Here is a 99,984-nt window from a genome sequence, read left to right as displayed (position 1 = left end):
CCCCGGCCGCTGGGCCACCGGGGACACCGAGCTGGGCGGTCAGCGGATCAAGGCCGGGGACATGCTGCTGCTGGGGCTGGCCGCCGGAAACGTCGACCCGGCCATCCGCCCCGACATCGCCGCGCCGATGTACGGCAACCGGTCCCATCTCGCCTTCAGCGGCGGCCCCCACGAATGCCCGGGGCAGGACATCGGCCGCGCCATCACGGACACCGCCATCGACACCCTGCTGCTGCGGCTGCCCGACCTCCGGCTGGCCGTCGACGAGTCCGAGCTGACCTGGCTCTCGTCCTGGATCTCCCGCCATCTCGTCGCGCTGCCGGTGGAGTTCATGCCCCGCCGCCCCGAGTCGGAGAGCGCGGAGGACCCCTCCGCGACCATCTTCGCCCCTCGGCCGCGCCGGCTGCCCGAGGAGGAGGCCCCCGCCGCGCTTCGGCCCGCCACCGAGGGGCCCGAGGCGACGGCCCCCGGGCGCGTCCCGTGGTGGGTGGCGTTATGGCGGTGGCTGCTGGGCAGGCCCTCGGGATCCGCTCCGTAGGGATGGCGGCGGCCCCGCCGCTCAGCCCCGGGCCACCACGACCCCCACGGTCAGCAGTCCGAGCACCACCCAGCTGAACCACAGCCAGCCGTTGCTCCCCAGGGCCACGGTGTAGGCCGTCACCAGCACCAGGCCCCCCACCGTGGCCACCGTCATCGTCTTCGCGGATCCGGGCATCCCCGACCTCCTCACGGCGGTCCTGACGCCCCTTCGCCAGGACCCGGGCCGCTCAGGGCCCGGGTCCATGGTCTCGCGGTCCGGGGCCCCGCCGCTACGGTGTGTCGGTGGGCTACGCGGCGGAGCCGCATATTGATGCTTTCCCCTCCCCGCCCCTTCCCGATATGCGGCTCCGCCGAGTGGCAGGGGCTTCGCCCCTGGACCCGGGGTCTGGGGCGGGGGCCCACCAGGCGGCGGAGCCGCATATTGATGCTGCGGGAAGGGGCGGGGAGGGGAGCAGCCCGCCGAAGGCGGCAGGGCCCGGCGGACCCCTCCTAGCAGGCTGCCGGGACCGGCCTCAGCGGCTCCGGGACTGGAGCGAGGCCAGATAGGCGTTGTACGCCGCGAGCTCCTGGTCGCCGTCCCGGTCCGCGGTGCGGTCGATGCGCCGCGCCTGGCGCTGCTCGGACTTGTACCACTGGTAGACCAGCGCCACCAGGACGATCACCGACGGGATCTCGCTGAAGGCCCAGGCGATCCCGCCCGCCCAGGTCTGGTCCGACAGCGCGTCGATGCCCAGCGAGGCGGGCGGGTGTTCGTACACGCCGACCATGGGCTCGGACGCCATCATCAGCGCGATGCCGAAGAACGCGTGGAACGGCATGCCCGCGAACAGCTCCAGCATCCGCATCACATAGCCGGGCCGGTGCGGCCCCGGGTCCACGCCCATGATCGGCCAGAAGAAGACCAGGCCCACCGCGAGGAAGTGGACCATCATCGCGATATGCCCGGCCTTGCTCCCCATCAGGAAGTCGAAGAGCGAGGTGAAGTACAGCGCGTACAGGCTCGCGATGAACAGCGGGATCGTGAACGCCGGGTGGCTGATGATCCGCATATAGCGGCTGTGCAACAGCGCGACCAGCAGCTCCCGGGGCCCCTTGCGGCCGCGCCCGGCCGCCGGGAGGGCCCGCAGGGTCAGCGTGACCGGCGCGCCCAGCAGCAGCAGGATCGGCGACACCATGCTGATGATCATGTGCTGCACCATATGGACGCTGAACATGACCATGCCGTAGTCGTTCAGCTTGGTGCACATCGCGACCGCGATGGTCAGCACCCCGAGCACGAACGAGACCAGGCGCCCCACCGGCCAGGCGTCACCGCGCCGCCACAGCCGCGCGACGCCCCAGCCGTACAGCCCGAGCGCCAGCACACAGCCGATCAGGAAGAACGGATCGCCACCGAACTCCAACCCGCGAGCGAGGGTGAACGGCGGCAGATCCATGGTCATGCCGTGCCCGCCGTGATCCATCGACTATCCCCGGCCTTCCTGCTTCTACCCGGTGCGCACCAAATGTGCCCGCACCAGCGTAGAACCCGTCAGCTCACAGCACGCACTCGGCCTCGGCGTACCGCTCGGCGGGGACCGTCTTCAGCTGCTCCACGGCCGCCGCGAGCGGCACCAGGTCGATGTCCGTGCCGCGCAGCGCCGTGATCGTGCCGAAGGCGCCGCGGTGGGCCGCCTCGACGGCGTGCCAGCCGAAGCGGGTGGCCAGCACCCTGTCGTACGCCGTCGGGGTGCCACCGCGCTGCACATGGCCCAGGATGACCGCCCGCGCCTCCTTGCCGAGCCGCCGCTCCAGCTCGACGGAGAGGTGGCCGGCGATGCCCGCGAAGCGCTCATGGCCGTAGACGTCCTTGCCGCCGGCCTCGTAGTCCATCGTGCCCTCGCGCGGCTTGGCGCCCTCCGCCACCACCACGATCGCGAACTTCTTGCCCGCCTCGAACCGCGCCCCGACGGTCTTGGTGAGCTCCTCGATGTCGAACGGTCGCTCCGGGACGACGATGGCGTGGGCGCCCGCGGCCATGCCCGAGTGCAGCGCGATCCAGCCGGTGTGCCGCCCCATGACCTCGACGATCAGCACCCGCTGATGGGACTCCGCGGTGGTCTTCAGCCGGTCCAGGGCCTCGGTGGCGACGCCGACCGCGGTGTCGAAGCCGAAGGTCACATCGGTGGAGGCGATGTCGTTGTCGATGGTCTTGGGCACGCCGACGATCGGCAGCCCGGCGTCCGAGAGCAGCCGGGCGGCCTTCAGCGTGCCCTCCCCGCCGATGGGGATGACCGCGTCCAGGCCGAGCTCCGCCACATGCCCCTTGGCCCGCTCCACGCCGTCCCGCAGATGCTCGGGGCGCACCCGGGTGGAGCCGAGGATGGTGCCGCCGAGGGCCAGGATGCCGCCCACGGCGTCCAGGTCGAGCTTGCGGTAGTCGGCCTCCAGCAGGCCCTTCCAGCCGTCGTGGAAGCCGATCACCTCATCGCCGTGGTCGACGGTGGCGCGGTGGACGATTGACCTGATGACCGCGTTCAGGCCGGGGCAGTCGCCGCCGGACGTGAGCACACCAATGCGCATGGCACGCATACCTCTGTCTGAGATGGGGGCCGACGGCCGGACCGCGTCGTCCGGCGGGACCCCGCCACCCTACAAGCGGCCGGGCGGCGGGGGCGCGGTCGTCCGTCGGATGTCCGCCATGCGGGCACCCTTCGCCCGAGTGGCGTGCGAGTGACGCCCGAGTGGCGCTCGGGCGAGCGGGCCGTGGCTCAGGCGGGCTGGGACGCCGCCGCGATCCGCTCGTTGCGCAGCGCCTCGTACCACTGGTCGTTGACCGGCGGCAGCGCGTTCACATCGAGGGCCAGCTTCAGCAGATGGTCCGCGATATGCGGGTTGCGGGCCATCACCGGGCCGTGCATGTACGTCCCGAAAACGGTGTCGTTGTAGGCGCCCTCGAAACCGTCGCCCGTGCCGTTGCCGTTGCCGAACCGGACCCGGGCGAAGGGGCGGGCCGTCGGGCCGAGGTGGGTGACGCCCTGGTGGTTCTCGAAACCGGTCAGCGGGGGCAGCCCGAGCCGCTCGTCGATGTCGGCCAGCACGTCCCCCACGCACCGGGCGCCCTCGCCGCGGGTGCTGACCACGTCCAGCAGCCCGAGGCCCTGCTGGCGCTGCCCGAGGTCGTTGATGAACTCATGGCCGAGGATCTGGTACCCGGCGCACACCGAGAAGACGATCGCCCCGTTGGCGACCGCGCGGCTCAGCCCGCCGTCCCGGATCAGCCGCTCGGCGGCGAGCCGCTGCGGGCGGTCCTCGCCGCCGCCGATCAGATAGACATCCCCGGAGGTGGGGATCTGCTGGTCGGAGCGGACGTCCAGCCGGGAGACCTCCAGCCCGCGCTGCCGCGCCCGGCGCTCCACCACCAGGACGTTGCCCTGGTCGCCGTACGTGCTCAGCAGGTCGGGGTAGACCCACACCAGACGCAGGCCGTTCTGGCTCATGCTACGCATCTTCGTGCCTCTCGTACGGGGGTCAGTTGCCGACCCGGCGGCGCAGGTCCTGGAACGCGGTGTAGTTGGCGATGGTCTCGATGCGGCCGGGCGGCGAGATCCGCACCGCCTCGTCCACGTCCGCGCAGACCCGGAAGTCCAGCCCGGCGACCTCCAGGCGCACCGCGAGGTCCAGCTTGCGGTCGCCGATCACGCAGATCGGGTGCCCGGCGAGCCGGGTGTAGTCCACGTCCCACAGCCAGGAGGTGTCGGTGCCGTCGGCGCCGCGGGCGTTGACCGAGAGGATCACCGGGGTGGGCGGCGGGTCGATCAGCGAGAAGGTCTCCAGCCAGCCGGCCGGGTTCTTCGCCAGCAGCAGCCGCATCTGGCGCTCCTGGAAGGTGACCACGTCATACCGGCCGGCCACGGCCTGGACCTGGTACATCCGCTCCAGCGCGACCTGCGGGGGCACTCCGAAGGCGGCGGCGACGGCGGCCGAGGTGGCCGCGTTGGCCTTGTTGGCACGGCCGGGGAGCTGGAGGTGGATCGGCCAGGCCGCGCCGTGCGGGTCCAGGACGTAGTCGCCGTTCAGCGCCCAGCTGGGGACCGGACGGCGGAAGCCGCACTCCGCGCAGACCCAGTCGTCGCCCGGGCGCTGCAGCACACCGCCGCAGGACGGGCAGGACCAGGCGTCGTCCTTCCACTCCTGCCCGGCGGCGACCCACACCACATTGGGGCTGGAGGAGGCGGCCCAGACGATCAGCGGGTCGTCGGCGTTGGCGATGACGATCGCCTTGGTGCCGGTCAGGCCTTCGCGCCACTTCTCGGCGAGCATCCGGGTCTCGGCGGCGCGGTCGAGCTGGTCACGGGAGAGGTTGAGGAGCGCGATGGCCTTGGGCTCGGTGTCGCGCGCCACACCGGCGAGGTACTTCTCGTCGACCTCGATGACGCCGTAGCGGGCGTCGGAGCCGCCGGCCAGGGCCGAGGTGATGCCGGCCGGCATATTGGCGCCCAGTGCGTTGGAGACGACCGGACCGGCCGCCCGCAGCGCCTCGGCGATGAGCCGGGTGGTCGTGGTCTTGCCGTTGGTCGCCGACACCAGGATCACGTCCAGGTGCTGTGCCAGCCTGCTGAGCAGATCGGGGTCGAGGCGCAGGGCCACCTTGCCGCCGATCACCGATCCGCTGCCGCGGCCCGCGGCCTTCGACACCGCCGCCGCGGCCCTGCCCGCCGTCACGGCCAGCTTGGCACGTGGCGACAGCGGCTCTGAGTTGCCTGCCATCGTCTCTCGATCCTCCTCGCATACCGGCGCCGCACCTGCCCCCCGAGGCGCCGGTGGTACGCCCCCTCCGCGCCGCATCGCCAGCCGGGAGGCCACGGTCGGGTAGCAGCCTATCGAGATCCGGCGGCTGTCCCGAATTCCGTCACCCGCGCAGGACACTTCCCCGGCCCCGTAGGCTTGGCTGCCATGCGACATGGCGTGATACCGGGCAGCCGCGGGGCGGTGCGGCCCATGCGGTTCCTCGGCGATCCGGGGCTGCGCGCGCCGTGCGCGGAGGTCACGGCGTTCGACGCCGAGCTCGCCCTGCTGATCGAGGACATGTACGCCACGATGTACGCGGCGCACGGGGTGGGGCTCGCCGCCAATCAGATCGGTGTGGGGCTGCGGGTCTTCGTCTTCGACTGCCCGGACGACGAGGACCACCGCCATCTGGGACATGTCGTCAACCCCCGGCTGGCCGCGGCCGATGGGGTGACGGTGCGTGGGGCGGAGGGCTGTCTGTCGCTGCCGGGCATCGAGGCGGGCACCCCGCGCTACGACCGTGCGGTGATCGAGGGCGTGACGATGACCGGGGAACCGGTGCGGATCGAGGGCACGGGCTTCTTCGCGCGCTGTCTGCAGCACGAGTGCGACCACCTGGACGGCGGACTGTTCCTCGACCGGCTCTCCGGGCTGCGGCGGCGCAGGGTGCTGCGGGCGGTCCGCCGGGCGCCCTGGGCGGCGTCGGCCGGCGCCGGGGCGTAGCTCCGGCCGGATTGCAGCGGGGTGCGGGCGGATGCCGGGGCTCAGAAGCCCGGTGCGCCGACCCGGTCGTCCGCCAGCGACAGCCGTCCCCACAGCAGATCGGTGAGATGGTGCACCAACTGGGCGCGTGCGCACGGGCGGTCGCGCAGCCACCAGTCACCGGCCGCGTGCATCATGCCGACGATCCCGTGGCCCCAGACCCGGGCCACCTCGTCGCCGCCAGGTCCCAGATCCAGCCGATCGGCGATCACGGTGGCGAGCTCCTCGCCGAGCCTGCGCAGCAGCGGGGCGGAGTGGTGGCCGACGTCGAAGCCCTGCTCGGGCTCCTGCTGGCCGTGGTCGGCCGGGTGCATCAGGAAGCGGTACACCTGGGGCCGCGCCTCGATCGCCGCCAGATAGGTGTCCAGGGTGGCCTCCACGCGGTGCCGGCGGTCCTCGGCCGGCGCGTCCAGGGCCGCGCGCAGCGAGGCGAGCAGGGCGTCGGTATGGCGCTTGGCGAGCGCGCGGTACAGGCCGCCCTTGTCGCCGAAGTGGCGGTAGAGAATGGGCTTGGTGATGCCCGCTTCGGCGGCGATGGCGTTCATCGAGGCTTCTGGTCCGTCGCGCAGCACCACCCGGTCCGCGGCCTCCAGCAGCTCCTTGCGCCGCCGCTGGGCCGTCGTCCGCTGGTCGTCCCGCTGGCTGGTCCCGGTCCGCATGCGTTGCCTCCCCGCCCCCGATGTCGTACTCGCGCTCTCGCGCCTCGCGTTTCCCGGCGCGATCGCGCTCCGCGCTCTGCGCAACGTAACACCCACGGGGGTCGCGGGGCCCGCGTGCCCGGGGGAGTTGACATCGTCTACTGGACGGTAACAGACTGCGGTTACCGCAGGTAATAAGCACGTGGAGGGGTCATGGCGGAGTTCTCGTTCGAGCTCGACGACGATCAGAAGGCGGTGCGCGACTGGATCCACGGCTTCGCCGCGGACGTCATGCGCCCGGCCGCCGCCGAATGGGACGAGCGCGAGGAGACCCCCTGGCCGATTATCCAGGAGGCCGCCAAGATCGGCCTGTACTCCCTGGACTTCTACGCCCAGCAGTACTTCGACCCCACCGGCCTCGGCATCCCCATGACCATGGAGGAGCTGTTCTGGGGCGACGCGGGCATCGCGCTGTCCATCGTCGGCACCGGCCTGGCCGCCGTCGGCGTCCTCGCCAACGGCACCGAGGAGCAGATCGGCACCTGGATCCCGCAGATGTACGGCGACGCGGACGACGTGAAGGTGGCGGCCTTCTGCTCCTCCGAGCCCGACGCGGGCTCCGACGTCGGCTCGATGCGCACCCGCGCCGTCTACGACGAGGCCAAGGACGAATGGGTCCTCAACGGCACCAAGACGTGGGCCACCAACGGCGGTATCGCCAATGTCCATGTGGTGGTCGCGGTCGTCGACCCCGAACTCGGCTCCAAGGGCCACGCGTCGTTCATCATCCCGCCGGGCACCCCCGGTCTGTCCCAGGGCCAGAAGTTCAAGAAGCACGGCATCCGCGCCTCGCACACCGCCGAAGTGGTCCTCGACCAGGTGCGGGTGCCCGGCAGCTGCCTGCTCGGGGGCAAGGAGAAGCTGGACGAACGCCTCGCGCGCGCCCGGGAGCGGGCCAAGACGGGCGGGGAGCGGCTGAAGAACGCCGCCATGGCCACCTTCGAGGCGTCGCGCCCGGCCGTCGGCGCCATGGCGGTCGGCACCGCCCGCGCGGCGTACGAGGTCGCGCTCGACTACGCCAAGACCCGGCAGCAGTTCGGCCGCCCCATCATCGACAACCAGGGCGTCGCCTTCCAGCTCGCCGACATGCGCACGCGGATCGACGCCGCGCGTCTGATGGTGTGGCGCGCCTCGTGGATGGCCGTGAGCGGCAAGCCCTTCGACTCGGCCGAGGGTTCCATGTCCAAGCTGTTCGCCAGCGAGACCGCCAAGCAGGTCACCGCCCAGGCGGTGCAGATCCTCGGCGGCAATGGCTTCACCCGCGAGTACCCGGTCGAGCGGATGCACCGCGACGCCGCGATCTACACCATCTTCGAGGGCACCAGCGAGATCCAGCGCCTGGTCATCGCCCGCACCCTCTCCGGCGTCCAGATCCGCTGAGAGAGTCGCCCAGCAAGACGCGCATAGATCAACTCCGAAACGATGGCCCCGCCCGATCGATGAGCGGGGCCATCTGCCTACCTGAGCACTGATCAATCTCAGGTTGGGAGAATTCTGGGAGATCGTTTCCGGCGACCAGGCTTGAACGGGGGAAACGGCCCGAACTCCCGGCGGCCAACGACCGGCCTCAGCGAGTCCTCCCACAACTTCTGGAGGTACTCGGCAATCGCGAGTTCCATCGACAGCGTCACGTGCGAGTAGGTGCCCTCAACGCCCTGCAGCACGTGCCCCATACGGGCCTCTACCGCAACTCTAGGATGATTCCCCTCGTCAAGCCACACCTTGTGCGAGTGCCGCAGCCCATGCGGCACCAGCCCGTCAACACCCAGCACCGGCCGGACACCCAGCCGTGCCCTCGCGCCCCGGACCACGCCACGCGGCGCCCGCCCGTTCACCATCGGCTGCCACGTCTCCGCATACCAGTCACCGCCCCGCAGGAGCCGACCCCCCTTCGGGGCCGTGAACACCCACTCCGAGTCGGGGCGGGCAGCCATCACTTCCTGCAGCAGCTCAGCCAGGAACGGCGGGATGATCAATCCCCGGCCCGAGTCATACTTGGCATCGATCTCGGTGAAGACACCCTCGATGTATTGGCTCTGCTGGATCGCATGGATGCGCGCCCCGCGGCCGTTGTCCGTCAGATCGACCTGGTCGCGGTGCACGCCGGCCAGCTCACCGATCCGCACGCCGGTGTAGGCGGAAGCGAGAACGATCGCGTACTCGTTGAGCCCCCGCATCTCCAGGCCGTTGCGGGCCACGAGGAGCGCCTGACGCGGCGTGGCGATGACCTTCTCGTCCTTGGGCTTCGGCTTGTACCTGCCGCGGCGCCCACTCTTCCGGGCAGCCACCGGATTGTCGCCTCGGACCTTCGATGCGACCGCATCGTCCATCATCGTGCGGAAGACGCTCATGACGCCGTCCCCGTAGTTCTTGCTCACTCGGGCCCGCAGCTGCTTTTCCCAGATAGCGACACCGACGGCCGACAGATCCCGCACCGCCACGCTCCCCCATTCAGGGAGGATCTGGTTCTTCAGGCGGAGGCGGTACTCCTTCTCGCTGAGCGGTCCCACATCGATGGACGCGATCCACTTCTCGGCCCACTCGCCAACAGTGATCCGGCCGTCGCGGGGGTTGATGAACGTCTGCCGCCGCACGTCGGTCTCGAGGCCAGCCGCGTGCTGCTTCGCTGCGTTCTTCGTCCGGAAGGGCTGGCCGTCGTCGTCTTCGGAGACGGACCCGTACTTGCCGTTGGGCAGCTTGTACCGGCCGCGCCAGTACTTGCCGCGCTTCTCGGCGTATGCCACTGCTCACCTCACCATGGCGGGTGCCCCGCGTCGGCTCAATGGTGGGGGGAGCCGACGCGGGGCACGCTGACGATCAACCAGTGTGGAGCCGAAGGTGGGGTCGTTCGACATTGTTCGGCGATCGGTGCCAGTGTTCGATGAGGGCGTTCACTGCGGCCTCGGTGACCTGGGCGCCGACCTCGGTGATCTCCTTCTCATCTATGTAGTACGTGAGGAGACCGGGCTGATCATCAACCCAGATCTTGACGTTGTGCGGCATAGCTGACACGCGTTCAATCCGGAACCGCATAGGCCCCCCACAACCATTCGAGCGTGGCCCTCTCGTCGGTATCGAGCCATCAAAGCACACAGGCCCTCCACATGTGGAGGGCCTGACAGTGGCAAGAAGCGGCGCGCTACGCCTCGTTGACCACAGGAGGGTCGTCCTCGTCGTCTCCGCCGAGGTTCTGGAGCTTGCGCTGGGCCTTCTTCCAAGCCAGCAGATCGCGCCGGATCTGCTCAGGACTCGCGTCGGGCTTTCCCTTCACAACAACGATCATGCGGGCTTCGGAGCCGAGCGGCGTGAGGTCCATGACGGTCGTGTCCAAAAGTTGCCCATCGGCGAGCTCTTGGACGATCCGCAGGGGAAGGTCGCCAGAGGAGGCGCCCTCTGTCGTCGTGGCGCCCCGTGCGGGCGTGGTGTCGGTGTCGAGGGTCGGCGGCAGCGTGGACGGCTCGCCGCCCTCGAGGATTGCCACACCCGATCCTGGGCCCCACTGGAGGGCTCGCTCCACTCTGGGGAGGGAGCTGGGGATACGGCTGCGAACCTTGTTGCGGTCTTCGAGGTTCTGAACGGTGGCTTCGGCGACGCCTGCCGCGTCGGCGAGTTCGACTTGCGTCATCCCTAGTGCTGTACGCGCGGCCCGCACGGCGTCGGCGAGGCGCTTCCAGTCCCTACCCATGGGGCCATCATGCCGCACGGTTAGGCAACACGCACCCACCCTTTACCCCAATCGACCTGTATCGATCGGTGTTGGGTGGGGATTTTTGTTGCCCACTTAAGTGCTTACAGGCGTAACGAAGTGCACCCCTATCGCGCCTCTGCGTCACCGACGGGGCCTAGTAACACCCAAACATTACCCGTCAACACCCAACGAACCCCGGCGAACGCCTTGCGTTGGCACCTAATGAGGCCTACTTTGGGTGTCGTGACACCGAACGGGGCCGCAATCAGAGCCATTCGTGAGGCGCGTGAACTGGGCCTGAATCGGCTCGCGCACCTCATCGGCAAGTCGCCCGGCTACCTCTCACGCGTCGAAACCGGACAGCGCGGAGCGGCAGACGGGACCCTCCACCGCATCGCTGACGAGCTACGTGTGCCGCTCGAAGCCATCCTCAAAGGAGAACCCCCGTGACCAGGAGCAACCTGGCCAGCATCCCCACCGGCGACAACCCGCCGGCCGAGTCCCTCCCGACCGCCGAGCAGGTCGAGCGTCTGATCGCCGCTCTGGAGTCGGCCGCCTCCGCGGCGTCGGCCGCCGAGCTGGAGCTGAAGTGCTTCACGCCGGCAGAGGCGGCCCCGCTGCTCGGCAAGACGACCAATTGGGTCGTCGAGAGCATCCAGGACGGCCGGATCCCCTGCACCTACATCGGCAAGTCGCCGCGCATGACCGCCGCCCATATCCGCTGGGTGCAGGCGAACGGCGAGCGGAAGCCCAGCAAGTACGCCAAGCCGATCAAGTCCGCCGCCTAGCGGCTTTGCGGCCGACGCCGGGGGCCTAGACCCGACGCCGACCTGATCCACCCACACCATCCGCAGAGACGAGAGGAGTGGACTATGTCCATCTTCCCATCCGCATCACGCCGCACACGACCCCCGGAGATCGTCCGGCAGACACCCGTGAAGGACCGGAAGACCGGTCTGGCGCTCACGGTGTCGACCATCCGTATTGCCCGAGGCCACTACGACACGGTGGTCTTCGACGACAGCACCGACAAGAGGCACTCCGGCATGGTCCTCGCCGGGCATGAGCACGAGGGTCGCCAGTACGGGCCCTACGTCATCGACAGCACGAACGAGCGTGCGGACACCCGCGACGAGGCGATGGACCAGCACCGTGAGGCCCTGTACGCCGCCCGCACCGAGCAGCCTTCCCCTCGGGGCGGTGCGTCATGAGCGACGTCTTCGAGGAGCTGACCACCGGTCTCCGCCGCGTCTCCCCTCTGGCCGCGATGTTCGACGCCGCCGAGGACACGCTGCTGGCCGACCGTCCGGAGGGCTTCACCCAGGAGGACATTGGCCGTCTGGCCTACGAGTCGCTGCCGGAGTGCGAGCGTGGCGACGCGTGGAACGAGCTGCTGTACACGTACTGGTCGGCGCGTCAGAACGACCTTGAGGCCATGGCCCGCTTCGAGCGGGAGCAGAAGGCCCGCACCGCGCTGGCGACCGCTCTGGATGACCGTGAGATGGCGCTGGTGCTGGGCAACGAGGTGTCCCCGGAGCTGAACGCGGACATCGCCCGCCTGGCCCGCACCCTGATCGGCGGTGCACGATGACCACGACCCCCACCCCGTGCAGCTTCCCGCCGTGCGACACCGGACCGGGTGAGCCTTGCGACCGTCACGAGCGCGAGTGGTCGCATGCTGAGGGCAGCCACGAACTGTGCGGCAACGAGTGCAGCATCATCGCGCCCCCGCTGACGCCAGAGCGCGAGACCGCCATCGGCGACCAGATCACCACGGCCCTGTCGAAGGCCGGAGCGTTCTGTGGGACCTGCGGGTTCGAGCCCGGTGATAGGGGATGCCCGGACTGCGAGCGCTGCTACAGCGACTACGCCGCCGCGCTGCTGCCCATCGTGCGTGCCGCCCTGGCCACCGAGCTGAACCCCCTCCGGGGTGAGCTGGCCGCCTACGAGGTCATGACCCCGCAGTCGTGCCCGAAGGGCATCCACGCCGACTGGATGGCCGACTCCGAGCACACTCACACCTGCCCGTGGTGCGAGCTGGACGACATGGGCGCAAGCCTCCGCCGGGCTGCCGAGGACGCGAAGCCGGGTGACCGGTGATGACCACTCCGACCACGCCCCGCCCGATCGCCGCCCTGGATGTGCCCGCCGAGCAGGTGGCGGCCGAGGTGCCGCTGCGGAAGGCGATCGCCCGCGAGACCGCACTGGGTGCCGACGCCCAGGTGTCGGCCCTGTCGCTGTCCCTCTACCTCGCCACCCACCCCGACGTGCACGTCTCGACCGAGGCCGACTACCCCGGATGGACCCCTGGGAGGACCGCATGACCGACTACGCAAGGATCGCGCAGCACTTCGCGAATGACGTCGCGGAGGCCACCATGGCGGTCCGCCGCGAGGACGGCCTGTACCGCCACATCGAGTTCGCCGCCCCGAAGGCTATGACGCGCGTCGTCCTGATCACGTGGCCGTACAACCTGCTGGTCGCCGGATCCCACGGTTCCTACCACTTCGAGCGCTTCGGCAAGGACACCGAGGACATGTTCAATTGGCTGCGCGGCCTGCGCGTCGACCCGGACTCGTGGGCGAGCAAGCTGGTCAATGGCCGCGACTCGGTGAGCGAGTACGACCGCAGCCTCATGGTGGCGGCGATCAACGAGCGAGTCGCCGATGCCGTCGAGAACGACTGGGCGCCCGAGGGTTTGCAGGACGCGGTCCGCGAGGACATCCTCGGCAGCCACCTGCTGGACACCAAGGACACCGCGTTCCAGCTTGTCAGTGAATTCGAGCACGGGAAGACGTACCGCCCCGAGTGCTCTTGCGGCATCTCCGGGGAGGAAGGCTCCTACAGCTCGGCCACCCTGTGGAAGATCATCGACCACAAGGAAGACGGCGAGGAGCACAAGGTCAGGATTCGGCAGACGGCTGGGTTCGACTTCGACGACTTCACCGAGTGGAACGTCGACAAGCTCAGCTACCACTTCGTCTACCAGTGCCACGCCGCCGTGTGGGGCATCGCCCAGTACGACGCCGCCCGCAAGCCCGAGGCGGTGGCGTCGTGACCGCCCCCGTGGCTCCGGCCGTTGAGCTCAGGGCCGTCGCGGACTACCTCCAGCAGCGCGGATGGCACCCCAAGAATCGGTCAGTCATCGACCTCCTGAGCGTGGACGCCTGGGACGCCCTCGTCACACACATGGGCGAGGAACTGGTCGTGCCGTGGGAACGCGCACCCGGACGCACCACCGATGACGTGGTGAACACACTTCGCGCCGCAGCCGATACCGCCGAGGGTGGTGAGGCGTCGTGACCGCGCTGATCACGGACTTCGCCGCGACCTACCGCGAGGCCGCCGGCATCATCCGCGCCAACGGCCACAACAAGGGCTACTGGTACCCGATGGCCGAGACCGAGATCGCCCCGGCCGAATGCCCGGTGGACGCGGGCGGGGCCATCAGCATCGCACTGACGGGGGCACCGAAGCCCGCCAGGCGTGACGTGCCGCTCGTGGAGGCCGCTGCGCGGCGGTTCATGGAGCACCTGCGCCCCGGCTACAAGCGGTCGATGGCGATCTGGGACCTCGGCCGGTGGAACGACGCCGAAGAGCGCACCGCCGCTGGCGTCATCCTCGCGTTCAAGGACGCCGCCCGCGCCGAGGAGACGGTGGAGGTGGCGGCGTGATCACCGACTACACCACCATCCGCCCCCGCCGCTGCTCGGCCGGAACGAGGCGCCACCACCACAAGACACTGCCGTACAAGCTGCGGCTGATCGTGCCGACCGTGGCCCGCATCCGGATCACCCCCGTGTGGTGGTCGGAGGGCGATCACAGCCCGCTGGAGGGCGTGTTCGCTGTGGTCGTCATCGACGGCAGTGACCGGGCCATGCACCCCACCGTCGAGGACACAGCCCACATCATCGCCCTCCTCCAGGGCGCGTTCACCGCGGACTGGACCCTGCCGCAGACGTGGGATGCCGCCACCAACACGTTGCGCACCGACCGGCCCGACATGCCCACCGAGATGAGGAGGGCCGCATGAGCGCCAATCGCGCCCGTATCCGCACCCTCCTCGCCACCGTGCGCCGTGAGGGCGGCATCTGGACCACCCGCCGCGTCATGGACCTCCCCGCCCCGCTCGGCACCACCCAGCGCAGCATCGCCCGCCAGCGCCTCGCCACGCTCGCCGAACGCGGCCACCTCGTGGCGGCGACCGGACACGACACCGCCTACCGAGTCAACCAGGCCGGGGGTGCAGCGTGACCCCGTTCGAGCGTGCCGAGGCTCGTGCCGCCCAGTCGTCCGACCCGGTCATGTTCCGTGCCGCCTTCCACGCCGGGCGCCAGGCCAAGCCGGGCGAGGACAGCGACGGCTACGTGCGGCAACTGACCGCCCAGGGCGAGACCGCTGCACTGGCGGGCTACCTGGAAGGGCTCGCGTCCCGCCGTCAGCACCCGGTCGGCGTGTACCTGAGCACCTGCGACTGCATGCCCTGCCGGGTACGGCGAGACGAACGGGCCTACGCCGACTGGTTGCGCACCTGCCGGAAGCAGGTGGCCGCGTGAGCGCCCCGCTGATCGCCATCGATGTGGCGCTGCTGGTGATCCTGCTTCGGATCGTCACCGACCTCGCCGACTCCCTGGAGTCCTGCCGGGCCAACGTGGCGGCCGAGCAGGACGAGCACTCGGCCTACCGGCTGGCCAACCCGCCCCGACGGGAGGCGCCGTGACCAACCTGAGCGACACCCTCAGCGGCGAGGGCGTCACCGTCGCCGACCTGGAGGCACTGCGGTCCGACTGCCTGCGGGCGGTCCGCAACCCGGTCCTCGTCGGCTTCCCTGCCGACCCCGACCAGGCCGCGCTCGCCGACCGCATCACCGACGAGCTCGACCGCCGCCAGGCCGCCCAGTGACCCGCTTCACCGCCCAATGCATCGCCGCCCTCGCCATCTACTGGGGCACCGCCGCCGGGCTCACCGCCCTCGGATATCGAATCCAACACCCCAAGGGGGACCAATGACCGGACCCGAGCACTACCGCGAGGCCGAGCGCCTGCTCGCCGAAGCCGACAACATCGCCGAGCACGGCGGCGACATGGGCGAAATGATCGCCGCCGCCCAGGTGCACGCAACGCTGGCCCATGCCGCCGCGACCGCCCAGGCCGCCCTGGTTAATGGCGATCACTTCATTGGCATGCCGGAGGCCGACGTGGCGGCGTGGTACGAGGCCGCAGGAACGCGGGCCAAGAAGCCCCCGCTGGTCCGGAAGGCGGGCACGTGATGGCGACCGCGCCAGTCGAAACCATGGAGCAGGAATACGACCGGCTCCTCGAAGAACGCACCGCCATCATCGCCGCCGCAAAAGCCGCAGGCAGCACAAGCGACCAGGCACGTGAACAGATGACCGAAGTCATGGACCGGATCCGGGAGATCCTCGCCATCCCGCCGGACGGCTACACCCTGCCGCCCCAGGCCGCCAAGCTCATCGCCCACGCACACGCACACGGCTGGCAAGGCGAGACCCAGTGGACTCCCCCGGGATGGGAGCGAGAGGAAGACCGGGAGCCGTTCGTCCTGGTCAAGGTCGGCCGCCGCATGGAGCCCGGAGAACTCGAATACAGCCGCAGCGACGTATGGCTGTACCAGCTCACCTGGCACTCCCGCGGCTGCCCGCCCGGCAAGCTCCGCCTCTTCGGCGCCGGCAAGTGCCGGACCCCCGAGAATCCCGCGACGCACGACGCCCCGTCGGTCAAGGCCATCGCCGCGGTCATCACACAGCACCCCGGCCCCGATGCCGCACGCCTGGCTCTCTTCTGACCCCACTGACCGCCCGCGCCCCGCCGGATGACACGAGACCAGCGGGAGCGCGGGCCACCAGCCACAACCACCTTGGAGCACCCCATGGATCAGCTCGAACTGTTCCCCACCACAGCCCTCGTCGGCACCGGACGGCCCCGGCCCTGGCCCATCACCCCCACCGCCGACCAGAACGACGACACCGACACCGCACCGGCCCAGGACGACGAACTGCCCCTCGGCCTCAACGAGCAGCAGGAGGAGCGGGCGGCATGAAAATCAACGTCGAACAGCGCGCCCTCGCCGACGCCACCCGATGGGCCTCCCGCTACATCGCCGACAAACCCACCGTGCCCATCCTCAGCGGCCTCCTCCTCAACGCGGCCGACGACACCCTCACGATCAGCGGCTTCGACTACGACACCAGCGGCAAGGCCACCCTCGCCGCCAACACCCCCAGCACCGGCAGCATCGTCGCCCCCGGACGGCTGCTGGCCGACGTCACCGCCACCCTGCCCGACAGCATGGTGGAGCTGGCCGCCGACGACGACGTCCTCACCGTCACGGCACCCGGCAACCAGTTCACGCTGCCGCTGCTGCCCGCCAACGAATACCCGGCCCTCCCCAAGGCACCCGCCGCCACCGGCACCGCCGATGCTGCGGAGTTCGCAGCGGCCGTCAAAGACGTGGCCACCGCTGCCATGGCCTCCAAGGATGCCGTCGGCCAGGTCGAGGGCATGGGCGGCATCCGCGTCCGCGCCCAAGGTGAGCGCCTTGAGCTGGCAGCCACGGACCGGTACCGGATCGCCGTGCGCACCCTGCCGTGGCAGCCCACCAGGCCCGCCGACGACACCATGCTCATCACGGCGCCCATCCTGGCCGACATCGCTAAGTCCTTCAGCAGCGGCGACGTAAGCATCGGTTTCCCGCAGCCCGGCGGCGGCATGGCTGGTCTGGCGACCACCGACCGAACGGTGGCGGTTCGCACTCGGGTCGGCGGCTTCCCTCCGGTCGAGAACGTGGCACCGAAGGCGGAGCAGGCCAGCGGCTACGCCGAGTTCAACCCGGCCGAGTTGGCTGCCGCTGCCCGCCGCGTGGCCATCGTCCGGGACAAGAACAAGCGGGTGCGGGTCACGCTGCGCGACGGCCACGCCGAGATCGCGGCCCGCGGCGATGGGCCCGCGGCCACCACCACCGTCGAAGCCGACATCGCCGACATGGAGGACGGATTCTCCATCGCCTTCGACGCCGAATACCTCACCACACTGCTCGCGCCCATGGTCGACCGGGTCCGCATCTGGCTGTACACGCACACCAAGCCCGTCCTCATCGAACCCCTGGACGAGACCCCGTACCGGGCCGTGCTCATGCCCGTCCGCATCAACGACTAGCCACCTCACGGCCGCCCCGCCCGCCGCAAACAGGCGGGGTGGCCACTGGTAGGAGATCACATGCGCATCCGCATCGGCCGGTGGGAGACCGAACTCCACCAGCGCGCCATCTACATCACCCGCGAACCCGACCCCAACTGCCCCCACTGCCGCGGCAGGCACGGCGCCTGGCAGCAGCACGACTTCGGCGCCGACTGGGACGAATGCCCCTGCCTCGATCAGCTCCGCACCTGGCGACTCCCGCTCTGGCGCCGCAACACCAGCTACTACCCGGAGGCCCCGTTCTGATGAGCCCCATCACCTGCCCCTGCGGCGACACCGCCGGCCCCTTCGTCCCCGTCAACGGCCGACTCGTCTGCGAAGACTGCGCCGACAAGAAGAAGGACGGGAAGAAGTGACCGCGCCCACCCTGCCCGCGACCCCGGCCGGCGAGCTGGTCGGATGGTTCGAGCCCGGCTCCGACCAGTGGCACGCAGCCCGCGCCCAGGGCATAGGCGGCTCGGAGATCTCCGCTGTCCTCGGCATCAGCCCCTTCGAGTCGTACTTCAGTCTCTGGCACCGCAAGCAGGGCCTCATCGCCCCCGTCGAGGAGAGCGACCAGATGCGGTGGGGCAAGCGTCTTGAGGCCCCCATCGTCGATGAGTTCGCCGACCTCCACCCCGAGACCGTCGTCATGCCCTCCCCGACCTACCACGACACCGGACGGCCCTGGCAGATAGTCAACCCCGACCGGCTCCTCATCAACGGCGACGGCCAGATGGAACTGCTCGAGGTCAAGACGAGCCGTGACGCCGAAGGCTGGGGTGAAGAAGACACCGACCAGATCCCCGTCTATTACAAAGCGCAGGTCCGCTGGTACATGGACGCCCTCGGCATACACCGCTGCCGCGTCATCGTCCTCATCTCAGGCTCCGACTACCGCGAATACGTCGTCGAGCACGACGAAGCCGACGCCGCAGTGATGCGGGAGCGGGCCGAAGAGTTCATGCGGACCCTGCGCGACAACGAACGCCCGTCCATCGACGGCCACGACGCCACCTACCAGGCCATCAAACAGCTCCCCGACGGCCTCGACGACGTCGACATCCAGATCTGCCCCGACCTGCGCGCCCAGTACTTCCAGGCCCTCGCCAACTACGAGACCGCGAAGGACGCCAAACAGCAGGCAGCGGGACTGGTCCTCGACCGGATCGGCACCGGACGACGCGCCGTCGTCGGCCTCAACAAGGTCGCCACCCGCACCGTCCGCAACGGCAAGACCTACAGCCTTCAGCCCGCACGAAACAGGGAGATCCCCGCATGACCGAGAACACCGTCAGCAACGCCGTCGCCGTCCGCGACAACGGGCCCGGAGCCATGGTCGAGCAGTACAAGGCCGACCTTGCGATGGTCATGCCGTCCCACGTCAAGCCCGATACTTTCGTCCGCCTCGCTGTCTCCGTCCTGCGCCGAGACAAGAACCTCACCCTCGCCGCCCAGAACAATCCCGCAGCCCTCATGGGCGCCCTCATGGAAGCAGCCCGCCTCGGCCTCGAGCCCGGCACCGAGCAGTACTACCTCACGCCCCGCAAGCAGAAGGGCCGCCTCGAAGTCCAGGGCATCCGCGGCTACCAGGGCGAGATCGAACTCATCTACCGGGCTGGCGCCGTCTCCTCCGTCATCGTCGAGACCGTTAGGGCCAAGGACCACTTCGCGTACTCACCCGGCCGTGACGAGCGCCCCACCCACGAGATCGACTGGGACCTCGAGGACCGCGGCCCGCTTCGCCTCGTGTACGCCTATGCGGTCATGAAAGACGGTGCGACCAGCAAGGTCGTCGTCCTCAACCGGGCCAAGGTCATGGAAGCCAAGGCCATGTCCACCGGCTCCGACTCCCCGTACTCGCCGTGGCAGAAGCACGAAGAGTCCATGTGGATGAAGACCGCCGCCCACCGGCTCACCAAGTGGGTGCCGACCTCCGCCGAGTACATGCGTGAGCAGTTGCGGGCACAGGCCGAAGTCGCCGCCGAGAAGACCGCCCCGCTCATGCCCGCCACGGCTGCCCCTATGCCCCAACCCGTGACCGAGGACGACGGGCCCATCGACGCCGAATTCGTCGACGACGACACCGCCGCCTAACCCACCCGCAACGGGACGCCCTCGAGGCAGACGGGGGCGTCCCACCCCAAGGAGTAGCACATGACCACCAACCATCGGGCCGAAGCCGAGAAGCACTTGGCCACCGCCTCCCGTTACCTCTTCAAGGATCCGGCCGACACGCGAGTCGCTGAGATTGCCGCCACGATCGGACAGGGCCACGCCACCCTCGCCCGCGACGAGGAGCAGCCGGCCACGACCGCCGACACGCGAGACGCCCTCACACTGCTGCGCCGCAGCCAGCACGCCACGCGAAAGCTGGTATCCACCCACATCGCGCAGGCACTCGCCAGCCGGAACAGCGACCGCTGGCAGGCAGGCGTCGACCTCGCCAAGGCCCTCCACGAAGCAGGCGCCAGCATGGACCGGCTCATCGACGCCCGACTCTCCGACGAAGGCTGGGACCCGCGCGCCGCCTGGAAAACCCCGGCATCCGCCACCCCCACCTACGCGTCGGCCGACGACCCGTGGGTGCACCGGAACGCTGCCACCTGCGACAGCACGGCCCCCGAACGCAACCCGTGGGGGCCGGCGCCCGACGTCACCGATGCGATCCCCGAGAACGTCCGCCGAATCATCGCCGAGCAACTCGCCGACATGCTCATCGCCCGCGACGACGCCATCACCACCTGGGCCCGCAACCTCGCCTACGCGCTCAAGAACGAGGGCGCCGACCTCACCGACGCCATCAAGGCGCGCATCACCCACCTGACGCTCGGCTACGACCCGGCCGAGCCCCCGTTCTAGCCCGCCCCGGGCCGCCCGCACCCGTAATGCGGGCGGCCCCACCCCTCCACGGAACCACACCCGAACGGAGCCCGCCATGACCCGCCGCCTCACCCCGGCCGAGCGTCTCGCCGCCGCCGACAAGAACACCACCCTCCAGCAGATCGTCGCCGCATCCACCTGGGACCGGTTCCTCGTCGAACAGGCCGTCTGGCACTTCGGGCTGGCCTGCGACGAATGGTCCGCCAACGACCTGCGCGACGTCCTCCCCGAGATGGGCCACGGCTACCTGGGTGCCGCCATCAACGCCCTCGCCCGCGGCGGCGTCATCGCCAAGACCGGGCAGCTCGTGCCCTCCACCAGCGGCCCCACCCACGGCCACGGCATCTACGTGTGGACGCTGACCGACCGCGGCCGGGCCATAGCCGACCAGCGGCGGGCACGGCCTGCGGAGCGTGCGGCGTGAGCCCCGCCGCGGCTCTCGCCCTCCACGTGGCCGCGCTCATCGCCACCGGCACCAGCACCAGCTGGGCCATCCGCTGGCGCCGGCGCAGCAAGCTCGCCGACCGCATCATCCGCGCCCAGCAGCGCACGCGCCTCCAACAGCAGATGCACCTCCGCCGCAGCCACGACACACGGCCCGCACCCATCGACGAGACCTACCTCCGACTCGAAGCCCTCTACCACGCACCCGCAGCAGAACGGGGGAACCAGTGACCACCACCGCCCAGCGAGCCCTCCGCGGAGTACTCGCCACCCCCGGCACCCCAGCGCGCCACCCCGGCGGCACCGACCCCACCGAAGGACCCATCGACTGGATCGCCGTCGAACGCGCCATCAGCGGCGAACGCCTCCCCCTCAACCAAGCCGAGGCATACAACGCAGCCCGCCAACTCCACGCCGACCACACACCCAGCCGCGACATCGCCGCCACCGTCGGCGTCAGCGACCGCACCATCACCCGCTGGAACGTCGCCGGCTATCCCCACCGCGAAATCAGACCCACCGGAACCCTCGGCACGCCCACCACCGAACCCGCACCCAGCAAAGGAGAAACCACCATGACCAGCAGCAACAACGACTGGAGGCACCAGGCCGCCTGCCGCGACGAAGACCCCGAACTGTTCTTCCCCAAAGGCAACACCGGGCCGTTCCTCCTCCAGATCGAAGAAGCCAAAGGCATCTGCCACACCTGCCCCGTCATGGACATCTGCCTCCAGTGGGCCCTCGACACCGGCCAGGACACCGGCGTCTGGGGCGGCATGAGCGAAGACGAACGCCGTGCCATGAAGCGCCGTGCCGCCCGCAATGACCCCAACCGGAAGCGCCGCCAGATCCCCGCACGATGCGGCACCCGCGGCGGCTACAAGCGGCACCAGGCCGAACACTCCGCCATCTGCCAGCCCTGCCGCGACGCCAACACCGCCTACGGGCGCAAACTCCACGGCCGCGACGAGCTCCAGGAGGCGGCGTGACCACCAACCTGGCCGACCTCGTCGCCGCCGTCCACGCCCGCACCACCCCCGCGGCCGGCGGCCACCTCATCTGGAACGGCAGCCGAGCCCAAGACGGCGGCACCCCCGTCTTCAAGAGCGGCAACAAGAGCATCGCCGCCCGGCGCGTCATGTTCCAACATGTTCACGGCCGCGCACCCCAAGGCACCGTCCGAGCCGCCTGCCAGCAGGAACTGTGCGTCGCCCACGTCGACGACACCGCCGGCCGCCAGCGCATCCACCAGCAGGTACGGGCCCTCAACGGCCTCGGGCCCCGCCCCGACACCTGCACCAACGGCCACAACCAGGCCACCGAAGGCCGCATCGACGGCAACGGCCACGCCTACTGCGAAGCCTGCGTCAGGGCCAGCCGAGCGCGACGCGTCGCACGCCAGCGCAACGCCGCATAGCCGCACACGACAAAGCCCCGCCTATGGCGGGGCAAGGGAGGGGATGGGGATGAGGTCAGTCGTCGGACTCGGGCACGGGAACGAGCACGCGCTCCTCGCCCAGTGCTTCCAGTGCGCGCTCGTAGAAGTCCATCGGGACGACCATTGCATAGCGCTGCCCATAGCTGAGCAGGGCCACCGGCTGGCCGCTGTGGGCAACTCCGCGAACCACCGTGGTGAGCTTTGGGCGCGCCAGGGACAGCGACATCTCTCGGACCCCATCCTGCGCCACCACGTCCCGGATGGTGCGCCGGTTAATGCGCGGCGAGTAGACGCTGTTGAACTCCGGGTCTTCCGCGCGAACAGCGTCTGCCTCAGCCTTGGCGGCAGCTGGTCGATCGGCGAACCACTCGACCTCGCGACGTGCGACGCACGGCCACCATTCCTTCAGCTTGGAGTGCTGCTCGAAGCGCACCTCGGGCTGGTGACTGATGCCTATGTACAGCAGCGCCCCCGCCTCGTCGTAGAGGCGGTACAGGGCGGTCCGGCAGTGGTCGAGCCACATGGGCAATCTCCTCGGTCAGGCCGGGGAGTCGCCCCCGGACCGGGCTTTCTTCCTACTGGTGACGGTCGGCTCACGCAGGCGGCCGATGTCGTTGGCGCGAGCGATGCGGCGGATCGTCTCGTAGCTGTAGCCGGTCGCGGTGGCGACTGTCTTCGGCTTGAGGCCGGCTTGCAACGCATCCACGACGGCGCTCTCGAACGTCTTGGCGGCGGCCTCCTCGGCAGCGCGCTTGGCTTCGGCTGCCTGCTTCAGGCGGGTCACGAGCTCCTCCTCTGTCATGGCGGCATGGTCCCACAGGGGTGTGGCCACATCCAGTTGCACAACCATAGCCAACATTCATGTGTCCAAGTGTATGTTGGCTATATAGGTCCGCGCCAGTCGCGAATCCGCCCGCCTTGAGGGCCTGGTTCCGCACGCCCAGAAGTCCCCCTGACCAGTACCTCTCCCTGAAAGAAGCTCCCAATGGCCGAGAAGGACAAGCGCACCTACGTCAAGGTGCACGACGGTCTGCCGGACCACCCGAAGATCATCGAGGCGGGTGGCGAAGCTGGCTGGCTCTACATCTGCGGACTCGCCTACGCCTCCCGGCAGCTCACCGACGGCGTGATCTCCAAGCGCCTTGTCTCCCGGCTGACCGACGGAAGCAAACCCGAAGCAAGTGCTTCAGCACTGGTTCGCGTTGGCTTGTGGCACGACGGCGAGCACGACTGCCCCAAGTGCCCCCAAGCAGGCCCCGACAACTACGTCATCCACGACTACCTCGACCACCAGCGCTCCGCTTCCGAGGTCGCAGACCTCCGGGCCAAGCGCTCAGCCGCAGGTCAAAGGGGTGGCAAGCGGTCCGGGCAGTCCCGTCGCGCCGCTTCCGCCGCCGAAGCAAACAGCGAAGCAAGTGCTTCAGCAAAAGCGAAGCAAGCGGGAAGCAAAAACGAACCAGAGACAGAGACAGAGACAGAAGTAAAAGAAAAAGAAGAAGGGACGACTTCGTCGCCCTCCGACGCCCCAGCCCGACACGACGTCGAACGCGTCTGCAAGCACCTCGCGACCGCCATCGAGAAGGGCGGCAGCAAGCGGCCTCGCATCACTGCCAAGTGGCGAACCGACATCCGACTGCTGATCGACAAAGACGAGATCACGCCCGACCAAGCCATGGCCGCCATCGACTGGGCCCACGCCAACGACTTCTGGCAGGCGCACATCCTCAGCCCGGCCAAGCTCCGCGCCAAGTACGACACCCTCCGCCGCCAAGCCCTCGCCGAGCAGCGCAAGCGCCCACCCCAGGGCCCCCAAACGGCACCCCGAACCATGACCGACGAGGAGAAGAAGCGTGCACTTCAGTTCGGCTGACACACCCAACAACCGCGAAGGCGTCCTCATCGAACGCCGCGCCCACGCCCTCAACCGATTCGACGACCGCATCCCCGTCATCTACCGCCAGCCCATCGACCTGCACGAGGACATCGCCAACTGGATCGCCGGCTGGGGCGGACCGAGCCTGTTCCTCACCGGCGCCATCGGCATCGGCAAGACACACACCGCATGGCACACCTGCCGCCGCTGGCTCCAAGCCCAGTACGCCCCCGGCGAGCCGTGGCAGGGCACCCCGCTGGTCAAGACCTACCGGTCGACTGCCCTGTTCGACGCGCTCCGCCCGGACGCCCCCGGGGGAGAGGGCCGGTCGCTGGTGCTCGAACTGCAGGAGTGCGACCTGCTGTTCATCGACGACCTTGCCGCGGCCAGGGCGTCGACGTGGACGCAGGAGCGGCTGTTCGAGCTGTTCGACGAGCGGTACATCAACCGCCGCCCCGTGATCATCACGTGCGATGTGCTGCCTAACGAGCTGTCCGAGGTGACCGGGCCCCGCGTGGCTTCCCGTCTCGCCGAGATGTGCCGTAACAGCGTCGTCCTCCTCGAGGGCGACGACCGCCGGACGGGGGCCGCCGCGTGACCACCGACGTCGAACTCTGGGGCCCCGACGATGCAGTATCCGGGTCGTCCACACCCCACGACCTCGAGGCCGAGAAGATCCTCGCCGCATCGGTCATGTCCCGCACCCAGCTCGTCGACGAGCTCGCCGCCAAAGGCTTCGACCCTGCCGACATCGGCGACGAGCGCTACCGCTGGGTCTGGTACGCCGTCGAAGACCTCTCCAGCGACCTGGCCGCCGGAGAGATCCGTTGGGAGGCCGTCGCCCGCAAACTCGCGACCTGGCACGCCGAAGGCCGCATGGTCACCATCCCGCTCAACAGCGAACAGCTCGCCGAGCTGTACAACCAGGCGATGCCCGGCAACGCCGACTACTGGGCCAAACGCGTCACCGACACCGCTGTCGCCGCACGTGCAGCCGCGCTCGGCGTCGTCATGCGCGTCAAAGCCACCAGCCCGGCCTTCGACCCCGACGCCGACGTCGCTGAATTCCAGGCCGAGATCGACAACCTCGTCCGGCCGGCCGCCATGTCGCAGGCATCCACGCTCGGCGACCTCCTGCCCGACGTGCTGCTGCGCGCGGTCACCCCGCCCAGCACCGAAGACCGGATCCCCACCGGGTTCATCGACCTGGATGGCCTGCTGTGCGGCGGCTGGGCGCCCGGTCAGCTCGTCGTCATCGGGGCGCGCCCCGCCATGGGCAAGACCACGGTCGCCTCGAACTTCGCCCGCGCCGCCGCCGTCACCAACAACATCCCCACCTACTTCGCGTCACTCGAGATGGGCAAGGACGAGCTCGCGGCGAGCATCATGTGCGCGGCCGTCACCATCCCGCTGCACCATCTCAAGCAGGGCATCGTCGACGACACCGCCATGGCCCGCGCCGCATCCATGACCCCGCAGATGGCCGCCGCTCCACTGCACATCGACGACAGCCCGCTCGTCACCCTGCCCGGCCTGCGCGCCACCGTCCGCAACCTCGTCCGCACCGCGGGCCTGCGCCTCCTCGTCGTCGACTACCTGCAGCTCATGCAGGCACCCCGCGCCGAGTCCCGGCAGGTTGCTGTATCGATGCTGTCCCGCGGGCTGAAGCTCCTCGCCAAAGAGTTCGGCATCACCGTCGTCATGCTCGCCCAGCTCAACCGTGGACCCGAGGGCCGCACGGACAAGAAGCCGATGGTTTCCGACCTTCGCGAGTCCGGGTCGATCGAGCAGGACGCCGACATCGTGATCCTGCTCCACCGCGAAGACGCCTACGAGAAGGAATCCCCCCGGGCCGGTGAAGCCGACCTGATCGTCGGCAAGCACCGCGGGGGGCCCACCGCCACGATCACATGCGCCTTCCAGGGGCACTACGCCCGGTTCGTCGACATGGCGGCCACCTGATGGCCGCCATCGACCCCGCCGACATCGCCGCGATGCGGGCCGACGGCAGCCTCCACGAGTTCCTGCAGTTCCTCACCGGCAAAGCCCCAGCCAAGCCGCCGACCGCCCAGAAGCCGGACGTCGTCCACTACACGATCCCGCGCCCCGGCGCCTGGCCCGTCGGCACCGCCGCCAGCGGGCCCGTACCCGCCGTGTGCGACTGCCCCAACTGTCAGCGGAAGGGAGCGCCGTGAACCTCACCGACTCGTGCCCGCGCTGCCTCCGCCGCGGCATAGCCCCCGCCACCACCCGCACCCGCGGCAACCGCCACATCGACGGCTACCGCTGCCCCGGCTGCGGCCACACCTGGGCCACGGCCCGGGACCTGACCGCCTACTCCGACCTGCACGCCCGCCGCGCCCAGCGGCAGACAGGAGCCGCAGCGTGAACGCCTACTCGACGGCATGGGATGCGCCCGCCCAGCCCGGCATCGTCCTCGACGGATGCGCCGGCCCCGGCGGTTGGTCTGAGGGCATCCGCCGCCACCTCGGCCTGCACGACGTCGGCTTGGAGTGGGACGAGGCTGCCTGCAAGACCCGGGCGGCGGCGGGGCACCTGACGATCCGTGTGGACGTGTCCGCGTTCGTGCTGACCCCGCTGCTGGGCCGGGTGTGGGGGCTGCTGTTCTCCCCACCGTGCACCCTGTTCTCTGAGGCCGGCACGCAGATCGGCCGCCTGATGCTCGACATCCTTGCGGACGGTATCCGGCGGCTCATGCGGGGCGAGGACTGCCGCGCCGAGATGCGGGAGCGCGTCTACACGGTGGCACTGGCCGCGCAGGAGAAGCGCAACGCCAAGCGTGCCTCCGACAAGCGCTGGGGCGGGGAGCGGGTTGAGGCCCAGGCTCGCGAGGACGCGTTCATTGCCTGCCTGGTGCTGGAACCGGCCCGCTACCTGCACGCCCTGATAACTGCTCTGGATCCGCAGGTGTCGCTTGAGTGGGCCGCCCTGGAGCAGGTTCCTTCGGTTCTGCCGCTGTGGCAGGTGTACGCGGAGGAACTGCGCCGCCTCGGCTGGTCCGTGTGGGCCGGGATCCTCAACGCTGCCGACTACGGAGTTGGCCAGTCCCGCCGCCGCGCGGTCCTCATCGCCTCCGCGGTGCGCAGGGTCCACGCCCCCGACACGACTCACGCCGAGAACGGTGGTGGCGAGGATCTGTTCGGTGGGTTCCTGGCGCCGTGGCGGACGATGGCCGAGACGATCGGCTGGGGCGCCACGGACCGGCCCGCGCCAACCGTGACTGCGGGCGGGACCAAGGCCGGCGGCGCCGAGCCTTTCCCCACCAACGCCCGGAAGATCCTTACCGATGCGCAGGAACGCGGTGCCTGGGTCCTGCACACCAACCGTGACCAGCGGCCGGACGGCACCCGGCAGACGGTCAACCCGTACACGCGGCCGGCGCCGACGCTGACGAGCAAGTCCGGCGGCCAGTGGCAGCTCCGCAAGGCCGGCGCCCCCGTCGCGGATTCGATCCGCATCAACGTGGCCGAGGCCGGACTGCTCCAGTCGTTCCCCGAGGACTACCCCTGGCAGGGCGGCAAGAACAAGGGCCACGAGCAGGCGGGCAACGCGGTGCCGCCGCTGCTGGCCGCGCACATCGTTTCGGCCGCCACTGGGCTGGCGATGCCTGCCGCCGATCCCGCACTTGATGCCGCCGCCTGACGCCCAGCAGGCCGCCTCCGGGGCTATCGGAGGCGGCCACCCGCCAATCCCATCACACCCCTCGCACGCTGATTCATGAACGGAGACCTCGATGACCGACCAGTCCCCGGCCGCCCTGCTGCGGGCCGCCGCCGAGAAACTGCACGCCCTCGCCACCGCCGCCTCGACCGACACCGACGGAACCCCCACCGCCAACTGGCACACCGAACCCTGCTGGCCCGACGACCCCACACTCGGCCACCACCTCTACGGCGACCACCTCACCCGCGACGACGGCAGCACCATCTCCTGGCCGCTCCTGAACCGCGGCGGCTCACCCCACCGGCGGTCGTACATGCACGGCCAGCACGCCGAGTACGCCGCAGCCATGAACCCGGCCGTCGGCCTCGCCATCGCCGCCTGGCTCGACAGCGCAGCCGAGGACGCCGAGCAGATCGGCGCCGACCCTCGCGCCTTGGCCACAGCCCGCCGGATCCTCGGAGAGAAGTCGTGACGTGGCGTCCGGGACCGTCGCTGGCGCAGATGCGGGTGCTGGTCGACCGGGCCGAGCGGCAGCCGTTGACTGCGGTGGAGGCGCGCTGGTTCCGGCAGGGCCTGGAGTACCGGCGGGTTTGGCGGCAGGACGGCGCCGACCCGACCGGGATGTTCCAGCTGCGCCGTGCCCTGGCCGCCCTTCACCGCCCGGTGCTGCGGGCCGGTGTCGAGGTGTGCGGGGAGTGCTCGGGGTGGGACGGGAAGCGCTGCCGGGGGCTGGTGACGGAGTGGCCGTGCCCGACAGCGGAGGCCGCGGGGCTCGACGAGCAGCGGGGGGCGGCGTGATGGACGACCGTTGGGGCCCATCTCGCGGCTCACGTACCCGCGCCCGCTGCCTGACGCCGGAGCAGCAGGAGCTGGCGGATGACCTTCACGTCCGCGCGTTGGCGATACGTGCCGCGTCGGATGGCGAGTTGTCGATCCGGGAGGCCGTGCATCTGGCGGCCGTGCAGTTGGGTCTCGAAGCACCGCAAACCGACACAGAAGAGGCGGCCGAGTGATGCCTGCATCTTCCGTCAGCCCGGAACGACCGCCGAGAAGCCGCCTGTACGCCCCTGAGAGCGCCGAAACCCCCGTCGCTGGCACCAAGCGACGACCAGGTGTGCTGAACGGGCCGCAGGCGGGCGTGTAGAGCCTCGCCGCCCGCTGTCGCCCACACGTCCCTCCAACCCACCCACGGACGCCCCTGTGGTGCCCTCTGCTCCGCCGCACGGAACAAACAACCCATAACCGCATCAATCGAAAGCAGGAACCATGACCCGCAGACCCATCACCCTCGCCGCACTGACCGTCATCGCCGCCGCCGCCCTCACCGCATGCGGCCACAGCCAAATCCCCGTCGCCACCCCGCAGCCCGCCACCACCGCGCCGGTTGTCGACGTGACCGCCGACAGCGACACCACCGCGGCCATCGTCGACATCGTGTGGGCCGACACCGCCGAGTCCGACCGGGACGCCCTGTGTGACGGCATAGCGATGTTCGGCGTCGACTGGGCCGCCCAGCAGCTCGCCGAGGGTGCCGGCGACGACAGCCTCGACTGGGACATGGCCGCCCAGTTGGTCGAGGGGAAGTGCGATGAGCGCTGAGCCCCCGCTGGCCGAGCCGCGGGAGGCCGCCCCTGTGCAGCTCGCCCTCCCGCCCGAACTGCTCGCCGCGATGCTCCTGCCCGTGCCGATCCCGTCCGCGCGGCGCCGTGGCAGGCCAGTCCGCAGCGTGCCCGACATCAGCAACTACCAGCCCGAGGAGAATCCGTGATTCGCGAAGACAAGTTCCTGATCTCCCGCCGCCCCTACGCCGTCGACCTCAGCTCATTCCGCCACTCAGAGCGTGACCCCGACAAGACGTGGGCTTGGTACGCGGCCGACGCCGTCTGGTTCCGGGGCCGCAAGGCCGAACCCGTAGCCTGCGTCGGCACGCTCCGCACGATCATCGACGACCCGGCGCCCGCCGATGCCCGCGCATTCCTGGAGCGGTACACCGACGGCCGCTACGGCGGCGACACCGAGGGCCGTTGGGACGGCGAGAACTACTGGGGCGCGCAGAAGCCCGAGGTGATCGAGCAGCACTTGGCGCTGCTGCGGCCGATGCTCGCCAGCTACCCGGCCATCCCGGACGGCTACGACGGGTGGTGGAGGTTCTGATGGCGACTGTCGAGCCCGAGCCGATCCGCCGCAGCGACCTGCCGCCCATCCCGTCGCCCGAGTCCGAGTTCTTCACCTGGTTCCCCCTGCCGGATGGTGGCGGTGACATGGTGCGCGGCCAGCGGCATCGGGGTGTGCAGGTGCGCCGCCGTGTGACCTACGGCGACTGGGAGCCAGTACGCCCCGGCCGGTGGGCAGATGAGCCCGCATGTGACCACGACTCGCAGGTCATCGACCATGAAGGCGCGCAGCACTGGGCCTGCATGAAGTGCGGCCAGAACCTTGGACACATCGACGGTCCTGCGGCCAGTAACGACACGGCCGACCCTCCGCATCAGCCGCCACTCCACGCCCTGCTGGCCCGTCTGATCGCCGACGGCAGGCACCACGCCTACGCCGCCGCCCACTCGAAGGCCGAGGAACTGGCCCGCTCTCACGAGGGCTTCGCTGCCGGATTCCATGTGGCCGCCGTGTATGTGGCCGACCTCATCGCGACCGGGCGGGTCCGTGCTGACCAGCAGATCCGGGCTGAGGATGAGGTTGCGGCACGGCGCGTGGCGGACATCCCGAGCGTGGATCCCGCCCAGTGGGCCCGAGCGATCGGCGACGCCATCTACGGCACCCCCGCCGAGCGGACGCACATCGGCGGGAACGCCGAGGACTGCCCCGGCTGCCACGGCACCAACCCGCCCTACCCGTTCATCTGCCCCGGGCCGGACGAGCCGACCGCCTGACCCCGGACGTGCGTGTGCCGCACACCGGGGGAGGGGTGTGCGGCACGGGGCGGGTCAGGTGGTGGGCTTCTTGCGGGCCCGGGTTTTGGGCTTCGGTTCGCGTAGTGGGGGCACTCCTGCGGCGACTCCTAGGCGCCGGATGTGGTTGCGGTCGTAGGGGCTGGCGTCGGCGATGAGGCCGGGTGGGGCGCTGCGGTCCATGAGGTGTTTGACGATCCCCGCGTGGAGTTCGTCGCGTGCCCGTTCGAGTGCTGCCTGTTGCTCTTCGAAGGCTGTTGTGAGCTGGGCGATTTCGGTGAGGGCGGCGGCTTGGGCGTCGGGGTCGTAGGCGGTCATAACCTGATGATGCCACGTGGGGTTGCAACTGGGGTAGGCAAGTGGGTGCGATTCCGCGATGCAACAACGTTATGCATCTTGACGATGCAACATGAGGATGCAACTATGGAGTCATCGCCAAGGAAACAACGGCAGGGGAGACCGCAATGCAGACCACCGTCCGGCAGGCCAACACGGAGATCGCCCGCTTCCGCACTCTCGTCGGCCGACTGCGCAACGACTTCCTCAGGGTCACGAGGGTCGCCCGCACCGGCATCGGCCAGTACGAGATCGAGTGCGCCGCCTGCGGACAGGGCCACGGGACTTTCAAGTTTCAGTCGGACGCGACCGACGCCGCCCGCACCCACGCCAACCGCTGCGCCGCCTGACCTCCCGCCCGGCCTGATGGCCGCCCGGGTGCACGGCCAGACCGTGCACCCTGCGAGGCACTCAGCCCCCACCCCGCCGCACCACCAACCCGCAGAGGAGGCCCGTCATGGCCGCCGTAACTCCCGCCCCCGGCAAGCTGGCTGTCACTCTCTACGACATCGAGCAGCAGCGCGCCTCGAGCGTCATGAGCCACCAGCAGGCCGAACGGGACCTCGCCGTGTGCCGACGGCTCGGCGACACCCTCCAGGACTACGACACCACCGACCGCGCCGGGCGGCCCCTGCGAGTCGTCCTGCAGATCTGCGCCCCCCGTGAGGGCCTCGCCGACCTGGGCGGCGTGTACGAGTTCACCCGCTGAACCATCCCAGCCCCGTCCGGGATCCACAGCCGGTTCGAATCCGGTGCGGGGCACCCAGCCAGCCCAGCCCAACCAAGGAGCCCCAATGCCCGCACGCAGATTCAAGCGCGGCGACTACGTCCGCTACGACGGCAGCCTCGAACGCTTCCGCGGCACCTGGTGGACCGTCGACGAGGTCGTCACCGACCGCCGCAACCGCCTCCACGGCTACACCCTGACCGCCGACGGCATTGGCCGACTCCGACACGTCCAGCCCGGACACGTCTCCCAGCCCGCCCGCGACTGACCGCCCCCCCCGCCACGACCATCCAGAAGGAGACCCATGAACAACCCCGATGCGCCCGTGACCAAAGAAGAGTTCATGCGCATCCACAACATCGGCGACCCGGCCACACTCGCCCGGCTCATCGCCGAACACGAGGGCGACAAGGAGTTCGATCACTCCGGTTGCTTCCAGCCCCACCGCGACCGCAACGGCGAGTACATCGACTGCGACGGGCGGCCCCTGTGATCACCACCGTCCCCACCGTGTACGAGATCGCCGATCTGCTTCACGGCGCCCACCACACCCTTCGCCGAAACTGGCCGCAAGACCCGCCGCGCGGCATCCAGGATGCCCTCGACACCATTCAGCGGTCCGCCCGCTCCCTCGAGGGCTGGACCCCAGACTGCCAGTTCACGCCCACTGCCGGTGACATGTTCGCCGTCCACCACGGCGTGGCCCTTGCCCCCTACGGCGACGACAGCAGCTGCATCGCCCTCGGCCACATCGACCAGGAGCTGATGGTTCAGGCCGCGGGGGAGTTCATGCTCGACCTCACCGGCGAGCCCCTCACCCGTCGCCCCGCACACCGGGCCCGGCTGATAGACCGCGTGCGCCGCACGTGGGCCGTGTACTGGCGAACCGACCGTCAGTGGTTCGACTTCGACGACGACCAGCGCACCCCCGGCGCCGTGCCCGTGACGATCCTGCCGGGGGACTGACGTGCCGGTTTCCCGTTTCCCGCTCCGTCCCGGCCGACCGGCCGTGTTCCGCCGCGCGAACGGCGGCTGGGGCTGGACCTGCTGTTGCGGTACCGCCAGCCGTACCGGCTGCGCCCGGGCCGAGCGGCACAACGCGCCCACGCACGCCGAGGCCCTGCGCTCGGCTCTCGTCCACGTCGCCGTCCAGCACAAGACCCTCGCCGAGCTGGAGGTTGAGCTGCTGGAGCTGACGTACCAGCTGCCCGCCCACGAAAGGACCCTGCCGTGACCGAGCGCCCCACCGTCATTCACCAGACCCCGGACCAGCTTCGCGAGCAGCGCGCCAGACTCCTGGCCGAAGCCGGCCTCAGCTACGAGCAGCTGCGTGACCGGGCCACCACCTGGACACTCAGCCTTGAGCAGCAGGACATCTGGACCACCATCCAGGGCATCGACTACCTGCTCGACGGGACGGCGCCAGCAGAGCAGGAGGAGCAGTGAGCGCTCGCCCCGCTGTCCGGCTTCGACCAGCCAACAGTGGGGCGCACTGCTGTCGCATGCCAGCGGCAATTGCAATCTGCGCAGAGTTCCTCGATTAGCTGTCGAATAACAATCGCCACCAGGTTTTCCTGGGGCATGTCGCGTAGGAACCTCCGCGAGGTGATATCACCTTCGCTACGGTGGGTGCCATCACGACAGAGCAGAACCAAGCAGGCGGCAGTTAGGTATCCGTATGAGCGACGCGCCATGGACGATCGAACGCATCAGTGAAGCGCTTGGCAATCCTGCGCTGGCGCAACGCTTCCTCGGCGAGATCAACCGGGCGCCGGCCCACGAGCTGCTCACCGTGTTCGCGAAGTGGCGGCAGATCGCCTCGGACACGCTCGCGGCCCTCGAACAAGCAGACGAGATCATCGCCTGTGAATCTCGAGGCGAAGAGCCCCCCGGCCAATGGATCGACGGAACCGACCGGGTTCGGAGAGAAGCTGACCGGATCCGGGCACGCGGAGCCGCCTGACCTGGCACGCTATACAGCGTGTATCGGCTCAATTACCCGCATCATGTTGAGGCCGTCTGGGATTCCCTCCCCGACGACGCCCGCGCCGAGTTCGGCCGCGCCATCGCCTCGGTCTGCGAGGACCCCTTTGCGCACACCATGCCCCACGCCGGCGACGGGGACGTCAAGCGCCTCCTCATTCTCGACCACACCCGAGCCGTACTCGTCGTGATCAAATACCCGCAGCGGGTCCGCATCCTCGACCTCAAGCACCTCGGGTAAGTCGCACAGCGAAGCCCCCGACCCTCACGGCCGGGGGCCTTTTGCTGCCCAGGATGTCGTCGGCTACTGCGGTATGACCAATTGGATGCCAGGGAAGATCCAGTGCCCGTGGTCGCTCGAGGGCAAGCCGTGATCCTGTGCCGCCTGCTCGATCGTCTGCCGGTTGGCGTTGTAAATCCTCTTCCACTGGGAGGCGTCTCCGTACTCCTGCTGGGCGATGCCCGACAGAGTGTCTCCCCGGCTCACCGTGTAGTGAGCGACCCCTTCGCCGGTGTCCGGTCCTGTGCTGGGGCCCTCACTGCCAGCGATGTCGATGTTCCTGCCAGCGTCATCCTTCGCCTTCGTGATCTCGCAGCCAATGTTGCCTTGCGGATCAATGTCGCTGGACACACTCGTGGCGGCAACCTGTATCGGGTCGCTCGTCAAGCCCGCGTCCACGTTCGTCACGTACTGGTTTCGGGCCCAGCCCGCAGTGCTTCCACCCTGCGTAAACTTCACATCGACGGTGTAATCATGCGTGGTCGAGTCGGTGTTCTTGACGGTCACGATGCCGGTGGGCTCCGGATCTCCCGCATTGCCTTGCCCGACGCTGCAGTCACTCACCTCCGCTACCCCCGTGGAGTCAGCCTGAGCGGGGGCGGCCGACAGGAATGTCAGCGGCACGGCCAGCACGATCGCAGCAGCTGTTCGCCGGCCGAATGTCCGACGCATGGTCTCCTCCCTTCGGCTTGGCAACCAGCCGGAAGCGACCTCCTGCGGATTCGCCGGCCAGCGCCTCTCCTTCCATGCAACCGCCAAAGGTCGCAGCGCGGATCACCCAAGCGGGGGAGGTACGGCCACCTCACCGCCAGGCGCCGAGCCCCCACATGATCAGCGCCCAGCCGCCCACCACGACAACGCTGGCCATGGCCAGCCACACAAACACAGCCAGCGGCGGCGACCACGGCTCAGGCTTCTTCGGAGGCTCCACCGGGCAGCACTTAGAACAGTGCGGATCGTCAGGCATCCCTGCAGCATGCCGGGCGTGGGGCGGCCAGTGCCCCGTGAGAACGGGTAGCCCACCCGGACGAAGGAAGACGGCCACACACGTGCGAAAGGCCCCCACCCGCCCGGGTGGGGGCCCTGCTGCTGTTCCATCAGTCCGCCTGAGGCGGCCCCACATAGCCCGGCGAGCCCGCATGCTCCCTCAGCTCAGACTTCCAGCCCCCCGGCGGCTCAACATACCCAGACGTCGTACCGCAGCCTGTGCACGCCCACCTGCCGCCTACGCCATCCACCTGTGCCTCACAGCCGGTGCACGTGTACGTCGCGAAATACAGTTCGACCGTAGGCGGTGCCGCCCCCGAGGCCCCGCAGTTGCCGCACGACCATCCACCATCCGGCCCCTGGATAACGGTCGCGCCACAGTTGGTGCAGTTCATCGTGCCGCCTCCCCTCATCAGCCCTCACGGCCCGATTTTAGCGGCGGTCAGAGACTAGGGATTCACGGCAGACTGCTACGCGGCCAGAGCCTTGTCTGGTGGGAACTGGCGGACGCACCGCCTGCAATACAGCAACCGCGACCAGGCAGCCCGCGCCGCCTCCCGCTCTGCGGACTCCCGCCAGAACCATGCCACCGACCCGCCGGCCGCCAGCAACAGCACAACACCCAGCAGGATCGCTGGCGCCGAGCCCGTGGTCAGGCACAAGATGGCCACGGCCCCCAGTGCCAGCGAGACCACGTACCGGGCCTCATACGGTGGCGGCTGCGCCAAGGTCGCCTTCAACTCCGCGTCCTGCGACAGCGATCTCCAGAACTCTGCCAGGTTCAACACCTGGTTCGACTCGCTGCACTGTGGGCACGCCTGCGCCATCCCTGATCCCCCTCTGGTCAGAAGTAGGACAACAGGGTGGCGGCAGTAGTCTGCGCAGCGGGAGGGCTCGAATCGGCCAAGGTGACGAGAATCTGTTCAAATCACCGTTTCATCACAACGTCGCCCCATCCCGTCCATGCCTGCCACCATGCCCCCACGACGAACCAAAGGGGGGACAGTGCGCACATACTGGATCACGGCCATCTGCCTGGCCACGGGGCTCGCACTCGTCGGCTGCAGCAGCGACAAGCCCAGTCAAGACGAACTCGTACCCGGCTGCCTCAAAGCCCTCCGGGCCGACCCCGAAGCGTCAGCCACCCACCGGCCGGACGCCTGCAAAGGGCTCACCGAGGACAACTACAAGCTCGTCCTCATGAACTCCATCCTTCGAGACGAAGGCGCCATCGACGAGAACGGCGACGTCGACCCCGAATGGTTGCTCGACCAGTAGGCGGGAACAAGCAGAGGCCCCACCCGATCGGGTGGGGCCTCCGTGCTGTGCGATCACAGGATCGCGACCAGCCGGCGAATCTCCGTAGCGTGCGTCACCAGTTGGTCGGCGAACGCCAGCGCCGCAGCCTTCTGCAGGTTCGCGACCTCGCCCTCACCCGTTGCATCCAGGCCCAGGTAGGGCAGGCCGCGGTCGGTGTCGTTCACGAATGGCCACTGCCGGACCGCGGCGACCAGCACCTCCGTGACCCCGTTGAACTCGGGCGCCGCGAGTGCGATCTCCTCGCCCTCGTGGGAGAGGTCCTCCAAGAAGGCCAGATCCTCGGTCGAGTGATCCCGCACGCACCAGTTGGGGCACGGAACGGCGATCCGCTGGCCTCGGTACATGGCGGCGACGAGGCGCGGCGATGGGGGAGGGGTGACCGTCGGCACAGGCGCCGGGGCGCGCTCGTCCACTACAGTCATAGGGAAGCTCCAATCTCGACAGGGTTGGGTTTCTTGATCGGCGGACCGCGAACCCGCTGGTTCTTGCGACGACCGGGTGTTGGTAGCACCCGGTCGTTGTGCTGTTCGACAGTAGTGCGGGTCGAGATCAGGTCATCGAAAACCGGAACCTATCTGGGCCCTGTTAGGGGGTCTCACGGTTGAGATTCTCATCATCTCTGCAGGTCACTACCTGCGACTTGGTACTTGCAAGTTACGGCGAAGGCTCGAACCGCCTCACTGGATGTCCCCGAAGAAGTGACTGAAAAGCGCCCATTCAGTCTTTCCGGTGCAGGGCCTCGTCGAGGTACTCCTGCACCGGCCCGAAGAGGCCGTATGGCACGTACTCGGCGATCTCGCCGTGAGCCACCCAGGCGACCTCGGCGAGCTCCTCGTCATCGGCGACATGCGCCTCGCCCTCCAGGACCGAGCATGCCGTGTACGACATGAGCCGGCCCGTGTTCGGGTGCACGCGCTCGCCCAGCAGCTTGATCGCCTCGACGGTCAGCCCGGCCTCCTCCGCCGTCTCCCGCACAGCTGCCTGCTCCGCGGTCTCCCCGGCCTCGATCGCGCCGGCCGGGAACTGCCAGGACAGCTTCCCTTCCTTCACGCGGCGGCGGACCATGAGGACCCGGTCCCCCTCGACGATGATCGCGGCGGAGATGCCCGGCTGCTCGGTGGTGGTGTCGGTCATGCGGTCGCCTCCAGGGCCTCGAGGATCGGCGGATAGATACGGTCGGCGGGAATGAAGCGGGGGAGGGCGGCGATGGGCACCCACTGGACGTCGGCGTTCTCCAGCGGGTCCCGGTTCGTCGCCTCACCCATCAGGTGATCACAGAGGTAGTAGTCGGCGAGCACTCCGGTCTGTGGGTGCAGTCGGCCGCCGAGATGCTGGCGCACCGAGCAGTGCACCCCGGTCTCGGAGTGGGTCTCCTGCACGGCTACCGCCTCGGATGCTGCGCCGGGTTTCACGACCCCGGCTGGGAACTGCCATGTGAGAGCGTCGCTGCCGCGGCGGCAGACGAGCAGCACGTCGTTCTCGCGGATGACGATGGATATGGCGACGCGCAGGGCTTGGGCCTGCAGTGTTTCCTCTGGGGGACGTGTTAGGAGTGCGAACCGTCTGCGCACCGCCTCATCTGCCCTTCCGTATGCCGTGTCGAGGATCTGCTGCACCTCGATCCTGTGGGTCATCTCGGGGGCCGAGTGCCACCGAGAGATCGTGCGGACCGATATGCCGAGGTGCTCGGCGAACTGTTCGTGCGTCATCCGCATGGCCTCTTGGAGGAGGCAGGCGGTGCGTCCGGTCCATGTGTCAACGACGTCCACTATGGGGCTCCCGTGCTCTGGGTGCTCGGGTCTGTCAGGGCGGTGACAGGGCCGTGTCGCCGCGGTGTCCAGGCCGCCCGTTTTTCGTCCTGGCGGCGTCTGCTGCGTGACGTTCTACCGCGCCTGCGGGGGCCGTTGACTTGGGGCATGGCGAAGATTCCCTATCCGTCGTCTTCGGCGGCGGTCTCTGTGGGGCGCGGCGGGCGAGGTGGTAGCTCGTCGGTGTCGTGGACGAGCCAGCTGATGAATGCACAGATGTGCGAGTTCATGTCGGAGCCCAATGACGCCACGGCGGCTTGCGCCCGCGCGTATTGCTCCGGGTCGGGCCGGTATGTCCGGGCTGTCTTTGTGTGGACTCCATGGGGCATGGCGAAATCTTCGCATGGTGGATTGCCACCAGTCCATAGATGCGTCTATGTTGGTGGAGTGCCACCACGGAGGTGTCTTCCACCACCTCCTGGCATGAACGCAAAACGGCCCCGTCTCGGGCTTCCACACACCGAGACAGGGCCTAACCAACAGGTCCTTACTAGGGAGACCCTGATGGCCACGGCCAACTCTACTGCGGCGCCCGAGCGCGCCGATCACCCGGCACGTCTGCCGCTGACCGGACAGACACGCGCCGCATTCATCGCCCACTTCCTGGGTGCCCGCGCCGAGGGTCGCACCGACCTGGTGAAGGACATCCTCCTCGGCGCCAAGACCCACGACGCATCGCTCGCCGACGAGCTGCGCGGCATCCAGGCGGTGGGCTAATGACCGCCGAGACACTCGCCGGCCAGAAGCGGGCGCTGGATGCGGCGGCGACGATCGCCCGCCTGTTCCCGCACCTGCCCGCCGCTGTGATCCAGTCGTCGCACATCTATCCGGGCCAGCTCGACGTCAGCGTGCACGACAGCCTCGACCACTTCGAGGCGTGGCGGGCAGCGCTGGGGATCCTGCCGGAGTGGGCCGACCAGGGTTCGCAGCCGGGCAGCATGGTGCTCACCGCGAAGGGCCGGTTCGCCGGCGTCGAGGTCAAGCTGGTCGGCTACGCGCCGCTGCTTGAGGCGGTGGCGTGATGGCGTCCTTTGTGATCGTGACGGAGGACGGCTCTTGCTCCGAGGGCGAGGAGATGTCGTTCCCGGAGCTGCTTGTCGGCCGGGTGCGGCTGGAGTCGTACTCGCACGAGGGCGACTACGTGGTGCTGCACTTCGAGGGCGGCGTCGAGATGGCGGTTCCGGAGTCTCGGGTCCAGCACATCGTCTATCGGAAGCAGGTGGCGTGATGACGACCGCCGAGATGCTGCGTGAGCTGCCGGCCGGGGACTCCCGGAACCTGCCGATGCTGGACCGGATCGCCGAGGGTCTGCGGGCCCAGGGCGAGGACGTCGAGGTCGTGTATAACGCCCGCCGGGACGTGTTCCGGATCGTGCCGCGAGAGCAGGCAGTCCGGTGAGGACCAGTGGCGACCCGAAGCCACGCACGCCGGAGGAGGAGGCGGCCCGGAAGAAGCGGGTCGCAGCACTCCTCGCTCAGGCCGCCGAGGACTACCGCACCGGGTTCGGCAAGCCGAAGACCCAGTCGCAGAAGGCGCTCGCCGCCTAACCCCCTCGATCCGCCGGGCCCGGTGGTGCATCCCCCAGCCCCGGACCCGGCACCCCACCCCCTGATCGTCGTGCCCGCGGGTATTCCGATCCCCCGCGGCACCCGCGGGCACGACTCCCCGTCTCCCTGTCCCACCTCCCCTCCCCGCGTCCTGGCGTGGGGTGCGGTGGCCGGACAGTCCGGCAGTACTCCGAGGAGCAGCGCGACCCACGTCGTCCATCGAGAGAGGAAGTTCATGCCCAACAAGTGCAGCCCCAAGGTCGTTCTGCAGGACCCGGGTGACCGGCGTCAGCGTTTCGTGTGGCGCTGTTCGTGCGGCAAGTCCAACGAGGTCACCTGGTTCTCGACCGAGGCGGCGGCCAAGCGCGACGCCAGCAAGCACACCCGCTGACCACCCACCCCACCAACGAAGGGACCAGCATGACCCTCTGCAATGCGGCAGCCGACGGCGACACCACCCGGTGCCGGGGCTCCCGGACTGCTGTGACGGTCGGCCTGAACGGGGTCGGGGAGTTCACCGGCTGCGAGTTCCATGCCGCCCGCCGTCTGGCGTTCTGGCGCGACGGCTACGTGCAGGGTGACGCCGCGGCCCGCCGCCGGGTGCTCGCCGAGAAGCGGCGACTGATCGACGCCGCCAGCTGACCACCACTGCTGCCTGACGGCAGCCCGATCCGCAGGTCCCGTACCTGCGATGAGGGGGCCGTCCAGACCGAGCCGAACCACATCAACCCACGAAGGAGAAAGGCATGGCAAAGCCGGAGTGCTGGCTCTGCGGCTACGCGGACTGGGGCAAGGTCATCCCGCAGAAGACGCTGATCGGCACGAAGAACGTGTGTGCGGAGGGGACCGGGTGTTTCGCGGCCCGCGACCGCATCGCAGCAGCCGACAAGGCGCGCCGCAAGAAGAAGTGGCAGAAGCTGTTCGGCCCTCGCTGACCGCTGCCTGACGGCAGCCCATCGCGCCCGGCCTTGCACTCCGGGCGGCGGTGGAAAGCCCGCCAGACACCCCACCACCAAAACCAACTGGAGGAGTCGTTCCCGTGCACGCCTATTTGATCACCGCGAAGCCTGGTAGGTGGCGGCGGTTTGCCCGCGGGCTGCGGGTGTGCACGGTCCGCATCCTCGCCCTGCTCGTCATGGCCGCCCTCGCGACGGTCGTGTTCCCGCTCCGCTGCCTCCGGCCCGTCGTCATCTACCTGGCGACCCGGGCCGCGTGGCTGGAGCTGTGGGCCTCCTCCGTGACTGGCATCGGCCCCGTCGGGGCCGCGATCGGCTCCGGCTTGACCGACGAGTTCGTCAAGGAATTCCACCGCGCCCGCACCAGCGCCACCAACTGACCAGCCACTGACCCGAGAAAGGACTGAGCAGCATGACCACCTCCGTCGAGAAGGTCAACGGGACGCCCGTTGCCTCGCACGCCGAGCCGGGGTTCGATCCGCGCGCTCTGGCCGAGGCGGAGGCAATCCGGAAGCGCGCCAACGCCGAAGCCGAAGCGCTGCGCATCGAAGCCGAGGGCAAGGCCAAGGCTGCCGAGATCACCGCCCGTGAGGAGGCCAAGAAGCAGGCCATCCTCAACGAGCGGAACGCGATGAAGCTCGAGAAGGACAAGGCCGCCCACGACGCCTACCTCGCCGAGAAGGCCGAGAAGGCCGCCAAGGCCAAGGCCGCCGCCGAGAAGGCGGAGAAGGCTGCGGAGGAGGAGGCCGAACGGAAGGCTGCGCAGGAGGCCGAGCAGCAGCGCAGCGAAAGCCTGTGGAAGTGGGGTGCCCGCGGCATCTACCTCGTCGGGCTCGTGATCGCGGCGCCAGTCCAGTTCATCGCCTTCTGGGACCGGGAGCGCCCGTTCCTCGTCGCCGCCCCGGCCCTACTGGAGGGCCTGGCCCTGGTGCTCGCAGCCGGCGCCGCATGGGCGGTCGCCCACCGGCGGGACGTGCTGCCGTACCGCATCGGCATCATGCTCGGCGCCCTGCTCGCCGCCGGGATCAACATGTGGCACGGGTTGAAGGACCCGGCCATCGGTATCAACGCCGGTCTCATCGGCGCCATCGCCTCCCTCGGCGGGCCGATCGTTCTCATGGCCTACGAGCACGGCATCGCCCAGAAGGCCGATGGCATTCCCTCATACCGGGAGAAGCGTGCGGCCAAGAAGGAGAAGGAAGCCGAGGAGGCGGCGCGGACCAAAGCCAAGGCCGAGAAGCAGGCCGCCGACGCGAAGGCCAAGGCCGAGAAAGCGGCCCAGCAGCTGCAGGCGGAGACCGAGCAGAAGCGGCGCGATGAGGACCGTCAGAAGCACCACCCCGAGGTGTGGGAGGTGGCCGAGGCTCTGCGTTCAGCGCGCGGCTCCGCGACGGTCACCGAACAGATTTGGGCCGACGCCTGGCACCTCGTCAACGGCACCAGGAAGGTCGGCATCACCGCCGAAATCGAAGCCGATGCGCGCACCGCAGAGGCCCGCATGAAGACCGTCACCGAGATGCCGATACTGGGCGACTTGTCGCAGGTCGAATCCCAAAGGGGCCGTCGCGCCAAGCGCGACCCGGAGGCCCCCGACGGGCGCCGCAATAACGGGGGCACGCCGCCCCTTCGGCGGCCCGGTGACAGCCGACCGAACAGCCCGATCGCGAAGAAGCAGGCAGCCCTCGAACAGGCCGCCAGGAGCGCAGGAAACGCCGCCCGAGAGGAGCAGTCGTGAGCATCGAGACGACCCCCAGCACCCAGCCCGACGAGGCGTGGGAGAAGGTCATCGCGGGCGAGCTCGTCACCCCCGTCGACGACGAGGAGGACATCGCTCCGGGCGTCATCGAGGTCGTCCCCAACCGGGCGCCGGCCGTGTATCGGGCAGGGTCCGCAGCCATGCTCGTTGCCGCCAAGACCGGGCGCGCCGTCGGACTCGTCGCGCACCCCCTGTGTGTGGGACTCCAGTGGTTCGGCACCGGGGTCAAGGCGACCTCGATCCTCGGCTGGCGATACGTGCGTGCCCACGACCACCAAGAAGTCCTCGGCGGCATGTCCTCCGACACAGACTGGAACAAGGTGGAGCGCACCCGCGTCAAGCGGTGGAAGATCCTCGGCTGGACGGCCCTCGCCGCGGCGACGCTCAACACGGCCGGCTGGACGGCGCTCGTGGCCGCCGCCGACATGGATGTGTTGGAGGCTCTGACGGTCGCGCCGGGGTCCGAGGTGGCGGTTGCCTCTGCGGTGATGACTCTGTACGGCCGGTACCGGATCAACCATCCGGGCATCCCCGCCGGGCAGATCCTCGCCGATGAGGACCAGGAGTCGGACGACCCGGACGAGCCGTTCCCCCTCGCCTGGTGCACGGACGGCCAGCAGGTCGAGGAGTGCGTGTCCCGAGCCCTGTATGCGGAGGGCATCGAGACCCGCAGCATCCGGCTCCTCGCCTCGCACTCATGGGGGTGGGAGGTCGACATCACCCTGAAGGGCTCCACCCCCGGCAAGGTGAACGCGGTCGCCGACCAACTGGACACCCACTTCGACATCGCACAGGGCGGCACCCTGATCGAGCCGGACCCGGAGCGGTCCGCGCACATCACCCTCCGCCTGGTCACCTCCGACCCGTTCGCGAACATGCCCCGCCCCACGGTGCACACCCCGAACAGCCTGTCGGTGAAAGACGTCGTCGTGTACGGGCAGGGCATGGACGGGTCGCCGCTGGAGTTCCGGCTGCAGGGCCTGTCGATGCTGGTCATCGGGTCGTCTGGATCGGCGAAGACGAAGGGGGCCCTGCGGTCCCTCGCTGAGGCCATCACCGCCTGCCGGGACGCCATCGCCATCGAGATGGACCCGGCGAAGGACGGGCTTACGGAGTTCGAAGGCATCATGGCCGCGCCGCCGATCCGTGGCGGCAACGCGTGCACGGAGTGGCTGTCGCACCTGGTGCAGATCGCCCGCGCCCGCAACAAGGTCAAGTCGCGGCTCGACATGGGCGACCTGTGGAAGCCGTCCCGCGAGTACCCGTCGATCTTCGGCATCGTGGATGAGTTCATCTACCTGCCGCCGGAGGCGAAGGAGTTGGCGATTGAGCTGCTCCGCTTGGGGCGCGAGACCGGCGTGCATCTGATCTTTGCCGCGCAGGAGGCGACTGAGGATGCGCTCGGGGACGCCATCGCCTCCGCGGTCACCTACCGGATCATGCTGGCCTCCCGGTCGGAGGATGTCCGGCTGGCGTTCGGCAAGGGGGCCAGTGCCGATGGCTACCGGCCCGACCGGCTGCGGCCCGCGGTGGACGAGGTGCGGGTGTACGACGCTGGCAAGTTCTACATCAAGGGACCCGGCTTCCTGCGGCCGATCCAGTGGCGTTGGCACCGCCTGGAGCGGGACCAGATCCGGCAGGCCGTGGCTGACCGTGAGGCCGCGGGCCGTCCCTGGTTCGATCACGACAGCTTGGCTGAGGCGGACCTGCTGCACGTCATCTGCCGCGATGGTGGCGCGTCGTCCACAACCGCGGACCGGCTCGATGGGCTGGACGATCCACGGGCTGGGACGGTTGCAGCACTGCTGCGGTTGTTCGACTCTCGCGGTTCTGACTGGCTGCCTACGTCGTTGATCGTCGGCGCTGGTGTGGCGACGGACGCGACCGAATTGCAGGCGGACCTGGCCGGCTTGGTGAGGGGGGCGGTGTCGACCCGCCAGGACACCGGTGGTGGCCGGGTCCGAGGGTGGGAGCGCGCGGTCGCGGAACAAGCCGCCGCCGCCCTTTTTGCCCCGTCCCGTACCCCGTCCTGACCCCGACCAGGGGCCGTCCCGACCCCGTCCCGAGGCCGTCCGCCGTGAAGTGAGTGTCCGCAGGTGGGACGCCCTGTGGACGGGGGTGGGACGGGCTCCGGACGCCCTCTGGACACCCTATTGATCCGCATTTGTGAAGTTCGTCAAGGGAGTTGGTTGATCATGGCTGCGAAGCGGTCAACGGCACGGAAGCGAGCCACAAAGCGTCGCCAAACGATGGCGCCGCGCCGCCCAGTCGGCCGCAAACCGTCCCGCAAGGGCTGGCGCCGCAAGATGGTGATCAACGCCGCCAAGTGGGCCGACCGCCACGCCAGCGCCCACTTCGACACCCACCGCTCCAAGCGCGACGCGGCGATCATGCGGATCACCCACGAAGGCTGCCCGACCTGCCACGGCAACGGCCAGATCTTCATCAAGAAGAAGGACGGCTCATTCTCCGGCTCCAAGCCGTGCCCCGCGAAGCCGTCGAAGACCAAAGCCAGCAAGTGGCAGATCCACAAGGCCGCCCGGTTCGGCGCCGACCAGCGCTCCGGTCTCGTCGGCTGGAAGTGCCCCTGCGGCAAGCGTGAGAAGCCCCGCTACCGCGACGCCAAAGCCGCCACCAAAGCCCTCCGCACACACGAACGCAAGAAGCACGGCGGGATCACCGTCGGCGGTGCCTGGTACGCCCAAGTCCCTGAAGGCGTCCCCATGCCCACTGTCGATGCCAAGCCCGCCAAGAAGAAGACCACCCGTAACGCATCGCCGACCCGTACCCGGGTCAAAGCCGCCTGACCTTTCGCCGACTCCAAGGAGATCAACATGCCCACCGTCTACCGCAACAACCGCCGCGACATGAAGGCAATCCAGCGTGTCCCCAAGGGCACCGCCCTGTACGTGATCGAGAAGATCGACACCCGTGGCGCCCGCCGCTACGAGGACCCCAAGTTGTGCGCCCGCTACATCGTCACCCACCACAACGGGATCCTCGGCGGGGCCATGATCGGCTCCAAGTCGGTCGAGCAGCTGCTGGCCGAGCACGGCACCGTCTACACCTCGCAGCCCGACGGCGTGCGCGGCTACTGGGAGCCCAGCCCTCAGGTCGCCGGGCCTCTCGGCGACGACACCGAGCGGTACCTCGACGAGACCGAGATCCGCGGCTTGGAGAAGCAGGTCCGGGACGCCAACGACGAGCGCCGCAAGACCAAGCGGCACGGCCGCTGGATCTGACCCTGGCCGGGGCGCCCCCACCGCCTGGCAGCAAGCCGGGGCGCCCCACTCCTCCCCGACACCCCGAAAGGCCGTAGGAGGCCAATAGATGACCACAGCCATGCCCGACGCGGCAAGCCTGGATCAGGCTGGCCAGCAACTGATCGCCGAGATCGAACGATTCCTCGCCACCCGACCCGCGAAGCGTCCGGCCATTCCTGACCCGAAGCCGGCCCGCGGCAGCAGCTTCGAACTCCCGCCCGTGGACGAGTTGATCGCCGAGGCGGGGATCGTCACCGGCCCCGCACCCCGCCAGAAGAAAACCAAAGACCGCGGCCTGCCTGGTGGTGTGTGGAGGATGCTGCCCGACTGGGCCCTGTCCGCCCGCCGCGGCCCTCGGCGGCAGGTCACCGTCACCGAACACCTCCAGCTCACCGCACTCGTCATCCAGCGCTACGGCTGGTGCGGCAGCGGCCTCCGGTCCCGCTCCGGCCGGCGCTGCATTCTCGGCGCCCAGGCCGTCCTGTACCGGCTCGGCTACGGCGACCAGGACACCGCCATGGCCGCCGGGCGCGTCATGGACCGCATCCTCGCCGCCCGAGGCATCCGAGCCCACTACTACGAGTGGAACGACCACGCGGGCCGCGATGAAGGCGACGTGCTCTACCTGCTGCGCGAAGCCATCCAGTCGGCGGGGCAGTGATGTGTGAGCACTGTGGCAAGACCCAGAAATCCCACTGCCAGCGCTGCGGCTGCTGCAACCCCCGCGACGTCGAGCACCCCGACTGGTGCCCCGTCCAGCAGCGCCGCGAACGCGCCCGTAGTAAGGCACCTTTCCAGCGATAGGAGAAGGACGCTCATGCCCGAGCCGAAGTACGTCCTCACCGTCACGTCCCGCACCGGCAAGAAGGTCAACCAGATCACCGGAGCGTCGTCCGACTCGATCACCGTCTACGGCGACACCGATCTGCAGCGCCGCCTCAATGCCGCCGAGAACGACCCACGCGACCTCGACGTCACCTACCGGAGGATCGCGTGAACATCACTATCCACCGCCGCTTCGGGGGAGTCGACCGCATCGAGCAGCGCATCCGTCAGATCGGCGAGCAGGCTGGGCTGCTCGTTGTCCGCCATCTCGGCGGGCGCATGCCTGTGGTCGAGGTCGTGCTGTCAGATCGGCGGGGTGTCGTGTCGCTCGTACAGGAGGCTGACGTAGCGCTCGCTGGGGGTACCTCGCGGCACACGCGGGTCCTGGAGCGGGTTGTCACCCACTGGCGGGAGCGCCCCCTGGCTGGCACCACGCTCACACCCAGCGGTGCCTTGGTCGTCATAGACAGCAGTCGGCATCGCGACCTGCGTGAACTCGACCGCACGCTCGTTCACGAACTCACCCACTGCGTGCAACTGACCATGCCCGGCGCCCGAGAGAAGCACGTCAACTACGTGCGCCAGCAGATCGGCGTCACGAAGCATTCCAAAGCCGACGAGCGCGACTACGAGCGGCTGATGGACATGCGCGAGCAGCAAGCCGAAAACCTCGAATCCCTCGCCCGACAACTCCCGAAAGGACACTGAACATGGGCTGGACCATTTCTCACGCCGACAAGCACGGCGGCGTAATGCGCCCCTCGTACACCAGCATCAGCGAGCTCGGCCCGCATCTCGCACACGTTCTCTCTTCACGCGACTGGCGCAGCGTCGCGTTTCTCTTCGAGACACGGTCCGACGCCTGGATCACCATCAGCCACCGCGACGCCGGCCGCATGGCCCGAGTCCTGAGCACCGCGGCCAGTCACCGGCTCATGCCCACGGACCGGGCAGCAATTGTCGCCAAACTCGCCGCTGCCGCAGGCCGCGCCGCAGTTGCCCGTCAATCCTGGGAGTGGCGCTGATGGCCTCCAACCCGTGGAAGAAGGCCGCCAGCGTTGCCGACCTCGGCAACCTGATGGCCGACTGGCTGGAAGGGCGACACAACGCCTACTCGCCCAGCAGCCTGAGCAACGGGCCCGACGAAGAAACCCTGCACCTCGTGCCAATCCTCGCCGCCTGCAACCGGGCCGGATTCGTCACCACCGACTCGCAGCCCGGCGAGACGGGCGTCGGCGACGACGGAGTCCGATGGGAGCAACGCGCTGCCGCCACCGGCTGGGTAGCCGACGAGCGGCTCCTCGACCGCATTCGCCTCAACGCGCGGCGGGCCGGGATGGACATCGTCGCGCACCGGCCCGACAGCGGATGGCGCGACGGGGCAGTCGTCACCCGCATCGGCAGCAAGGGCTACACCTGGTTCGGCCGCACAGAAGGGCGCCGCAAGCAGGTCGCGTTCGAGTGGGCTGAGGTCGGCGGTCGGGCGGTGCGCGAACTCCGCACCTCCACCTACATCACCATCTTCGACCCCGTGTGGGGCCGCGACGACCGGCTGTGGCCCGCACTCGCCAACGCCGTAAGGGGCTAGCCATGGCCATCACATTCCGCAAGTCGATCCGCATCTTCCCCGGCGTCACCCTCAACCTGAACGCCAAGTCGGTGTCTTTCACCTTCGGGTTCCGTAACGGGCTCAAGCGCACCTACAGCAGCACCGGCAGGGTCACCACCAGCTGCGACCTGCCCGGCCCGTTCGGGTGGCGAAGGACGACCACTCGGCGTAGGCGCGGCAACTAACCCCGCACACCGCATCCGGCGACGACCCTGCCAGCGAAGGCCCATCCGACGGCTGACCGCCTCGGCCCCCGCACCCTCATCGAGCAACCAGGAAGGACACCAGTGAACAAGAAGCTCGCCGACGCACTCAAGCGCGACGACCAGCGTGAGGCCGCCGGAATGCACGCCGACGACCGCGACACCTGCTACACGCACCAGTGCTGGGCCACCGAATGCGAGAACCAGCACCGGCGCCCGACCGCCGGAAGGCTGCTCGCCGAAGCCCGCGAACTCGAAGGCATCCGCTTCACCAACCGCAACCAGTAGAGGAGAACCGATGAGCCCCAGCATCCACGGCCAGGAACTGTCCATTGGCGACCACCTCGGCGCCCACACGGCTCCTGACTGCTGCGGCGAGGAGATGACCGCAGGCCCCCTCAACCTCGGCTACCGCGATTACACGTGCAGCAGCTGCAAGACCATCCTGGAGGTCAGCCCTCTCGGTCTTGTCTTCGATATCCGCACCTGACCTATCACCCACCTCGGCCCCGCTCGGATCCCGGGCGGGGCCGAGACAATCCCTGGCCCGGCGACCCAAAGAGGCAACAGGCAACACGCCCAACCGGCTACCACCACCCCAACACAACCAGGAGGATTACCGCATGCCCGCACCCAACGACCTCAGCAGCCTGTACGACAACAGGCATGTACAAACCGTCATCACCTCATACGGCGAAGGCCACCACGACAACCCGCCCGGCACAGCCATCCGAGTCGACACCCGCATCCTCCGCAACCCGCCCGACGACCCCAAGGTCCGCGACCGCATGCTGCACTCCAACGGGCTCAACCCCGAAGTGCGCCGCTACGTCATGGCCACACCGGGCGCCAAGCGCCTCGTCAAGGAGAACGCAGAAAAAGCCATCGCCCTGCTTCGTCGGCCCCGCAGCGGCCAGTTGAAGCGTGTCGATATTCATGTGGCCTGCGTCGGAGGCCGCCACCGCTCCGTGGCCATCGCCGAGGAGATCGCCGCCTACCTGCGAGCCTCTGGCATCGGATGTGAGGTCGAGCACCGCCACATCAACCGGCCGATCCTGAAGTAAGGGCGCCCGCCCCGTCGGACAGTTGTGGCCCCGCCCGGATCCCGGGCGGGGCCTACTCGTGGGCGGTCGGCTGCGGGGCGGGAACCTGCGCACGAACCATCCACCGGTCCCGACCCAGAGCCTGCGACGGACGACCAAGCGGCACCAGCCCCAGCACCTCACACACCCGCTGATGCCACGCCAGAGCCTCAGCCTCAGACTCCGTCAACACCACCACCGTCACGGCCATACGGCCAGTGTGGCGGGAAAGGTGGGGGAGTGGCGGGCGAAACGCGCAATCGGGGCGGCACCTTGTGCGGAGGCGCCGCCCGTGTCAGTCCAGCGGGTTGTGGCTGCACCGCTCATTGGGGCACACCCAGCTGAGAACGCCGGACTGGTCCACCTCGTCACCCAGATCGGTGGTCGGCGCCCAGATCGGCTTGTAGCGGAGACCGCAGCCCTGGCAGGTGATCGGCTTCAGGCGGCGGTACGCCGACTTGGTGCAGGCGAGCGGGTATCGATCAGTCATGGCCCGACCGTCGCACAGATTCGGGCCGACGTTGCCCCGGGTCCCCCACGGATCCTTCTTCGGGCTTGTCGGCACAGGTATGCACAATTAGGCCCAGAGCCACCCCCGCACCTCGCACCACCGTGCCAACGAGGAGCCACCGTGACCGACACCGCCGACTACGCCTGGCCCACCTGCTGCGCCTGTGAACGAGACCTCTGGGAGAACGAGGCAGGCCGCCAATCGTGCCGTCTCTGTGAGACCCGCACCGCCGAACGGCTCGCCGAACTCCCCGGCCTCTTCCAGCAGATCAACAGCAGTGCTGCCCTCATGCGAGGCGCACGCCGCGGTGGCGCCCCCACGTCCGGTAGCAGGGTGCCGCCCATCCCGCCCCGCCTCGAAGTCCTCAGCCTCGCCGCCGCCGGGGGAGTGGCCACCCGACTGCGGGACATCGAAGACTCGTGGCGCAACGCGCTGGGCTGGACGGTCGCACCATGGCGCGGCTCGCCCGGTGAAGCGGTCCCCGAGCACATCCGGTTCCTCATCAACAATCTGCCCTGGGCCTGCGACGCCTACAACAGCGTTGACCAAGACGTGGAAGAGATCCGGCGACTCCACGCCGAATGCAAGCAAGCCCTCAGCCACGACCGGAAACCGGGCAGGGTCAACGTCGGCCACTGCCCCACCCTGATCGACAACCAGCCCTGCGGGACCCAGCTCACCGCCTCCGCCGCCAACAGCCGCATACGATGCGGCACCTGCGGAGCACAGTGGGACGACATGTGGGGCTGGCGAGAACTCCGGCAGGCACAAGAAGCCGTGGCCGCCGAAGAGGCGCGAGGGGTCGCGGCATGAATCCGATCTTGTGGCGGATCGCCCTCGTTCTCTGGTTTCCCGTCGCTATTGCGGTCTTCGGGGTGTGCTCCTTCCTTGTGCTCATCCCAGTGCTCATCACCTGGATCGTCACGGGCGACAAAGACCGGACCTGGAAGGTCATGACCTTCGGACGGGCCATCTGGTGGGACACCACCAACCACATCGCCGACCGAGCAGGCGGCGCGCGAACATGATCGACAGCCTTCCGCCGTTCTCCGGCGACGACACCACCTGCATCAAGTGCGGCCACCAAGGCGCCGACACCCAATACCTCGCACACGGCCGCTGCCTCCACGGCCCCACCCCCGCCATCATCGGCTGGCACCCCAATGAGCGGCTACACCGCGAATGCCTGCGCTGCAGCCACCAATGGGACGAAGCCACCATCGGAACCACAGGCGCCCAAGCCGTCGAGACCTATGCCAACGGAGGCGGCAATGCCTGAACCCACTGTCACCCGCATCCACGACGCCACCGGCAGCCACATCGAACCACCCCTCGACCCGGCATGGGACGACGCCGCCAAGCTTGCCTGGCACGCCGCCGTCATAGCCCACGACACTGGCGTCACCATCCAGGTGCACCACCACAGCAACGGCCGCTACGGAATCTGTATCGGCGACATGAACGCGGGCGGCCAGACCATCGTCGGCGGCCACACCTACCAATCGGCGTGGGAGTTCGTGGGTGCCGTTGGTATCGGAGCCGAAGCCGCCACACGGGCACGAGGCGGGCAGCCGTGACCGAAGGCGACGACGCCCCAGTCCAGCCCGCCACGACGAGCCTGCCCATCGTCACCGCCACCGACGGGCAGCCATATCTCGGCTGCGACGCCGTCATCTCCTTCCTGCGTGCCATCGCCGACTCGTGCCGCAACCTCGCCGACAACCCCGAATGCGACCTCGAAACAGCCGCCGCTGCCATCGACTACGAAGCCGACGCGCTCGAATGCCGCGCCATCGCACACACCACCGGAGCCGCCACATGAGCGATATCGCCGACTTCCTTCGCGCCCGATTGAAAGAACAACGGGAAGCGGTAATCCGCTACCGAGACGGCCACGACGGGCCCTGCGTGAACTATGCCGAGCAGGACCCGAAGCACTACGACGAGCATGACCCGTGCTCTCGCCACCTTGAAGCGGCCGAGGCCAGTGCATACCGCGACACCACCTTCGGGCTCGCCGACCTCGACGCCAAGCTCGCCATTGTTGAGGAGCACCACTCGGTGGAGCTGCCTGACGAGATGTTGGACGCATGCAACACCTGCGAGCTCACTGGCCGCTATCCGGAATACCCCTGTCGGACCCTCCGCCTTCTCGCCCAACCCTTCGCCGGACACCCCGACCACAAAGGCGAGGAATGGGCGCCATGAACGAGACGACCCAGACCATCTTCGGGATCTGCGGCATCATCGGAGGAGTCACAGGACTCGCTACAGCCTTCCTCGTCTGGCGATCAGGTCGAGCCGACCTGGAAAGAGCGAGAAGGCTACTTGACCTACGAAAAGCGCCCTGAAGGTATCCACCAGCACGGAGTCCCATCGAGGGTGCCGAGGCGCAGGTGAAACAACTGCTTGATTTCGACGGTGAGTGAGCATATCGTGTGATTCGATCGATCTAGCTGCGTCGAAGGGGCCACTCGTCACGGGTGGCCCCTTTCGCATGCCCCGGGGGTGAACCGCCTTGTCCGAGCCCCACTTCGTCACCGAAGAACTCGTAGCCCACTGGACCGGGCGCCCGCCATCCACCATCCGCCGCTGGGGCGCCGAAGGCCGCATCACCCGCTACGAAGAACACGGGCTCCGCAAGAACGGCGTCCGCTACAACCTCATGGAAATCGACCCCGCCACCCACGACGAAGACGGCAACGTCATCCCCACACCCGCACCACCCCTCCCCGGCCGCGTCCGCATCGACAACGCCGCCTAACGACTCCTCGCGGGTGGTCGCAGCGCGCTGGGTGGTGGACGCTCCCGCCCGCGAGGACACACGCCTGCTCTGCGGGGGCAGGCCGGGAAGCCCCACGCCCCCAGCGCGGCGTCCCGTCCGCCCGGTCGCATCGTCACGGCCGGGCGGACCCCACACGCACCCGCTGTCCGGAGGATCGCGACCAGGCAGCGGGCCCAAGCCGGCACCACAAGGAGGCCCGCGCCATGGCCGACGACCTGCTCGTCATCATCCCCACCAGAGGCCGGCCCCAGGCCGTGCCCGAGATCGTGCAGGCGTGGGACGACACGGGGGCGACCGCCGACCTGCTGTTCGCGGTGGACGCCGATGACCCGGAGCTGGCCGCGTACAAGGCGCACGCCGCCCAGCTGAAGGGCGACGGGCGGGTGCGGTTCACGTTCGGCAAGCGGCGGCGGCTGTGCGGCACCCTCAACCAGCAGGCGACGAAGGCGGCCAAGACCTACCGGTTCCTCGGCTTCATGGGCGACGATCACCGCCCGCGTCCGGCAGCGATGCCGTGGGATGCGCGGATCCGCGAGTGCCTGTCGGGTGGCCCCGGCATCGTGTACGGCAACGACCTCCTGATGGGGGAGCGGATGCCGACCGCGGTCGCCATGACCTCGGACATCGTCAGCACGCTGGGCTACATGGCGCCCCCAGTCCTGGTCCATTTGTGCGTCGACCTGGTGTGGCTCGACTGGGGGAAGGGGATGCAGCGCATCACCTACCTCGACGACATGGTCATCGAGCACCTGCATCCCGCGGCGGGCAAGGCGGCGGTAGATCAGGGCTATGAGGAGGCCAACAGCTCGGAGCAGGTGACCGCCGACTCGGCCGCCTACTACGACTACCGCGACAACGGCAGCCTCGAAGCCGACCTGGTCAAGCTGCGGAAGCTCGTCGAGGAGGCGTGATGGATCCCTTCGTACCCAAGGGAGAGCCTCGGTACGACGGCACCCAGAGCTGCGGCTACAAGCCGCCCGGAGCCCCCGAGGACTGCGGTCAGCCTGCGACGTGGCACGTCATGTGGGACGGGCAACTGGACAACAGTCTCACGTGCGACGAGCACATGGCCCTGATCCAGCAGCGATGGATGTACGCCGACAGGCACCCCGTCACCGCCGACTGCACCATGCCTGGCGCGCTCTGGGTGTTCTTCGACGACTGCTGCGAGTTCCCAGCGCTGACGTCTGCTGCGATCTGCCACGCCGAGACCCCTGTGGAGATCTCGTGACCGCCAGTGACGTCATCCAGGCCTGGGATCAGGCCGACCCGGACGCCATCCACCCGCTCCGCCGCGTCTCCGAGGACGCCTACTGGGATTCCGGCCGCGCGCAGGCCGACATGCTCGCCTCGGTCATCCCCGACGGGGCGAAGGTCATGGACTTCGGCTGCGGTGACGGCCGCGTTGCCATCCCGATGACCGCCCTCGGCTACGAGGTCACCGCCGTCGACTCGTCCCCGCGAATGCTCGACCGGCTCGCCGAGATAACGGACGACATCACGACCGCTCACGAAGGTCTCGCCCTCGATCTCACCACCGTGCGGGCCGACGCCGACGGACTCGCCGCCCACCTTGGCCGCCGCCGCGTGGACGCCGTCTACAGCCTGGCCGTTCTCATCCACCACAGCTGGGACGACTGCCTGCACATCATCGGCAAGCTGCGGGCCGCCACCAAGCTTGGCGGGATCCTCGTCCTCGACTGGCCCGTAGCCGACCAGCCGGTCGAAGCCGACAGCTGGATCGGCGTCACCACCTGGTCGCGCGAGCAGCAGACCGAAGCCTGCCAGCAGATCGGGCTGGAGCCCGTCGACAGCGAGCTGCCGTGGGGCGTCTACCGGGCCGTGAAGACCAACTGACCCACATCACCCATACGCCTGCGGCCTGATCACCGCAGGAAGGAAGCCCCGGAAGTCCCGAGCTCCGGGGCTTCCGCATACCTCGGGAGACCCCATGGATGTCCAGTTCACCGACAGGTACGAAGCCCTCGGAATCGCGCCGCCCAACCTCCTCACCGTGTGCCGTGGCCAGTGCGAAGGGACCGGCGTCGTGCCCGTCTTCATCGACAGCCCCGCCGTCAACGCAGAGCTGAAGAAGCAGGGCCGGACAATCTGTCAGCCGTCTAGCGAGACGGATTCCAAGCTGGTCGCGCTCTGGCGTGAGGCGGAGAACGAGTCGCACGCCTCCGACGGCTGGCACTTCGTGAGCTGCCCGGAGTGCCAGGGGACTGGCAAGCGACAGGGGCGGTTCCCGAAGCTCCGTAACCTGCCGAACGTGCTGCGTAGCCGGTGGCGCTTCTTCCGCAGTTGCATCCTCAACATGGACTGCCGAGTGGAACCCAACGCCCGCTGGTCGCGACTCAAGCACCTCAGGCTCGCGCTGCCTATTCTGCTCAAGCGGTAAGGAGGCGGCGTGCGCGTCCTCCTCTCTGGCGCCTCCGGCTTCGTCGGCCGCCACCTGCACCGCGCGCTCCTCGACCGGGGCGACAACGTCTTCGGTATCGACCTCAACTCCACTCCGCTCGTGCGGAGCGGCGACGCACTCGACTTCTTCCGCTACGACACGCAGCGGTACGACCTTGCCATCCACGCGGCGGCGATCGTCGGCGGCCGGGCATCCATCGACGGATCCCCGCTCGGCGTCGCCACCAACCTCGCCTTGGACTCCTGGTACATGCGGTGGCTCGCCAGGACCAAGACCCCGCGAGCTGTGTTCTTTAGCAGCAGCGCCGCATACCCGGTCGCTCTCCAGCAGCCGGGCGAGGTGCGGCGACTCCGGGAGGACGACATCGACTACGAGCGCCCCGGACGCCCCGACGCCACCTATGGGCTGGCCAAGCTCACCGGCGAGCATCTGTGCCAGTACGCGGCGGCAGAGGGCACGCGCATGACCGTGGTCCGGCCGTTCTCCGGCTATGGCGAGGACCAGGACGAGGCGTACCCGTTCCCCGCGTTCATCGCCCGCGCCAAGCGACGGGACGACCCGTTCGAGATCTGGGGCGACGGCAGTAGCACCCGCGACTGGATCCACATCAGCGACCTGATCGGCGCCACCCTTGCAGCCGTCGACCAGGACGTCACCGGGCCCGTCAACCTCGGCACCGGGCGGGCCACGAGCTTCGACCAGTTCGCCCAGATGGTGACCGCGGCGGCGGGCTACCGGCCACAGCTCAAGCACCTGCCCACGGCGCCGCGGGGCGTCCACCACCGCGTGTGCGACCCCAGCCGGATGCTCGCCTTCTACCAGCCCAAGGTGACCCTGGAGCAGGGCATCCGGCGGGCACTGGCCACCTGACCGAAAGGGGCGGGCAGTGAGCGCTGGCGCATGGGATCTCCAGATCGAGCAGGGCGCCACCTTCGCCGAGACCTACACCTGCGTCAACGACGACGGTAGCCCCGTCGACTGGACGGGCTGGACCGCGGAGGCACAGATCCGGGTCCTTGCCGCCCCAGACGCCGAGCTGCTGCTCGACCTCACCCCGTACCTCACCATCACCGGGGCGGCGATCACTCTGCTCATCCCCGCCACCATCACCGAGACGCTCACCCGCTCCGGCAGGTGGGACCTCGAACTCTCCAGCGACGGCACGGTCATGCGGCTGCTACAGGGTCGCGCTCTCCTCGCCCCGGAGGTGACCCAGTGAACATCACCGTCACCCCCAACGGCACCCAGCCCCCGCGCGTCATCCAGGTCGCCGAAGGGGCCGTCACCTCCGTCAACGGCGAACGCGGCGACGTCACCATCACCGCAACCGACCTCGGCGCCATCGGCAGCGGAGACGCAGCCGGGGGAGACCTGAGCGGCACCTACCCCAACCCGACCGTCGCCAAGGTCAACGGCGTCGCCGTCACCGGCACACCCACCTCGGGCCAGGTGCCCACCGCCACCTCCGGCACCGCCGCAACCTGGCAAACCCCAGCAGCAGGGCCCAGCGCCGCAGGGACAGTCACCGCGCAGACAACGTTCGGCGCAGCCTCCAACGCGGGGTCGGCGGCCACCTACTCCAAGGGTGACCACAGCCACGGAACCCCCACACTGCCCACCGCCACGACCTCAACCGCGGGCGTGGTGCAGCTCGACGGAACCGCCGCCGACATCGCCCCACTCGGCACCCAAGCCGCCGGCGCCACCGGCAAAGCAGCCGACGCAGGCCACGTCCACCCCACCACCGGCGTACTGCCCACAGCGGGCGGCACCATGACCGGCGGCATCAACTCCAGCCTCTCCACCAGCAGCAGCGTCGGCATCGGGGTCTTCGTCAGCGGCGATGCGTTCGACCGGGGCCGGATGCTCGCTTCCGGGCAGATCGAAATGGGCTCCGGAGCGGCAGCCCGCGAAGTCGTCCTCAGCCGCACCGCCGCCAACCAGTTGTCCCTCGCCACCTCGGATTTCCGCATCGCCACAGCAGGCCGGGGCCTGATGGTGGCCGAAGGCAGCAACGCCAAGATGGGCCGCGCCACCCTCGTTGCAGGTGCCGCCACCGTCAGCACCACGGCGGTGACAGCCTCCAGCGAGATCTTCCTGACGAACCAGGCGCTCGGCGGCACCGCAGGGTTCTTGCGCGTCTCCGCGCGCACGGCCGGGACCAGCTTCACAATCACCAGCTCCAGCGGCACCGACACCAGCACGGTCGCCTGGATGATCGTCGAACCCGCATAGAACGGAAGGCCCGCGCCATGAACACGTACCTGTTCTCCTACCTCGACGGAATCGAAGACCACGTTCAGGCGGACAGGGTCGAGTACGACTGCGACGACCGCACGGTCACCGCCATCCTTTCCGACAACGTCGTCTACCTTGCCCCGATCAGCAACATTCGCAGCGTCCGGCGCCAGCCTTCGAAGCCGTGATCCGCTACGTAGTCGCATTCGACGGGACCGACGACCTCATCGTCGAAGACCCCGCACTCGAGCTCGACCTCCGAGCCGAATGGGCCGTCTTCAACGACAGCGCCGGCCTCGCACTCGCCATCCCTATCGACCGCATCCGCAGCATCCAACGCATCGACCAGACGCCGACAGAGGAGGGAGGTGGTTGACATGGTGGACACCGGAGGAGCACAGCGACACCCCGCAGCAACCGAACGACTCATGGAGTACTGGGCACACGGCGAAGGCGCAGCAAAGATCCAATGGGGCGTCCCCGGTTTACCGCGACTTCGACAGGTGCGTCGTGGAACTCGGTAAGCACGTCAGCCCCAGCATCGTGAAGGGCCTGTGCTCCAACCTGCATGTGCGAGCGACCGGCGCCAGGCCAGGTCACGCCCCAGGCGAGGAAGCTGCACGCAAGACCAAGGGCGGCCGCTGATGCCGAGCCAGGGCCGGCGCTCGGCTCCACTTCCCAAGGGATGGGCGCGCATCCGGCGGCGCGTCCTCAAGCGCGATGGCTGGGTGTGTCAGTGGCCGATCGCCACAGGCGGCCTGTGTGGTGAGCCGGCCAACCAGGTCGACCACAAGGTGGGCGCCGCCCAGGGGGTGGACGATCACAGTGACTCGAACCTGTGGTCGCTGTGCGAGTGGCATCACAACCGCAAGACTGGAGCCGAGGCGTCTGCTGTGGCCCACGCCAAGCCGCCCAGGCGCCGGCCTGTCGAGGATCACCCGGGCTTGATCGGCTGACCCTGCGGCGAGCGTGGATCAAGACTTCAAGATCACCTGGGGGCACCCCCCAAGATCAAAAAATCTTGAGGATCGGGCACGTTAGCTTGCCGCGGTGCGCGTAACTCTGGGGATCTGGTGATCAAGCTCTGACCTGCGGTTATGTCGCTGACGAGCTGGCGGGCGGGGCCTGCCCGCTAGCGACCTGGCTGGGCAGGATTCGCTATAGGAGCAGGTCAAGGGCAGTGAAAGCGTTACACGCTCCTGCTATCCTTTTCTCATGACGACGAAGCGCTGCGAGCACTGCCGGGGGACTCTGCCGGTCCTGGCTCGCGCGCACGCCCGTTACTGCTCTGGCCGCTGCCGCACTGCGGCCTGCCGTAGCCGGCAGAAGGCTTCGGATCCGGTTCCGGTCGCGATGATGCGCCGCCGGCAGTGGGTACGGCACACCGGGCGAAAGGTGCCGCTGTCCGTGAACGGGGGACGCGTCACGCCAGCTTCATCAACCGATCCGTCGTCGTGGTGCACCTACAGGACGGTCCGGCGGTCGACCGCCGGCGCGGGCCTGGGTTTCGTGCTCACCTCGGAAGACCGGCTTGTGTGCATCGACCTGGACCACGCGTTCGTTGACGGCGAGTTGCGGCCGTGGGCGCGGGCCATCATGGAGAAGCTGCCTCCCACCTATGTCGAGGTGTCGCCGTCCGGCACTGGCCTGCATATCTGGGGTCGCGGATCGGTGGGGCGTGGGAGGAAACTGCGCCGCGGAGAGGCTGCCATCGAGGTGTACGACTGGGGCCGGTACATCACTGTCACTCGCCAGCCGTTCGAGGGCGCGCCGTCGAAACTGGCGGACCTGTCGAGGGTGATTGCTGACTTGCTGTGAGGGGGTGCCCCTGGTGGCTGGTCGTGGTTTCGCCCCCAAGCAGACACGTTCCCGGGCTCGGGACACGAAGTCGCGTGATGCCGAGATGCAACGTGTGCAGGAGGATGGCGAACTCCGTGGTCCGCTGTTGCCTGAGGGGGTGCTGCCGGATGAGGAGGATTGGCATCCGCGTACACGGCAGTGGTGGGAGACGTGGCGGCGCGCTCCGCAGGCTCAGATGTTCATCGAGACGGACTGGGACTTCCTGCTGGATACGGCCCTCCTTCACCACGTGATGTGGACCAAGGGTCGCTGGGAGTTCGCGTCTGAGGTGCGCCTCAGGGCAGCGAAGTACGGGGCGACACCGGAGGACCGGATGCGCCTCAAGCTGAAGATCGAAACCCCGGTCGACAAGCCCCCGGCGGAGCCCACTCCGCGGTCGACGTCGGACCGGCGGAAGAACCTGCGGATCGTGTCGGAGGATGCCGTGTAGGGGGTGCCATGCCGTGGCGCGGCCCCCAGTACGACGGAGAGTTCCCTTCTCTTGGACGTCAGATCGTCGAGCACATCGAGGAGTACCTCTGCCATGGGCCTGGCGACGTGGTGGGCGAGCCGATCGATCTGGACGACGAGTTCTACGCGTTCATCGTCAAGGCGTACCGGATCGACCCTGAGACCGGGAGGCGGGTGTACCGGCGGGCGTTCTTGTCGAGGGCGAAGGGCCGCGCCAAGTCTGAGATCGCCGGGATGCTGGTGTGCGCGGAGGCGCTTTTCCCGGTGCGCTTCGACGGCTGGGACGCGAGTGGGGAGCCCGTCGGTCGCCCGGTGAAGTCGCCGTTCATCCGTTGCCTGGCGACGGAGGAAGGCCAGTCTGGCAACACCTACGACAATGTCTCCACGATGCTGGAGTACCTCGTCGAGCATCACGGCGACGAGTTCCCCGGCATCGACATCGGCAAGTCGGCGCAGTCGTCGAGCCGGATCATCCTGCACCATCAGCGGGGCGAGATCACCCCGTCGACTGCATCCTCGGCGGCGAAAGATGGCGGCAAGGAAACCTTCGCGGTCTTCGACGAAACGCACTTGTACGTGCTGCCTGAGCTGCGGCGCATGCACGGCACGGTGCGGCGGAACCTGCGCAAGCGCAAGGAAGCTGAGCCGTGGTGCCTCGAGACGTCGACGATGTACGAGCCCGGCCAAGATTCTGTGGCCGAGGCGACGCACACGTACTACAAGGCCATCCGGGAGGGCCGGATCCGTGACACCGACGCGGCGGGCCTGCTTTTCGACCACCGGCAGGCGAAGGACGGCACCGACCTTGCAGACCGGGGCGCGCTGCTCGCCGGGTTGAGAGAGGCCTACGGGCCGGCGGCGGCGTGGATGGACCTGGACGGCATCATCGCTGAGATCTGGGATCCGCAGTCGGCGCCGTCGGACTCGCGACGCTACTGGCTGAACCAGCCGGTCGCTGCCGAGGATGCACTGCTGGACCCGGGCAAGTGGGCTTTGTGTGCTTCGGAGTTGCGGTTGCAGGACGGCGACGAGATCTCCCTCGGCTTCGATGGCGGTAAGTCGGATGACGCGACTGCGTTGATCGCGATGCGGATCTCGGACCGGCTGGTGCAGCCGCTGGGCATCTGGGAACGACCGGAAGGGCCCCGGGGCAAGAACTGGGAGGTCGACCGCAAGCAGGTCTCCGATCTGGTTGCGCACGCCTTCGGTATGTATCAGGTGCGAGCCTTCTTCGCCGACGTGAAGCTGTGGGAGTCCTATATCGACGAGTGGGGCGAGACCTACCGCGACGAGCTGCTGGTGAAGGCCTCACCGAAGTCGGCGATCGGCTACGACATGCGCGGCCACCAGCAGGAGTTGACGAAGGCCACGGAGGCGCTGGTGCAGGCGATCGAGGACCGCAAGATCCTCCACGCCGACCACGAGATGCTGAACCGGCACGTTGCCAACGCCCGGCGCCGGCCGAACCGGTGGGGTGTGTCGTTCGGCAAGGAGTCCCGGGAGTCTCCGAAGAAGGTCGACGGTTTCGCGGGCATGCAGTTGGCGGACATGGCGCGGAGGGCTCTCCTGGCGTCGCCGGATTGGGCGAAGCGGCAGAAGAAGCGACGGCGGACGGGGCGTGTGCATGGGTTCGCGTAGCGAGGAGGTGGGCGCGGCGTGGTGATGTCGGAGACGGATGCGGTGTCGACGGCGCGTCATCTGCTGAAGCTGCGTGAGGGCGAGCAGGCCCGGCTACAGAAGGTCGCCGACTACATGTGCGGGAAGCACTCGAGCGTCTACGTGCCGCGGGGTGCCCGGGCGGAGTACCGGTGGCTGATTGAGCGGGCGCGGGTGAACATCCTGCCGCTGGTGGTCACGGTGGTCGCGCAGAACATGTACGTGGATGGCTACCGGCCGGCGGGCTCGGACGAGAATGCGGCGCCGTGGCAGGTGTGGCAGGCGAACCGGATGGATGCTCGCCAGCACGGCATTCACCGCTCAGTGCTCACCTACGGGGCGTCCTACGCAGTGGTGATGCCAGGCAAGCCGGTTCCGGTGATCACCCCGTTCAGTCCGCGGCGGATGACGGCCGTATATGCGGACTCGGTGAACGATGAGTGGCCGATCTTCGGGGTCGAGGACCGTCTGGAGAACACGAAGGACGGCAAGCGCCGTGTGGTGCGGATCTATGACGATCAGGACCGGTACACGCTCGTAGGGAAGGTGGACGGGTCGGGCTTGAAGCCGGACGAGGGCGACTGGGTGATGAACCACGGGCTCGGCGTGTGCCCGATCGTCCGGTACGTCAACACGCAGGACTTGGACGGCGACGGTGTGATCGGCGAGGTTGAGCCGCTGTTCGACGTCCAGGACCAGCTGAATATGACGACGTTCAACCTGTTGATGGCGCAGCAGTACGCGGCGTTCCGGCAGCGGTGGGTCACCGGCATGGCACCCCCGGTTGACGACAACGGCAATCCTATGGAGCCGTTCCGGGCTCGGGTGGACGGCCTGTTCGTCGCCGAGGACACGGACACGAAGTTCGGCGAGTTCGACGCCACCGACCTGGGCGGCTATCTGAAGTCGCGGGAGGCGTCGATTCGGCACGCGGCCACGATCTCGCAGGTGCCGCCGTATCACCTGCTGGGCGAGATGGTGAACCTGTCGGCCGAGGCCCTGGCCGCGGCACGGGATGGCCTGGACCGGAAGACGGACGAGCGGGAATCGCTGTGCGGGGAGTCTCACGAGCAGCTCCTGCGGCTGGTCGGTCTCGCCTCCGGAGACACGGTCTCCTGGGAGGACACGGCCGCTCAGGTGGTGTGGCGAGACACATCAGCTCGGTCGCTGGCGCAGACCGTGGACGCGCTAGGCAAGCTGGTGACGATGCTCGGGGTGCCGCCGCAGGAGTTGTGGGAGCGGGTGCCTGGTGTGACGCAGACGGATGTGGAGCGGTGGAAGAAGGCCGCGTCCGAGGGCGATGCGATGAACCGGCTCAACGGGATCATCGAGAAGCAGATGCAGCCCCCGCCCGACGCCTCGGTGCCTGTTGAGCCGACTGCTCCGGCGGCTTGACGGTGACGGGGAAGGCACAGGCGTATCGCCGTGTGCAGGCGCTGCTCGTCGCCAGGATGGCTCGGCAGGTGCTGCGCGTGTGGCGGGACCTGATGAACCCGGCCAAGGTGGACGAATCATGGCTTGCCGTGCGTGCCGCGCTGATGCCAATCGTGGAGCAGGCCCGTGAGCAGTCCGCCGTGCTGGCGCGTGTCGCCTATATGGAGGCCCGTCAGGATGCTGGGGTGCCGGAGGACGGGTTTGCCCCGTCCGGGCCGCTGCGGCTCGCTATCGACCGACTGGAGTCGGCTCTGGATGTGACGGGCCCGGTGGAGTTCAAGAAGGCGATCGCAGCGGGGAAGACGCCGCAGCAGGCCATGGATGCGGCAGCGGTCCGCATGGTGGGCTCCACGCAGTATCTGGCGCTCGAGGGCGGCAGGTCGGTAATGAATCAGTCCATCGAAGACGACGAGCGGGCCACCGGATGGTCCCGGGTCACCGACAACGATCCGTGTGCCTGGTGCGCAATGCTCGCATCCCGCGGGCCTGTGTATAAGACCGCCAAGACGGCCGGCGACCCGCGACAGGGCGGCAACTCGTACCACGACCACTGCGGCTGCCAGGCATGGCCTGCATTCACGCTCGATGAGCCGTTCGTCGGGCTCGCGAACAGGCTGTACGACGACTGGCTACGCGTGACGAGGGGCACCGGCGGAAGGGATGCGGTGAACGCGTTCCGCCGCTGGTGGGAAACCGAAGGCCGTGCCGAATACACGCCACCCGAGCGACAGCGATGAGGGGAGGTGAACTGTGGCACAGCCGTCCGCCGACGCAATGCGCGACCTGGTGAAGCAGGGAAAGGCGATGCCCGCCCCCGGCCACGACCGTCCCGGCCGCTTTCAGATCCGTAATCGCACAGACCTGGAGAACGCGATCCGAGCGGTGGGCCGGGTGCGGCCGAACACCGAAGAGGCGCGCGCCAAGGTGCGCCGCTTCATCCTCAAACGGGCCCGCGAACTCAACCTGGCCAGCCTCATCCCGTCCACCTGGGCGGCAGATGGGTCCCTGAAGTCCTAACCGATCCGGGCAGCCCCTGGCCGCCGACATGGCGGTCGGCCAGCAGCCTGGACTGAAGCGCTCGCCGACAGGGTGGGCGCCTTTTTCATGCCCACACCGCGTCGGCCGACATGGCGGGCGCCTATCCCGACACGGGAGTCACCTCATGTCCGAAACCACCGCCGAGCAGCCCGCACAGCCTGCGGGTGACGGCGACGGCGAGGCTCAGCAGATGCTCGGCAACGCTGTCGCAGCTGGCCAGTTCCTCAACCGCCCCCAGCAGGCATCTCCGCCTAACGTCTCGGAGACTTCCGGAACCGAGGGCGGCAAGGCAGCCGACGACGGGGAGCCGAAGACGGACTGGGAGGCCGAGGCCACGAAGTGGAAGTCCTTGGCGCGCAAACACGAGAACCAGCACCTCAGTGCTCTCGGCTTCAAGTCCAAGGATGAGATCGAGTCCCTGCGGCAGGCGGCGCAGAAGTACGCCGAGATCGAGGAAGCACAGAAGACCGAGATCCAAAAGGCGACCGAGCGGGCCCAGACGGTCGAGCAGCAGCTCGCCGACATGCGGGCCACGAACGCCCGGCTCATGGCTGCCGCCACGCACAACATCCCGCCGGACCTGATTGACCTGCTCGGCACCGGCTCGGACGAGGAGATCAACCAGCGGGCCGAGGTGCTCGCCGAGCGCCTCAAGGCCAGTACCCCGCCGCCGTCTCAGCGACCGGTGGAGTCCCTCACCCCGGGCGCATCCCCGGCATCGGCGGCCCCTGTGTCGCCGGACGCCTGGATTCGCGGCATGGCGGGACGCAATCCCTAACCCCTGAACTGACTGCAGCAACCGGAGATTCCCCTGCCGCGGGGCCGGAGCCGCTGCACTTCCGGAAGGAGACCCCGTGGCAACCTACAACTCTCTGGTCAGCCGGGATGCCAGCAACGATCCGCTGGTGCCCGAGCCGGTGTCTGCTCAGATCGTCGAGGAGATGCCCGCCGCGTCCGCGCTGCTGCAGCGTGCGGCGCAGGTGCCGATGTCGACGAAGACGCAGCGTCAGCCGGTCCTGGACGTGATGCCGATCGCCTATTTCGTGGGCGGCGACACCGGGCTGAAGCAGACGACCGCGCAGGACTGGAAGAACGTCGATTTGATCGTCGAGGAGATCGCGGCCATCGTGCCGATCCCCGAGGCGTACCTCGACGACGCCCAGATGCCGATCTGGGACCAGGTCCGGCCGCGGCTCGTGGAGGCGATCGGCGCCAAGCTGGACGCCGCGGCCCTGTTCGGTGCGGATAAGCCCAGCACGTGGCCGACGGCGGTGTATCAGCAAGCGGTGGCGGCGGGGAACGCCGTGATCTCCGGTGCCGGCGCCGACTTCGCCGTGGACGTGGCATCGGTCGCCGAGAAGGTCGCCGCCGACGGGTTCGCCGTCAACGGCTTCATGTCCCGCCCCGGTCTGACCTGGCGGCTGAACGGCATCCGCTCCGAACAGGGTGTGCCGATCTACCAGCCGAATCTGCAGGGCACCCCGGGCGGAACCCTGTACGGCTATCCGATGTCGGAACTCACCAACGGCGCCTGGGACACTTCGGAGGCCGAGCTATTGATGGGCGACTGGCGAAAGGCCATCGTCGGCATGCGGCAGGACATCTCGTTCAAGCTGTTCACAGAGGGCGTCATCTCCGACGACGACGGCAAGGTCATCCTCAACCTGATGCAGCAGGACTCGGTGGCCATGCGCGTGGTCATGCGCGTCGCGTTTGCCACAGCCAACCCGGCGACCCGCCTCAACACCAACTCGGCGACGCGTTCGCCGTTCGGTGTCGTCCAGTCCACCACTGCGGCGTCCTGACGGCCCCGGCGGCGGCCGACCCCTTGGTGGGCCGCCGCCCGGAGATCGGAGTCCTGTCTTGAGGGTCCTGGCGATGCTGCACGCCTACCCGCCGGCCCACAATGCGGGCGCCGAATGGGCGGCGCACAGTCTCCTACGGGAGCTGGCCGCCCGAGGCCACACTGTGGATGTCCTGCTGTCCGTGGCTGCTGCGGCGGACAACGGGTACGAGCTGGATGGCGTGCTGGTGCACCCGTTCCGCAGCAAGTCGGACCCGGGGCGATGGATGCGCGGCGAGAGCCGTGCTGACGTGGTCGTGACGCATCTGGAGAACACGGCGCGGGCTTCGATCCTGGGCGAGCTGAACCGGATCCCGGTGGCGCATCTGCTGCACAACACCTACGACAAATCGAAGCAGTGGATGGTCAAGGGAACACCACAGTTGGTGGTGTACAACACCGAGTGGATGCGTGCCGACGTCGAGGCGTGGTGGCGTATTCACCGCGGGGATCGGCCCATGCCGTTTGGGATCGTCGTCCATCCGCCGGTCGCAGTCGAGGACTATCGGGCGTCACCGGGGGATCGCATCACCCTGATCAACCTGACAGAAGAGAAGGGCGCCAAGGTCTTCTACGGCCTGGCGGAGCAGATGCCTCGCAGGCGCTTCCTCGGGGTTGTGGGCGGTTACGGCCACCAGATCATCCGCGACGACCTGCCGAACGTGGAGATCGTGCCGCACACGCCCGGGGGCCGGATGGCCAAGGACGTGTACGCACGAACCAAGCTGCTGCTGGCCCCGTCGGTATACGAGTCCTACGGTCGGGTCGCAGTCGAGGCCATGTGCAGCGGCATCCCCGTCCTTGCCCACCCCACACCGGGACTTCGCGAGTCCCTCGGCCCAGCTGGAGCGTTCTGTGATCGGGACGACCTCGATACCTGGATAGCCGAGATCAAGCGGCTCACCACACAGAAGGAATACCCGCGCGCATCCAAGGCTGCCGCCGCCAGAGCCGCCGAGCTTAACCCCAAAGCCGAGCTGGACACCTGGTGCCAGGCGATCGAGGGGGTGGCGAAACGTGGACGCCCTCACTGACCTGACCGCCCTGGAAGCCCGCATCGGAAGGCCGCTCACCGCCGACGAGGCAGCCAGAGCGAACGCCCTGTTGGCTGACGCCTCGGCTCTCGTGCGCTCCTACACGGGCCAGGACTTCACCCGCACCGACAACCAGACCGTGGTGGTGCGCGCCCAGCAGGGTGAGATTCGCCTTCCGCAGCGGCCCGTAATCGACGTGACCGACGTGGTGGCGATCGGCGCCGGCGGGGCACCTGATCTGCCTGTCGTCGGCTGGCAGTGGGATGGCCTCGACATCGTCCGAACATGCACCGACAGTCCGATCATCAACCTGTCGGAACTCTGGCGCGACGAGGACGTCGACGCCTACCCGGGCACCTACCGGGTCACCTACAGCCATGGCGTGACGGTGGTCCCGCCGGACGTCGTCGCCGTGGTCGCCCGCATGGTGCTACGAACACTTACGGCGCCGACGGTTGCTGGAGGGGTGGTGGGGGAGACGATCGGCCCGTACAGCTACCGCACGGACGGCTCCGGGGTTGGCACTGCGGTGGTCATGACGGATGAGGATCGCAAGATGCTGTCCTTGGCCGGGTACCGGCGGAAGGCAGGCATGTCGATGGTGAGGTTCCGGTGACGGGCTCGCTTCGCGTAGTGGCGCGCGTCCATGCCTATCCGCCGGATCACAATGCTGGAGCGGAGTGGGCGCTGCACGAGATGCTTCGCGCCCTCGTTCAGCGAGGCCACACCGTCGAGGTGTGGCTCTCCCAGTGGGCCGCCAGCCGGGACTCGTATGAGGTGAACGGCGTCCGCGTCGTCCCTCACAGCCTCGACGGCAGGTTCGCTTCGGCGGCAGCCCGAGCGAATCTGCTGGTGAGCCACCTGGAGAATGTGCCGTTCACTGCGTGCTTGGCTCGCGGTCATGGCGTACCCATGGTCGTGGTGTGTCACAACACGTTCGATCTGACGTGGGAGCCGATGGCCACGGGTTCGACGGCGCTAGTCGTCGTGAACTCGGAGTGGATGCGGGCGGAGGCTGAGCGGCACTTCGACGGCCAGCCGCAGTGTCCGGACAGGACGCTGGTGGTGCGGCCTCCGGTGCACGCGCAGGAGTACCGGACGCGACCGGGCGACTGCATCACCCTGATCAACTGCACCGCCACCAAGGGCGTCGGTGTCCTGTCCGAACTCGCGAAGCGCATGCCGGACCGCAAGTTTCTCGCGGTCCGCGGCGGCTACGGCGAGCAGCAGCCACCTGACTTGCCGAACGTCCTGGTGCTCGACCACATAGACGGGCGCAGAATGCGCGACGAGGTGTACGCCCGAACCCGACTCCTGCTGATGCCCTCCGACTACGAGTCGTGGGGGCGTGTGGGCGTCGAGGCCATGGCCAGCGGGATACCTGTGATCGCGCACCCCACCGAGGGCCTCAGCGAGTCTCTCGGGGCTGCGGGCATCTTCCAGGACCGTGAGGACATCGACGCCTGGCAGAAGGCGATCGAGGCGCTCGACGATCCCGCCGCGTACCGGGCGGCATCACGCCGGGCGAAGGCTCGCTCGAAAGCCCTCGACCCGACGGAAGACCTGAATGCCTGGTGCGAGGCAGCGGAGGAGGTGTGCTGTGCGCGCACTGCCTCACGGTGAAACCGTGACCATCGTGCGGCCCGGCGCGTCGACCGAGTACGACGAGTACGGAGTGGAAGTCCCCGGCCCTCCTGAGGAGATCCCGGTGCCCGGCTGCGGTGTGGCACCCCGGGATGGCAATGCGGCAAGCGGCAACGAGCAGACCCAGGCCAGAGACACGGTCATCGTCGGACTGACCCTCTACGCCCCCGTCGGCACCGATCTGAGGGCCACGGACAAGGTGCGGGTCGCCGGCGTCCTCTACGAGGTCGACGGCCAGGCCGGCGCTTACAAATCGCCGTTCACGGGGTCGAGCGGCCCCGTGGTGGTTGCACTGGAACGCGTCACCGGCTGATGTTTGGAGGTGGCCTATGGCTGCACGATTCCGCATCTCCCGCAAGGGCATCGGTGAACTGCTCCGCTCGGAGATGATGGAGCGAGAGATGGTGCGCCGGGCAAACGTCATCAAGGGCGTAGCAGAATCGATAGCGCCGGTGTATGCGGGGCCTCGCGACCCGCACCCGGGCCTGTACAAGGCTTCCGTCGTGGTCACATCTACCAGGCGCGGCGCCCGGAAGCGTGACCGTGCCACGGCCACGGTGACGAACACGGCCTACTACGCCCGCTGGGTGGAGTACGGCACAGAGAAGGTGCCAGCTCATCACGTGATGCTGCGTGCTGCCCAGGCCGGGGGCCGCTGATGTGGCCTGATGTGGAGGTCGAGCTCATCGCCTGGCTCGGCAATCAGCTCGGCACGCGGTTCGCTGCGGAGCTTCCGGCCAACCTGCTCGACGTTCTCCCGCTGGGGCAGGTGCAACGGGTCGGGGGCGGCGATGACAGCTTCCGGCTCGATCGGGCCCTGGTGGACCTGGACGCGTATGCGGCTACTCGAGCCGGTGCTTCCCTCCTCGCGCGCGAGGTCCGGGATGCGCTGGCGATGAGGCTGCCCGGGACGAAGACCACGGCTGCGGTCTTCGGCCGGGTGTCAACGGTGTCGGCGCCTTCGTGGCGTCCCTACGAGAACACGGGGCTCCGTCGCTGCGGGGCCACCTACGAGATCTTCTTTCACCCGGTTTCCTGACCGGTTGGGCCCGCGCCGGACCCTGTAATCCGACCCCGTCCGCTCTGTTGGCGGGGTCTTCGTATGTCTGGAGACCCAATGGTCAACATCACGAGGGCCGCGGACCTCACCGTCATCGGTTCGAACGGCGGGGGCTGGGTGTCGGATGTCGGCACGACGGCCCCGACGAGCCCCCTTATCCAGCCGGTCAGCCCGTGGGAGCCGCTGGGCGCCATCAGCGACGACGGCCTGGTGGTGGGCTGGGACGAGGACTCGCAGGAGTTCACGCCGTGGGGTCTCACCAGCCCGATTCGGACGACGATCACGAAGTCGATCCGAACCTTCAAGATCACACTGTGGGAGACCGCGCGGGTCGCAGTGCAATCGGTGATGTTCCGCATCCCGGCCGCCGACCTCACTCCTTCCTCGGGGCTGACGTCGTTCGCGGAGACCGCGAGCCCGTCTGTGGACCGCCGGGCGTGGTGGTTCGCCATCTTCGACGGCGACTCGGCCCGGGGCTTCTACGTTCCGGCTGGCGAGGTGTCGGACCGCAGTGACGTCACGTTCAAGCAGGACGAGATGTCGGGTTACGAGCTGACGATCACCGCGTATCCGGACTCGGCGGGCAACACCGTCTACCACTCCGACAGCATCCCGGCGACGCCGGTGTACACGGGCTCCTGAGCCCCCGATGACTGGTGGGTGGGTCGCCCTGGCGCGGGCCCGACCCACCCACCACCTTCCCCTGCCCGCGCCGTGAGAGAGAGGCCCGTGCCATGCCCACAACCAAAGCCGCTTTGGATGCCGCGAAGGCTGAGGAGGCTGCCGCCCAGGAGTTGGAGGCGGATGGCGACGAGTACGTGACCGTGTCGCTCGCCGGCTACGACGGCGTCACCAAGGACGTCAGGGCGCTGCCTTCCACCCGTTGGCGGGCGTCGGCGATGCGCGCGATCAACAACGGAGACTTCGACGGATTCATGGAGCGCGTGCTCCACGAGGACGACTACGACACCTTTGTGGACCTCGACCCGGACGGGGAGAGCGTTCAGCGGTTCGCTGAGAACGTCTCTGAGGCGTCGCGGGAGGCCCTGGGGAAATCCAGTGGACCGCGGGGGTCCTCGAAGAATACGCGGAGGCGGTAGAGGCGGACTTCGCCCGCTACTACCCGGGTGTGGATCTGCTGGATGTGCACCGGGGCCGCTTGTCGTGGCGGCGTCTGCGGGTGCTGATTCAGCACCTTCCGCCGGAGTCGGCCACTATGACCGCGCTCCGCAATGACCTCACCGACGAGGAACTGGCGGAGCAGGCCGAGCACGGCGACCCGGAGAAAGGCCGCTGGTCGCAGGTCGAGCAGTTGCTCGCCCTGATCGCCGACCGGGTGGCGCGGCTGGAGTACGTGACGATCCTCGCGAACTCGGACAGCAAGGGGAAGAAGCCGACCCCGCCGGAGCCGATCGCACGGCCGGGCGCGAAGCCCCGCAAACCGAAGCCGAAGTTGTCGGATTCCAGCGCCGAGGTGTTGTTCCAGCTCATCAATGGGGGCGCGGCCTGACGCGCGGGAGGAGGCTCCCGTGGCGATCAGCGTTGGCAGCGTCGAGGTCGACGTCATCCCCAACACCCAAGGCATCTATAGCCGGTTGCGTGCCGGCCTGGTGCCTGCTGCGACCCGGGCGGGCGAGGACGCCGGTTCGGCGGCTGGCCGCTCGTTCGGTCCTGCGATGCAGCGGCAGGTCGGCGATGTTGGCCTGCGGATCGGCGAGCAGATCGGGCAGCAGATCGCCGCCCGCATCACCGCCTCACTGCGGGATGCGATTCGGGATGGTGTGACGCGGGGCGGTCAGACGGCTCGACCTGCTGCTGTACGGCAGGGGGACGAGACGGCCGGCGCCTTCTCCCGGGCGCTGAAGACCCGTCTCGAAGCCGCGTTCCGGTCGCTGCCGAAGCTGCAGATCGGGGCCGACACCTCCGAGGTGGACTCGGACCTGCAAGCGGTCCGTGTGCGCATGGAGACGCTGGCCGACAAGCGCATCGGGATCGACATCTCCGCAGAGGACGCGAAGGCCGAGATCAAGCTGATCGAGGCCGAGCTCACGCGGCTGGGCGCCGAGCATCCGAATGTGCAGGTCCGCGCGGACACGGCGCGCGCTCTGGCTGAGCTGCAGGCTGTGCGTGCCGAGATCGATGCGGTCGACGGTAAGAAGGCGCGCTTCGACTTCGATGCGAGCGGGGCCACCGGTTCTATCTTCCAGTTGACGGCAGCACTCGCTGGTGTGGCGGTGATTCCCGCTATCCCGGCGCTGGCTGCTGCCTTGGGCTCGGTGGCTGCGGCTGGTGTCGCGGCGGCTGTCGGTGTGGGGGCGCTTGCTGCGGTGGCGCTTCCTGCGATCACGAGTATCGGCGGCGCCCTGATGGCGCAGAAGCAGGCCCAGGACGCGGCCACAAACGCGACGGCTCGGGGCGGGCAGGCTGCGAGTCAGGCGGCATCCAGGGCACTGCAGATGGCCGGTGCACAGCAGGCCCTGGCGACCGCGCACAGGAATGCCGCACGGCAGATCGCTCAGGCCGAGCAGGGCGTGCAGGACGCGGTGAGGTCTGCCGCGGAGGCGAATCGGAACGCGGCCCAGCAGGTGCGGCAGGCTCGTCAGTCGTTGGCGGACGCCTACCAGCAGGCCGCGGACCGTATGCGGTCGGCGAACGAGCAGGTGCAGCAGGCCGAACGGAGCTTGGCGGACGCGCAGGATGCGGCCCGGCAGGCGCAGCTGGATCTGACTCAGGCTCGCCGCGATGCTGCGGCGCAGCTGGAGGATTTGAACAACCGGCTGGCGGACTCGCAGCTATCCGAGCGGGACGCTGTCCTGTCGGTGCAGGAGGCCCGGAAGCGTCTGGACGCTGTGCAGGCTGCCGGGGCGAACGCGAGCCTGTTGCAGCAGCAGCGCGCGCAGTTGGCCTACGACCAGGCGGTGCAGCGGCTCAAGGAGCAGCGGCAGGAGACAGCCCGCACCGCGGCAGAGAAGGCGAAGGCGGACAAGGCTGGCGTTGAGGGCTCCGACATTGTGCGGAGTGCTCAGGAGCGGCTGGCGGATGCCCAGCAGGCGGTCAAGGATCAGCAGGCCGCGGTAGCGAAAGCGCAGCAGGCGGCGGCTCGGCAGCAGATCCAGAACACGCGGGACATCGCGAACGCCCAGGAGAAGCTGTCTGAGGCTCAGCGGAATGTGACACGCGTCCAGGAGGATGGCGCCAGGTCGGTTGCGCGTGCGCAGGAGTCTCTGGTTGCTGCGCAGCAGTCGGCGGCGGACAGCATCGCCTCGGCTCAGCGGCAGATCGAGTCGGCGTCCCTATCGGCCGCCGGGGGTGTGGACCAGGCTGCCATCGCACAGCAGAAGTACCAGGAGAAGCTCGCGAAGCTGACGCCAGCGGCCCGCGACACGTTCGATGCGTTCGTGGACCTGCGGTCGGCGTTCTCGGCGTGGTCTCGATCGCTTCAGCCTGCCGTTATGCCGATCTTCACTCGGGCGCTGAATGGGATTAAGGACTCGCTGCCGGGGCTGAAGCCGTTGGTGCTGGCTGCAGCCGATGGCATCAAGGAGTTGCAGGACCGGGCCAGCGCGGGATTTAAGAAGCCGTGGTGGCAGGAGTTCAAGAAGGATCTGCAGGGCTCGGTCAAGCCTGCCATCCTCGGCTTGGGCGTCAGTTTCGGGAACATCTTCAAGGGCATGGCCGGGGTGATCGGCGCCTTCGTGCCGCATATGGACTCGATCAGCGACCGGATGCAGTCGGTCACCGGTCGTTTCGCCGACTGGGGTACCTCGTTGAAGGGCAGCCCCGCATTCGAGCGGTTCCTGCAGTACTCCTCGGAGATGGGCCCCAGGGTGGCCGGCACGATCGGCAAGCTGGCCATGGCGTTCTTCTCGGTGGGGCAGGCACTGTCGCCGGTGTCGGGGCCTCTGCTGTCCGTGATCGGGAAGATTGCCGATGGGGTTGTGTACATCGCGGAGAACCTGCCGTGGCTGATCCAGGGCCTGTACGGGGCGTGGGTCGCGATGAAGCTGGTGAACCTGGCCATGGGCATCTCGCCGATTGGTTGGCTGGCTATCGCCCTCGTCGGCCTGGTGGTGGCGATCCAGTATGCGTGGACCCATTTTGAGGGCTTCCGCGACGTGGTGCTAACTGTCTGGGCATGGGTTAAGGCGGCATTTCAGGGCGCCTGGGTCATCATCGGCCCGATCCTGAGCGGTCTTATTCAGGGCATCAAGAAGCTCGGCGACATTGTGATGTGGATCTGGGTACACCTGATCAAGCCCGGCATCGATCTGATCGTCAGCGGCTTCAAGTGGCTGTATGACATCCTCGTCGGCCACTCGATCATCCCTGATCTGGTGCGAGCCGCAACAAGCTGGTTCAGGAGCCTCGCGCGAGGCATCAAGCTCATTTTCGACGGCATCAAGCTGACCATCCGGCTGGCCTGGGACGGCATCAAGGCCATCTGGGAGGGGCTGCGTCGGTACATCTTCGGCCCTCTGGCCTCGGCGTTCCGCTGGCTGCGAGACAAGGCCATCAGGCCTGCGTTCAACGGCATCTCCACGGCGATCGGTATCGCGTGGCGAACGGGGATCCGGCCCATATTCAACGCGATCAAGTCGGCAGTCGGCAAGGTCGCGGACGCCTTCGATGCTGCCCGCAAGGCCATCAAGACCGCCTGGGACAAGATCAAGGAGCACACGAAATCGCCCATCAACTGGGTGCTCAAGCATGTGTGGAATGAAGGCGTCGCCCAGATCTGGAAGAAGATCACCGGATGGATTCCTGGGGTGCCGCCGCTGGGCAAGGTCGACTACCTGGCGGCCGGTGGCAAACTACGCGGCCCGCAGCCCGGCATGTACAACGCTCCGACCGCGATCGTCGGCGAGGGTAACCCGCGATACCCGGAGTACGTCATCCCTACCGACCCGAAGTACCGGGCCAGGGCACTCGCCCTGCATCAGGCCGCTGGCACTCAGATGCTCGCGAAGGGCGGCATCGTCGGCTCGGCGGCGTCGTTCGTCCGGCATCCGATCAAGTCGTTCAATGGGATGTTGAAGCCGTTTATGGACGGCGCGAAGTGGCTGAACAAGACCAAGTGGGGGCAGGCGGCGATCGGGCTGCCGAAGATGGCCATCGGCGGCATGAAGAAGATGATCACCGATGCTGTCAGCGGCTGGTTCACCCGCGACGCGAACGGCATGCTGAAGCTGATCGGGAAGATCGGCAAGGGTGTCCAGAGGTGGACCCCGCAGGTGCTGGACGCGCTCAAGCAGCTGCACCAGCCGTCCAGCTACCTCGGGATCACGCTCCGCAGGATGAACCAGGAGTCTGGCGGCAACCCGCTTGCCGTCAACAAGACCGACATCAACTGGCAGAACGGGCATCCGAGCGTGGGCCTCATGCAGGTGATCGGCCCGACGTTCCGGGCCTACGCCGGGAAGTACAAGCACAAGGGACCGTTCATGTACGGCACCTCCGTGGATCCGCTGGCGAACATCTACGCGAGTATGAGGTACGCGCTGCGGAACTACGGGTCGCTGCCGCGGGCCTACAACCGCGCCGGCGGCTACGACTCCGGCGGCTACCTCCAGCCGGGCCTGAATCTGGCCTACAACGGGACGGGCAGGCCGGAGCCCGTGTTCACCACGCAGCAGGCCAACGCGCTCATGCGGCTTGCCGTCGAGCCGGGTGCTGGTGGCGGCACATTCGAGGGCGATCTGTACCTCGACAGCGGTGAGTTCATGGGCAAGGTCCACGGGGTGATGAATCAGCGTGACCAGCAGCTCATCTCCACACTGCGAGCCAACAGGCGGGGGTGAGACATGGCGATTCCCGGCAATTTCCTGTCCTCGGTGACGGAGACCATCGACCCGAACACCTCGGGCTGGAAAGCCAAGCTCAACGCGACGATCGGCCTCGGCAGCGGCGGGCGATCTGGCGATGGATGCCTCTTCGTGAAATCCGTCGCTGCCGGGGAGATGCAGGCCATCACCGTCTCGAGCTACGCCGTCACCCCGTGGACGGAGTACGAGGCGTTCGCGGACGCGGCCGGGGTGGTGGGGGAGCGGATCGGCATCCGCTGGCTGAACAGCAGCAACGCCGAAATCTCCATCACCTGGTCGATGACCACCTCGCCCGCCTCGTCGGGCTGGCACCGGATAGCGGTCGGCGGGGAAGCACCCGACGGTGCGGCCCGCGCACAGATCGTGGTGTCCTCCACGCCAGCCGGGAGCAACGTCAACCAGTACTACGAGAACATCTACTTCGGCTATCCGTACACCACGACTGGCAATCTGTTTGCGTTCAACACCGAGAGCGCCGAGGTCGATGCCTCGGGCTGGTTCGCCGAGGTCAACTGCACGCTAAGCCGCACGATGCCCGCAGTCGGGTGGCCAGTGAACTTCTATCTGGCGGGCGGCCATCTCATCAACATGACCGCAACCGCCAACGGCAACGCGTCCGCGCGCTCAACAGACCGGCCAGCGGCAACGCCCGGCATCGAATACGTCGCCTCCTGCTACCTCAGCCCGCCCAATACCACTGTCACAACGTGGGTTGAGCTGCGGTTCTACGACATCAGTGGGAGTCAGATCCAAGCTACCCGCAGCGTTTTGGCTGCGCCTGGGACCGGCTACTACCGACAGTTCGCGTCTGCGGTGGCTCCGGCAGGTACGGCGGCCTGCTCAATCGCGGCGGGTATCGATGGGGCCACGGCCGGGCAGGTGCTGAAGATCGACGGCGCGGTGGTGACGACTGCCCCAGCGCTGTATGCGGGCACTGTGGTGCCCTACGCGGACGCCTCTTTCGAACAGGGCGTGGCCGGATGGACCGTCGCGTCCGGCGTAGCGACGATCGCCCGCTCGACCCCGTGGGGGACCGGATTCGAGGGGCCCTACTCGGGCGTCATCACCTCGACAACAGCCACAGCCAGTGTCGTCCGGTCCGCCCGGTTCCCGCTGCCCGCAGAGGCGACGGCGGGCCAGAATCTGCGCATCCAGGTGATCGGCCAGGTGATGACTGGCGGCTGGACCATGACTCGCGGAGTTCGCTGGTACGACGCCGCCAACACCGACCTCGGAGTCTCGACCGCCGCACCGGAGGCCGCACCGACACCCGGCTGGTGGGCGCTCAGCAATGACTTCACGATCCCGGCGGACGCAACCCAGGCGGCGATCGAGTACACGCTCACCGCAACCGCGACGAACAGCGTGTGGCGCATCGACATGGTGGGCATGTGGCAGCAGCTCCCCGTCAACGCAGTGGCGGCCCATGACGATACGGCGAGCATCACACTGACTCTGCGCGAGCTGACCGCGGGCCAGCTGCTGACCATCTACCGGGTTCTCCCTGACGGCTCGAGGACACTGGTCCGCGGGCCGTCAGGGCTGTACTTGCAGACACCGATCACATCCGACGAGGTCATCGTCGAAGACTATGAGGCGCCTCTCGGCGTCACCGTCAGCTACTACATCGAGACCCTGACGCCCGGCTCGCAGACGCCCGAGTACCAGAACACGGTCACGACCACCCTCGCCCTGGGGGACCGTAACGAGTGCTGGCTGAAGGATCCAGGCCAGCCGCAGCGCAACCTCAAGGTGCTGGTGGCGAAAGCGCCCGATTGGCAGCGGAGTATCGAGCAGGCCGAGTTGCGGGTACGCGGTCGTCGCAACTCGGTGATCCTCTCGGATGTGCGCGGGGGCCTCGAGGGCGACCTGACCATCTGGACCCGCTCGGACGACGAACGAGACGCCCTCCACTGGATCCTCGACTCCGGCAACGTGCTGCTCTGGCAGTCGGTGCCCGGCATGGGTGTCGCTGACATGTACGTCTCTGTCGGACAGATCACCGAGGCCCGGGTCACCGGATACGCGCCGGAACCGTGGCGGGCGTGGACGCTGCCACTCCGGCAGGTCGACATGCCGACCACCACGGGCGTGGCCGGCTCGGCTGGTCGCACCTGGCAGGACGTGTTGACCCAATTCGCCACGTGGCAGGACGTGCTCGACGCATATGCCACGTGGGAGGACGTCCTGTTCGACCGCAGGATCGGGGGGTGATCGGTGTACCCCGTCTCGGGCCGGTTCCTGGCCCGCTTGGTCGAGTCACACAACATCGCGACCGAGGTGGTCCTGTTCCTGGCCAACGGCATGGTGGAGACGCTGCCGCACATCGGGGGCAGCGTCACGGTTGACCGCGGGCAGGCCACCCGCCGCACCTGCTCCGTGACCGTTGCCGACACCGCGCTGATCCCGCGCACGGCCGCTGACAAACTGTCCGTCTACGGGGCGCAGCTTCGGATCAGTTGCGGTGTAGAGCATGCGGACGGTTCGCGGGAAATGGTGCCGGTGGGCGTCTTTCGCGTCGACAGCGTCAGCGGAGACGTCGACGAGGGGCCCGTCACGATCAGCGGCAAGAGCCTCGAGGCTATGGTCGCGGACGACAAATTCACCACCCCGGTCAAGGTCTCCGGTACGGCGGTCGGTGCGGTGACCAGCCTCATTCAGGCGTCACTGCCCAGCGCCACGGTCGTCAACCGGGCCACCGACGCTGTGATGGGGCCGCGCACCTACGACACCGAAGGCGACCGGTGGGCGGCGGTTGCCGAGTGTGCCGCGGTCATCGGCACCGAGGTGTACTGCGACGCTGACGGCGTCTTCATCATCTCCGAGCTGCCTGACCTGCTCGCCGTTCCCCCTGTGTGGACTGTGGCGGCGGGGGAGGGCGGCGCCTACGTCTCTGCTAACCGCGGAATGTCGCTCGACGGCGTCTACAACGGGGTGTTGGCCAAGGGAGAGAACACTGAGGCGGACATCCCGGCTGTGTCCGCGCTGGTGGTGGACGACGACCCGACGAGCCCCACGTACTGGTCGGGGCCGTTCGGACACAGGCCGACTTTCTACAGTTCGGCCACGCTGACCAGCGTCAACGCCTGCACCTCGGCCGCCACGCTCAAGCTGCGCGCCGCCAAGGCGCCCAACGCCTCGGCGGACATCACCTCGTTGCCCAACCCCGCCCTGGAGCCCGGAGACGTAATCCGTGTGCTCTACCCGGACGGCACCAAGGAGCTCCACCAGATCCAGTCGTTCACAGTTCCACTCGACACCAGTGGATCATTCGCGCTCGACACCATCGCGGCGAAGGAGGATGCGTGACCTCCTCTATCGCCGATCTCGCGGACGCCATACGACTCCAAGCCGTCACTGCTGGCGCGGCCGAGCCGGCCGTGCGGGGCGCAGACTGGCAAACCGCCACCGTCACCGCAGTCGGCACAGGCACCGTGGACTGCGGCGCCATCACCGCCCGCCGCTTGGAGTCGTACCAGAGTCCGGCAGTCGGCGACCGAATCGTCATCGTCCAGTCCGGCAACGGTAACTGGCTCGCCGCCGGACGCACCTCATCCGGCGGCGACACCTCATGGACCGTCCCGACGCTGGGGACCGGATATACGCAAGGCGACTCGACCACGACCGGCAACAACCATGGCCCCATCCGCTATCGCAAGATCATGTGGGCGGGGACCTGGTACATGCAGTGGGACGGCGGCGCCGACCGTGCCACTGGCGCACAGGTCACGAACGTCCTGTCCACGGCCCTCGCCGTCGACTACCGGCCCGTGAATCGGGCCTCCTTCGTGATCGCCCGCAACGCAACCAGCATCTCGGGCGTCTCCAACACGACCAGCGTCGTCCACTCCCTGAAGGCGGATTTCCAGCAGGACGGCACCGTCGCCCTGGTCTCCGCAGCCGCAGGCTCGCAGGAGACCGCGTGGCTGAGCTTCAAGGGCATCACCTACCCCCTGACCTGAAGGACGTCATGAACAACCCTCCCGTGTATGAGGTGACCACCAATGGTGGCGAGGCCATCATCACGATCAGTCTGCAGCGGTTCGACTATCCGCCGATCAGCGACACCGACATGCCTGCTCTGGTGGTCGCCATGCGTGACGCCATCGCCGGACTGCCCGGGGTGATCACGGCAGAGGCCACCCGCAAGGAGCAGGTCACCAACACCGCAACGCTCTGACCGGAGGCGCACGTGCCCACAGAGGACTCCTACGGGCAGGGCGTCGACATCGCCGCGCTCACCGATGCCCCGAACGCGGCCACGTTGGCGTTCAACATCGCGGACGCGATTGCCCAGCGTTCGGTCATGCGGTTCTCCTCGGCCTCGGCCCGCAACGCTACGCTCACCGCGCCGGTTGCGGGAATGATGGCCGCTCTGTCCACCGAGAAGCTCCTCACCTGGTACGACGGCAGCTCATGGGCGGTGATCGGCTCCGGCACCTCCGCCTGGACGAACGTGCCGCTGGCCAGCGGCTTCACCCACAACGGCAACGGCAACGGCAGCATGCAGTACCGCGTCGTCAACCTCTTCGGAGAGCCCACCGTCATGCTGCAGGGCGCTCTCAACGTCACCTACAGCGGCAGCAACATCGCCAACGGCGGCATCGTCACCTCGACCCCCTTGCCGTCCTCGGCTCGACCGGGGAGCCTCCGCACCGTCGTCATCCCTTGTAGCGACGTGTCCAGCGTCCGCATCACCCTCAAGTTGGACGCCCAACCGGACGGCCACCTCAAAATCTACGGCACCGGCACCGGCGCCGACGGCACCAGCAAACCCCCGTGGATCGGATTCAACGGCGTTTTCTACAGCCTCTGACCTGCCCGCTTCTCTCACTGCATGCCCCGCATAGTCGGGGCCTTCTTCATGTCTGGAGGCCCCTCGTGGCCAAGACCGGACCACAAAAATTCCCCGGCGCGTCCACCGCCTACTGGTACCAGAGCCGATACGGCGGCGACTCGATGGAGTCGAACGTCATCGTCTGGCACACCACCGAAGGCACCAGCCTGCCCTCCTACAGCGGGGGAGCGGAGGCGCCCAACTTCACCGCCGTGCCCGACTTCAAGAACAAGCGCCTCGTCTGGTACCAGCACTATGACTTCGACACATCCAGCCGCGCCCTCGTCAACCGGCCTGGCGGAGTGGAGACCAACACGCTCAACGTGTGCCAGGTCGAGATCGTCGGCACCTGTGACCCGTCCACCCACAAGAAGTGGGGCAGCACGTCCCACCTGTACACCCCGGAGCTGCCCGACTGGGTGATCCGCGACCTGGCCGCGTTCGCCAAGTGGGCCCACGACCAGCACGGCGTCCCCCTCACCAGCAACGTCACCTTCAAGGCGTACCCGGGCAGCTACGGCTCCAACGGCGTCCGCATGACAGCCGCGAAGTGGAACGACTACCGCGGCCACTGCGGTCACCAGCACGTCCCCGAAAACGACCACGGCGACCCGGGCCTGTTCCCGATGGGCGCCATCCTCGACCGCGCCAAGGGCAACGTCCCCGCACCCAGCAAGCCCCCGCAGCAGGAGGAGAGCGACGTGCCCAGCACGCTCGGCCTGTACAGCACCACCGACCGGCCCCTCGTGCCGGGAAAGTGGACCACACTGACGGTCGACAAGACCGACATCGTCACCGGCGCCAAGGCGTACACGGCGAGCGTGATGCTCACCATCGATGGCGCCCCCGCGGGGGGCACCCTTCAGGGTCGCTTCTACCACCAGCGCACCGACGGCAGCAGGTGGGACTCGGGCATCGTCGAACGCCCCACCACCGCCGGCTCGACGTTCATCGACTTCCCCCATGCCGGATCCATCGCCGCCACCGAGAAGCTCCGATTCGAAGTCGCCTACTTCCCCGCCGACTCGACCGACAGCAAGTCGGTCACCATCACCACGTCGCGCGTGCGCGGCCTCTACTGGAAGTGAACACCATGCCTCTCCGCATCTTCGGCCGCGAGCCGGCCTTCGTCCTCGGCGTCGTGAGCGCGACCCTGTCCCTACTCGTCACGTTCAACGTCGGACTGTCGAGCGAGCAGGCTGGCGCGATCGTCGCCGTCATCTCCGCCCTGTTCGCGGCCATCACCGCGGCCCTCACCCGGCCGATCGCGCCGAGCGCCTTCACTGGCGCTGTCGCCGCGGTCGTCGCGCTCCTGGCCGCCTACCACTACGAGGTGGCGCCCGAGACCGTCGGCTCCCTCAACGCCCTCGTCGTCGCCATGCTCGTCTTCCTTACCCGCGGGCAGGTCTCGCCGGCGCCGTTGCCGACGAACAGGTCGTCTGGCCCGACTGCGGTCTGAACCACCAGGAGTAGCAGGTGCCCAACGAGCCGACGCTCGGCGAGCTGGTCCGGCGCCTCGACGCCGTTCACCAGGACCTCAAGGAGGACTTCCGGGAGCTCGGCTCACGGCTCGACAGCAAGGTCTCGATGGAGCGCTACCAGCTCGAGCAGCAGGCCCGAGACGACGCGCTGAAACTGCTGCTTGAGCGGGTGAAGGGTATCGAGGAAGCCCGCGAGCAGGCGGCGAGACTCCGACACGAGGAAGCCCAGAGGATTGCCGACCGGCGGGCTGCCGATAGGCGCCTCATCTTCACGGCCCTCATAGCCCCCGTGCTGCTGCTGATTCTCACGGTGTACCTGAACACGCGGGGGGCGGGGTCTTGAGCACGGGTCACAACACGAACGCGGACCACCGCCGCAAAGATTTGGGGGATTGGCGCCGGGCGAACGTCGGGTTCGCCATGCTCGTCGCCCTGGGCCTGGCCGTATTTGCCTGGCTCGTCATCACGATGCAGGGGCTCTCTCAAGACCTCCGCAACGCGAACGAGGCCCGCGACGCCCTCGCCCGCCAGGTGCAGCAGCTGGGAGAGAAGCCGGTCGCCGGACCGCCTGGTAGCCGCGGCGAACCTGGCCAATCCGTCACCGGACCCCGCGGGCCCAAAGGAGAGCAGGGTGAACCGGGTTCGCCAGGACCCACCGGATCTCCGGGCAGCGACGGCAAGAACGGCGCCAACGCCACTGGCAAACCGGGGCCCGCTGGCGCCACTGGATCTGCCGGGGCCGCTGGCAATGACGGCCAGCCCGGAGCGGCAGGCCCACAAGGGGAACCCGGGCCGGCTGGACCGCAAGGACCCCAAGGCGAGAAAGGGGCACCGGGCGACGCTGGACCCCGCGGGGAGCAGGGGCCGCCGCCAGCAGGCTGGACCTACACAGACCCGCAGGGCATCACCTACGAATGCACCCCGGACAGCAGCGGCTCAACCCACTACACGTGCCGCTCCAACCAGCCCGCACCCGAGCCGGAGCCGTCCCAACAGGGCTCACTGACGCTGGGCCTCGACCCGCAACGCCGCCAATACCCGTAGGAGCAACGATGCCGACCCCGGACGAGCAGCCCGCGCCACAGCCAGCGATCCCTATCCCGGACACGACCGCGGCGGACATGGGCACGCTGGTGGACATGGGCGTGGTGGAGCCGCAGCCCGAGCCCAGCCCGGAGCCGCCCCCGCCGCCGAACTACGACGGCCCGGCCGCCGAATGAGAACGCCCCGCCCCCGCTTCGTGCGGGCGGCGGGGCGCTTCGTCGTCTGCGTTCTCCTATACGAGGCCGTCCCTGAGCTTCTTCGACTCCGGCCCTGCATCGCTCTGCGGCAGCTTCCATTTGAAGGCGTGCCCGGCGCCATCCACATACATAAGAGTGCCGGGGATCTGCGCCTTGGACAGGTCGAACGTCACGGTCCGCCACTTGTAGGTGCCGGGTTGTACCTCGCCGCCTCCGACGAACCCTTCCGATTGCACGGAAGAGGCTTCTCCCTCGTCTTCGCGGATCGACTGGCCGTCGGGCGCGACCCACTGCCAGCCGCCGTTTTCCAGCATTGCCGCCTCTGCGGTGACGCTCCCGACTGCTTGGTCTTTCACGGCGACGATGACGAACATGCCGTTCCGGGGTTCTGCGTCGGCTGCCTTCGAGGTCCAGATGACGCTGCTCGGCGTGATGTCCATTCGCCCTTCTCCGCTGCTGCCGACGGTTTCGACGACCTTCCCGAGCGGCATCGGCTTGCTGCTGGCCCCCTTCGTGGCGCCGCCCTTGACCGTCTTCTCTGGCTTGCTGTCGTTCGAGTCCTTACCGCTGTCGCCCCCGCTGCATGCGGTGAGTGGCAGTGTGGCGGCGAGTATGACGGCCGCGATGGTTCTGCGCATGATGCCCCCCATGTCTGGTGCGTGCCGGGATGACCGTAGCCGTACCGGGCTTCAGGTGAAGGAGGGGTGCGCAATTGGTGGCCGACTTGTGATGAGATGCGCGCGAGGCTGGGGGAGTGCCGGGGTGCGGACCTTGAGTGGTGCCCCTGTCGCCGCCCGGGCTTCGCTTCTTTCGGTCATCCGCTTCCCGCGTCTCCCGCTCTCCGGGGGCTGCGACTGTGGCCTCGCGCGATGCCGCTGACCCGCTCCGGTTTCACTCCCAGGTGCGGCGCCATGTCGGTGTAGCTGATTCCGTCGCGATCGTGGAGGGTGCGGACGACATGCTGCCGGTGTTCCCGGAGCCACTTCTGTAGGTCTGGCACCGCGTTCAACGCGTCGGTGAGCAGCTTGGCTTGCTCAAGGCTTTCCGGTCCTTCGATCAGGGCGGCGAGCTGCTTGAAGGGGTTGGGTGGGGTGTCCATGCGTTGAGCCTAGTGGCTACCCACTTCCCGAATCTAGTGGCTACCCACTTGTGTAATTGATGGGTACCCACTAACTTGGAATCAGTAAGGACGCAGACAACACTCCAGGGGGACGAGATGTACGAGGTCGTCGAATACGAGCAGGCACTGGAAGGTCTCTACGACCGGCACGAGCTCGAGCGAGTCGTCACCCCGGGCCTCGACCACGAGACCGCCTGCCACCTCGCCACCGACTACAACCGCCAGGTCAGCGACATGCCCGGCGCCGCCCACTACTACGTCCGCCAGGCGTAACCAGCCCCACGGTCAAGCCGTGGCCCTTCAACGGGCACTGGGGTACGTAGAGCCGACGAGGGGTACTGATCGGCGGGAGACCGCCGGGTTGTCCGGCACACAAACCCCCTCACCAGCGCCCCGCCTCCACCAGAGGCGGGGCGCTTCGTCGTGCGCCCGTAGCCAAGTTGTGCTGAGCGGCCCGAGTCGGTGACCCTCACCCGTCCTTGAGTGGTCTTCCCTCGGTCCTCGACCGCTGGTCTCGCCGCTGCCGATACGACTGTGCCGACGCCTATATAGAGGAGCGGCATGGGAAAGCTGAAGGCCCTGGCGATCGGCGTGGTGACGGCGGCGGTACTGGCCGGCGCGACGGCCCCGGCGGTAGCGGATCCGGGCGACACGGTGTCGACGACCCTGCGGCAGGCGATCGCCGACCTGCCGGTGGCGGCCGAGGACCGCACCGGCTACGAGCGGTCGAAGTTCCGGCACTGGGTGGATGCGGACCGGGACGGCTGCAACACCCGCGCCGAGGTTCTCATCGAGGAGGCACTGGAGCCACCTACGGTCGACGCCGGCTGCGTACTCACCGGCGGCACCTGGCACTCCTACTACGACGACGCGGACCAGACGAGCGCCCGCGCTCTCGACATCGACCACATGGTTCCGCTCGCCGAAGCGTGGGACAGTGGGGCGTCGGCCTGGTCGGCGGGGGAGCGGCAGGCATACGCCAACGATCTCGGCGACGCGCGCGCCTTGGTGGCGGTCACGGCGCGGGAGAACCGGCAGAAAGCCGACCAGGACCCGGCCGAGTGGCTGCCGTCGGACGAGGGCGCCCGCTGCCAGTACGTGGGGGAGTGGGCGGCGGTTAAGACCCGCTGGGGTCTGACGGTCGACCCGGTGGAGGCGGATGCCCTGGAGCAGCTGGCGGCCGGATGCCCGGATGAGGATCTGACGGTGGCCCTCGCGCGGTGACCAGGTAGCCTGGCGCCCAGACGCCCCCGCCTGCTTGCTTCAGGCGGGGGCGTCGCTGGTGCTGCGGGTCAGGAGCGGGCGTTCCGGCGCCCGATCGAATAGCCCGCGATGAAGCCGCCTCCGATCTGGATGACGAGCATCGCGGCGCATCCGGCGAGCAGTCGGGGGAAGGTCAGTTCGTGGCCGTCTCGCGCGAACGGGAGCACGATGCTGGCGAGCGCGCCGACCCCGAGTAGGCCCGGCAGGATCATCGTGTAGAGCAGGTGCTTCGGTTCCACGGTCACTCCTTCGTCTCGGTGTCACGGTTCAGGATGTCGGCGAGCCCGGCCTCGACGTCGAGCACCTTGTCCAGGGCGGCGACGCTGGCGGCGTGCTCGGCGATGAGGCGGTCCAGGACGGCCCGGTCTTCGTAGAGCCGCACCCACTTCCCGTAGTACAGCTCCTCGGTGTACGGGCTGACGCTCTCCCCGCAGAAGCGGATGCGGTTCCCGGACTCGGGATGCCACGCCTCGTGATCGTCGCGGTGGCTGGACGACAGGACGCACTGAACGGGCAGTTCCCAGTGCGTGACGACGCACCGGTTGCGGTCGGACAGGTCGGGTTGGATCGGCATGTGGCTGGTCCTCACTGCTTGGTGGTGGGGCCGCCAGCGCTGGCCTGTTCGCGGATGGTCAGCAGTTTGTTGATCGCCTCGTGGTAGATGCGCTCGCCCTCGGTGTCGCCATTGAGGGCGGCTTCACGGGCGAGGGCTACATGGGCTGTGATGGAGCGGCCAAGCGATTCGACAGTGCTGATGTCGTCCGGCCGGGGTCCATTCACGGCGCTGTAGGCGTTCACGGTTTCTCCTCTGTGTTGATGGTGCGGCGGACCCACACGCGGATGGGCGGGGGAGGGGTTGTCAGCAGAACTCCAGCTCGCAGAACTCGTAGCCCTCGGAATCGACGTGGTAGCCGGGCCTCTCGTAGCCGTGCACGAACCGGTTCTTCAACGGCAGCCCGCTCCGGTCTCGGCGGCGACGGATCACCTCCTCCATGTGCTTCACCGGGACGCCGTACCCGGCCTCGGCCTGGATCGTCACGCCGGGGCGGCGCAGGAACTCCATCCAGGCGCGGAAGGTGGTCAGGCCCTGCTCGGGGTGGGCGCGCAGGAGGAAGACGTTCCCTTGGGCGCTCTGCCCGATGTGCAGGCCGCCCCGGATACGCTCGCCGCCGGGAAACGGGCCAAACGCGTAGTAGTTGACGCTCATGATCGCTTCTCCTTGTTGAAGATCTCGTTGATGGCGGCGAAGAACGTGCCGACGAGGCGGTCCGGCATCCGGTAGCCGACAACCTTCCCGAACCCCGGGCCCTGTGGCTCGATGGGCGGGTCCATGCCCTGCGGCAACCAGCCCTGCCGAACGCCCCGTTCCAGCCCGCGCTTCAGAGCGGCACTGTGGCCGCGCAGGCTGGAGTCCTCACCGTCGCGGAGGTCGTCGGCCGGAACGTACCCATCACGAGTGGCGGCCTCCCGCACGATCCGCCGCGCCCGCTCGGGCAGCGACAGGTAGTAGCGCTTGGCCCGCTCCACCGTCCACTCGGTGTCGACCTCCACCTGAGCGGCATGCTCGGCGAGCAGGGCCATGAGCTTGTCGAGGAAGCCGGGTTCGGGGTCCTCGACGGTGACGACGATGCGCAACACGCTCTCCTTGCATCAAACGTGGATAAATGTCTGGCTTACGGGTCGAGAGTAGCGAGGGTGGGCAGGTCTGTCTAGCGTCAATCCTCTTTCGATTAAAGGAGGTTGAGATGCGTTGCAGCTCGAACACGTGAACCACCTTCCATAACCCTGAGCTTTGGAAGGTTTGTAGCGCGGTTCGTATCACTCGGGATACACTCTTCATATCCCAAGCGACAAAACCACCCTGACAAGGCATCAAGGAGACCAATGGACGGACCCATCGAAAAGGTCAGTCGAGTACCCGCAGAGATCCGCAACGCGTGGGCGGCCCGCCACGGCGAAGCTGCGGCCGAACGGCTCGCCGCGGCCGAAGACTTCGCCGACGCCATCAAAGAGGCGACCATCCCGCCGAACACCACGGACACCTACGCCAAGGGCTGGAAGGTCTGGCAACGCTTCTGTGCCGAGCAGGGACTCCCCGAGACCGAAGGGAGTCGCGGCGCCCTCGTCGCCTACGTCGCCTGGATGCTTCACGAAGGGCGCACCACCCCAGGCCCCAACGGGACGCGCGGTTACGCAGCAACCTCAGCCCACTCCCACCTGACCGCTGCCATCGTCGGCCTCCGCGAGAGCGGCCACCCCGCCAGCAAGGACGACCACTCCGAAGCCCGCGCCCGACTCGAGGCCATCGCCACACAACTCGCCAAAGGCGGAGAACGCCGCGGCCGAGGAAAGGCGCCGGCGGCCGACCTGGAGGGTCTCCACCGCGTCGCTGCTGCATGCGACGACAGCCTCACCGGGCGACGGGACCAGGCCCTAATCCTCACCGGCTTCCACTTCGCCTCCCGCGCCAGCGAAGTCTCCGGCTTGCTCCTCGCCGACGTCACCACGCACGCCCGCGGCATAAAGGTCGCCGTCGTCACCGGCAAGACCCGCCGCTCGGTGCGCACAGTCGCCATCCCCTACAACAACGACGAGCCGGAGATCTGCCCCAGCCGCGCGTGGGAACGCTGGCTCGACGCCTACGGCCGAACCGACCCGACCGCACCAGCCTTCCCCCGCATCGACCGGTGGGGCCACATCGGGGGCGCCATGCACCCTGACTCAGTAACCGCCACGGTTACCCGGGTCGCCCAGCGGTCCGGCATTCCTATCCGCTGGACCGGACACTCCCTGCGTTCAGGGCTGGCCACCGAGGGCCGGAAGAACGGCAAGGACCCGGTAAACATCGCCAAGCAGGGGGGCTGGGCCCCGGGCAGCAAGGCGATGCTCGGCTACATGCAGCTCGCGGATGAGTGGGACGACAACGCAGCCGCAGGGCTCCGCCGATCGCCGAAGGGGAACTCGTGACCACACGCATCAGGGACTACCGCTGTGGCAAGCCCACGAAGAAGGGGACGTCATGCATCCGGGGCCTCCATTCCTGGGTGGAGGGCTTCGAGCCCAGGTACGCCGACGGCTGCTGGAGGCACATGAGCCAGCCCTTCAAAGAAGCCACCGAGGTTCGCAAGCGAGCAGACGAAGAAGCGTGGCTGGCGTACTTGTACGCCGATCCGATCTGCTGGCGCTGGCCGGTCCCGGACGATCTGGAGAACTGGACCTACCCGCAAGACGACAACACCGAAGACCGGCTGCCTGAAGAGATGATCGCCCGGATCATGCGCGACCCGGAATCCCGTGCAGGCGCCATACTCGGGCGCTGGCAGGACGGCCGGTGCGCCATCTGCGGCCATTGCCGCGAGCTTGTGGAAGACCACGACCACGTGACCGGCTTGGTGCGCGGCTGGTTGTGTCGCGGATGCAACATACAAGAAGGCGTCTACGGAAGCAGTGACACCCTGTTCGGCAAGTACCGACAGCGGCATCCCACAAGGCTGCTGGGGCTGCGCATCCGGTACTGGGACCCGTTCCTCAAGGACTACGCCCAGCCGCAGACGCCGATGACAGAGGAGGAGCGGTGGGCCCACAAGTGGATCGACGCCGCATCGGAGGACATCGGGCTGTGACGCATCATGTAGTCGAGGAGCCGCGGGCGTGCCGCAGTTGCCACGAGGTGAAGCCAGCCGACGACTTCTACCGTCACCAGGGCGGCAGGCGGGTGCACTGCAAGGGATGCATGCGGAAGCGTGACCGGGCTCGATACGCGGCCACCAACGGCAAGGACCGGGTTTTCGACCTGAGCCTGCGGCGGCTGTACGGCATCACGCTGGAGCAGTACAAGGCGAAGGCCGCCGAACAGGAGGGCAAGTGTGGGATCTGCCAGGAGGTACCAGACACTGACCGCCGCATGCATGTTGACCATGACCACGCGACGGGCCAGCTACGCGACCTGCTCTGCCATCACTGCAACTTGCTGCTCGGCAACGCTAAGGACTCGATCGAACGGCTGAGACAGGGCATCGCATACCTGGAGCGTCACAGCGCCCTCGCCGCGAGGCTCCAGCCCGAAGAAGAGGGAAAAGCCGATGGATGACGAGGATGAGCGGTTCACGCTGGGAGTCGGCATGGTGGTGCGATCCTCCGCGAACCTGGAGTACATCCTGCACGGGCTAGCCGCGAACCTGCTGGGGGACTGCGCCTACGGCGTCAAATGGGCGGCCGATCCGGTCAGCGAGCACATCAAGGCATGCAAGAGGGGGCTGCAAAGCGAGGCGTCGCCCATACCTCCGCCGGCCCGCGAGAGTCTGCTTGCGGACCTGGAGTCGTGCGAGCGTGTGCTGGAGCGACGGAACCTGTTCGTGCACTGCTGCTGGACATTCGACGATGAGACCCATCTGTGGCGGGGTGTGAAGGCAAACCGAGCGAAGCCCGCGAAGGGCCGCCTCCAGGTCGAGTCCGCGGAAAGCTACGAGCTGCCAGAGTTGGCGGCCGAGCTGGACCAGATGCACACCCGGATGCTCGCCTGGGACATCAGGTACTTCGGTGTGGATGGCGATCCGGAGCTGGGCCAACCGGGACGAGTCTCCGTGAAGCGCATCAAGAGGCCCGACAGTGGCGCACCGGCGTGCGACACTGGGGCTGCGGGCTGACCTGGGGCCCTTGCCCGGTGTAGGTCTGTGATCAACCCGGCGTGCGGTGGCCCTGGCCCCCGAGTGCACCTCGCCGGGTCTTTGCAGCCGCTGCGGTGGCCGCACCGCCTTCGCCCCCTGCTTCGGCAGGGGGCGTTGTGCTGTCGGTGCCTACTCGTTCTCGATCCAGAAGTAGCCGGGCCCCGAGCACTGGATGTTGTTGCAGTCCCAGCCGACAGGGATCTCCGGGTTGAACTCGTCACCGAGTCCTGTCGGCTTCTCGTACCTGATCTGGCCGAGCTGCCCGCAGTGGGGGCAGGGGCGGTTGCCGAGGCGCCGGGCTTGTGAGAGGTGGTATCGCTTCTTCGGTCTGTCCATGAGCCCAGGAGAGCACGGATGTGCGCGAGTGTTGCCCCGGGTTCCCCTCGGTGGGCGTCGCGCTGTCAGCTCTCGTTATCGCCGCGGGCACGCTTGGCGGCCCGCACGGACTCCTCGAGGGCGGCCATGAGGTCGACGGCGGGCGCCGGCTCGGGTGTCACGGTGAGCTCGCCATGGCCTGCTTTCGCATCGACGAGGCTGTTGAGGGCGGCGGTGTATTCGTCATGCAGCTGGTCGATGTCGACTCCGGCGAGCGCGTCTATGAGTACCTCGGCCATGGCCAGCTCGCGGTCGGTCAACGGTGCGGGGGAGGAGAGGTCGCCGGGGTCGCGCACTTCCTCCGGCCACAGGAGGGTCTGGAGGAGGAGCATGCCGTGCCGCGGCCGGAGGGCGGCGAGGCGTTCCCGGCTGCGGATGGCCACCTTGCAGATGGCGAGCCGGCCGGAGCGGGAGAGGGCTTCGACGAGGAGCGCGTAGGGGCGCTGGGCTCCGGCCCCGGAGGCCCCGATCCAGTAGGGCCGGGAGTAGAGGATGGGGTCCACCTCGTCGACGCTGACGAACCCCAAGACCTCGATGACGTGTTTGGTGGGGAGCGGCAGGGCTTCGAGGTCGGTGTCGCGAAGGATGATCTGCCGTCCGTCGGGGGCTTCCCAGGCTCGGGCGATGTCGGCTTGCTGGACTTCGATGTTCTCGAGCTCGCAGACCCGCCGGTGGCGGATGCGTCCTCCGCAGGTGGCGTGCACGGTATGGAGGCCGGGGCCGTGCTCTTCGGTGGCGGCAAAGAGCTGGCAGGGCAGGGCGACGAGCCCGAAGCTGATGGTTCCGCTCCAGATGGCCCGCATGGCTCGACGGTAGGACGCCCGGGCCTGGGTGGCCCCTGGTCGGCACCCATCCGGGTATTCGAACTAGAATCGAACGGTGAGTGTGGAGGAGTGGCGGTCGAAGGCCGGGCCGTGGGCCCGCGCCCAGCTGCCGGATGACCAGGAGCTGGACGTCGTCCTCACTCAGTGGACCCGTACCCCGGACGGCGCCTGGTGGGCGGAGTGCGAGGCGATCCTCCCGGCCCGCTACCAGCATGGCGATGGCCGCACTCAGGTCACCGGGGCGCCCACCCCGATCAGCGTGCCCAGCGGGAAGATCACCCCGATCGCTGGCGAGGACTACAGCGGCGTGCCAGTCGACGGGGCGATCACGGGGCGCCAGTGGGTGCTCGAGAAACTCCACCAATACACGGAGGACGCCCCCTCCCGACGCCTGCACCGCCGCGACTGCTGGCAGGTCAAGGGCGAGCACGAGCGCATCACCACCGAGGATGCCATGGAACGGCTCGCCAACAGGGTCATCGCCGTGTGCGATGTGTGCCGACCCGATCGGGCCTTGCGCCGCTAGCTCGGGGGTGGCTCTTCCTCGGCTGCCTTCATGAGGAGTCGGATCTGTTCACGTGACCACCCGGTGATGCGTGCTGCTTGGGCTTGCGCTCCGCGTTCGTCGGTGCTGCGCAGTTCTGAGATGACCTTGGCTTGAAGGTCTGCGCGGGCCGCTTCGAGCGCTTGCTGGGCGTCGCGGTAGCGCTGAGCTGCGAGTTCGAGTCCGGCGGTGTCCATGCCGAGCATCGTCCCATGTGTTTGGCCAAGTGACTAGGCCCAGCGTATTGACAATGTCAATCAACTTGGCCAAGCTGCTTGACGAAGGTTGGCCATCTACTCCACCAGAGGAGGGATTCATGAACGACACCGTGATCGAGATGCTCCGCGAAGACAGGGTCAACGTGCCCGGCCGGGACCTCACTGTCGAGACGGTGAGCCTGGAAGGGGGCGAGTACGGCACCAGGGTCGTCGACAACACCGGAGACCAGCGCCACTCCAACATGACGGTGGGCGGTTGGGTGATCAACGGGATGTATGCGCCGACCGGCAACTGGATGGCGGCCATGAACTGCCGCCGGGATGCCGTGTGTGCGGCCACCTACAAGCAGATCGAACCGAGGAGGACCCGATGAGCGGACGCAAGCCGAAGCTCGACACCGTCGCCGTCGCCCTGCACAAGGCAGGCGTCAAGATCGGCGGACAGAAGGGGGCGAAGGTCGCCAAGGCCGTCTCCAAGGTGACGCTCGGCCGCCACCTGGAGCCGTGCAGCGAAGCGTGCGGGCACTGCAACGTGCCGGAGGAGAAGGAGAGGCCGTGACAGTCAGCCCCGACGTCGACCCCGTGTACGACCCTCGCGCCTGGGAAACCTTCCGCCGCGACGCCGGATGTGGATGCACCGCCCCCGCCCCGGTCGACTGCACGATCCCCCACGGCACTGGCGCCTGGCTGTGCGCCTGCCACCGACTCAGCGGTCCGCCGACCACCGAGCCCGGCAAGCCGCTCACCGTCCTCGGCACCAGCAAGCACTTCCTGGAGCCCAACCGCTGCCTGTCCGTAGATGCAGGAATATTCCGCTGCCGCCGTCCGATCGGGCACCCCGGCGACCATCGAGCGGGGCGTACCTTCTGGGGGCGCCGCGCCGAGGACGAGCAGCCCTACCCGCACGAGCCCGGTGTCGTCGCCTACCGGTCGGCGGACGGCCGCATCCTGCGCTGCCGTCAGCACGCGCCGGACCCGAGCTTGAGCCTTGAGCTCACGCCAGTCACGGCTGATGATCTCCCGGACGGCGGCGTCTGCACCGACTTGTGGTGTGGCACGGACGTCCTGATCGATCCCTAGCCGCTCCGCCCGTGCCACACTGGAATCGGCCCCCGCCGCATCCCCCGTCGGCGGGGGCCACTTGCATCAGGAGGAGCCGTGGGCGACGACCGCATCCCGATGACGGCAGGCTGGCTCGCTGACATGCGACGGGCCATGGAGCGCCGGGGGGAGATCATTATCCGGGATGTGCTCCAGCAGCCTGACTACCCGCCGCTTCCCGGCTGCCCTGAGTGCGGTCGGGTCGCCGAGAACATCACATCCTGGGTGGAGTCGCCAGTGTGGGATCGGGATGGCGATGGGGTGCTCGTCGACTTCAAGCCCTGTGGGCATCGCTTCCGCGTCTCGCACGAGGAGCTGCTCAACGCCTGACGCTCCCGGCGTTGTCGGCACCCCCGCGTACCCTTGGTCTCATCTATCCGATTTACTGCGTGGGCTGCGCGGCTACTCGGATGCGAACCGCCCCGCCGCTACGGCGGGGCGGAGGCATGAGGAGGGGCGACGGTATGGAGCAGCCGCTAATCCATCTGCGTTGCGCGGGCACCGTGGGCGATGACGAAGCGTTCGTCCGCCTACCGATCGCCCGCGAAATCTGGGACGAAGCCGACGAACAACTGCGCGACCTCTTCCGTGCCCGAGCTCGCCGTGAGCTGCAAGATTTCGCACACCGGGAAGCGGGCGTCACCCTGTCGGACAGCTACGTGGCCAGCCTGCCTGTCGAGGTGGAAGACCCGCAGGACGATGTCACCCTCCCCCCGGCCACCGAATGCGAGGTCGAGTTCGTCGGCGGCCCAGAGGACGGCACCCGCATGACATGGAAGGGGGAGCGACCTCCGCCGCTCATTCGCCTCCCTGTCCAGGAGCCTCTGTCGACCCTGCTGGACAGTCTCAACGAACCGTACCGGGGCGTCCCCATCGCCAACTATGGGCCGATCACCGACGACTGGGGCTTCTGTAGCCGCTCGGAAGACGGGGCTTGGCGGTACGAGTACCGGGGACAGTAGCTCACTCGGGGTGCCGGGCGGCCTTCTTCACCTTCGCCTCAAGCTCGTACCGGTTCCCGCCGCCCGCCGCTTCGGTGATCGCAGCCTGCACGGTCTCAGCAGCCTTACGCCACCGCTCCCACTGCTGCCGGTGCTCCTCGCCGTCCAGGCCCTGGAGCTTGGCGTGCTCGGCATCGGAGGCTTTCTGCAGGTCCACGAGTCTGTCGATATCACTCACGGCCGGATCTTAAGCCGCAGCGGTGACATCCCCGCGCTGGGCCGCTGCCCACGCCTCCAGCAGCCGCCAGTACTCCACCCGCTCCTCCGGCCACAGCGGGCGCCCCCACCGCTGCCGCATGAACCGCCGGATCGCCTCATTCGCCGCAGCAGCAGGCGCGACATCCGAGGGCAAACAGGTCTCAGGCATGCGAACAAGACTACGGGCAGGGTCGGACATCAGTCCCCGTCGACGGACTTCTTCCGGGGCGAGCGGCTGTGGCCTCGCGCGATGCCGCTGACACGTTCGGGCTTGACGCCAAGGTGGGGCGCCATCTCGGTATAGCTCATCCCGTCCTGCTCGTGGAGCGTCCGCACGATGTGCTGGCGACGCTCACGTAGCCACTTCTGAAGGTCCGGGATCGCGGCGAGGGCCTGCGTGAGGGCGACGGCGTGGTCGATGCTGTCGTCGCCAGCGACTAGGTCGGCGAGCTGGTCGAACGGTGAGGGCGGCTTATCCATGCGGCCAGGTTAGTGGGTACCCGTCAAAGGAATCTAGTGGGTACCCACTTGACTCGCTTGATGGGTACCCACTAAATTGGAGTTGTCGGAACGAGAGCAGGGAGACGTTATGAACGTTCAGGAGCGCGCTATCCAGTCCGAGCAGATCGCTCGCGCCTCCATCGGCCGCCTGTCGGACGCGCGGCTCGCCGAGACCTGGATGCTCACCAACGGCCAGCCCGCCGAGCGCAAGGTGACGATCCTCCGCGGCTGGCTCCTCGACGAGCTGGAAGCTCGCATGGACCGCGTGACGACCGCGTGGGAGGACTTGTTCCCCAACGAGATGCAGCGCGACCGATTCGACGAGTGGCTGACCGCCGACTCCACCCCGGGTAGCGACTTCGTCAGCCCCCTGCCGTACCTGTCCTAGCCGCCCAGCCCCGCCCTGCGATTCGACCCCACGAAAGAGACGAGGACCAATGACAACCCGCATCCCGCGCAACGCCAAGAGGGTCTACTACGCAACCGAGACCGTGACCCGTGACGGCCGCCGGTTCGCTGGCCGCAAGCAGAAGTCCACGACGTTCCGCGAGGCCCGCGCCTTCCTCGACGAGCTGGACGTTCCTGGCGGCGTGGCCGTCTGGAACGACGGGAGCAGGAACGGCAATCACGACGCCGTGGCCACCCGCCACGAGGATGGGTCCTGGACTCGGCTCGACAGGTTCACGGGCAATTGGGAGCCCATGGATTGACGGCAGCCCACGCAGCACGGTGCCCCGGCTGAAGGAAGCAGCCGGGGCGCCGCCGTGTCAGGCTACCGCGCGTCGCCCGGCCCGGCCGACGGTGAGACGAACGACCCAAGCCCCGGCTCCGTGTAGATCAACCCCTCCTCGCGCAGCGCCCGATGTACCTTCTGGCCCGTCGCCGTCGCGATCCCGAACTCCTGCTGAAGCGCCAGCACCGACGGCACGCGGGTCCGAGGCGGGTAGGTGCCGTCAGCGATGCGCTGCCGCAGCACGTCGGCAACCTGCCGCCAGCGGGGAACATCGGGCTCAAAGTCGATCACACCGCCAACGTGGCATGGCATACCCGATCAGGCGAGATAGGGCATGCCAAGCGTGCTACGGCATGCTAGGTGGCAGAATCTGCACCCCCGCGACCGTGCGACCGGCCCGGGGGCATGGACCACCTGGAGAAAGCAGGCAGACATGACGGAGCCTACGACCGGACCACGCCCCAGCAGCAGCCCCAAGGCTGAATCCCTCGCCGCCCGGCTGGCCGCACTCACCGGGAACACCCCGCGGGTCAGCGGGGATGGCTGGCGGACTCGTATCGAGGTCGACCTGCCGGCCAAGCTCACCAACGCCGAATGCCGCATGCTGTACTACGCCCTCGCCACCACCAACCACTGCGGCATCAACCGAGACGGCTACGTGTGGGCCGAACTCCTCGAGCTACCGGACCTCGACCGGCTCACCGCCGATCAGTGCGCCGGCTACGCCTGCGCCCTCTGCGGGCTTGAGCTCTACACCAGCCAGTTCCTCGGCAGCACCGATGGCCTGCAGCTTTGGGCGTGTTCTCCTGCCTGTCGGGCAAATCCTTTGGCCAGCGATTGAACACCGAGTGATAGTTCCGTGGGGCGTGCATTTACCCGTGTGTGAGCCCTTCCCTGGCCGCTCCAGTCAGAGTTGACTGTGTGCCCGACGCGGGAGTGAACCCCGTTAACGCTTCCGTCTGTCCTGCGCAGGGCTACACGCGCAGCCGCCAACGATCCGCAGGGAGGACGAGGTCGCATGCCTCCACGGGGCGGCCATCCGCCGCATACCGCACCCGCTGAAGGAGAAACGCCACCGCGCCAGCGGCCAGCCCGGTCAACTCGGCCTCCGCGACGGTGGCCTGATGCGGCGAGACCTCGCACCGATACGAAACGTGCCCCCGGCGCCGACCCCGCCGCCACGTCGTACACAGGCCTACAGTGACGCCACTGCCGTCAACCATCTCCACCGCGAGGCAGGACAGGCGCGTGCCGGGTGCCACGCCAAGCCGCAAAGCCAAGTCGCCGCCCGCCAGCGGCCGGCTCTCGACGTGCTTCGCGTCCCGGTGGGCGGGCCAGTCGACGTCCGGGGAGACGAGGGTACGCACGGCCGGAGGGTAGGCCACGTAGGGGCGACCGCGGCGGACTCCCTCAATGAGCCCCTCGCGGCGGAGCTGCTGAACGGCGTACTCGACGACGCCACGGCCGACGCCGTGCTGCTGCTGGAGTTGGGCGTGCGAGGGGATGCGGTATCCGGGCGGCCACTCGCCCGTCTCGATGAGCTGTCGGAGGTGGGCGGCGAGCCGCTGATACGGCGCACCAGCCATTTAGCAGGCCCCCAACAGCGGACGATCTTGAAGATGTCACGCTAGAGAGGGGTCGAAAATCTTCCGGCCGGAAGATAGCGTCAAGTGGTGGGATGAAACCCTGCGTCACTCTCTGCGGGTCAGCGCAGGGTGCGGGTCATGGCCCGAAAATCGCACATGCGTTCACGCGGATGGGTGAATGTCTATCGACCGCGACAACCGCCCGGCGAACTGGGTAGTCGCACTCCATAGACGTGCCGGGATGCCTGCCAGGAAGTGGCCCTTTCGGTCGGTAATCCTGGCACAGAGCGAGCCCCCCTCCACAAAGGGGAGGGGGGCTCGTGCACATTCTGCACCCAGGAGAGCAAGGAAGTCCTTAGGGTCCGCAGGCTGACACATGGGAGAAATATGGGAGGCAGGCTCTCCCATGGAACCCCGAGCAACCCCCAATCAATACGGCGGAACACCGAGCGAACAGTGCGTCTGACCAGGGGTAACGCCGGGAAACCGCTGGCCAATCGGAGCGGATGCACCGCGACGCCGCGATCTACACCATCTTCGAGGGCACCAGCGAGATCCAGCGCCTGGTCATCGCCCGCACCCTCTCCGGCGTCCAGATCCGCTGAGCCGATCCGCCGGCCCGATCCGCTAGGGCGGGCCCACGCCCGCGCCGAAGCGGCGTTTACGGGTCGCGAAGGCGGCCAGCAGTGCGCGGAGCTCCTCACCGGTGAAGTCGGGCCACAGGGTGTCCACGAAGAAGAGCTCCGCGTAGGCCGCCCGCCAGAGCATGAAGTTGGAGATGCGCTGCTCCCCGGAGGTGCGCACCAGCATGTCGATGTCCGGCAGATCGGCATGCGGCAGATGGCGGGTGAACAGGGCCTCGTCGATGAGCGCGGGGTCCAGCGCGCCGTCCGCCGAGGCGCGGGCCAGACAGGTGGCGACGTGGGCGATCTCCTCCCGGCCGCCGTGGTTGAAGCAGAAGGCCAGCGTCATCGCGCGGTTGTCGCACGTATCGGCCTCCGCGCGGCGCAGCGCGGCCAGTGTGGCCAGGGGGAGCCGGGCCTCCGAGCCCAGCCAGCGCAGCCGCACCCCCCGCTCGCCGTAGCCCCGGAAGACGTCCGCCAGCTGGGCGGTGAGCCGCATCAGGGCGGCCACCTCGCCGCGCGGGCGGTTCCAGTTCTCGGTGGAGAAGAAGAACAGCGACAGATGTTCGATGCCCTCTTCCAGGGCCGTGTCCACCACCCGCGGCAGCGCCAGCACCCCCGCCTGATGGCCCCGGGTGCGGGAGAGGCCGCGCAGGGCGGCCCAGCGGCCGTTGCCGTCCATGATGATGGCCAGATGCCGCGGCCGCCCCGGTGACTCGTCCTGGGGGCCGCGGCGTTGCCGTACGACGGCGGGCGCACCGGCGATCGACGCCCGCAGCAGCCGCTTGACGGAGGGCACTCTCCAGGCTCCGACCTCGAACACCCACGCGTCCCTCCGCCTAGCTTCCCGGCGCCGTGTCTGACGACGCGACGGGGGCGGGGGTTACCTCCCCGGTGGCCGAACCATTCGTTTGGTCGTCACGGCCGTCACGGCTTGCGGGCCACGCCCCCGTGGACATCGGTGGTCTCGATGTCCGTCTCGGAGGGACCCGGCCGCCACAGCGGACACGACACGATACCGGGCTCGATCAGCTCCAGACCCTCGTAGAAGCGGCTGATCTGCGCCACGCTGCGCAGCACGTACGGAACGGCGCCGGTGTCGTCGTAGCCCTGCTGTGCCTCCTTGAGCGCCTGGTCGGTGTCGGTGCTGTCGTAGTGCACGAAGTAGCTGCCGGACGGTAAGGCGTCCTGCAGCCGCCGCACGACCGACACCGCCTCGTCGTAGTTCTGGATGTGGCCGAGGATGCCCATCAGCATCAGGGCGATGGGCCGGTCGAAGTCGAGTGTCTTCGCCGCGGCCTCCAGGATCCGCTCGGGCTCGTGCAGATCGGCGTCGATGTAGTCGGTCACCCCCTCCCGGGTGCTGGTGAGCAGCGCCTGGGCGTGCCGGAGCACCAGGGGGTCGTTGTCCACGTAGACGATGCGGGCCTCGGGCGCCACCCGCTGGGCGACCTGGTGGGTGTTGTCGTAGGTGGGCAGCCCGGTGCCGATGTCCAGGAACTGACGGATCCCGCAGTCGCCCGCCACATGGGTGACGGTGCGGATGAGGTACGCGCGCGAGGCCCGGGCCATGGTCTCGATGTTCGGGGCGACCTCCCGGTACTCGTCACCGGCGATCCGGTCGACCTCGTAGTTGTCCTTGCCGCCCATCCAGTAGTTCCAGATCCGGGCCGAATGCGGCACCGTGGTGTCGATCTTGTTCAGGGCCTGCTGGTCCGGGGTGGACGAGCCGTCTGTCATGGAGCCATCTCCTGCCGTGCGTGTGCGGTTCGCGGGGCACCAACGTAAGCCCGGTGCCAGGGAGTTCAGCGACGCTGGGCGCAGGACGGCACGGGGGAGCGGATGCGCGGGAGGGGCCGGGCGAACGAGGACACCGGGGGCTCGGGCGCCGCCTCGCCGTGGCCCGGATCCGGATCCGGGCCATCGCCTGCGGCCGGCTGCTCCTCGACGGTGAGGACCGGGGCGTGCTCGGCGAGAGTGGAGAATGCCTGGTCATAGCCGGTCACCGCGGCGCCGATCTCCGCGAGGGCCGCCGCCGAGGCGCCGCGCGCGGCCAGCCGGTCCTCCAGCACCGGCACCGGGGCCGTCACATGGACGAAGGCGCCGTGGCGCTCGGCCACCGCCTCGGCGAAGTCGAACGCCTGAATCCAGGTCACCCGGGAGTGGCCACGGCGCAGCGGTCCGTAGACGAGTTCGCCGACCAGCCCGGCGTCGACCGCGAGCGCCCCGCCGCGCAGGAGGAGTTCGCGGTACGGCCGGACCGGGTCGACATGGGGGAGGTCGGGGGAGGCGCGGGTGACGGTGTAGCCG

168 protein-coding genes and 2 pseudogenes (2 of these 170 only partly in view) are annotated in these 99,984 nt (G+C 68.3%); 133 read left to right on the top strand and 37 right to left on the bottom strand.

Going from position 1 to position 99,984, the window contains the following annotated elements:
* Positions 1–538, top strand: partial view of a cytochrome P450 gene (locus ACFYOY_RS13800; RefSeq protein WP_351884130.1) — the final stretch only. 932 nt of this gene lie to the left of the window's left edge; only the last 538 of its 1,470 coding nucleotides appear in the window; its start codon lies beyond the left edge, outside the window; its stop codon occupies positions 536–538.
* A gap of 21 nt (positions 539–559) precedes the next feature.
* Here the strand turns inward: ACFYOY_RS13800 and ACFYOY_RS13795 are convergent, their stop codons facing one another.
* From ACFYOY_RS13795 to ACFYOY_RS13775, 5 genes are all read right to left on the bottom strand, one after another.
* Complete coding sequence (locus ACFYOY_RS13795; protein WP_165449210.1) at positions 560–715, bottom strand: hypothetical protein; 156 nt, start codon at positions 713–715, stop codon at positions 560–562.
* Positions 716–1,052: 337 nt separating this feature from the next.
* A complete protein-coding gene (locus ACFYOY_RS13790) occupies positions 1,053–2,003 on the bottom strand; it encodes a cytochrome c oxidase assembly protein (protein WP_351884132.1) in 951 nt (316 codons plus the stop codon).
* A gap of 73 nt (positions 2,004–2,076) precedes the next feature.
* Positions 2,077–3,102, bottom strand: a complete 1,026-nt coding sequence (locus ACFYOY_RS13785) for a 6-phosphofructokinase (protein WP_351884134.1) — start codon at positions 3,100–3,102, stop codon at positions 2,077–2,079.
* A gap of 188 nt (positions 3,103–3,290) precedes the next feature.
* Complete coding sequence (locus tag ACFYOY_RS13780) at positions 3,291–4,019, bottom strand: type 1 glutamine amidotransferase (RefSeq protein ID WP_093466830.1); 729 nt, start codon at positions 4,017–4,019, stop codon at positions 3,291–3,293.
* Between the two features lie 31 nt (positions 4,020–4,050).
* On the bottom strand, positions 4,051–5,289 hold the full coding sequence (locus ACFYOY_RS13775; protein WP_351884136.1) for a MurT ligase domain-containing protein: 1,239 nt from the start codon (positions 5,287–5,289) through the stop codon (positions 4,051–4,053).
* A 186-nt stretch (positions 5,290–5,475) separates the two neighbouring features.
* Between ACFYOY_RS13775 and def the strand changes: the two genes are divergently transcribed.
* Positions 5,476–6,033, top strand: a complete 558-nt coding sequence (def, locus tag ACFYOY_RS13770; RefSeq protein ID WP_351884138.1) for a peptide deformylase — start codon at positions 5,476–5,478, stop codon at positions 6,031–6,033.
* 41 nt (positions 6,034–6,074) lie between these two features.
* Here the strand turns inward: def and ACFYOY_RS13765 are convergent, their stop codons facing one another.
* Positions 6,075–6,731 carry a TetR family transcriptional regulator gene (locus ACFYOY_RS13765; protein WP_351884140.1) on the bottom strand — a complete coding sequence of 219 codons (657 nt, stop codon included), beginning with the start codon at positions 6,729–6,731 and terminating at the stop codon, positions 6,075–6,077.
* 192 nt (positions 6,732–6,923) lie between these two features.
* Between ACFYOY_RS13765 and ACFYOY_RS13760 the strand changes: the two genes are divergently transcribed.
* A complete protein-coding gene (locus ACFYOY_RS13760; RefSeq protein WP_351884142.1) occupies positions 6,924–8,150 on the top strand; it encodes an acyl-CoA dehydrogenase family protein in 1,227 nt (408 codons plus the stop codon).
* 98 nt (positions 8,151–8,248) lie between these two features.
* Here ACFYOY_RS13760 and ACFYOY_RS13755 read toward each other — a convergent pair whose 3' ends face one another.
* The 3 genes from ACFYOY_RS13755 to ACFYOY_RS13745 form a co-directional block, all read right to left on the bottom strand.
* Positions 8,249–9,514, bottom strand: a complete 1,266-nt coding sequence (locus ACFYOY_RS13755; protein ID WP_388586991.1) for a tyrosine-type recombinase/integrase — start codon at positions 9,512–9,514, stop codon at positions 8,249–8,251.
* 73 nt (positions 9,515–9,587) lie between these two features.
* Positions 9,588–9,782: a hypothetical protein gene (locus ACFYOY_RS13750; RefSeq protein ID WP_388586988.1), complete on the bottom strand. Its 195-nt coding sequence runs from the start codon at positions 9,780–9,782 to the stop codon at positions 9,588–9,590.
* A 127-nt stretch (positions 9,783–9,909) separates the two neighbouring features.
* Positions 9,910–10,455, bottom strand: coding sequence for a helix-turn-helix transcriptional regulator (locus tag ACFYOY_RS13745; RefSeq protein WP_388586985.1), 546 nt, complete (start codon positions 10,453–10,455; stop codon positions 9,910–9,912).
* A gap of 246 nt (positions 10,456–10,701) precedes the next feature.
* On the opposite strand from ACFYOY_RS13745, the gene ACFYOY_RS13740 reads away from it, so the two are divergent.
* The 26 genes and pseudogenes from ACFYOY_RS13740 to ACFYOY_RS13615 all read left to right on the top strand — a co-directional run bounded on the left by ACFYOY_RS13740 (position 10,702) and on the right by ACFYOY_RS13615 (position 22,398).
* On the top strand, positions 10,702–10,908 hold the full coding sequence (locus tag ACFYOY_RS13740) for a helix-turn-helix domain-containing protein (protein WP_388586982.1): 207 nt from the start codon (positions 10,702–10,704) through the stop codon (positions 10,906–10,908).
* On the top strand, positions 10,905–11,246 hold the full coding sequence (locus tag ACFYOY_RS13735; RefSeq protein ID WP_388586980.1) for a hypothetical protein: 342 nt from the start codon (positions 10,905–10,907) through the stop codon (positions 11,244–11,246). The genes ACFYOY_RS13740 and ACFYOY_RS13735 overlap by 4 nt, the downstream gene beginning before the upstream one ends.
* An 84-nt stretch (positions 11,247–11,330) precedes the next feature.
* Positions 11,331–11,669 carry a hypothetical protein gene (locus tag ACFYOY_RS13730; RefSeq protein WP_388586978.1) on the top strand — a complete coding sequence of 113 codons (339 nt, stop codon included), beginning with the start codon at positions 11,331–11,333 and terminating at the stop codon, positions 11,667–11,669.
* Positions 11,666–12,049 carry a hypothetical protein gene (locus tag ACFYOY_RS13725; RefSeq protein ID WP_388586975.1) on the top strand — a complete coding sequence of 128 codons (384 nt, stop codon included), beginning with the start codon at positions 11,666–11,668 and terminating at the stop codon, positions 12,047–12,049. Before ACFYOY_RS13730 ends, ACFYOY_RS13725 begins: the two co-directional genes overlap by 4 nt.
* Positions 12,046–12,558: a hypothetical protein gene (locus ACFYOY_RS13720; protein WP_388586972.1), complete on the top strand. Its 513-nt coding sequence runs from the start codon at positions 12,046–12,048 to the stop codon at positions 12,556–12,558. Before ACFYOY_RS13725 ends, ACFYOY_RS13720 begins: the two co-directional genes overlap by 4 nt.
* Entirely contained in the window at positions 12,558–12,782 is a 225-nt protein-coding gene (locus ACFYOY_RS13715) for a hypothetical protein (protein ID WP_388586969.1), read from the top strand. The genes ACFYOY_RS13720 and ACFYOY_RS13715 overlap by 1 nt, the downstream gene beginning before the upstream one ends.
* A complete protein-coding gene (locus ACFYOY_RS13710; protein ID WP_388586966.1) occupies positions 12,779–13,516 on the top strand; it encodes a hypothetical protein in 738 nt (245 codons plus the stop codon). Before ACFYOY_RS13715 ends, ACFYOY_RS13710 begins: the two co-directional genes overlap by 4 nt.
* Positions 13,513–13,761 carry a hypothetical protein gene (locus tag ACFYOY_RS13705; protein ID WP_388586963.1) on the top strand — a complete coding sequence of 83 codons (249 nt, stop codon included), beginning with the start codon at positions 13,513–13,515 and terminating at the stop codon, positions 13,759–13,761. Before ACFYOY_RS13710 ends, ACFYOY_RS13705 begins: the two co-directional genes overlap by 4 nt.
* Complete coding sequence (locus ACFYOY_RS13700) at positions 13,758–14,132, top strand: hypothetical protein (RefSeq protein ID WP_388586960.1); 375 nt, start codon at positions 13,758–13,760, stop codon at positions 14,130–14,132. The genes ACFYOY_RS13705 and ACFYOY_RS13700 overlap by 4 nt, the downstream gene beginning before the upstream one ends.
* Positions 14,129–14,491, top strand: coding sequence for a hypothetical protein (locus ACFYOY_RS13695; protein ID WP_388586957.1), 363 nt, complete (start codon positions 14,129–14,131; stop codon positions 14,489–14,491). Before ACFYOY_RS13700 ends, ACFYOY_RS13695 begins: the two co-directional genes overlap by 4 nt.
* Entirely contained in the window at positions 14,488–14,712 is a 225-nt protein-coding gene (locus tag ACFYOY_RS13690; protein WP_388586954.1) for a hypothetical protein, read from the top strand. Before ACFYOY_RS13695 ends, ACFYOY_RS13690 begins: the two co-directional genes overlap by 4 nt.
* Entirely contained in the window at positions 14,709–15,014 is a 306-nt protein-coding gene (locus tag ACFYOY_RS13685; RefSeq protein ID WP_388586951.1) for a hypothetical protein, read from the top strand. Before ACFYOY_RS13690 ends, ACFYOY_RS13685 begins: the two co-directional genes overlap by 4 nt.
* Positions 15,011–15,178 carry a hypothetical protein gene (locus ACFYOY_RS13680; RefSeq protein WP_388586948.1) on the top strand — a complete coding sequence of 56 codons (168 nt, stop codon included), beginning with the start codon at positions 15,011–15,013 and terminating at the stop codon, positions 15,176–15,178. Before ACFYOY_RS13685 ends, ACFYOY_RS13680 begins: the two co-directional genes overlap by 4 nt.
* On the top strand, positions 15,175–15,360 hold the full coding sequence (locus tag ACFYOY_RS13675; RefSeq protein ID WP_388586945.1) for a hypothetical protein: 186 nt from the start codon (positions 15,175–15,177) through the stop codon (positions 15,358–15,360). Before ACFYOY_RS13680 ends, ACFYOY_RS13675 begins: the two co-directional genes overlap by 4 nt.
* A gap of 103 nt (positions 15,361–15,463) precedes the next feature.
* Positions 15,464–15,727, top strand: a complete 264-nt coding sequence (locus ACFYOY_RS13670) for a hypothetical protein (protein ID WP_388586943.1) — start codon at positions 15,464–15,466, stop codon at positions 15,725–15,727.
* Positions 15,727–16,263 carry a hypothetical protein gene (locus ACFYOY_RS13665; protein WP_388586940.1) on the top strand — a complete coding sequence of 179 codons (537 nt, stop codon included), beginning with the start codon at positions 15,727–15,729 and terminating at the stop codon, positions 16,261–16,263. Before ACFYOY_RS13670 ends, ACFYOY_RS13665 begins: the two co-directional genes overlap by 1 nt.
* A gap of 84 nt (positions 16,264–16,347) precedes the next feature.
* Positions 16,348–16,518 carry a hypothetical protein gene (locus ACFYOY_RS13660; protein ID WP_388586937.1) on the top strand — a complete coding sequence of 57 codons (171 nt, stop codon included), beginning with the start codon at positions 16,348–16,350 and terminating at the stop codon, positions 16,516–16,518.
* Positions 16,515–17,633, top strand: coding sequence for a DNA polymerase III subunit beta (gene dnaN, locus ACFYOY_RS13655; RefSeq protein ID WP_388586934.1), 1,119 nt, complete (start codon positions 16,515–16,517; stop codon positions 17,631–17,633). Before ACFYOY_RS13660 ends, dnaN begins: the two co-directional genes overlap by 4 nt.
* A 60-nt stretch (positions 17,634–17,693) precedes the next feature.
* Complete coding sequence (locus tag ACFYOY_RS13650) at positions 17,694–17,921, top strand: hypothetical protein (protein WP_388586932.1); 228 nt, start codon at positions 17,694–17,696, stop codon at positions 17,919–17,921.
* A gap of 106 nt (positions 17,922–18,027) precedes the next feature.
* On the top strand, positions 18,028–18,936 hold the full coding sequence (locus ACFYOY_RS13645; RefSeq protein ID WP_388586929.1) for a YqaJ viral recombinase family protein: 909 nt from the start codon (positions 18,028–18,030) through the stop codon (positions 18,934–18,936).
* A complete protein-coding gene (locus tag ACFYOY_RS13640) occupies positions 18,933–19,751 on the top strand; it encodes a recombinase RecT (protein WP_388586926.1) in 819 nt (272 codons plus the stop codon). Before ACFYOY_RS13645 ends, ACFYOY_RS13640 begins: the two co-directional genes overlap by 4 nt.
* Positions 19,752–19,811: 60 nt before the next feature.
* On the top strand, positions 19,812–20,516 hold the full coding sequence (locus ACFYOY_RS13635) for a hypothetical protein (RefSeq protein WP_388586924.1): 705 nt from the start codon (positions 19,812–19,814) through the stop codon (positions 20,514–20,516).
* A 76-nt stretch (positions 20,517–20,592) separates the two neighbouring features.
* On the top strand, positions 20,593–20,961 hold the full coding sequence (locus ACFYOY_RS13630; RefSeq protein WP_388586921.1) for a hypothetical protein: 369 nt from the start codon (positions 20,593–20,595) through the stop codon (positions 20,959–20,961).
* Positions 20,958–21,212 (top strand): hypothetical protein, encoded by a 255-nt coding sequence (locus ACFYOY_RS13625; RefSeq protein WP_388586918.1) that lies wholly within the window; start codon positions 20,958–20,960, stop codon positions 21,210–21,212. The genes ACFYOY_RS13630 and ACFYOY_RS13625 overlap by 4 nt, the downstream gene beginning before the upstream one ends.
* A gap of 344 nt (positions 21,213–21,556) precedes the next feature.
* Positions 21,557–21,805: pseudogene (locus tag ACFYOY_RS13620) on the top strand (WhiB family transcriptional regulator); the annotation flags it as partial.
* A 161-nt stretch (positions 21,806–21,966) separates the two neighbouring features.
* Positions 21,967–22,398, top strand: a complete 432-nt coding sequence (locus ACFYOY_RS13615) for a hypothetical protein (RefSeq protein WP_388586915.1) — start codon at positions 21,967–21,969, stop codon at positions 22,396–22,398.
* 55 nt (positions 22,399–22,453) lie between these two features.
* Here the strand turns inward: ACFYOY_RS13615 and ACFYOY_RS13610 are convergent, their stop codons facing one another.
* Together ACFYOY_RS13610 and ACFYOY_RS13605 are read right to left on the bottom strand one after the other, a co-directional pair.
* The gene (locus ACFYOY_RS13610) at positions 22,454–22,942 is read right to left on the bottom strand and encodes a hypothetical protein (RefSeq protein WP_388586913.1); all 489 of its coding nucleotides are present in this window, start codon (positions 22,940–22,942) and stop codon (positions 22,454–22,456) included.
* A gap of 15 nt (positions 22,943–22,957) precedes the next feature.
* Positions 22,958–23,221: a hypothetical protein gene (locus ACFYOY_RS13605; protein ID WP_388586911.1), complete on the bottom strand. Its 264-nt coding sequence runs from the start codon at positions 23,219–23,221 to the stop codon at positions 22,958–22,960.
* A gap of 183 nt (positions 23,222–23,404) precedes the next feature.
* Between ACFYOY_RS13605 and ACFYOY_RS13600 the strand changes: the two genes are divergently transcribed.
* From ACFYOY_RS13600 to ACFYOY_RS13540, 13 genes are all read left to right on the top strand, one after another.
* Complete coding sequence (locus ACFYOY_RS13600) at positions 23,405–24,289, top strand: hypothetical protein (protein WP_388586908.1); 885 nt, start codon at positions 23,405–23,407, stop codon at positions 24,287–24,289.
* Complete coding sequence (locus tag ACFYOY_RS13595; protein ID WP_388586905.1) at positions 24,270–24,890, top strand: DnaA ATPase domain-containing protein; 621 nt, start codon at positions 24,270–24,272, stop codon at positions 24,888–24,890. The genes ACFYOY_RS13600 and ACFYOY_RS13595 overlap by 20 nt, the downstream gene beginning before the upstream one ends.
* Positions 24,887–26,254, top strand: coding sequence for a replicative DNA helicase (locus ACFYOY_RS13590; RefSeq protein ID WP_388586902.1), 1,368 nt, complete (start codon positions 24,887–24,889; stop codon positions 26,252–26,254). Before ACFYOY_RS13595 ends, ACFYOY_RS13590 begins: the two co-directional genes overlap by 4 nt.
* On the top strand, positions 26,254–26,487 hold the full coding sequence (locus ACFYOY_RS13585) for a hypothetical protein (RefSeq protein WP_388586899.1): 234 nt from the start codon (positions 26,254–26,256) through the stop codon (positions 26,485–26,487). Before ACFYOY_RS13590 ends, ACFYOY_RS13585 begins: the two co-directional genes overlap by 1 nt.
* Entirely contained in the window at positions 26,484–26,681 is a 198-nt protein-coding gene (locus tag ACFYOY_RS13580; protein WP_388586896.1) for a hypothetical protein, read from the top strand. Before ACFYOY_RS13585 ends, ACFYOY_RS13580 begins: the two co-directional genes overlap by 4 nt.
* Positions 26,678–27,955 carry a DNA cytosine methyltransferase gene (locus ACFYOY_RS13575; RefSeq protein WP_388586893.1) on the top strand — a complete coding sequence of 426 codons (1,278 nt, stop codon included), beginning with the start codon at positions 26,678–26,680 and terminating at the stop codon, positions 27,953–27,955. The genes ACFYOY_RS13580 and ACFYOY_RS13575 overlap by 4 nt, the downstream gene beginning before the upstream one ends.
* Before the next feature lie 91 nt (positions 27,956–28,046).
* Complete coding sequence (locus tag ACFYOY_RS13570) at positions 28,047–28,448, top strand: hypothetical protein (RefSeq protein ID WP_388586891.1); 402 nt, start codon at positions 28,047–28,049, stop codon at positions 28,446–28,448.
* Complete coding sequence (locus ACFYOY_RS13565) at positions 28,445–28,774, top strand: hypothetical protein (RefSeq protein ID WP_388586888.1); 330 nt, start codon at positions 28,445–28,447, stop codon at positions 28,772–28,774. The genes ACFYOY_RS13570 and ACFYOY_RS13565 overlap by 4 nt, the downstream gene beginning before the upstream one ends.
* On the top strand, positions 28,774–28,989 hold the full coding sequence (locus ACFYOY_RS13560) for a hypothetical protein (protein WP_388586885.1): 216 nt from the start codon (positions 28,774–28,776) through the stop codon (positions 28,987–28,989). Before ACFYOY_RS13565 ends, ACFYOY_RS13560 begins: the two co-directional genes overlap by 1 nt.
* Before the next feature lie 253 nt (positions 28,990–29,242).
* Positions 29,243–29,575: a hypothetical protein gene (locus tag ACFYOY_RS13555; RefSeq protein ID WP_388586883.1), complete on the top strand. Its 333-nt coding sequence runs from the start codon at positions 29,243–29,245 to the stop codon at positions 29,573–29,575.
* On the top strand, positions 29,565–29,744 hold the full coding sequence (locus ACFYOY_RS13550) for a hypothetical protein (protein WP_388586880.1): 180 nt from the start codon (positions 29,565–29,567) through the stop codon (positions 29,742–29,744). The genes ACFYOY_RS13555 and ACFYOY_RS13550 overlap by 11 nt, the downstream gene beginning before the upstream one ends.
* Complete coding sequence (locus ACFYOY_RS13545) at positions 29,741–30,130, top strand: hypothetical protein (RefSeq protein WP_388586877.1); 390 nt, start codon at positions 29,741–29,743, stop codon at positions 30,128–30,130. The genes ACFYOY_RS13550 and ACFYOY_RS13545 overlap by 4 nt, the downstream gene beginning before the upstream one ends.
* Positions 30,130–30,864, top strand: a complete 735-nt coding sequence (locus tag ACFYOY_RS13540) for a hypothetical protein (RefSeq protein ID WP_388586874.1) — start codon at positions 30,130–30,132, stop codon at positions 30,862–30,864. Before ACFYOY_RS13545 ends, ACFYOY_RS13540 begins: the two co-directional genes overlap by 1 nt.
* Before the next feature lie 54 nt (positions 30,865–30,918).
* Here ACFYOY_RS13540 and ACFYOY_RS13535 read toward each other — a convergent pair whose 3' ends face one another.
* Positions 30,919–31,200: a hypothetical protein gene (locus ACFYOY_RS13535; protein ID WP_388586871.1), complete on the bottom strand. Its 282-nt coding sequence runs from the start codon at positions 31,198–31,200 to the stop codon at positions 30,919–30,921.
* Between the two features lie 146 nt (positions 31,201–31,346).
* Between ACFYOY_RS13535 and ACFYOY_RS13530 the strand changes: the two genes are divergently transcribed.
* From ACFYOY_RS13530 to ACFYOY_RS13490, 9 genes are all read left to right on the top strand, one after another.
* Positions 31,347–31,568, top strand: coding sequence for a hypothetical protein (locus ACFYOY_RS13530; RefSeq protein WP_388586868.1), 222 nt, complete (start codon positions 31,347–31,349; stop codon positions 31,566–31,568).
* Positions 31,569–31,675: 107 nt separating this feature from the next.
* On the top strand, positions 31,676–31,927 hold the full coding sequence (locus ACFYOY_RS13525) for a hypothetical protein (RefSeq protein WP_388586866.1): 252 nt from the start codon (positions 31,676–31,678) through the stop codon (positions 31,925–31,927).
* 85 nt (positions 31,928–32,012) lie between these two features.
* A complete protein-coding gene (locus ACFYOY_RS13520) occupies positions 32,013–32,213 on the top strand; it encodes a hypothetical protein (protein WP_388586863.1) in 201 nt (66 codons plus the stop codon).
* A 36-nt stretch (positions 32,214–32,249) separates the two neighbouring features.
* Positions 32,250–32,438: a hypothetical protein gene (locus ACFYOY_RS13515; protein ID WP_388586860.1), complete on the top strand. Its 189-nt coding sequence runs from the start codon at positions 32,250–32,252 to the stop codon at positions 32,436–32,438.
* On the top strand, positions 32,435–32,911 hold the full coding sequence (locus tag ACFYOY_RS13510; protein WP_388586857.1) for a hypothetical protein: 477 nt from the start codon (positions 32,435–32,437) through the stop codon (positions 32,909–32,911). The genes ACFYOY_RS13515 and ACFYOY_RS13510 overlap by 4 nt, the downstream gene beginning before the upstream one ends.
* Before the next feature lies 1 nt (position 32,912).
* Complete coding sequence (locus ACFYOY_RS13505; protein WP_388586855.1) at positions 32,913–33,179, top strand: hypothetical protein; 267 nt, start codon at positions 32,913–32,915, stop codon at positions 33,177–33,179.
* The gene (locus ACFYOY_RS13500) at positions 33,176–33,391 is read left to right on the top strand and encodes a hypothetical protein (protein WP_388586852.1); all 216 of its coding nucleotides are present in this window, start codon (positions 33,176–33,178) and stop codon (positions 33,389–33,391) included. The genes ACFYOY_RS13505 and ACFYOY_RS13500 overlap by 4 nt, the downstream gene beginning before the upstream one ends.
* Before the next feature lie 232 nt (positions 33,392–33,623).
* Positions 33,624–33,908, top strand: a complete 285-nt coding sequence (locus ACFYOY_RS13495) for a hypothetical protein (protein ID WP_388586849.1) — start codon at positions 33,624–33,626, stop codon at positions 33,906–33,908.
* 18 nt (positions 33,909–33,926) lie between these two features.
* The gene (locus ACFYOY_RS13490; RefSeq protein ID WP_388586846.1) at positions 33,927–34,169 is read left to right on the top strand and encodes a hypothetical protein; all 243 of its coding nucleotides are present in this window, start codon (positions 33,927–33,929) and stop codon (positions 34,167–34,169) included.
* 63 nt (positions 34,170–34,232) lie between these two features.
* Here ACFYOY_RS13490 and ACFYOY_RS13485 read toward each other — a convergent pair whose 3' ends face one another.
* From ACFYOY_RS13485 to ACFYOY_RS13475, 3 genes are all read right to left on the bottom strand, one after another.
* Positions 34,233–34,880 (bottom strand): LysM peptidoglycan-binding domain-containing protein, encoded by a 648-nt coding sequence (locus ACFYOY_RS13485; protein WP_388586843.1) that lies wholly within the window; start codon positions 34,878–34,880, stop codon positions 34,233–34,235.
* Positions 34,881–35,010: 130 nt separating this feature from the next.
* Positions 35,011–35,175 (bottom strand): hypothetical protein, encoded by a 165-nt coding sequence (locus ACFYOY_RS13480; RefSeq protein WP_388586840.1) that lies wholly within the window; start codon positions 35,173–35,175, stop codon positions 35,011–35,013.
* 490 nt (positions 35,176–35,665) lie between these two features.
* A complete protein-coding gene (locus tag ACFYOY_RS13475; RefSeq protein WP_388586837.1) occupies positions 35,666–36,022 on the bottom strand; it encodes a hypothetical protein in 357 nt (118 codons plus the stop codon).
* Positions 36,023–36,200: 178 nt separating this feature from the next.
* Between ACFYOY_RS13475 and ACFYOY_RS13470 the strand changes: the two genes are divergently transcribed.
* The gene (locus tag ACFYOY_RS13470; RefSeq protein ID WP_388586835.1) at positions 36,201–36,473 is read left to right on the top strand and encodes a hypothetical protein; all 273 of its coding nucleotides are present in this window, start codon (positions 36,201–36,203) and stop codon (positions 36,471–36,473) included.
* A gap of 53 nt (positions 36,474–36,526) precedes the next feature.
* Here the strand turns inward: ACFYOY_RS13470 and ACFYOY_RS13465 are convergent, their stop codons facing one another.
* The 3 genes from ACFYOY_RS13465 to ACFYOY_RS13455 form a co-directional block, all read right to left on the bottom strand.
* On the bottom strand, positions 36,527–36,937 hold the full coding sequence (locus tag ACFYOY_RS13465; RefSeq protein WP_388586832.1) for a DUF6907 domain-containing protein: 411 nt from the start codon (positions 36,935–36,937) through the stop codon (positions 36,527–36,529).
* Positions 36,938–37,232: 295 nt separating this feature from the next.
* On the bottom strand, positions 37,233–37,649 hold the full coding sequence (locus ACFYOY_RS13460; protein WP_388586829.1) for an NUDIX hydrolase: 417 nt from the start codon (positions 37,647–37,649) through the stop codon (positions 37,233–37,235).
* Entirely contained in the window at positions 37,646–38,284 is a 639-nt protein-coding gene (locus ACFYOY_RS13455) for an NUDIX domain-containing protein (protein ID WP_388586826.1), read from the bottom strand. Before ACFYOY_RS13455 ends, ACFYOY_RS13460 begins: the two co-directional genes overlap by 4 nt.
* Positions 38,285–38,827: 543 nt before the next feature.
* Between ACFYOY_RS13455 and ACFYOY_RS13450 the strand changes: the two genes are divergently transcribed.
* The 22 genes from ACFYOY_RS13450 to ACFYOY_RS13345 all read left to right on the top strand — a co-directional run bounded on the left by ACFYOY_RS13450 (position 38,828) and on the right by ACFYOY_RS13345 (position 49,546).
* Complete coding sequence (locus ACFYOY_RS13450) at positions 38,828–39,040, top strand: hypothetical protein (RefSeq protein WP_388586823.1); 213 nt, start codon at positions 38,828–38,830, stop codon at positions 39,038–39,040.
* Positions 39,040–39,345 carry a hypothetical protein gene (locus ACFYOY_RS13445; protein WP_388586820.1) on the top strand — a complete coding sequence of 102 codons (306 nt, stop codon included), beginning with the start codon at positions 39,040–39,042 and terminating at the stop codon, positions 39,343–39,345. Before ACFYOY_RS13450 ends, ACFYOY_RS13445 begins: the two co-directional genes overlap by 1 nt.
* Positions 39,345–39,551 carry a hypothetical protein gene (locus ACFYOY_RS13440; protein WP_388586817.1) on the top strand — a complete coding sequence of 69 codons (207 nt, stop codon included), beginning with the start codon at positions 39,345–39,347 and terminating at the stop codon, positions 39,549–39,551. Before ACFYOY_RS13445 ends, ACFYOY_RS13440 begins: the two co-directional genes overlap by 1 nt.
* The gene (locus tag ACFYOY_RS13435) at positions 39,551–39,721 is read left to right on the top strand and encodes a hypothetical protein (RefSeq protein WP_388586814.1); all 171 of its coding nucleotides are present in this window, start codon (positions 39,551–39,553) and stop codon (positions 39,719–39,721) included. Before ACFYOY_RS13440 ends, ACFYOY_RS13435 begins: the two co-directional genes overlap by 1 nt.
* Positions 39,718–39,870 carry a hypothetical protein gene (locus ACFYOY_RS13430; RefSeq protein ID WP_388586811.1) on the top strand — a complete coding sequence of 51 codons (153 nt, stop codon included), beginning with the start codon at positions 39,718–39,720 and terminating at the stop codon, positions 39,868–39,870. Before ACFYOY_RS13435 ends, ACFYOY_RS13430 begins: the two co-directional genes overlap by 4 nt.
* Positions 39,871–40,105: 235 nt before the next feature.
* Complete coding sequence (locus tag ACFYOY_RS13425; protein WP_388586808.1) at positions 40,106–40,261, top strand: hypothetical protein; 156 nt, start codon at positions 40,106–40,108, stop codon at positions 40,259–40,261.
* A gap of 29 nt (positions 40,262–40,290) precedes the next feature.
* Positions 40,291–40,512 carry a hypothetical protein gene (locus ACFYOY_RS13420; RefSeq protein ID WP_388586806.1) on the top strand — a complete coding sequence of 74 codons (222 nt, stop codon included), beginning with the start codon at positions 40,291–40,293 and terminating at the stop codon, positions 40,510–40,512.
* A 104-nt stretch (positions 40,513–40,616) separates the two neighbouring features.
* Positions 40,617–40,805 (top strand): hypothetical protein, encoded by a 189-nt coding sequence (locus ACFYOY_RS13415; protein ID WP_388586803.1) that lies wholly within the window; start codon positions 40,617–40,619, stop codon positions 40,803–40,805.
* 104 nt (positions 40,806–40,909) lie between these two features.
* Complete coding sequence (locus tag ACFYOY_RS13410) at positions 40,910–41,206, top strand: hypothetical protein (protein WP_388586800.1); 297 nt, start codon at positions 40,910–40,912, stop codon at positions 41,204–41,206.
* Positions 41,207–41,238: 32 nt separating this feature from the next.
* Positions 41,239–42,561, top strand: coding sequence for a hypothetical protein (locus ACFYOY_RS13405; protein ID WP_388586797.1), 1,323 nt, complete (start codon positions 41,239–41,241; stop codon positions 42,559–42,561).
* Entirely contained in the window at positions 42,558–44,615 is a 2,058-nt protein-coding gene (locus tag ACFYOY_RS13400; protein ID WP_388586794.1) for a hypothetical protein, read from the top strand. The genes ACFYOY_RS13405 and ACFYOY_RS13400 overlap by 4 nt, the downstream gene beginning before the upstream one ends.
* Before the next feature lie 216 nt (positions 44,616–44,831).
* Entirely contained in the window at positions 44,832–45,389 is a 558-nt protein-coding gene (locus ACFYOY_RS13395) for a hypothetical protein (protein WP_388586791.1), read from the top strand.
* 27 nt (positions 45,390–45,416) lie between these two features.
* Positions 45,417–45,824 carry a hypothetical protein gene (locus ACFYOY_RS13390; RefSeq protein ID WP_388586788.1) on the top strand — a complete coding sequence of 136 codons (408 nt, stop codon included), beginning with the start codon at positions 45,417–45,419 and terminating at the stop codon, positions 45,822–45,824.
* A gap of 88 nt (positions 45,825–45,912) precedes the next feature.
* Complete coding sequence (locus ACFYOY_RS13385; protein ID WP_388586785.1) at positions 45,913–46,506, top strand: hypothetical protein; 594 nt, start codon at positions 45,913–45,915, stop codon at positions 46,504–46,506.
* 156 nt (positions 46,507–46,662) lie between these two features.
* Positions 46,663–46,842, top strand: coding sequence for a hypothetical protein (locus tag ACFYOY_RS13380; protein WP_388586782.1), 180 nt, complete (start codon positions 46,663–46,665; stop codon positions 46,840–46,842).
* Entirely contained in the window at positions 46,839–47,378 is a 540-nt protein-coding gene (locus ACFYOY_RS13375; RefSeq protein ID WP_388586780.1) for a hypothetical protein, read from the top strand. Before ACFYOY_RS13380 ends, ACFYOY_RS13375 begins: the two co-directional genes overlap by 4 nt.
* A gap of 2 nt (positions 47,379–47,380) precedes the next feature.
* Complete coding sequence (locus ACFYOY_RS13370) at positions 47,381–47,695, top strand: hypothetical protein (protein ID WP_388586777.1); 315 nt, start codon at positions 47,381–47,383, stop codon at positions 47,693–47,695.
* Complete coding sequence (locus ACFYOY_RS13365) at positions 47,695–48,258, top strand: DUF6919 domain-containing protein (protein WP_388586774.1); 564 nt, start codon at positions 47,695–47,697, stop codon at positions 48,256–48,258. Before ACFYOY_RS13370 ends, ACFYOY_RS13365 begins: the two co-directional genes overlap by 1 nt.
* A gap of 2 nt (positions 48,259–48,260) precedes the next feature.
* The gene (locus ACFYOY_RS13360) at positions 48,261–48,464 is read left to right on the top strand and encodes a DUF4236 domain-containing protein (RefSeq protein ID WP_388586771.1); all 204 of its coding nucleotides are present in this window, start codon (positions 48,261–48,263) and stop codon (positions 48,462–48,464) included.
* A 102-nt stretch (positions 48,465–48,566) separates the two neighbouring features.
* Positions 48,567–48,770: a hypothetical protein gene (locus tag ACFYOY_RS13355; RefSeq protein ID WP_388586768.1), complete on the top strand. Its 204-nt coding sequence runs from the start codon at positions 48,567–48,569 to the stop codon at positions 48,768–48,770.
* 10 nt (positions 48,771–48,780) lie between these two features.
* The gene (locus tag ACFYOY_RS13350; protein WP_388586765.1) at positions 48,781–48,972 is read left to right on the top strand and encodes a hypothetical protein; all 192 of its coding nucleotides are present in this window, start codon (positions 48,781–48,783) and stop codon (positions 48,970–48,972) included.
* Between the two features lie 133 nt (positions 48,973–49,105).
* Positions 49,106–49,546 carry a hypothetical protein gene (locus tag ACFYOY_RS13345; RefSeq protein ID WP_388586762.1) on the top strand — a complete coding sequence of 147 codons (441 nt, stop codon included), beginning with the start codon at positions 49,106–49,108 and terminating at the stop codon, positions 49,544–49,546.
* 313 nt (positions 49,547–49,859) lie between these two features.
* Here the strand turns inward: ACFYOY_RS13345 and ACFYOY_RS13340 are convergent, their stop codons facing one another.
* Positions 49,860–50,054, bottom strand: a complete 195-nt coding sequence (locus ACFYOY_RS13340) for a hypothetical protein (protein WP_388586759.1) — start codon at positions 50,052–50,054, stop codon at positions 49,860–49,862.
* 141 nt (positions 50,055–50,195) lie between these two features.
* On the opposite strand from ACFYOY_RS13340, the gene ACFYOY_RS13335 reads away from it, so the two are divergent.
* The 43 genes from ACFYOY_RS13335 (at position 50,196) to ACFYOY_RS13125 (ending at position 82,899) form a co-directional block, all read left to right on the top strand.
* A complete protein-coding gene (locus ACFYOY_RS13335) occupies positions 50,196–50,888 on the top strand; it encodes a hypothetical protein (protein WP_388586756.1) in 693 nt (230 codons plus the stop codon).
* Positions 50,885–51,103, top strand: a complete 219-nt coding sequence (locus ACFYOY_RS13330) for a hypothetical protein (RefSeq protein ID WP_125757641.1) — start codon at positions 50,885–50,887, stop codon at positions 51,101–51,103. Before ACFYOY_RS13335 ends, ACFYOY_RS13330 begins: the two co-directional genes overlap by 4 nt.
* Positions 51,100–51,354, top strand: coding sequence for a hypothetical protein (locus ACFYOY_RS13325; protein WP_388586753.1), 255 nt, complete (start codon positions 51,100–51,102; stop codon positions 51,352–51,354). The genes ACFYOY_RS13330 and ACFYOY_RS13325 overlap by 4 nt, the downstream gene beginning before the upstream one ends.
* A complete protein-coding gene (locus ACFYOY_RS13320) occupies positions 51,347–51,652 on the top strand; it encodes a hypothetical protein (protein WP_388586751.1) in 306 nt (101 codons plus the stop codon). Before ACFYOY_RS13325 ends, ACFYOY_RS13320 begins: the two co-directional genes overlap by 8 nt.
* Positions 51,649–51,897 (top strand): hypothetical protein, encoded by a 249-nt coding sequence (locus ACFYOY_RS13315; RefSeq protein ID WP_388586749.1) that lies wholly within the window; start codon positions 51,649–51,651, stop codon positions 51,895–51,897. Before ACFYOY_RS13320 ends, ACFYOY_RS13315 begins: the two co-directional genes overlap by 4 nt.
* Positions 51,894–52,283 carry a DUF6221 family protein gene (locus tag ACFYOY_RS13310; RefSeq protein ID WP_388586746.1) on the top strand — a complete coding sequence of 130 codons (390 nt, stop codon included), beginning with the start codon at positions 51,894–51,896 and terminating at the stop codon, positions 52,281–52,283. The genes ACFYOY_RS13315 and ACFYOY_RS13310 overlap by 4 nt, the downstream gene beginning before the upstream one ends.
* 310 nt (positions 52,284–52,593) lie before the next feature.
* Positions 52,594–52,839: a DNA-binding protein gene (locus ACFYOY_RS13305; RefSeq protein WP_388586743.1), complete on the top strand. Its 246-nt coding sequence runs from the start codon at positions 52,594–52,596 to the stop codon at positions 52,837–52,839.
* Between the two features lie 224 nt (positions 52,840–53,063).
* Positions 53,064–53,771, top strand: a complete 708-nt coding sequence (locus ACFYOY_RS13300; RefSeq protein ID WP_388586740.1) for a hypothetical protein — start codon at positions 53,064–53,066, stop codon at positions 53,769–53,771.
* Positions 53,771–54,091, top strand: coding sequence for a hypothetical protein (locus tag ACFYOY_RS13295; RefSeq protein WP_388586738.1), 321 nt, complete (start codon positions 53,771–53,773; stop codon positions 54,089–54,091). The genes ACFYOY_RS13300 and ACFYOY_RS13295 overlap by 1 nt, the downstream gene beginning before the upstream one ends.
* Positions 54,088–54,717: a class I SAM-dependent methyltransferase gene (locus ACFYOY_RS13290; RefSeq protein WP_388586736.1), complete on the top strand. Its 630-nt coding sequence runs from the start codon at positions 54,088–54,090 to the stop codon at positions 54,715–54,717. The genes ACFYOY_RS13295 and ACFYOY_RS13290 overlap by 4 nt, the downstream gene beginning before the upstream one ends.
* Positions 54,718–54,811: 94 nt before the next feature.
* Positions 54,812–55,261 carry a hypothetical protein gene (locus ACFYOY_RS13285; RefSeq protein WP_388586733.1) on the top strand — a complete coding sequence of 150 codons (450 nt, stop codon included), beginning with the start codon at positions 54,812–54,814 and terminating at the stop codon, positions 55,259–55,261.
* A 9-nt stretch (positions 55,262–55,270) separates the two neighbouring features.
* Positions 55,271–56,152 carry an NAD-dependent epimerase/dehydratase family protein gene (locus ACFYOY_RS13280; protein ID WP_388586730.1) on the top strand — a complete coding sequence of 294 codons (882 nt, stop codon included), beginning with the start codon at positions 55,271–55,273 and terminating at the stop codon, positions 56,150–56,152.
* A gap of 16 nt (positions 56,153–56,168) precedes the next feature.
* Positions 56,169–56,501: a hypothetical protein gene (locus ACFYOY_RS13275; RefSeq protein WP_388586727.1), complete on the top strand. Its 333-nt coding sequence runs from the start codon at positions 56,169–56,171 to the stop codon at positions 56,499–56,501.
* Complete coding sequence (locus ACFYOY_RS13270) at positions 56,498–57,517, top strand: hypothetical protein (RefSeq protein WP_388586725.1); 1,020 nt, start codon at positions 56,498–56,500, stop codon at positions 57,515–57,517. The genes ACFYOY_RS13275 and ACFYOY_RS13270 overlap by 4 nt, the downstream gene beginning before the upstream one ends.
* 17 nt (positions 57,518–57,534) lie before the next feature.
* Positions 57,535–57,708: a hypothetical protein gene (locus tag ACFYOY_RS13265; protein WP_388586722.1), complete on the top strand. Its 174-nt coding sequence runs from the start codon at positions 57,535–57,537 to the stop codon at positions 57,706–57,708.
* Positions 57,705–57,896 carry a hypothetical protein gene (locus ACFYOY_RS13260; protein WP_388586719.1) on the top strand — a complete coding sequence of 64 codons (192 nt, stop codon included), beginning with the start codon at positions 57,705–57,707 and terminating at the stop codon, positions 57,894–57,896. Before ACFYOY_RS13265 ends, ACFYOY_RS13260 begins: the two co-directional genes overlap by 4 nt.
* Before the next feature lie 839 nt (positions 57,897–58,735).
* Positions 58,736–59,338 carry a bifunctional DNA primase/polymerase gene (locus tag ACFYOY_RS13255; RefSeq protein WP_388586716.1) on the top strand — a complete coding sequence of 201 codons (603 nt, stop codon included), beginning with the start codon at positions 58,736–58,738 and terminating at the stop codon, positions 59,336–59,338.
* Between the two features lie 85 nt (positions 59,339–59,423).
* Entirely contained in the window at positions 59,424–59,810 is a 387-nt protein-coding gene (locus ACFYOY_RS13250; RefSeq protein WP_388586713.1) for a hypothetical protein, read from the top strand.
* 8 nt (positions 59,811–59,818) lie between these two features.
* Complete coding sequence (locus tag ACFYOY_RS13245; RefSeq protein WP_388586710.1) at positions 59,819–61,468, top strand: Terminase; 1,650 nt, start codon at positions 59,819–59,821, stop codon at positions 61,466–61,468.
* Positions 61,469–61,492: 24 nt separating this feature from the next.
* Complete coding sequence (locus tag ACFYOY_RS13240) at positions 61,493–62,881, top strand: phage portal protein (RefSeq protein WP_388586707.1); 1,389 nt, start codon at positions 61,493–61,495, stop codon at positions 62,879–62,881.
* Between the two features lie 32 nt (positions 62,882–62,913).
* A complete protein-coding gene (locus ACFYOY_RS13235) occupies positions 62,914–63,657 on the top strand; it encodes a hypothetical protein (RefSeq protein ID WP_388586704.1) in 744 nt (247 codons plus the stop codon).
* 13 nt (positions 63,658–63,670) lie between these two features.
* Complete coding sequence (locus tag ACFYOY_RS13230) at positions 63,671–63,937, top strand: hypothetical protein (RefSeq protein WP_388586701.1); 267 nt, start codon at positions 63,671–63,673, stop codon at positions 63,935–63,937.
* Positions 63,938–64,082: 145 nt separating this feature from the next.
* Positions 64,083–64,736: a hypothetical protein gene (locus ACFYOY_RS13225; protein ID WP_388586698.1), complete on the top strand. Its 654-nt coding sequence runs from the start codon at positions 64,083–64,085 to the stop codon at positions 64,734–64,736.
* Between the two features lie 76 nt (positions 64,737–64,812).
* Entirely contained in the window at positions 64,813–65,763 is a 951-nt protein-coding gene (locus ACFYOY_RS13220) for a phage major capsid protein (protein ID WP_388586695.1), read from the top strand.
* Positions 65,764–65,836: 73 nt separating this feature from the next.
* Positions 65,837–66,835, top strand: a complete 999-nt coding sequence (locus tag ACFYOY_RS13215) for a glycosyltransferase family 4 protein (RefSeq protein ID WP_388586691.1) — start codon at positions 65,837–65,839, stop codon at positions 66,833–66,835.
* The gene (locus ACFYOY_RS13210) at positions 66,819–67,451 is read left to right on the top strand and encodes a hypothetical protein (RefSeq protein WP_388586688.1); all 633 of its coding nucleotides are present in this window, start codon (positions 66,819–66,821) and stop codon (positions 67,449–67,451) included. Before ACFYOY_RS13215 ends, ACFYOY_RS13210 begins: the two co-directional genes overlap by 17 nt.
* On the top strand, positions 67,448–68,458 hold the full coding sequence (locus ACFYOY_RS13205) for a glycosyltransferase family 4 protein (RefSeq protein ID WP_388586685.1): 1,011 nt from the start codon (positions 67,448–67,450) through the stop codon (positions 68,456–68,458). The genes ACFYOY_RS13210 and ACFYOY_RS13205 overlap by 4 nt, the downstream gene beginning before the upstream one ends.
* 4 nt (positions 68,459–68,462) lie before the next feature.
* Positions 68,463–68,792: a hypothetical protein gene (locus tag ACFYOY_RS13200; RefSeq protein WP_388586683.1), complete on the top strand. Its 330-nt coding sequence runs from the start codon at positions 68,463–68,465 to the stop codon at positions 68,790–68,792.
* Positions 68,793–68,808: 16 nt separating this feature from the next.
* Positions 68,809–69,138 (top strand): HK97 gp10 family phage protein, encoded by a 330-nt coding sequence (locus tag ACFYOY_RS13195; protein ID WP_388586680.1) that lies wholly within the window; start codon positions 68,809–68,811, stop codon positions 69,136–69,138.
* Positions 69,139–69,149: 11 nt separating this feature from the next.
* Positions 69,150–69,518, top strand: coding sequence for a hypothetical protein (locus tag ACFYOY_RS13190; RefSeq protein WP_388586677.1), 369 nt, complete (start codon positions 69,150–69,152; stop codon positions 69,516–69,518).
* 78 nt (positions 69,519–69,596) lie between these two features.
* Positions 69,597–70,181 carry a phage tail protein gene (locus tag ACFYOY_RS13185; RefSeq protein ID WP_388586674.1) on the top strand — a complete coding sequence of 195 codons (585 nt, stop codon included), beginning with the start codon at positions 69,597–69,599 and terminating at the stop codon, positions 70,179–70,181.
* 92 nt (positions 70,182–70,273) lie between these two features.
* Positions 70,274–70,639 carry a hypothetical protein gene (locus ACFYOY_RS13180; protein WP_388586671.1) on the top strand — a complete coding sequence of 122 codons (366 nt, stop codon included), beginning with the start codon at positions 70,274–70,276 and terminating at the stop codon, positions 70,637–70,639.
* A gap of 29 nt (positions 70,640–70,668) precedes the next feature.
* Entirely contained in the window at positions 70,669–71,049 is a 381-nt protein-coding gene (locus ACFYOY_RS13175; RefSeq protein WP_388586668.1) for a hypothetical protein, read from the top strand.
* 19 nt (positions 71,050–71,068) lie between these two features.
* The gene (locus ACFYOY_RS13170; RefSeq protein ID WP_388586665.1) at positions 71,069–75,337 is read left to right on the top strand and encodes a hypothetical protein; all 4,269 of its coding nucleotides are present in this window, start codon (positions 71,069–71,071) and stop codon (positions 75,335–75,337) included.
* A 3-nt stretch (positions 75,338–75,340) separates the two neighbouring features.
* A complete protein-coding gene (locus tag ACFYOY_RS13165) occupies positions 75,341–77,575 on the top strand; it encodes a hypothetical protein (protein ID WP_388586662.1) in 2,235 nt (744 codons plus the stop codon).
* Positions 77,576–77,665: 90 nt separating this feature from the next.
* On the top strand, positions 77,666–78,670 hold the full coding sequence (locus ACFYOY_RS13160) for a DUF5047 domain-containing protein (protein ID WP_388586659.1): 1,005 nt from the start codon (positions 77,666–77,668) through the stop codon (positions 78,668–78,670).
* Positions 78,667–79,323, top strand: coding sequence for a hypothetical protein (locus tag ACFYOY_RS13155; protein ID WP_388586656.1), 657 nt, complete (start codon positions 78,667–78,669; stop codon positions 79,321–79,323). Before ACFYOY_RS13160 ends, ACFYOY_RS13155 begins: the two co-directional genes overlap by 4 nt.
* Positions 79,324–79,331: 8 nt before the next feature.
* Entirely contained in the window at positions 79,332–79,541 is a 210-nt protein-coding gene (locus tag ACFYOY_RS13150) for a hypothetical protein (RefSeq protein ID WP_388586653.1), read from the top strand.
* Positions 79,542–79,553: 12 nt separating this feature from the next.
* Positions 79,554–80,177 (top strand): hypothetical protein, encoded by a 624-nt coding sequence (locus tag ACFYOY_RS13145; protein WP_388586650.1) that lies wholly within the window; start codon positions 79,554–79,556, stop codon positions 80,175–80,177.
* Positions 80,178–80,242: 65 nt separating this feature from the next.
* Entirely contained in the window at positions 80,243–81,286 is a 1,044-nt protein-coding gene (locus tag ACFYOY_RS13140; protein ID WP_388586647.1) for a hypothetical protein, read from the top strand.
* Positions 81,287–81,291: 5 nt separating this feature from the next.
* Positions 81,292–81,657, top strand: a complete 366-nt coding sequence (locus ACFYOY_RS13135; RefSeq protein WP_388586644.1) for a hypothetical protein — start codon at positions 81,292–81,294, stop codon at positions 81,655–81,657.
* Between the two features lie 17 nt (positions 81,658–81,674).
* Positions 81,675–82,022, top strand: coding sequence for a hypothetical protein (locus tag ACFYOY_RS13130; RefSeq protein WP_388586641.1), 348 nt, complete (start codon positions 81,675–81,677; stop codon positions 82,020–82,022).
* Positions 82,023–82,731: 709 nt separating this feature from the next.
* Entirely contained in the window at positions 82,732–82,899 is a 168-nt protein-coding gene (locus tag ACFYOY_RS13125) for a hypothetical protein (protein ID WP_388586638.1), read from the top strand.
* Between the two features lie 56 nt (positions 82,900–82,955).
* Here ACFYOY_RS13125 and ACFYOY_RS13120 read toward each other — a convergent pair whose 3' ends face one another.
* Together ACFYOY_RS13120 and ACFYOY_RS13115 are read right to left on the bottom strand one after the other, a co-directional pair.
* Complete coding sequence (locus ACFYOY_RS13120) at positions 82,956–83,558, bottom strand: hypothetical protein (RefSeq protein ID WP_388586636.1); 603 nt, start codon at positions 83,556–83,558, stop codon at positions 82,956–82,958.
* Between the two features lie 176 nt (positions 83,559–83,734).
* On the bottom strand, positions 83,735–84,019 hold the full coding sequence (locus tag ACFYOY_RS13115) for a sigma-70 family RNA polymerase sigma factor (RefSeq protein ID WP_388586633.1): 285 nt from the start codon (positions 84,017–84,019) through the stop codon (positions 83,735–83,737).
* A 117-nt stretch (positions 84,020–84,136) separates the two neighbouring features.
* Here ACFYOY_RS13115 and ACFYOY_RS13110 point away from each other — a divergent pair, with 117 nt between their 5' ends.
* The gene (locus ACFYOY_RS13110) at positions 84,137–84,313 is read left to right on the top strand and encodes a hypothetical protein (RefSeq protein WP_388586630.1); all 177 of its coding nucleotides are present in this window, start codon (positions 84,137–84,139) and stop codon (positions 84,311–84,313) included.
* Between the two features lie 288 nt (positions 84,314–84,601).
* Entirely contained in the window at positions 84,602–85,264 is a 663-nt protein-coding gene (locus ACFYOY_RS13105; protein ID WP_388586627.1) for an HNH endonuclease family protein, read from the top strand.
* 68 nt (positions 85,265–85,332) lie between these two features.
* Here ACFYOY_RS13105 and ACFYOY_RS13100 read toward each other — a convergent pair whose 3' ends face one another.
* The 5 genes from ACFYOY_RS13100 to ACFYOY_RS13080 all read right to left on the bottom strand — a co-directional run bounded on the left by ACFYOY_RS13100 (position 85,333) and on the right by ACFYOY_RS13080 (position 86,938).
* Positions 85,333–85,542 carry a hypothetical protein gene (locus ACFYOY_RS13100; protein ID WP_388586624.1) on the bottom strand — a complete coding sequence of 70 codons (210 nt, stop codon included), beginning with the start codon at positions 85,540–85,542 and terminating at the stop codon, positions 85,333–85,335.
* 2 nt (positions 85,543–85,544) lie between these two features.
* Positions 85,545–85,877, bottom strand: a complete 333-nt coding sequence (locus tag ACFYOY_RS13095) for a hypothetical protein (protein ID WP_388586621.1) — start codon at positions 85,875–85,877, stop codon at positions 85,545–85,547.
* 11 nt (positions 85,878–85,888) lie between these two features.
* Positions 85,889–86,101, bottom strand: a complete 213-nt coding sequence (locus ACFYOY_RS13090; RefSeq protein WP_388586618.1) for a hypothetical protein — start codon at positions 86,099–86,101, stop codon at positions 85,889–85,891.
* 61 nt (positions 86,102–86,162) lie between these two features.
* Positions 86,163–86,510 carry a hypothetical protein gene (locus ACFYOY_RS13085; RefSeq protein ID WP_388586615.1) on the bottom strand — a complete coding sequence of 116 codons (348 nt, stop codon included), beginning with the start codon at positions 86,508–86,510 and terminating at the stop codon, positions 86,163–86,165.
* Positions 86,507–86,938, bottom strand: a complete 432-nt coding sequence (locus ACFYOY_RS13080; RefSeq protein WP_388586612.1) for a hypothetical protein — start codon at positions 86,936–86,938, stop codon at positions 86,507–86,509. The genes ACFYOY_RS13085 and ACFYOY_RS13080 overlap by 4 nt, the downstream gene beginning before the upstream one ends.
* Before the next feature lie 249 nt (positions 86,939–87,187).
* Between ACFYOY_RS13080 and ACFYOY_RS13075 the strand changes: the two genes are divergently transcribed.
* From ACFYOY_RS13075 to ACFYOY_RS13060, 4 genes are all read left to right on the top strand, one after another.
* Positions 87,188–88,270, top strand: coding sequence for a tyrosine-type recombinase/integrase (locus tag ACFYOY_RS13075; protein ID WP_388586609.1), 1,083 nt, complete (start codon positions 87,188–87,190; stop codon positions 88,268–88,270).
* Positions 88,271–88,392: 122 nt separating this feature from the next.
* Positions 88,393–88,926, top strand: coding sequence for an endonuclease domain-containing protein (locus ACFYOY_RS13070; protein WP_388586606.1), 534 nt, complete (start codon positions 88,393–88,395; stop codon positions 88,924–88,926).
* Positions 88,923–89,393, top strand: coding sequence for an endonuclease domain-containing protein (locus ACFYOY_RS13065; protein WP_388586603.1), 471 nt, complete (start codon positions 88,923–88,925; stop codon positions 89,391–89,393). Before ACFYOY_RS13070 ends, ACFYOY_RS13065 begins: the two co-directional genes overlap by 4 nt.
* Positions 89,386–89,949 carry a hypothetical protein gene (locus ACFYOY_RS13060; RefSeq protein ID WP_388586600.1) on the top strand — a complete coding sequence of 188 codons (564 nt, stop codon included), beginning with the start codon at positions 89,386–89,388 and terminating at the stop codon, positions 89,947–89,949. Before ACFYOY_RS13065 ends, ACFYOY_RS13060 begins: the two co-directional genes overlap by 8 nt.
* Positions 89,950–90,099: 150 nt before the next feature.
* Here the strand turns inward: ACFYOY_RS13060 and ACFYOY_RS13055 are convergent, their stop codons facing one another.
* Both ACFYOY_RS13055 and ACFYOY_RS13050 read right to left on the bottom strand, forming a co-directional pair.
* The gene (locus ACFYOY_RS13055) at positions 90,100–90,306 is read right to left on the bottom strand and encodes a hypothetical protein (RefSeq protein ID WP_388586597.1); all 207 of its coding nucleotides are present in this window, start codon (positions 90,304–90,306) and stop codon (positions 90,100–90,102) included.
* A gap of 65 nt (positions 90,307–90,371) precedes the next feature.
* Entirely contained in the window at positions 90,372–91,148 is a 777-nt protein-coding gene (locus ACFYOY_RS13050; RefSeq protein WP_388586594.1) for a Ku protein, read from the bottom strand.
* A 76-nt stretch (positions 91,149–91,224) separates the two neighbouring features.
* On the opposite strand from ACFYOY_RS13050, the gene ACFYOY_RS13045 reads away from it, so the two are divergent.
* Complete coding sequence (locus ACFYOY_RS13045) at positions 91,225–91,695, top strand: DUF6233 domain-containing protein (protein WP_388586591.1); 471 nt, start codon at positions 91,225–91,227, stop codon at positions 91,693–91,695.
* Here ACFYOY_RS13045 and ACFYOY_RS13040 read toward each other — a convergent pair.
* On the bottom strand, positions 91,692–91,910 hold the full coding sequence (locus ACFYOY_RS13040) for a hypothetical protein (RefSeq protein WP_388586588.1): 219 nt from the start codon (positions 91,908–91,910) through the stop codon (positions 91,692–91,694). The genes ACFYOY_RS13045 and ACFYOY_RS13040 overlap by 4 nt on opposite strands.
* 119 nt (positions 91,911–92,029) lie before the next feature.
* Between ACFYOY_RS13040 and ACFYOY_RS13035 the strand changes: the two genes are divergently transcribed.
* The 5 genes from ACFYOY_RS13035 to ACFYOY_RS13015 all read left to right on the top strand — a co-directional run bounded on the left by ACFYOY_RS13035 (position 92,030) and on the right by ACFYOY_RS13015 (position 93,994).
* The gene (locus ACFYOY_RS13035) at positions 92,030–92,305 is read left to right on the top strand and encodes a hypothetical protein (protein WP_388586586.1); all 276 of its coding nucleotides are present in this window, start codon (positions 92,030–92,032) and stop codon (positions 92,303–92,305) included.
* Positions 92,302–92,490 (top strand): hypothetical protein, encoded by a 189-nt coding sequence (locus tag ACFYOY_RS13030; protein ID WP_388586584.1) that lies wholly within the window; start codon positions 92,302–92,304, stop codon positions 92,488–92,490. The genes ACFYOY_RS13035 and ACFYOY_RS13030 overlap by 4 nt, the downstream gene beginning before the upstream one ends.
* Positions 92,487–93,011, top strand: coding sequence for a hypothetical protein (locus ACFYOY_RS13025; protein WP_388586582.1), 525 nt, complete (start codon positions 92,487–92,489; stop codon positions 93,009–93,011). Before ACFYOY_RS13030 ends, ACFYOY_RS13025 begins: the two co-directional genes overlap by 4 nt.
* 78 nt (positions 93,012–93,089) lie before the next feature.
* The gene (locus ACFYOY_RS13020; RefSeq protein WP_388586579.1) at positions 93,090–93,362 is read left to right on the top strand and encodes a hypothetical protein; all 273 of its coding nucleotides are present in this window, start codon (positions 93,090–93,092) and stop codon (positions 93,360–93,362) included.
* Positions 93,363–93,496: 134 nt separating this feature from the next.
* The gene (locus ACFYOY_RS13015; protein ID WP_388586576.1) at positions 93,497–93,994 is read left to right on the top strand and encodes a hypothetical protein; all 498 of its coding nucleotides are present in this window, start codon (positions 93,497–93,499) and stop codon (positions 93,992–93,994) included.
* A gap of 1 nt (position 93,995) precedes the next feature.
* Here the strand turns inward: ACFYOY_RS13015 and ACFYOY_RS13010 are convergent, their stop codons facing one another.
* From ACFYOY_RS13010 to ACFYOY_RS13000, 3 genes are read right to left on the bottom strand one after another with little or no spacing between them, the layout of a single operon-like run.
* A complete protein-coding gene (locus ACFYOY_RS13010) occupies positions 93,996–94,211 on the bottom strand; it encodes a hypothetical protein (RefSeq protein WP_388586574.1) in 216 nt (71 codons plus the stop codon).
* 9 nt (positions 94,212–94,220) lie between these two features.
* The gene (locus ACFYOY_RS13005; protein WP_388586571.1) at positions 94,221–94,400 is read right to left on the bottom strand and encodes a hypothetical protein; all 180 of its coding nucleotides are present in this window, start codon (positions 94,398–94,400) and stop codon (positions 94,221–94,223) included.
* Between the two features lie 29 nt (positions 94,401–94,429).
* Positions 94,430–94,711: a sigma-70 family RNA polymerase sigma factor gene (locus tag ACFYOY_RS13000; protein ID WP_388586568.1), complete on the bottom strand. Its 282-nt coding sequence runs from the start codon at positions 94,709–94,711 to the stop codon at positions 94,430–94,432.
* A gap of 109 nt (positions 94,712–94,820) precedes the next feature.
* On the opposite strand from ACFYOY_RS13000, the gene ACFYOY_RS12995 reads away from it, so the two are divergent.
* Positions 94,821–95,120 carry a hypothetical protein gene (locus ACFYOY_RS12995; RefSeq protein WP_388586565.1) on the top strand — a complete coding sequence of 100 codons (300 nt, stop codon included), beginning with the start codon at positions 94,821–94,823 and terminating at the stop codon, positions 95,118–95,120.
* A 49-nt stretch (positions 95,121–95,169) separates the two neighbouring features.
* Positions 95,170–95,442 carry a hypothetical protein gene (locus tag ACFYOY_RS12990; protein WP_388586562.1) on the top strand — a complete coding sequence of 91 codons (273 nt, stop codon included), beginning with the start codon at positions 95,170–95,172 and terminating at the stop codon, positions 95,440–95,442.
* A 62-nt stretch (positions 95,443–95,504) separates the two neighbouring features.
* Here ACFYOY_RS12990 and ACFYOY_RS12985 read toward each other — a convergent pair whose 3' ends face one another.
* On the bottom strand, positions 95,505–95,756 hold the full coding sequence (locus tag ACFYOY_RS12985) for a GntR family transcriptional regulator (protein WP_388586559.1): 252 nt from the start codon (positions 95,754–95,756) through the stop codon (positions 95,505–95,507).
* A 142-nt stretch (positions 95,757–95,898) separates the two neighbouring features.
* On the opposite strand from ACFYOY_RS12985, the gene ACFYOY_RS12980 reads away from it, so the two are divergent.
* A complete protein-coding gene (locus tag ACFYOY_RS12980; protein ID WP_388586557.1) occupies positions 95,899–96,306 on the top strand; it encodes a hypothetical protein in 408 nt (135 codons plus the stop codon).
* A 133-nt stretch (positions 96,307–96,439) separates the two neighbouring features.
* Here ACFYOY_RS12980 and ACFYOY_RS12975 read toward each other — a convergent pair whose 3' ends face one another.
* Complete coding sequence (locus ACFYOY_RS12975) at positions 96,440–97,051, bottom strand: GntR family transcriptional regulator (RefSeq protein ID WP_388586554.1); 612 nt, start codon at positions 97,049–97,051, stop codon at positions 96,440–96,442.
* A gap of 500 nt (positions 97,052–97,551) precedes the next feature.
* On the opposite strand from ACFYOY_RS12975, the pseudogene ACFYOY_RS12970 reads away from it, so the two are divergent.
* Positions 97,552–97,656, top strand: a pseudogene (locus tag ACFYOY_RS12970) (acyl-CoA dehydrogenase family protein); the annotation flags it as partial.
* Positions 97,657–97,678: 22 nt separating this feature from the next.
* On the opposite strand, the gene uppS reads toward ACFYOY_RS12970, so the two are convergent.
* The 3 genes from uppS to ACFYOY_RS12955 form a co-directional block, all read right to left on the bottom strand.
* Positions 97,679–98,497, bottom strand: a complete 819-nt coding sequence (gene uppS, locus ACFYOY_RS12965) for a polyprenyl diphosphate synthase (protein WP_351884144.1) — start codon at positions 98,495–98,497, stop codon at positions 97,679–97,681.
* Positions 98,498–98,601: 104 nt separating this feature from the next.
* Positions 98,602–99,414 (bottom strand): SAM-dependent methyltransferase, encoded by an 813-nt coding sequence (locus ACFYOY_RS12960; RefSeq protein WP_093466840.1) that lies wholly within the window; start codon positions 99,412–99,414, stop codon positions 98,602–98,604.
* A 65-nt stretch (positions 99,415–99,479) separates the two neighbouring features.
* Positions 99,480–99,984: the 3' portion of a hypothetical protein gene (locus ACFYOY_RS12955; protein WP_351884146.1), read on the bottom strand. The gene runs 110 nt beyond the window's last position; 505 of the gene's 615 nt are visible here — the last part of the coding sequence; the start codon falls outside the window, past its right edge; its stop codon occupies positions 99,480–99,482.

It is taken from the genome of Streptomyces sp. NPDC007875, assembly GCF_042868035.1.
Lineage (GTDB): Bacteria > Actinomycetota > Actinomycetes > Streptomycetales > Streptomycetaceae > Streptomyces > Streptomyces antimycoticus.
The sequence above is the reverse complement of the archived record's forward strand: the minus strand, read 5'-3'. Positions and strand labels throughout refer to the sequence as shown.

What these genes read in the sequence shown, in the direction of transcription:
- ACFYOY_RS13585 (WP_388586899.1), top strand. Translation starts at nt 26,254, where the DNA reads ATGGCCGCCATCGACCCCGCCGACATCGCCGCGATGCGGGCCGACGGC.
- ACFYOY_RS13215 (WP_388586691.1), top strand. Translation starts at nt 65,837, where the DNA reads ATGCTGCACGCCTACCCGCCGGCCCACAATGCGGGCGCCGAATGGGCG.
- ACFYOY_RS13525 (WP_388586866.1), top strand. Translation starts at nt 31,676, where the DNA reads ATGGCCGCCGTAACTCCCGCCCCCGGCAAGCTGGCTGTCACTCTCTAC.
- ACFYOY_RS13055 (WP_388586597.1), bottom strand. Translation starts at nt 90,306, where the DNA reads ATGGACAGACCGAAGAAGCGATACCACCTCTCACAAGCCCGGCGCCTC.
- ACFYOY_RS12980 (WP_388586557.1), top strand. Translation starts at nt 95,899, where the DNA reads ATGACGGAGCCTACGACCGGACCACGCCCCAGCAGCAGCCCCAAGGCT.
- ACFYOY_RS13380 (WP_388586782.1), top strand. Translation starts at nt 46,663, where the DNA reads ATGCCCGAGCCGAAGTACGTCCTCACCGTCACGTCCCGCACCGGCAAG.
- ACFYOY_RS13635 (WP_388586924.1), top strand. Translation starts at nt 19,812, where the DNA reads ATGACCACCAACCATCGGGCCGAAGCCGAGAAGCACTTGGCCACCGCC.
- ACFYOY_RS13425 (WP_388586808.1), top strand. Translation starts at nt 40,106, where the DNA reads ATGCCCAACAAGTGCAGCCCCAAGGTCGTTCTGCAGGACCCGGGTGAC.
- ACFYOY_RS13745 (WP_388586985.1), bottom strand. Translation starts at nt 10,455, where the DNA reads ATGGGTAGGGACTGGAAGCGCCTCGCCGACGCCGTGCGGGCCGCGCGT.
- ACFYOY_RS13185 (WP_388586674.1), top strand. Translation starts at nt 69,597, where the DNA reads ATGGTCAACATCACGAGGGCCGCGGACCTCACCGTCATCGGTTCGAAC.
- ACFYOY_RS13535 (WP_388586871.1), bottom strand. Translation starts at nt 31,200, where the DNA reads ATGACCGCCTACGACCCCGACGCCCAAGCCGCCGCCCTCACCGAAATC.
- ACFYOY_RS13300 (WP_388586740.1), top strand. Translation starts at nt 53,064, where the DNA reads ATGGCCGACGACCTGCTCGTCATCATCCCCACCAGAGGCCGGCCCCAG.
- ACFYOY_RS13385 (WP_388586785.1), top strand. Translation starts at nt 45,913, where the DNA reads ATGACCACAGCCATGCCCGACGCGGCAAGCCTGGATCAGGCTGGCCAG.
- ACFYOY_RS13015 (WP_388586576.1), top strand. Translation starts at nt 93,497, where the DNA reads ATGGAGCAGCCGCTAATCCATCTGCGTTGCGCGGGCACCGTGGGCGAT.
- ACFYOY_RS13780 (WP_093466830.1), bottom strand. Translation starts at nt 4,019, where the DNA reads ATGAGCCAGAACGGCCTGCGTCTGGTGTGGGTCTACCCCGACCTGCTG.
- ACFYOY_RS13345 (WP_388586762.1), top strand. Translation starts at nt 49,106, where the DNA reads ATGCCCGCACCCAACGACCTCAGCAGCCTGTACGACAACAGGCATGTA.
- ACFYOY_RS13450 (WP_388586823.1), top strand. Translation starts at nt 38,828, where the DNA reads ATGGCCACGGCCAACTCTACTGCGGCGCCCGAGCGCGCCGATCACCCG.
- ACFYOY_RS13600 (WP_388586908.1), top strand. Translation starts at nt 23,405, where the DNA reads ATGGCCGAGAAGGACAAGCGCACCTACGTCAAGGTGCACGACGGTCTG.
- ACFYOY_RS13240 (WP_388586707.1), top strand. Translation starts at nt 61,493, where the DNA reads ATGTCGGAGACGGATGCGGTGTCGACGGCGCGTCATCTGCTGAAGCTG.
- ACFYOY_RS13785 (WP_351884134.1), bottom strand. Translation starts at nt 3,102, where the DNA reads ATGCGCATTGGTGTGCTCACGTCCGGCGGCGACTGCCCCGGCCTGAAC.
- ACFYOY_RS13365 (WP_388586774.1), top strand. Translation starts at nt 47,695, where the DNA reads ATGGCCTCCAACCCGTGGAAGAAGGCCGCCAGCGTTGCCGACCTCGGC.
- ACFYOY_RS13570 (WP_388586891.1), top strand. Translation starts at nt 28,047, where the DNA reads ATGACCGACCAGTCCCCGGCCGCCCTGCTGCGGGCCGCCGCCGAGAAA.
- ACFYOY_RS13390 (WP_388586788.1), top strand. Translation starts at nt 45,417, where the DNA reads ATGCCCACCGTCTACCGCAACAACCGCCGCGACATGAAGGCAATCCAG.
- ACFYOY_RS13165 (WP_388586662.1), top strand. Translation starts at nt 75,341, where the DNA reads ATGGCGATTCCCGGCAATTTCCTGTCCTCGGTGACGGAGACCATCGAC.
- ACFYOY_RS13795 (WP_165449210.1), bottom strand. Translation starts at nt 715, where the DNA reads ATGCCCGGATCCGCGAAGACGATGACGGTGGCCACGGTGGGGGGCCTG.
- ACFYOY_RS13760 (WP_351884142.1), top strand. Translation starts at nt 6,924, where the DNA reads ATGGCGGAGTTCTCGTTCGAGCTCGACGACGATCAGAAGGCGGTGCGC.
- ACFYOY_RS13085 (WP_388586615.1), bottom strand. Translation starts at nt 86,510, where the DNA reads ATGAGCGTCAACTACTACGCGTTTGGCCCGTTTCCCGGCGGCGAGCGT.
- ACFYOY_RS13775 (WP_351884136.1), bottom strand. Translation starts at nt 5,289, where the DNA reads ATGGCAGGCAACTCAGAGCCGCTGTCGCCACGTGCCAAGCTGGCCGTG.
- ACFYOY_RS13550 (WP_388586880.1), top strand. Translation starts at nt 29,565, where the DNA reads ATGAGCGCTGAGCCCCCGCTGGCCGAGCCGCGGGAGGCCGCCCCTGTG.
- ACFYOY_RS12975 (WP_388586554.1), bottom strand. Translation starts at nt 97,051, where the DNA reads ATGGCTGGTGCGCCGTATCAGCGGCTCGCCGCCCACCTCCGACAGCTC.
- ACFYOY_RS13610 (WP_388586913.1), bottom strand. Translation starts at nt 22,942, where the DNA reads ATGTGGCTCGACCACTGCCGGACCGCCCTGTACCGCCTCTACGACGAG.
- ACFYOY_RS13330 (WP_125757641.1), top strand. Translation starts at nt 50,885, where the DNA reads ATGAATCCGATCTTGTGGCGGATCGCCCTCGTTCTCTGGTTTCCCGTC.
- ACFYOY_RS13520 (WP_388586863.1), top strand. Translation starts at nt 32,013, where the DNA reads ATGCCCGCACGCAGATTCAAGCGCGGCGACTACGTCCGCTACGACGGC.
- ACFYOY_RS13070 (WP_388586606.1), top strand. Translation starts at nt 88,393, where the DNA reads ATGAGCCAGCCCTTCAAAGAAGCCACCGAGGTTCGCAAGCGAGCAGAC.
- ACFYOY_RS13435 (WP_388586814.1), top strand. Translation starts at nt 39,551, where the DNA reads ATGACGACCGCCGAGATGCTGCGTGAGCTGCCGGCCGGGGACTCCCGG.
- ACFYOY_RS13555 (WP_388586883.1), top strand. Translation starts at nt 29,243, where the DNA reads ATGACCCGCAGACCCATCACCCTCGCCGCACTGACCGTCATCGCCGCC.
- ACFYOY_RS13350 (WP_388586765.1), top strand. Translation starts at nt 48,781, where the DNA reads ATGAGCCCCAGCATCCACGGCCAGGAACTGTCCATTGGCGACCACCTC.
- ACFYOY_RS13605 (WP_388586911.1), bottom strand. Translation starts at nt 23,221, where the DNA reads ATGACAGAGGAGGAGCTCGTGACCCGCCTGAAGCAGGCAGCCGAAGCC.
- ACFYOY_RS13475 (WP_388586837.1), bottom strand. Translation starts at nt 36,022, where the DNA reads ATGGCGCAGGCGTGCCCACAGTGCAGCGAGTCGAACCAGGTGTTGAAC.
- ACFYOY_RS13250 (WP_388586713.1), top strand. Translation starts at nt 59,424, where the DNA reads ATGCAACGTGTGCAGGAGGATGGCGAACTCCGTGGTCCGCTGTTGCCT.
- ACFYOY_RS13515 (WP_388586860.1), top strand. Translation starts at nt 32,250, where the DNA reads ATGAACAACCCCGATGCGCCCGTGACCAAAGAAGAGTTCATGCGCATC.
- ACFYOY_RS13540 (WP_388586874.1), top strand. Translation starts at nt 30,130, where the DNA reads ATGGCGACTGTCGAGCCCGAGCCGATCCGCCGCAGCGACCTGCCGCCC.
- def (WP_351884138.1), top strand. Translation starts at nt 5,476, where the DNA reads ATGCGACATGGCGTGATACCGGGCAGCCGCGGGGCGGTGCGGCCCATG.
- ACFYOY_RS13445 (WP_388586820.1), top strand. Translation starts at nt 39,040, where the DNA reads ATGACCGCCGAGACACTCGCCGGCCAGAAGCGGGCGCTGGATGCGGCG.
- ACFYOY_RS13725 (WP_388586975.1), top strand. Translation starts at nt 11,666, where the DNA reads ATGAGCGACGTCTTCGAGGAGCTGACCACCGGTCTCCGCCGCGTCTCC.
- ACFYOY_RS13095 (WP_388586621.1), bottom strand. Translation starts at nt 85,877, where the DNA reads ATGCCGATCCAACCCGACCTGTCCGACCGCAACCGGTGCGTCGTCACG.
- ACFYOY_RS13395 (WP_388586791.1), top strand. Translation starts at nt 44,832, where the DNA reads ATGGCGCCGCGCCGCCCAGTCGGCCGCAAACCGTCCCGCAAGGGCTGG.
- ACFYOY_RS13265 (WP_388586722.1), top strand. Translation starts at nt 57,535, where the DNA reads ATGAACACGTACCTGTTCTCCTACCTCGACGGAATCGAAGACCACGTT.
- ACFYOY_RS13035 (WP_388586586.1), top strand. Translation starts at nt 92,030, where the DNA reads ATGAACGACACCGTGATCGAGATGCTCCGCGAAGACAGGGTCAACGTG.
- ACFYOY_RS13485 (WP_388586843.1), bottom strand. Translation starts at nt 34,880, where the DNA reads ATGCGTCGGACATTCGGCCGGCGAACAGCTGCTGCGATCGTGCTGGCC.
- ACFYOY_RS13000 (WP_388586568.1), bottom strand. Translation starts at nt 94,711, where the DNA reads ATGGATAAGCCGCCCTCACCGTTCGACCAGCTCGCCGACCTAGTCGCT.
- ACFYOY_RS13730 (WP_388586978.1), top strand. Translation starts at nt 11,331, where the DNA reads ATGTCCATCTTCCCATCCGCATCACGCCGCACACGACCCCCGGAGATC.
- ACFYOY_RS13180 (WP_388586671.1), top strand. Translation starts at nt 70,274, where the DNA reads ATGCCCACAACCAAAGCCGCTTTGGATGCCGCGAAGGCTGAGGAGGCT.
- ACFYOY_RS13415 (WP_388586803.1), top strand. Translation starts at nt 40,617, where the DNA reads ATGGCAAAGCCGGAGTGCTGGCTCTGCGGCTACGCGGACTGGGGCAAG.
- ACFYOY_RS13720 (WP_388586972.1), top strand. Translation starts at nt 12,046, where the DNA reads ATGACCACGACCCCCACCCCGTGCAGCTTCCCGCCGTGCGACACCGGA.
- ACFYOY_RS13495 (WP_388586849.1), top strand. Translation starts at nt 33,624, where the DNA reads ATGAGCGACGCGCCATGGACGATCGAACGCATCAGTGAAGCGCTTGGC.
- dnaN (WP_388586934.1), top strand. Translation starts at nt 16,515, where the DNA reads ATGAAAATCAACGTCGAACAGCGCGCCCTCGCCGACGCCACCCGATGG.
- ACFYOY_RS13005 (WP_388586571.1), bottom strand. Translation starts at nt 94,400, where the DNA reads ATGCCTGAGACCTGTTTGCCCTCGGATGTCGCGCCTGCTGCTGCGGCG.
- ACFYOY_RS13690 (WP_388586954.1), top strand. Translation starts at nt 14,488, where the DNA reads ATGAGCGCCAATCGCGCCCGTATCCGCACCCTCCTCGCCACCGTGCGC.
- ACFYOY_RS13560 (WP_388586885.1), top strand. Translation starts at nt 28,774, where the DNA reads ATGGACGACCGTTGGGGCCCATCTCGCGGCTCACGTACCCGCGCCCGC.
- ACFYOY_RS12995 (WP_388586565.1), top strand. Translation starts at nt 94,821, where the DNA reads ATGAACGTTCAGGAGCGCGCTATCCAGTCCGAGCAGATCGCTCGCGCC.
- ACFYOY_RS13790 (WP_351884132.1), bottom strand. Translation starts at nt 2,003, where the DNA reads ATGGATCACGGCGGGCACGGCATGACCATGGATCTGCCGCCGTTCACC.
- ACFYOY_RS13040 (WP_388586588.1), bottom strand. Translation starts at nt 91,910, where the DNA reads ATGGACACCGCCGGACTCGAACTCGCAGCTCAGCGCTACCGCGACGCC.
- ACFYOY_RS13105 (WP_388586627.1), top strand. Translation starts at nt 84,602, where the DNA reads ATGGGAAAGCTGAAGGCCCTGGCGATCGGCGTGGTGACGGCGGCGGTA.
- ACFYOY_RS13225 (WP_388586698.1), top strand. Translation starts at nt 64,083, where the DNA reads ATGTCCGAAACCACCGCCGAGCAGCCCGCACAGCCTGCGGGTGACGGC.
- ACFYOY_RS13480 (WP_388586840.1), bottom strand. Translation starts at nt 35,175, where the DNA reads ATGCCTGACGATCCGCACTGTTCTAAGTGCTGCCCGGTGGAGCCTCCG.
- ACFYOY_RS13460 (WP_388586829.1), bottom strand. Translation starts at nt 37,649, where the DNA reads ATGACCGACACCACCACCGAGCAGCCGGGCATCTCCGCCGCGATCATC.
- ACFYOY_RS13650 (WP_388586932.1), top strand. Translation starts at nt 17,694, where the DNA reads ATGCGCATCCGCATCGGCCGGTGGGAGACCGAACTCCACCAGCGCGCC.
- ACFYOY_RS13255 (WP_388586716.1), top strand. Translation starts at nt 58,736, where the DNA reads ATGACGACGAAGCGCTGCGAGCACTGCCGGGGGACTCTGCCGGTCCTG.
- ACFYOY_RS13530 (WP_388586868.1), top strand. Translation starts at nt 31,347, where the DNA reads ATGCAGACCACCGTCCGGCAGGCCAACACGGAGATCGCCCGCTTCCGC.
- ACFYOY_RS13150 (WP_388586653.1), top strand. Translation starts at nt 79,332, where the DNA reads ATGAACAACCCTCCCGTGTATGAGGTGACCACCAATGGTGGCGAGGCC.
- ACFYOY_RS13245 (WP_388586710.1), top strand. Translation starts at nt 59,819, where the DNA reads ATGCCGTGGCGCGGCCCCCAGTACGACGGAGAGTTCCCTTCTCTTGGA.
- ACFYOY_RS13295 (WP_388586738.1), top strand. Translation starts at nt 53,771, where the DNA reads ATGGATCCCTTCGTACCCAAGGGAGAGCCTCGGTACGACGGCACCCAG.
- ACFYOY_RS13120 (WP_388586636.1), bottom strand. Translation starts at nt 83,558, where the DNA reads ATGCGCAGAACCATCGCGGCCGTCATACTCGCCGCCACACTGCCACTC.
- ACFYOY_RS12990 (WP_388586562.1), top strand. Translation starts at nt 95,170, where the DNA reads ATGACAACCCGCATCCCGCGCAACGCCAAGAGGGTCTACTACGCAACC.
- ACFYOY_RS13075 (WP_388586609.1), top strand. Translation starts at nt 87,188, where the DNA reads ATGGACGGACCCATCGAAAAGGTCAGTCGAGTACCCGCAGAGATCCGC.
- ACFYOY_RS13310 (WP_388586746.1), top strand. Translation starts at nt 51,894, where the DNA reads ATGAGCGATATCGCCGACTTCCTTCGCGCCCGATTGAAAGAACAACGG.
- ACFYOY_RS13665 (WP_388586940.1), top strand. Translation starts at nt 15,727, where the DNA reads ATGGCGACCGCGCCAGTCGAAACCATGGAGCAGGAATACGACCGGCTC.
- ACFYOY_RS13195 (WP_388586680.1), top strand. Translation starts at nt 68,809, where the DNA reads ATGGCTGCACGATTCCGCATCTCCCGCAAGGGCATCGGTGAACTGCTC.
- ACFYOY_RS13320 (WP_388586751.1), top strand. Translation starts at nt 51,347, where the DNA reads ATGCCTGAACCCACTGTCACCCGCATCCACGACGCCACCGGCAGCCAC.
- ACFYOY_RS13405 (WP_388586797.1), top strand. Translation starts at nt 41,239, where the DNA reads ATGACCACCTCCGTCGAGAAGGTCAACGGGACGCCCGTTGCCTCGCAC.
- ACFYOY_RS13465 (WP_388586832.1), bottom strand. Translation starts at nt 36,937, where the DNA reads ATGACTGTAGTGGACGAGCGCGCCCCGGCGCCTGTGCCGACGGTCACC.
- ACFYOY_RS13340 (WP_388586759.1), bottom strand. Translation starts at nt 50,054, where the DNA reads ATGACTGATCGATACCCGCTCGCCTGCACCAAGTCGGCGTACCGCCGC.
- ACFYOY_RS13110 (WP_388586630.1), top strand. Translation starts at nt 84,137, where the DNA reads ATGTACGAGGTCGTCGAATACGAGCAGGCACTGGAAGGTCTCTACGAC.
- ACFYOY_RS13135 (WP_388586644.1), top strand. Translation starts at nt 81,292, where the DNA reads ATGCCTCTCCGCATCTTCGGCCGCGAGCCGGCCTTCGTCCTCGGCGTC.
- ACFYOY_RS13765 (WP_351884140.1), bottom strand. Translation starts at nt 6,731, where the DNA reads ATGCGGACCGGGACCAGCCAGCGGGACGACCAGCGGACGACGGCCCAG.
- ACFYOY_RS13630 (WP_388586921.1), top strand. Translation starts at nt 20,593, where the DNA reads ATGACCCGCCGCCTCACCCCGGCCGAGCGTCTCGCCGCCGCCGACAAG.
- ACFYOY_RS13660 (WP_388586937.1), top strand. Translation starts at nt 16,348, where the DNA reads ATGGATCAGCTCGAACTGTTCCCCACCACAGCCCTCGTCGGCACCGGA.
- ACFYOY_RS13440 (WP_388586817.1), top strand. Translation starts at nt 39,345, where the DNA reads ATGGCGTCCTTTGTGATCGTGACGGAGGACGGCTCTTGCTCCGAGGGC.
- ACFYOY_RS13360 (WP_388586771.1), top strand. Translation starts at nt 48,261, where the DNA reads ATGGCCATCACATTCCGCAAGTCGATCCGCATCTTCCCCGGCGTCACC.
- ACFYOY_RS12960 (WP_093466840.1), bottom strand. Translation starts at nt 99,414, where the DNA reads ATGACAGACGGCTCGTCCACCCCGGACCAGCAGGCCCTGAACAAGATC.
- ACFYOY_RS13325 (WP_388586753.1), top strand. Translation starts at nt 51,100, where the DNA reads ATGATCGACAGCCTTCCGCCGTTCTCCGGCGACGACACCACCTGCATC.
- ACFYOY_RS13370 (WP_388586777.1), top strand. Translation starts at nt 47,381, where the DNA reads ATGGGCTGGACCATTTCTCACGCCGACAAGCACGGCGGCGTAATGCGC.
- ACFYOY_RS13715 (WP_388586969.1), top strand. Translation starts at nt 12,558, where the DNA reads ATGACCACTCCGACCACGCCCCGCCCGATCGCCGCCCTGGATGTGCCC.
- ACFYOY_RS13060 (WP_388586600.1), top strand. Translation starts at nt 89,386, where the DNA reads ATGGATGACGAGGATGAGCGGTTCACGCTGGGAGTCGGCATGGTGGTG.
- ACFYOY_RS13050 (WP_388586594.1), bottom strand. Translation starts at nt 91,148, where the DNA reads ATGCGGGCCATCTGGAGCGGAACCATCAGCTTCGGGCTCGTCGCCCTG.
- ACFYOY_RS13640 (WP_388586926.1), top strand. Translation starts at nt 18,933, where the DNA reads ATGACCGAGAACACCGTCAGCAACGCCGTCGCCGTCCGCGACAACGGG.
- ACFYOY_RS13420 (WP_388586806.1), top strand. Translation starts at nt 40,291, where the DNA reads ATGACCCTCTGCAATGCGGCAGCCGACGGCGACACCACCCGGTGCCGG.
- ACFYOY_RS13710 (WP_388586966.1), top strand. Translation starts at nt 12,779, where the DNA reads ATGACCGACTACGCAAGGATCGCGCAGCACTTCGCGAATGACGTCGCG.
- ACFYOY_RS13160 (WP_388586659.1), top strand. Translation starts at nt 77,666, where the DNA reads ATGGTGGAGACGCTGCCGCACATCGGGGGCAGCGTCACGGTTGACCGC.
- ACFYOY_RS13125 (WP_388586638.1), top strand. Translation starts at nt 82,732, where the DNA reads ATGCCGACCCCGGACGAGCAGCCCGCGCCACAGCCAGCGATCCCTATC.
- ACFYOY_RS13285 (WP_388586733.1), top strand. Translation starts at nt 54,812, where the DNA reads ATGGATGTCCAGTTCACCGACAGGTACGAAGCCCTCGGAATCGCGCCG.
- ACFYOY_RS13670 (WP_388586943.1), top strand. Translation starts at nt 15,464, where the DNA reads ATGACCGGACCCGAGCACTACCGCGAGGCCGAGCGCCTGCTCGCCGAA.
- ACFYOY_RS13030 (WP_388586584.1), top strand. Translation starts at nt 92,302, where the DNA reads ATGAGCGGACGCAAGCCGAAGCTCGACACCGTCGCCGTCGCCCTGCAC.
- ACFYOY_RS13115 (WP_388586633.1), bottom strand. Translation starts at nt 84,019, where the DNA reads ATGGACACCCCACCCAACCCCTTCAAGCAGCTCGCCGCCCTGATCGAA.